Source organism: Micromonospora sp. NPDC051300 (genome assembly GCF_044455315.1).
Taxonomy (GTDB): Bacteria; Actinomycetota; Actinomycetes; order Mycobacteriales; family Micromonosporaceae; genus Micromonospora; species Micromonospora robiginosa.
In genome coordinates this window covers 57,672-151,745 of the sequence record NZ_JBITEP010000016.1, presented here as the reverse complement: position 1 = coordinate 151,745, position 94,074 = coordinate 57,672, and the positions used below count along the sequence as shown (strand labels likewise).

General features: G+C 72.0%; 68 protein-coding genes and 2 pseudogenes (1 of these 70 cut by a window edge). 41 read left to right on the top strand and 29 right to left on the bottom strand.

What is annotated here, in order from left to right; all coding sequences use genetic code 11:
• Window positions 1-458 precede the first annotated feature (458 nt).
• Window positions 459-1,178 (bottom strand): glycoside hydrolase family 11 protein, encoded by a 720-nt coding sequence (locus ACIA5A_RS19280; RefSeq protein ID WP_396763818.1) that lies wholly within the window; start codon window positions 1,176-1,178, stop codon window positions 459-461.
• Window positions 1,179-1,736: 558 nt separating this feature from the next.
• Window positions 1,737-2,723, bottom strand: a complete 987-nt coding sequence (locus ACIA5A_RS19275; protein ID WP_396763815.1) for a helix-turn-helix domain-containing protein — start codon at window positions 2,721-2,723, stop codon at window positions 1,737-1,739.
• Between the two features lie 26 nt (window positions 2,724-2,749).
• Between ACIA5A_RS19275 and ACIA5A_RS19270 the strand changes: the two genes are divergently transcribed.
• A complete protein-coding gene (locus tag ACIA5A_RS19270; protein WP_396763812.1) occupies window positions 2,750-3,643 on the top strand; it encodes a phytanoyl-CoA dioxygenase family protein in 894 nt (297 codons plus the stop codon).
• A gap of 47 nt (window positions 3,644-3,690) precedes the next feature.
• Here the strand turns inward: ACIA5A_RS19270 and ACIA5A_RS19265 are convergent, their stop codons facing one another.
• A complete protein-coding gene (locus ACIA5A_RS19265) occupies window positions 3,691-4,854 on the bottom strand; it encodes a glycoside hydrolase family 27 protein (protein ID WP_396763809.1) in 1,164 nt (387 codons plus the stop codon).
• Between the two features lie 251 nt (window positions 4,855-5,105).
• Between ACIA5A_RS19265 and ACIA5A_RS19260 the strand changes: the two genes are divergently transcribed.
• Window positions 5,106-6,113 carry an SDR family oxidoreductase gene (locus ACIA5A_RS19260; protein ID WP_396763806.1) on the top strand — a complete coding sequence of 336 codons (1,008 nt, stop codon included), beginning with the start codon at window positions 5,106-5,108 and terminating at the stop codon, window positions 6,111-6,113.
• A gap of 64 nt (window positions 6,114-6,177) precedes the next feature.
• Here the strand turns inward: ACIA5A_RS19260 and ACIA5A_RS19255 are convergent, their stop codons facing one another.
• The 4 genes from ACIA5A_RS19255 to ACIA5A_RS19240 all read right to left on the bottom strand — a co-directional run bounded on the left by ACIA5A_RS19255 (window position 6,178) and on the right by ACIA5A_RS19240 (window position 14,038).
• Window positions 6,178-8,688: a glycosyl hydrolase 2 galactose-binding domain-containing protein gene (locus ACIA5A_RS19255; RefSeq protein WP_396763804.1), complete on the bottom strand. Its 2,511-nt coding sequence runs from the start codon at window positions 8,686-8,688 to the stop codon at window positions 6,178-6,180.
• A 71-nt stretch (window positions 8,689-8,759) separates the two neighbouring features.
• On the bottom strand, window positions 8,760-9,923 hold the full coding sequence (locus ACIA5A_RS19250; protein ID WP_396763802.1) for a polysaccharide deacetylase family protein: 1,164 nt from the start codon (window positions 9,921-9,923) through the stop codon (window positions 8,760-8,762).
• Window positions 9,920-12,916 (bottom strand): endo-1,4-beta-xylanase, encoded by a 2,997-nt coding sequence (locus ACIA5A_RS19245; RefSeq protein WP_396763799.1) that lies wholly within the window; start codon window positions 12,914-12,916, stop codon window positions 9,920-9,922. The genes ACIA5A_RS19250 and ACIA5A_RS19245 overlap by 4 nt, the downstream gene beginning before the upstream one ends.
• A 99-nt stretch (window positions 12,917-13,015) precedes the next feature.
• On the bottom strand, window positions 13,016-14,038 hold the full coding sequence (locus ACIA5A_RS19240; RefSeq protein ID WP_396763796.1) for a zinc-binding dehydrogenase: 1,023 nt from the start codon (window positions 14,036-14,038) through the stop codon (window positions 13,016-13,018).
• 225 nt (window positions 14,039-14,263) lie between these two features.
• Here ACIA5A_RS19240 and ACIA5A_RS19235 point away from each other — a divergent pair, with 225 nt between their 5' ends.
• The 10 genes from ACIA5A_RS19235 to ACIA5A_RS19190 are packed head-to-tail and all read left to right on the top strand — an operon-like array spanning window position 14,264 to window position 26,361.
• Window positions 14,264-15,313: a LacI family DNA-binding transcriptional regulator gene (locus ACIA5A_RS19235; RefSeq protein ID WP_396763794.1), complete on the top strand. Its 1,050-nt coding sequence runs from the start codon at window positions 14,264-14,266 to the stop codon at window positions 15,311-15,313.
• Window positions 15,314-15,339: 26 nt separating this feature from the next.
• Window positions 15,340-17,052, top strand: a complete 1,713-nt coding sequence (locus ACIA5A_RS19230) for an ABC transporter substrate-binding protein (RefSeq protein WP_396763791.1) — start codon at window positions 15,340-15,342, stop codon at window positions 17,050-17,052.
• Window positions 17,053-17,077: 25 nt separating this feature from the next.
• On the top strand, window positions 17,078-18,076 hold the full coding sequence (locus ACIA5A_RS19225) for a carbohydrate ABC transporter permease (RefSeq protein WP_396763788.1): 999 nt from the start codon (window positions 17,078-17,080) through the stop codon (window positions 18,074-18,076).
• Window positions 18,077-18,079: 3 nt separating this feature from the next.
• The gene (locus ACIA5A_RS19220; protein ID WP_396763785.1) at window positions 18,080-19,105 is read left to right on the top strand and encodes a carbohydrate ABC transporter permease; all 1,026 of its coding nucleotides are present in this window, start codon (window positions 18,080-18,082) and stop codon (window positions 19,103-19,105) included.
• A gap of 13 nt (window positions 19,106-19,118) precedes the next feature.
• Entirely contained in the window at window positions 19,119-20,225 is a 1,107-nt protein-coding gene (locus ACIA5A_RS19215) for an ABC transporter ATP-binding protein (RefSeq protein WP_396763782.1), read from the top strand.
• A 13-nt stretch (window positions 20,226-20,238) separates the two neighbouring features.
• Window positions 20,239-21,360 carry an ABC transporter ATP-binding protein gene (locus ACIA5A_RS19210; protein ID WP_396763779.1) on the top strand — a complete coding sequence of 374 codons (1,122 nt, stop codon included), beginning with the start codon at window positions 20,239-20,241 and terminating at the stop codon, window positions 21,358-21,360.
• A gap of 11 nt (window positions 21,361-21,371) precedes the next feature.
• Complete coding sequence (locus ACIA5A_RS19205; RefSeq protein WP_396763776.1) at window positions 21,372-22,070, top strand: hypothetical protein; 699 nt, start codon at window positions 21,372-21,374, stop codon at window positions 22,068-22,070.
• Window positions 22,063-23,160, top strand: a complete 1,098-nt coding sequence (locus ACIA5A_RS19200; RefSeq protein ID WP_396763774.1) for an ABC transporter ATP-binding protein — start codon at window positions 22,063-22,065, stop codon at window positions 23,158-23,160. The genes ACIA5A_RS19205 and ACIA5A_RS19200 overlap by 8 nt, the downstream gene beginning before the upstream one ends.
• Complete coding sequence (locus tag ACIA5A_RS19195) at window positions 23,157-24,716, top strand: TCP-1/cpn60 chaperonin family protein (RefSeq protein WP_396763771.1); 1,560 nt, start codon at window positions 23,157-23,159, stop codon at window positions 24,714-24,716. Before ACIA5A_RS19200 ends, ACIA5A_RS19195 begins: the two co-directional genes overlap by 4 nt.
• Window positions 24,709-26,361, top strand: coding sequence for a WD40/YVTN/BNR-like repeat-containing protein (locus tag ACIA5A_RS19190; protein ID WP_396763768.1), 1,653 nt, complete (start codon window positions 24,709-24,711; stop codon window positions 26,359-26,361). Before ACIA5A_RS19195 ends, ACIA5A_RS19190 begins: the two co-directional genes overlap by 8 nt.
• A 6-nt stretch (window positions 26,362-26,367) precedes the next feature.
• On the opposite strand, the gene ACIA5A_RS19185 is transcribed toward ACIA5A_RS19190, so the two are convergent.
• Window positions 26,368-27,621, bottom strand: a complete 1,254-nt coding sequence (locus ACIA5A_RS19185; protein WP_396763765.1) for a DUF4038 domain-containing protein — start codon at window positions 27,619-27,621, stop codon at window positions 26,368-26,370.
• A gap of 116 nt (window positions 27,622-27,737) precedes the next feature.
• Here ACIA5A_RS19185 and ACIA5A_RS19180 point away from each other — a divergent pair, with 116 nt between their 5' ends.
• Both ACIA5A_RS19180 and ACIA5A_RS19175 read left to right on the top strand, forming a co-directional pair.
• Window positions 27,738-28,814 carry an ABC transporter ATP-binding protein gene (locus ACIA5A_RS19180; protein ID WP_396763762.1) on the top strand — a complete coding sequence of 359 codons (1,077 nt, stop codon included), beginning with the start codon at window positions 27,738-27,740 and terminating at the stop codon, window positions 28,812-28,814.
• A gap of 75 nt (window positions 28,815-28,889) precedes the next feature.
• Entirely contained in the window at window positions 28,890-30,029 is a 1,140-nt protein-coding gene (locus tag ACIA5A_RS19175) for a Gfo/Idh/MocA family protein (protein ID WP_396763760.1), read from the top strand.
• 187 nt (window positions 30,030-30,216) lie between these two features.
• Here ACIA5A_RS19175 and ACIA5A_RS19170 read toward each other — a convergent pair whose 3' ends face one another.
• The gene (locus tag ACIA5A_RS19170) at window positions 30,217-32,301 is read right to left on the bottom strand and encodes an alpha-galactosidase (RefSeq protein ID WP_396763757.1); all 2,085 of its coding nucleotides are present in this window, start codon (window positions 32,299-32,301) and stop codon (window positions 30,217-30,219) included.
• Window positions 32,302-32,437: 136 nt separating this feature from the next.
• On the opposite strand from ACIA5A_RS19170, the gene ACIA5A_RS19165 reads away from it, so the two are divergent.
• Window positions 32,438-33,481, top strand: a complete 1,044-nt coding sequence (locus ACIA5A_RS19165; RefSeq protein WP_396763754.1) for a LacI family DNA-binding transcriptional regulator — start codon at window positions 32,438-32,440, stop codon at window positions 33,479-33,481.
• Window positions 33,482-33,498: 17 nt separating this feature from the next.
• On the opposite strand, the gene ACIA5A_RS19160 is transcribed toward ACIA5A_RS19165, so the two are convergent.
• Window positions 33,499-34,503: a LacI family DNA-binding transcriptional regulator gene (locus ACIA5A_RS19160; RefSeq protein WP_396763752.1), complete on the bottom strand. Its 1,005-nt coding sequence runs from the start codon at window positions 34,501-34,503 to the stop codon at window positions 33,499-33,501.
• A gap of 81 nt (window positions 34,504-34,584) precedes the next feature.
• Between ACIA5A_RS19160 and ACIA5A_RS19155 the strand changes: the two genes are divergently transcribed.
• Genes ACIA5A_RS19155 through ACIA5A_RS19145 form a run of 3 tightly spaced genes read left to right on the top strand, consistent with a single transcriptional unit; the run spans window position 34,585 to window position 38,949 of the window.
• Window positions 34,585-35,943, top strand: coding sequence for a GH1 family beta-glucosidase (locus tag ACIA5A_RS19155; RefSeq protein ID WP_396763749.1), 1,359 nt, complete (start codon window positions 34,585-34,587; stop codon window positions 35,941-35,943).
• Between the two features lie 52 nt (window positions 35,944-35,995).
• Window positions 35,996-36,967: an acetylxylan esterase gene (locus tag ACIA5A_RS19150; RefSeq protein ID WP_396763746.1), complete on the top strand. Its 972-nt coding sequence runs from the start codon at window positions 35,996-35,998 to the stop codon at window positions 36,965-36,967.
• A gap of 11 nt (window positions 36,968-36,978) precedes the next feature.
• Window positions 36,979-38,949, top strand: coding sequence for a beta-galactosidase (locus ACIA5A_RS19145; protein ID WP_396763743.1), 1,971 nt, complete (start codon window positions 36,979-36,981; stop codon window positions 38,947-38,949).
• A gap of 76 nt (window positions 38,950-39,025) precedes the next feature.
• Here ACIA5A_RS19145 and ACIA5A_RS19140 read toward each other — a convergent pair whose 3' ends face one another.
• Both ACIA5A_RS19140 and ACIA5A_RS19135 read right to left on the bottom strand, forming a co-directional pair.
• A complete protein-coding gene (locus ACIA5A_RS19140; RefSeq protein WP_396763740.1) occupies window positions 39,026-40,756 on the bottom strand; it encodes a carbohydrate binding domain-containing protein in 1,731 nt (576 codons plus the stop codon).
• 259 nt (window positions 40,757-41,015) lie between these two features.
• Window positions 41,016-43,229 carry a beta-galactosidase gene (locus ACIA5A_RS19135; RefSeq protein ID WP_396763738.1) on the bottom strand — a complete coding sequence of 738 codons (2,214 nt, stop codon included), beginning with the start codon at window positions 43,227-43,229 and terminating at the stop codon, window positions 41,016-41,018.
• Between the two features lie 145 nt (window positions 43,230-43,374).
• Between ACIA5A_RS19135 and ACIA5A_RS19130 the strand changes: the two genes are divergently transcribed.
• Together ACIA5A_RS19130 and ACIA5A_RS19125 are read left to right on the top strand one after the other, a co-directional pair.
• Complete coding sequence (locus ACIA5A_RS19130; protein ID WP_396763735.1) at window positions 43,375-44,382, top strand: LacI family DNA-binding transcriptional regulator; 1,008 nt, start codon at window positions 43,375-43,377, stop codon at window positions 44,380-44,382.
• On the top strand, window positions 44,379-45,113 hold the full coding sequence (locus ACIA5A_RS19125; protein WP_396763732.1) for a carbohydrate deacetylase: 735 nt from the start codon (window positions 44,379-44,381) through the stop codon (window positions 45,111-45,113). The genes ACIA5A_RS19130 and ACIA5A_RS19125 overlap by 4 nt, the downstream gene beginning before the upstream one ends.
• A gap of 42 nt (window positions 45,114-45,155) precedes the next feature.
• Here ACIA5A_RS19125 and ACIA5A_RS19120 read toward each other — a convergent pair whose 3' ends face one another.
• Window positions 45,156-46,187, bottom strand: a complete 1,032-nt coding sequence (locus ACIA5A_RS19120) for a LacI family DNA-binding transcriptional regulator (protein WP_396763729.1) — start codon at window positions 46,185-46,187, stop codon at window positions 45,156-45,158.
• 131 nt (window positions 46,188-46,318) lie between these two features.
• Here ACIA5A_RS19120 and ACIA5A_RS19115 point away from each other — a divergent pair, with 131 nt between their 5' ends.
• The 5 genes from ACIA5A_RS19115 to ACIA5A_RS19095 are packed head-to-tail and all read left to right on the top strand — an operon-like array spanning window position 46,319 to window position 53,713.
• Complete coding sequence (locus ACIA5A_RS19115) at window positions 46,319-47,230, top strand: carbohydrate ABC transporter permease (protein ID WP_396763726.1); 912 nt, start codon at window positions 46,319-46,321, stop codon at window positions 47,228-47,230.
• Window positions 47,227-48,126 carry a carbohydrate ABC transporter permease gene (locus ACIA5A_RS19110; RefSeq protein WP_396763723.1) on the top strand — a complete coding sequence of 300 codons (900 nt, stop codon included), beginning with the start codon at window positions 47,227-47,229 and terminating at the stop codon, window positions 48,124-48,126. Before ACIA5A_RS19115 ends, ACIA5A_RS19110 begins: the two co-directional genes overlap by 4 nt.
• A gap of 37 nt (window positions 48,127-48,163) precedes the next feature.
• Window positions 48,164-49,456, top strand: coding sequence for an ABC transporter substrate-binding protein (locus tag ACIA5A_RS19105; protein ID WP_396763720.1), 1,293 nt, complete (start codon window positions 48,164-48,166; stop codon window positions 49,454-49,456).
• A 22-nt stretch (window positions 49,457-49,478) separates the two neighbouring features.
• Window positions 49,479-51,095 (top strand): hypothetical protein, encoded by a 1,617-nt coding sequence (locus ACIA5A_RS19100; protein ID WP_396763717.1) that lies wholly within the window; start codon window positions 49,479-49,481, stop codon window positions 51,093-51,095.
• A 26-nt stretch (window positions 51,096-51,121) separates the two neighbouring features.
• Complete coding sequence (locus ACIA5A_RS19095) at window positions 51,122-53,713, top strand: ADP-ribosylglycohydrolase family protein (protein WP_396763714.1); 2,592 nt, start codon at window positions 51,122-51,124, stop codon at window positions 53,711-53,713.
• 375 nt (window positions 53,714-54,088) lie between these two features.
• Here the strand turns inward: ACIA5A_RS19095 and ACIA5A_RS19090 are convergent, their stop codons facing one another.
• Both ACIA5A_RS19090 and ACIA5A_RS19085 read right to left on the bottom strand, forming a co-directional pair.
• Window positions 54,089-54,223: a hypothetical protein gene (locus ACIA5A_RS19090; protein ID WP_396763711.1), complete on the bottom strand. Its 135-nt coding sequence runs from the start codon at window positions 54,221-54,223 to the stop codon at window positions 54,089-54,091.
• The gene (locus tag ACIA5A_RS19085) at window positions 54,223-54,396 is read right to left on the bottom strand and encodes a peptide deformylase (RefSeq protein ID WP_396763708.1); all 174 of its coding nucleotides are present in this window, start codon (window positions 54,394-54,396) and stop codon (window positions 54,223-54,225) included. Before ACIA5A_RS19085 ends, ACIA5A_RS19090 begins: the two co-directional genes overlap by 1 nt.
• A 252-nt stretch (window positions 54,397-54,648) precedes the next feature.
• On the opposite strand from ACIA5A_RS19085, the gene ACIA5A_RS19080 reads away from it, so the two are divergent.
• Genes ACIA5A_RS19080 through ACIA5A_RS19070 form a run of 3 tightly spaced genes read left to right on the top strand, consistent with a single transcriptional unit; the run spans window position 54,649 to window position 55,836 of the window.
• Entirely contained in the window at window positions 54,649-54,948 is a 300-nt protein-coding gene (locus ACIA5A_RS19080) for a hypothetical protein (RefSeq protein WP_396763705.1), read from the top strand.
• The gene (locus tag ACIA5A_RS19075; RefSeq protein WP_396763702.1) at window positions 54,948-55,562 is read left to right on the top strand and encodes a superoxide dismutase; all 615 of its coding nucleotides are present in this window, start codon (window positions 54,948-54,950) and stop codon (window positions 55,560-55,562) included. The genes ACIA5A_RS19080 and ACIA5A_RS19075 overlap by 1 nt, the downstream gene beginning before the upstream one ends.
• Before the next feature lie 4 nt (window positions 55,563-55,566).
• On the top strand, window positions 55,567-55,836 hold the full coding sequence (locus tag ACIA5A_RS19070) for a superoxide dismutase (RefSeq protein WP_282289034.1): 270 nt from the start codon (window positions 55,567-55,569) through the stop codon (window positions 55,834-55,836).
• Between the two features lie 392 nt (window positions 55,837-56,228).
• On the opposite strand, the gene ACIA5A_RS19065 is transcribed toward ACIA5A_RS19070, so the two are convergent.
• The 3 genes from ACIA5A_RS19065 to ACIA5A_RS19055 are packed head-to-tail and all read right to left on the bottom strand — an operon-like array spanning window position 56,229 to window position 58,510.
• On the bottom strand, window positions 56,229-57,023 hold the full coding sequence (locus tag ACIA5A_RS19065) for a GNAT family N-acetyltransferase (protein WP_396763699.1): 795 nt from the start codon (window positions 57,021-57,023) through the stop codon (window positions 56,229-56,231).
• A gap of 48 nt (window positions 57,024-57,071) precedes the next feature.
• The gene (locus tag ACIA5A_RS19060; protein ID WP_396763697.1) at window positions 57,072-58,364 is read right to left on the bottom strand and encodes an MFS transporter; all 1,293 of its coding nucleotides are present in this window, start codon (window positions 58,362-58,364) and stop codon (window positions 57,072-57,074) included.
• Window positions 58,361-58,510 carry a hypothetical protein gene (locus ACIA5A_RS19055; protein WP_396763694.1) on the bottom strand — a complete coding sequence of 50 codons (150 nt, stop codon included), beginning with the start codon at window positions 58,508-58,510 and terminating at the stop codon, window positions 58,361-58,363. Before ACIA5A_RS19055 ends, ACIA5A_RS19060 begins: the two co-directional genes overlap by 4 nt.
• 204 nt (window positions 58,511-58,714) lie before the next feature.
• On the opposite strand from ACIA5A_RS19055, the gene ACIA5A_RS19050 reads away from it, so the two are divergent.
• The 6 genes and pseudogenes from ACIA5A_RS19050 to ACIA5A_RS19025 form a co-directional block, all read left to right on the top strand.
• On the top strand, window positions 58,715-59,617 hold the full coding sequence (locus ACIA5A_RS19050) for a LysR substrate-binding domain-containing protein (RefSeq protein WP_396763691.1): 903 nt from the start codon (window positions 58,715-58,717) through the stop codon (window positions 59,615-59,617).
• A 128-nt stretch (window positions 59,618-59,745) separates the two neighbouring features.
• A complete protein-coding gene (locus tag ACIA5A_RS19045; RefSeq protein ID WP_396763827.1) occupies window positions 59,746-60,120 on the top strand; it encodes an RNA polymerase sigma factor in 375 nt (124 codons plus the stop codon).
• A complete protein-coding gene (locus tag ACIA5A_RS19040; protein ID WP_396763688.1) occupies window positions 60,117-60,485 on the top strand; it encodes a zf-HC2 domain-containing protein in 369 nt (122 codons plus the stop codon). The genes ACIA5A_RS19045 and ACIA5A_RS19040 overlap by 4 nt, the downstream gene beginning before the upstream one ends.
• Before the next feature lie 628 nt (window positions 60,486-61,113).
• Window positions 61,114-61,635: a hypothetical protein gene (locus ACIA5A_RS19035; protein WP_396763685.1), complete on the top strand. Its 522-nt coding sequence runs from the start codon at window positions 61,114-61,116 to the stop codon at window positions 61,633-61,635.
• A gap of 327 nt (window positions 61,636-61,962) precedes the next feature.
• Window positions 61,963-62,103: pseudogene (locus ACIA5A_RS19030) on the top strand (iron ABC transporter permease); the annotation flags it as partial.
• A pseudogene (locus ACIA5A_RS19025) lies at window positions 62,048-62,506 on the top strand (iron chelate uptake ABC transporter family permease subunit); the annotation flags it as partial. The pseudogenes ACIA5A_RS19030 and ACIA5A_RS19025, both read left to right, overlap by 56 nt.
• 159 nt (window positions 62,507-62,665) lie before the next feature.
• On the opposite strand, the gene ACIA5A_RS19020 reads toward ACIA5A_RS19025, so the two are convergent.
• Window positions 62,666-63,397 (bottom strand): DUF2470 domain-containing protein, encoded by a 732-nt coding sequence (locus ACIA5A_RS19020; RefSeq protein ID WP_396763683.1) that lies wholly within the window; start codon window positions 63,395-63,397, stop codon window positions 62,666-62,668.
• A gap of 71 nt (window positions 63,398-63,468) precedes the next feature.
• On the opposite strand from ACIA5A_RS19020, the gene rpsD reads away from it, so the two are divergent.
• Window positions 63,469-64,077 carry a 30S ribosomal protein S4 gene (rpsD, locus tag ACIA5A_RS19015; RefSeq protein WP_396763680.1) on the top strand — a complete coding sequence of 203 codons (609 nt, stop codon included), beginning with the start codon at window positions 63,469-63,471 and terminating at the stop codon, window positions 64,075-64,077.
• Window positions 64,078-64,115: 38 nt separating this feature from the next.
• Here rpsD and ACIA5A_RS19010 read toward each other — a convergent pair whose 3' ends face one another.
• The 10 genes from ACIA5A_RS19010 to ACIA5A_RS18965 form a co-directional block, all read right to left on the bottom strand.
• The gene (locus ACIA5A_RS19010; protein ID WP_396763677.1) at window positions 64,116-65,261 is read right to left on the bottom strand and encodes an alanine racemase; all 1,146 of its coding nucleotides are present in this window, start codon (window positions 65,259-65,261) and stop codon (window positions 64,116-64,118) included.
• Window positions 65,258-66,853: an IucA/IucC family protein gene (locus ACIA5A_RS19005; protein ID WP_396763674.1), complete on the bottom strand. Its 1,596-nt coding sequence runs from the start codon at window positions 66,851-66,853 to the stop codon at window positions 65,258-65,260. The genes ACIA5A_RS19010 and ACIA5A_RS19005 overlap by 4 nt, the downstream gene beginning before the upstream one ends.
• Entirely contained in the window at window positions 66,850-68,469 is a 1,620-nt protein-coding gene (locus ACIA5A_RS19000) for an IucA/IucC family protein (RefSeq protein WP_396763672.1), read from the bottom strand. Before ACIA5A_RS19000 ends, ACIA5A_RS19005 begins: the two co-directional genes overlap by 4 nt.
• On the bottom strand, window positions 68,469-69,641 hold the full coding sequence (locus ACIA5A_RS18995; protein WP_396763824.1) for an acetyl-CoA carboxylase biotin carboxylase subunit family protein: 1,173 nt from the start codon (window positions 69,639-69,641) through the stop codon (window positions 68,469-68,471). Before ACIA5A_RS18995 ends, ACIA5A_RS19000 begins: the two co-directional genes overlap by 1 nt.
• A 358-nt stretch (window positions 69,642-69,999) precedes the next feature.
• Complete coding sequence (locus tag ACIA5A_RS18990; protein ID WP_396763669.1) at window positions 70,000-70,857, bottom strand: DUF2470 domain-containing protein; 858 nt, start codon at window positions 70,855-70,857, stop codon at window positions 70,000-70,002.
• Window positions 70,858-70,961: 104 nt separating this feature from the next.
• Complete coding sequence (locus tag ACIA5A_RS18985; RefSeq protein WP_396763666.1) at window positions 70,962-71,258, bottom strand: DUF1540 domain-containing protein; 297 nt, start codon at window positions 71,256-71,258, stop codon at window positions 70,962-70,964.
• Window positions 71,259-71,588: 330 nt separating this feature from the next.
• Window positions 71,589-72,215 (bottom strand): isochorismatase family protein, encoded by a 627-nt coding sequence (locus ACIA5A_RS18980; RefSeq protein ID WP_396763664.1) that lies wholly within the window; start codon window positions 72,213-72,215, stop codon window positions 71,589-71,591.
• A 3-nt stretch (window positions 72,216-72,218) separates the two neighbouring features.
• On the bottom strand, window positions 72,219-73,811 hold the full coding sequence (locus ACIA5A_RS18975; RefSeq protein ID WP_396763661.1) for a (2,3-dihydroxybenzoyl)adenylate synthase: 1,593 nt from the start codon (window positions 73,809-73,811) through the stop codon (window positions 72,219-72,221).
• Window positions 73,808-74,962 (bottom strand): isochorismate synthase, encoded by a 1,155-nt coding sequence (locus tag ACIA5A_RS18970; protein WP_396763658.1) that lies wholly within the window; start codon window positions 74,960-74,962, stop codon window positions 73,808-73,810. The genes ACIA5A_RS18975 and ACIA5A_RS18970 overlap by 4 nt, the downstream gene beginning before the upstream one ends.
• Before the next feature lie 19 nt (window positions 74,963-74,981).
• On the bottom strand, window positions 74,982-75,755 hold the full coding sequence (locus ACIA5A_RS18965) for a 2,3-dihydro-2,3-dihydroxybenzoate dehydrogenase (protein WP_396763655.1): 774 nt from the start codon (window positions 75,753-75,755) through the stop codon (window positions 74,982-74,984).
• A 144-nt stretch (window positions 75,756-75,899) separates the two neighbouring features.
• Between ACIA5A_RS18965 and ACIA5A_RS18960 the strand changes: the two genes are divergently transcribed.
• The 6 genes in view from ACIA5A_RS18960 to ACIA5A_RS18935 are tightly spaced (at most 56 nt apart) and all read left to right on the top strand, a layout consistent with a single transcriptional unit that may run on beyond the window.
• The gene (locus ACIA5A_RS18960) at window positions 75,900-76,901 is read left to right on the top strand and encodes an ABC transporter substrate-binding protein (RefSeq protein WP_396763652.1); all 1,002 of its coding nucleotides are present in this window, start codon (window positions 75,900-75,902) and stop codon (window positions 76,899-76,901) included.
• A complete protein-coding gene (locus ACIA5A_RS18955) occupies window positions 76,901-77,545 on the top strand; it encodes a GNAT family N-acetyltransferase (protein WP_396763649.1) in 645 nt (214 codons plus the stop codon). The genes ACIA5A_RS18960 and ACIA5A_RS18955 overlap by 1 nt, the downstream gene beginning before the upstream one ends.
• A gap of 56 nt (window positions 77,546-77,601) precedes the next feature.
• The gene (locus ACIA5A_RS18950; RefSeq protein ID WP_396763646.1) at window positions 77,602-78,954 is read left to right on the top strand and encodes a lysine N(6)-hydroxylase/L-ornithine N(5)-oxygenase family protein; all 1,353 of its coding nucleotides are present in this window, start codon (window positions 77,602-77,604) and stop codon (window positions 78,952-78,954) included.
• Entirely contained in the window at window positions 78,951-79,205 is a 255-nt protein-coding gene (locus tag ACIA5A_RS18945; RefSeq protein WP_396763643.1) for a phosphopantetheine-binding protein, read from the top strand. The genes ACIA5A_RS18950 and ACIA5A_RS18945 overlap by 4 nt, the downstream gene beginning before the upstream one ends.
• Window positions 79,202-79,423, top strand: a complete 222-nt coding sequence (locus ACIA5A_RS18940; RefSeq protein WP_396763640.1) for an MbtH family protein — start codon at window positions 79,202-79,204, stop codon at window positions 79,421-79,423. The genes ACIA5A_RS18945 and ACIA5A_RS18940 overlap by 4 nt, the downstream gene beginning before the upstream one ends.
• A 49-nt stretch (window positions 79,424-79,472) precedes the next feature.
• Window positions 79,473-94,074, top strand: the 5' portion of a protein-coding gene (locus ACIA5A_RS18935; RefSeq protein ID WP_396763637.1) for an amino acid adenylation domain-containing protein. 35 nt of this gene lie beyond the right edge of the window; the window shows 14,602 of its 14,637 coding nt (coding positions 1-14,602); it begins with the start codon at window positions 79,473-79,475; its stop codon lies off the right edge, out of view.

Sequence of the window (94,074 nt, the reverse complement as noted above, 5' to 3'; positions counted from 1 at the left end):
ACACCCCCCGGATCATCCGAACGACAGGGGCAGGAAGTCATACCGGGCCGGGCGACCGAGGGTCCCCGGCTGGGGACGATCAAAAAGGTAACGGGGGGGCGATCGGACCGGGAGACCAGTGCCCGCCCCACACCGAACCTGTCGCGGACCAGCACGGCGATGGTGACGCGGCCCGTGCTCACGACCACCGAGAGGGCGGGTCGGGGGCCGCCGCCGTCATGGTCTTCCTCGCCTCCGACGACGCCCGCTCGTCGCTGGCGGTGTGCCCGGTCGATGGTGGGTGTGACCGGCGTCCGATCGCGGGAGCGACGGTGTCGTAGTGTCGATCGAGCGCACCGCTGAGCGGGCCGTGCGGCCATGCTTGAGGCCGGCCTCACCCGGCTTCATGGTGTGTGCGAGCCGGCCCCGGCCAGTGGACGCTGGGCGGGGCCGGGCTGTTGGTGTCGTGGCGGTGGGGGTCAGCTGACGTGGATGTCGGCGTTGCCGCTGCCGTTGATGCCCTCGGCGGCGACGATCATGTAGTAGTCCAACGAGCCGAGGTTCATGCCCAGGTTGGCCCACGCGGTGAAGTGGTCGTTCGTGGTGATCGAGCCTCCCGTACGCGGTGACTGCCGGACGCTGAAGAACTGGTCGAAGGTCTTGGTGCCCTCGACCGAGGGGGCGTCGTACCGAGTGTCCTGGTAGATGTCGTAGGTGCCGCCGTTGGCATCGACGGTGCCCCTCCAGACACCTGGCGCCGGCCTCCAGCCGGCCCAGTCGCCACCCCAGTTGTCGATGACGTAGTACTCGATCAGGGGGTTGGCCGACCATCCGTAGAGAGTCAGGAAGCTGCCGCCGGTGCTCGGGGCGTAGTAGCCCTCGTAGTTGACGGTGCGCCAACTGCCCCGGTCCCATCCCTTGCCGACGACAGAGTTGCCGGTGCTGTTCCAGCTGACGGCGTATTCGCCGCCGTCTTTCAGGTACATCGTGGTCGACCCGGGGATGTCGGTGTAGAACGAGTAGAAGTACCCGTTGTGGTAGCCGGTCTGGAAGGCCACTCCGCCGACTGTCTCGTCGGCGAAGGCGGCGCCCGGCTTGGCGACGGACAGCGCCGCGGTGGCCGCGGTGGCGAGACCGCCGAGAAGGAGACCGCGGCGGCCGATGCCGCGAGCCCGCTCGGACGAGGGGGATGCGTTCACGGTTGGTCCTCTCTGATCGCTGGAGATGTTTCTTTCAGTTGAACCGTTCAGTAATAAAATATGTCATCCGTGTTGCCCTGCGCTACCGGAACGCAACGATGACTTTAGATTTCAGTCCTTCAGCGCGGTTGGGTAGGCGGGTGGTCAACCGGGCGTAGGGGCCACCAGATCGGGTTGACAGGTCCGCCGGCGTGCGTGCTGGAGGCCGTCGAGCACGGACAACGTGAGTAGTGCGGAGGGGGCGGCACGGGGGCATGGCGCGCCGAACGGTTAGGGATCGCGCGAGAGGCGTGCTCGTCGCACGTCAACCTGAAGACTGAACAAGCTGTCGTGGTGCGGAAGTGGCCCGTCCTGCAACGTGAGAAGCCTTTCCGCCCGTGGTCCGGCGGCTTGAGATCGTGGCGTGACGGAGCCGAGGGAACCCTCGAGGTAACGCCGGAGAAGCACGGTGATGAGCGGTGTGCGGGATCCGTCCGGTGGCGCTGCTGAGTCCGCCCTCCGCATCCTGACGGTAGGCCGAATCGCGCGCCCGTGTTGCTCCTCGGCACGCCGCAGGGGCTATGTCGGGTCCCCGCCGCGCAGGCCGCGCGGCTCGTCGGCGCACAGGTGCGACGGCGCAGCCCGGCCGGCTCGTGCCCTGGCCGGAATTGGCCACGACAGATCCGCGGCGCGTCTCTGCCGGCGATACTCCGCCGGACTCTGCCCTGTCTGGTGGCGGAACGCCCGGAGGAAGCTCGACCGGGCCCCGTAACCGCACTCGTGACCGATCCGGTCGACGGGCCGATCGCTGGTGACGAGCAGGCGCTGCGCGTGGCCGACGCGTAGCCGCTCGACGTACGCCCACAGCGGCAGGCCGAATGTCTCCCGGAAGATCCGGGCGGCGTAGGTGGGATGCACACCGGCGCGCCGCGCGATGTCGGCAACCCGTAGCGGCTCGGTGTAGTTGCGGGCGACCACCGCCAGCAACCGTTCCGCGGACCGGGATCGCGCCGGGGCTGTCGCACGGCCCCGGGCGCCTGCGCCCAGACGGGCCAGCCGCGCCTGGATCTCCAACAGGCACACCTCGATCGCCCGGGACGAGCGGGAGGCGAGATCGTCCCCCCAGCGGCGCAGATGGAACTCGTCGGCCGGCGCCTCGTCGGGCGCGCCGATGAGCACCTGACCGGCCAGCAGGGCGTCGACCGTCTCGGCCAGGACGGGATGGCCGGCTGCGCTGACCGGCAGTGTCGCGCCGAGCATTCGCAGGGGACCGCTGCCGCAGAGCCGGTGCGGGTATCCGCCCCAGAAAGCCGTCAGCCGCCCCGGCGGCAGCGTCCACTGCCCGGCCGGCGTCTCGTAGTGCGCCGCGCCGTGCAACAGCAGATTGAACTCCAGCTCCGGGTGGAGATGCGCGCCGATCGCGGGATCACCCGACAGTTCGAACGCCAGCAGCCCGATGTCGTGAACGGCGGGCCGCGCGGACAGCATGACCTTGAGGATACGCACCGGGTCGGCGATATTGCGGCCCTGCTTCAGCGGATCGGGGAGACGACGCTGGGGGGACATGTGACCCACCGACCGAGGAGCCACACGTGGCCACGCCATCCGCGCCCGACGTCCACCCGTCCTCGTCTGTCTGGGGCGATGCCGCCGACCAGCAGCCCACCGCCCTTGACGACTTCCTCTTCGACGTCAACGGCTATCAGATCCTGCGGCAGGCCGTGCCTGCCGACCTGGCCGACCGCCTCGACGCCGAGTTCGACGCCTTCCCGGCCCGCCTGCCCCGGGGCGGCTGGCACCGAGGTGGGCAGCGCCGCGACTACACCCCGGAGACCGGCTTCGAACTGCACCAGGCGGTGGCCGCCGGGACGCCGTTCGAGGAACTCATCGACCACCCGAGCTGGATCGCGCGGGTGCGCCGTTACGCCGGTGAGGTGGACAGCCACGTGGAGGGCGTCTACATCGACGAGTCGATCGCCTCGATCCGTACGGCGGGTGGCCATCACCCGGTGCACTCCGGCGGGTACCACAGCCCGCTGCGCTGCGCGTACGGGTACGCGAACGGGGTGTTCCGGTGCGGCCAGGTCAACATCATCGTCGCGCTCACCGACGTCGGCCCCGGCGATGGCGCGACCATGGTGGTCCCCGGCTCGCACAAGGCCAACCTGCCCCACCCGCTGGCCGGCGACTATGACCGCGGCGACCGGATGGACGCCCTGCCCGGCGCGGTGGAGATCCACCTGGAGCGCGGTGACGCGTTGCTGTTCACCGACAGCCTGATGCACGGCGGATCCAGCCGCACCAATCCCGGGGAGCGGCGAGTGCTGATCTACCGCTACGGGCCCGCCTGGGGCGGCAGTCGGTTCGGCTACGTGTACGACCCCGCCTGGCTGGCCACCCTGTCCGAGCGCCGGCGCCGGATCCTGGAGCCCCGCCCGCCGGTCCACGTGGGCGACCCGACCGTCCCCACCGAGATCGACGGCTGACGCGCACCTGCCGGTAGCCGGGGCGTCAGCTTCCATAAGCAGGGAAGTCATCCGGGCCGGTGCACGGCCGCCTCGGCGTCACCCTGCGGAGTCAGCCGGAAGACCGCGCAGCCGTGCGGCGGCAGGTCGGCGTCGACGGAGGCGGAGGAGCCCCCGCGTACGCCGAGATCCTTGTGCGTCGAGAGGTCGCGCACCACGTACTGTCCCGTGATGTCGAGATCAGCCCAGGAGGCCGTCGCGCTCGCCTCGGCGTCGCGGCGATTGAACAGACCGACCGCCACGTCACCGAAGAGCAGCGGCTTGAGCCAGATCTCCAACCCGTCCCGGGTGGCGACCCGGCGGCCCTGCCGGCCGAGACCGTCCTGGTCGACGGCGATCAACTCGTCGTTGGACAGGATCTCGAGCGAGACGTCGTCGAGGCTCCGGACATCGGCACCGATGATCAGTGGAGCGGCTAGCATGCACCAGAGCGCGAAGTGCGTCCGGTACTCGTCGTCGGTGCAGCCCGCAAAGCCCATGCTGCCGGCGACGTTCCCTCGCCCGCGCATGCCGACGACCAGCATGTCGGGGTCGTTCCACCGGCCGGGGCCCGCGTGGCGCTCCAGGCCGCGTTGCAGTTCGAAGCCGATCTCCTCGATGCCGTGCTCGTACACACCACTTCCGCCCTGCCAGGAGTCACAGATGTCTCCGGTGGTGCGCCACATGTGAGCTCCGGCCTGTGCCGCCCACTCCCACGGCTGGCGTCCGCCCCACTCGCAGACGTTGAAGACGATGTCGCGCCCGGTGGCGCGCAGTGCCCGGCCCATCGCCGTGTAGCGCCGGACCGCTGCGCCCCGGTCCTCGGGGGCGTGGCAGTAGTCGTACTTCAGGTAGTCGATCTGCCAGTCGGCGAACGTCTGGGCGTCCAGATCCTCATTGCCGTAGCTGGCCACCTCGCCTCCGCAGGTGCGCTCCGCCGCGTCCGAGTAGAGCCCGAACTTGAGGCCCCGCTCGTGCACGTAGTCCGCGAGAGCGCGGATTCCGCCCGGAAAGCGTTCGGGGTGGTGGGTGATGCGCCCGTCGGCGTCGCGGCCACCCTGGTAGTGGTCGTCGATGTTGAGGTAGCGGTATCCCAGGTCGCGTAGTCCGGTCGCGACGAGGGCATCCGCCGTCTCGCGGATCACCGCCTCGTCGATGTGATGGGCGAAGGTGTTCCAGCTGCTCCAACCCATGGGGGGCGTCTCAGCGACCATGAGGGGTCTCCTGACCGGGCGATCGGATGATGAACTCCGGCATGTTAACGCTAAAATTTTATTGAAAACACTCTTCGTCCCGAAGGTGGCTCGGCGCGAGACGGCCGAGGGTTGATTGACCGGGTGGACGGCGTACCACTACCGTCCCGACGATCGAAAGAATTTCGATTGTCGGCTGGTCCTGGTCGGGAGACCTGTCCAGTCTGGTCTGCGCACGAAGGGAACCGTGGATGGCGATGCGAGTGCTCTTCATCGGTGGCAGTGGGGTGATCAGCTCGGCGTGTGCCGACGAGGCGGTCCGCGTCGGACATGAGCTGACCGTGCTCAACCGGGGGGTGACCAGCCGGCCCCTTCCCGCCGGAGTCGAGGCGCTCCGCGCGGACCATCGCGACGCGCCCGCGGTCCGCGCGGCGTTGCGCGGACGGGAGTTCGACGTGGTGGTCGACTGGATCGCCTTCACCCCGCACCACGTCCAAACTGATCTGGACCTCTTCGCCGGCCGGACCGGGCAGTACGTCTTCATCAGCACGACCTCGGTCTACCAACTCCCGGCGACGCGCCTGCCGCTGGCCGAGTCGAGTCCGCTGGGCGAGCCCACCTGGCGGTACGCACGCGACAAGATCGCCTGCGAGAGGTTGCTCGCCACCGATCACGGTCTGCCGGTGACCGTCGTCCGACCCGGCCACACGTACGACCGGACGCTGGTTCCCCTGGTCGGCGGCTGGACCGCGCTCGCCCGGCTGCGGCGCGGCCGCCCGGTCGTGGTGCACGGCGACGGGCTCTCGCTGTGGACCCTGACGCACCACACCGACTTCGCGGCGGGCTTCGTGCCGCTGCTCGGGCATCCGGGAGCCGTCGGACGGGCGATCCAGATCCTCTCGGACGATCTGCTCACCTGGGACCAGATCGTCGGGCACCTCGCCGACGCCGCCGGCGTGCCGGCCCGGATCGTGCACGTCCCGTCCGACGTCATCGCCGCCGCCGACCCAGGCTGGGGGGAGTTGCTTCTCGACAATCAGGCGCACTCCGCCACGTACGACCTGAGCACGTTGAGGTCGCTGGTGCCCTCGTTCCGGCCGCGTGTCCCGTTCCGGCAGGGGGCGGGGGAGATCGTGGCCTGGTTCGACGCCGATCCCCGCCGGCAGCGGATCGACGCGAACGTCGATCGGGTGACCGAAGCTCTCGTCGCCGCCCGGGGTGCCAGTTCGGCCGCCGCGCCCATACACCCGGCCCGGTGACCCCCACGACCGGCGTGCCGGGACGGGTCAACGCCCGATCGGCACGCCGGGACGGCGCCCGCCCTCAGCGGTCGGCCATCGTCCGGGGATCCGGCTCGTCGGCCGGGGCACCCTCGGCCAACCGGACGAGCACCCCGTCGTTGACACAGCGCAACACCGGCGCGGCCGCGAGCAGGCGAGGCTCGGGGAGGGGACCGCACCGTACGGTGAAGGTCCGGGACTCGCCGGACAGCAGGGTCACCACGTTGTCGTCGAGCGTCGCCACCGGGTCAAGCCGATCCGGGAAGAACGTCACGTCCCGCAGCAGAGTGTGGGCGTGCAGGACGACCCGGTACCCGTCCCCCGTCGGCGTGACGGAGGCGGAGAAGCTCGCCCGCGGATAGTGCAATTCCCGGTCCGGCGCGAAGAACCAGAGGGTCCGGCCGTGGTCCGCCGTCTCGGCGACGACGAACTCCGCCAGTGGCTCGTCGGTGTCGGTGAGGTCGGGCGGGAGGGGCGCCTCGGCGCTCTGTCCCGGTCCGGCGGTCAAGGTGAGGCGGCCGCCGGCCAGAACAGCTCCGTCGCGGAGGCGTCGCCGGGTCACCCGGACGGACTCGGTCCAGGTTTGCCGACCCGCGTTGCCGAGTACGACCGCCAGGCCCCCGGCGCGTGGTTGCACCGTGAGCATCCGGATCGCGTGCGCGCGGCGCAGCGCGTACCAGGCCGGTTTCTGCCGGCCGTCCCCGTCGACGACCGACCACGACGTTACGGGCCAGCAGTCGTTCAACTGCCACAGGATGGTTCCCGTGCACCGCGGGGCGTGCGAGCGGAAGTGGGCGATGCCCAGGTCGATCGCACGGGCCTGGTTGAGCGAGGCGAGGAAGTGCCAGTCGTCGAAGTCCCGGGGGACGCCGAAGTGCGCGGCGAGGCTGCGGTCGAGCTTGTCGTAGCCGTCCTCGGCCTTCTGGTGCGACAGCATCCCGGGGGAGCGGGGGGTCAGCGGCTGGTCGCTGATGGCCCGTCGCAGCGTGGCGTACGCGGCCGGGCCCTGGAAGCCGAACTCGCCCACGAATCGGGGCACCGAGTCCCGGTAGTGCACGTAGTCGACGTCGTTCCACACCGACCACAGGTGGCTGGTGCCGAAGGCGGGGTCGTTGGGGTGGTCGTCGGCGCCGGAGAACGGGCTGCCCGGCCAGTACGGGCGGGTCGGATCGAGGCGTCGTAGCAGGTCCGGCAGCAGTTCGAGGTAGTAGCCGAGGCCCCAGGTGCGTCCCTCGGTGCCGGGACCCCAACCCCAGTCCCGCTGGGCCCAGATGTTCTCGTTGCAGCCGTTCCACAGCACCAGACTCGGATGCGGGGCCAGCCGGTGCACCGCGTCGGTGACCTCGGCCTCGACCTCGTCCCGGATCGGGGGCTCCTCGGGGTAGGCGGCACAGGCGAAGAGCATGTCCTGCCAGACGAGGAGTCCCATCTCGTCGCACAGGCGGTAGAAGTCGTCGCTCTCGAAGACGCCGCCGCCCCAGACCCGTACCAGGTTGACGCCGGCGGCGCGGGCCTGCTGGAGCCGTTCGGAGAGGTCCCGCACGGTGATCCGGCTCGGGAAGCAGTCGTCGGGGATCCAGTTGACGCCGCGGACGATGAGCGGCTCGTCGTTGACGTGCAGCGAGAACCGCCGTCCGGTCGGGTCGGCGCTCGTGTCCAGGTGGACCGACCGGAAGCCGATCGGGGCCGACCAGGTGTCGAGCACGTCCCGCTCGTCGCTCACCGTCAGGTCGATGTCGTACAGCGCCTGCTCTCCGGCACCGTGCGGGTGCCACCGCCGCACCCTCGGCACGATGAGGACGACCTCGCCGCTGGTCTGGGTGGCGTCCAGCGTGGTGACGGCCCGGTGACCGGCGACGGAAGCTTCGAGTGTCAGCGGAGTCGGTCGGGTGCGTTCGACGTCGACCACCAGGCGCGCCGTCCCCACGTCCCCGTCGACGGTCACGAGGGGGCGGACCCGCGCCAGCCGGGCGTCGTGCCACCGCTGCAACCCGATCGTGCGCCAGATCCCGGCCGTCGTCAGGTCCGGGCCCCAGTCCCAGCCGAAGTTGCAGGCCATCTTGCGGACGAAGTTGTACGAGTGGGTGTAGCTGCGGGGGAGGTCGCCGAGCGTGTCCCGGAGCCGGGCCGCCTCCTCGTCGACAGGGTGGAAGACGACGCTGAGCGTGTTCGCACCCGCCCGCAGGAGGTGGTGGACCGGCCAGCGGTAGGCGCGGTGCATGTTGCGGGTTCGGGCCACCGTCCTACCGTTGAGTCGCACCTCGGCGACCGTGTCGAGCCCGTCGCAGACCAGGTCGACCCGGTCGGCGCCGGGGTCGGCGGGCAGGTGGAAGTCGTGGTCGTAGCGCCAGGTCGAGGTGCCGACCCAGTGCAGCCGGTCCTCGTGGTCGTCGAGGTAGGGGTCGGGAATCAGGCCGGCCGCGAGCAGGTCGAGGTGGACACAGCCGGGGACCTGACCCGAGATCGGGGCATCGGTCAGTAGGGCTGGTGCGCCCTCACCGGCGGTGATCATCCTGAGGCTCCAGGTGCCGCCGAGATCGTGCGTGGTGACCATCGGTGTGGTTCGCCAATCCTGGAGCGGGAAGGGCTCGGCCGCCGCACCGTGCGGTGCGGCGGCCGAGCCGCTCAGTTGAGGACCAGTTCCGGCTTGTCCGCGCCGTTGTCGGCGGAGTGGAAGCTGGTCCAGGTGACGGAACTGCTGGTGACCGCGATGGTCAGCGTCTGGTCGCCCGACGCGCCGCGGACGTAGTCGCTGACGTCGAGTTCGATCCAGCCCCGAGCGGCCGGGGCCGTCGTGCGGCCCACCACGGGGCCGACCGCCGGCAGCGGCCCGCTGTCGGACCAGTTGTCGTCGTCGACCCGACGGGCGTCGACGGTGACCTGGCCGGACTCGGTGTTCGCCCGGTAGAGGCGCAGCTTCGCCGAGGTCACCGGCCCGGCCCCCGTCAGGTCGAACTTGAAGTAGGCGGTCTGGTAGACGCTCGAGTTGATCCAGGCGTCCGTCGACCGGGTGGCGTAGTAGTTGTCCCGGTCCAGGACGGGGTTGCGGACCGTCCTGAAGGGCGTCGGCGACGACGGCGACGGGCTGTCCCAGGGAACCACTCGGGCGAAACTGGACGAGAGCGGCCCCTGGGTCGCGCTCGGCACCAACCGGCCCGGCTCCAGCCCTCTGGCGCGCAGGCCGTCGACGATGCAGGGGACCGCGTCGACAGTGCCGCCGACGAAGTCGTGTTGCAGGACGATCGACTGGTCCTGCGCGTGCGCGACGACGAAGTCGCAGATGTACTGGGCTTCGGCCTTCGGGCCGCCCTCGTAGTCGGCGGGCACGTTGTCGAAGACGACCTGGCTCATGCCGAAGCTGTCCCCGATGGCCTTCAGCCGGTCGTCCACCTCACCGAACGGGGGACGCCACAGCGAGGGCCGCGGAATGCCCGCGGCGGCCAGCGCGTCGTTGGTCCGCTGCAGCTCGGACCGCACCGCGTCGTCGGACAGCGTGCTCAGCGCGGGATGGGTGTACGAGTGGTTGCCGATGTCGTGCCCGGCCCGATAGGTGGCCAGCGCCAGCGCGGGATCCGCGGCCACCTGGTCACCCCGAAGGAAGAACGTGGCCCGGGTGTTCTTCTGCTGCAACAGCGACAGCAGGCGACGCGTGTTGTCGCCGGACGGGCCGTCGTCGAAGGTGAGCGCCACATAACCGGCGACGGCCGCCTGGGCCGGCGGGGTGACGGCGACCAGGGCGCCGGCGGCCAGCACCGAAGCGGTGAGCGCCGCTGTCGATCGGAGTTTCATCGGTTCTCCTCGGGTGCCTTGACGTTGAGTACGCGGATGTCGTCGAGGTGGACGGGCGGCTGCGTGCCCGGCAGGTTTCCCACGTCCTGCAGGTAGAAGGACTGGAGTTGGTCGGCGTTGCCGAGGTCGGCGTGGCTGAACGTCTTCTTCACCCAGCCGCCCGGCGGGACGGTGAAGTAGACGGGGGTGGAACTCGGCGCACCCTCGACACCGCTGGAGCTGACGAAGCCGAAGGTCCGGGGGCCGGAGGTCGGATCTACGTTGATCCACATCTCCAGGGCGCTGTCCTCGGTCAGCTGCAGCGGCGCGGCCTTGTTCTCCAGCCCGGCGAGTCCGTACGCGCCGGTGACGGTCACGCTCATCGCCCTCGTCCCGTCGTGCACGGTGCCGGTCGCGGCGGGATCGATCGTGCTGTTGTAGGCGAACGACGTCCAGCCCGTCGACAGGGCGTCGCGGTACAGCGGCACGGCGGGGATCGTCGCGCACCTCGGTGTGCCGGCGTCCACCACGGCGGTGCGCGTCCGGCCGTCCGGGCCGCGCAGCCGCCAGGTCAACGAGTCGCCGGTGAAGTCGGCGTAGAAGCGCTCCTGGTCGCCGCGCGCGAAGATGCCGGGCTGGTCGCGGTCGACCGGCGCCGGGTCGAACGCGTTGTGCCGGCCGACCGGGACGGCGACCCGCCCGTTGTTCTCGTTCGCGTAGCCGAACCGGGACGTGCGGGTGCCGTCGCCGTTGTCGATCACGCAGTCCACCAGGGGTACGAGCGGCAGGTGGCTGGTGGCGTAGCGGATCGTCAGCTTCGCCCTGCCGATCGCGGACAGGTCGAGGTAGTTGCTCTCGAAGCCGAACGCGGTCTTCTGGCCGTCCCGGATGCCTCCGGTGTCGTCGTCGTCGAGGGCGAAGTCGACGCCGATCCTCGCGCCGGCCTCACCCGGCACGATGCCGAGGCTCTGCCAGGTCACCGACAGTTCGACGGCGTATCCGTCCGGGGTGGTCGACCACCGGTAGGTGGCGCCCGCCGTCCGGCCGTTCTGCTCGTGCAGCGTGTCGTCGTTCCACCGCAGGAAGTAGTGCCGGTCCGAGGCGGTGTCGTAGGACGCCGGCAGGTCGCCCCGGCCGTTGAGGAAGATCTCGAAGGTGTCGTCCTGCCACGGGTCGATGGAGTCGTTCACCCGGGTCTCGTCCACGACCCGGCCGGCGAAGTAGATGCGCTGGGTGTCCCACGTGACCCCGGCCCGGCCACGGTCCCGGGTGCTGCGGTACGTGGCCTTCTCGAGGCTGACCGGCAGGCGTCTCCACTCGGTCTCGGTCAGCCTGCCGTCCACCGCGATCGTGCCGGTCGTCTCGGGCGCGGTCACGACGGGCGTGGCCCGGGTGCGTGGGGTGGCGGTCCGGGTGGCGGAGGGGGATCCGTCACCGTCGGCGTGGTAGGCGTGCACCGACACGTCGTACCTGGTGCCGTTGGTCAGGTCGCCGAGTCGGTAGTTCGTCACGTCGCCGACGTCGGTACGCTGCGTCGGCCCGTCCGGTGAGGTGTGGTGCTCGACCACGTAGCCGGTGGCTCCGGGCACCCGCCGCCACGACAGTTCGAGGGTCTTGTGGTCCGGTCGCGGGGCGGCGAAGGCCGGCCGGGCGAGACGCGCCACGGGCCTGGCGGCCACCGGCGCCGACGGAGCGCTCGCGCCGAGGGCGTTGCGGGCCACGACCGCGAAGACGTAGTCGCGGCCGTTACGCAGGCCGGTGATCCGGGTGGTCGTCGTGTCCGCGACCGACACCGTCCTGGTCAGCGCGTTCCTCGACGGCCCGTACCGGATCTCGTAGGTGCTGCCGGGTGCGACCGTGCCCGCCCAGCTCACCCGCACGGCCCCGTCCCCGGTCTCGACGACGACGTCCGTGGGTGCGACGGGTGGCGACGGTCGGGCCAGCAGCGCGTCACGCAGCGCGTGGTAGGCGGGTTTGGGCTGGTAGGTGGCGTCCAGCGGCAGCGCTTGGCCGTAGCCGGGGTCGGCGGTCTCGATCCACGAGTACTTGTCGGTGAGCCCCCAGGTCGTGATGCCCACGCAGCGGGGTTGACGCAGGCAGTACTCGGCCGTCTCCCGGTAGATCCGCGCCTGGTTCTGCAGCTTTTCCGGGGTGGCCGGCAGGGCGATGCCGCTGTCCAACTCGGTGATCTGGATCTCGAGCCCCAGCGCGGCCAGGCGGTTGAGGTTGCGGGTGTACTCGCCGTCGGTACGGCGGTCGGGTCGCGAGTGCGCCTGGATGCCGACACCGTCGACCGGCACGCCCTTGGCCTTCAGCCTTCGGAGCAGGTCGTAGACGCCGTTGGACTTGCCGCCCAGGTCGCCGTTCTCGTAGTCGTTGTAGTAGAGCTTCGCGGCCGGGTCGGCCTCGTGCGCCCAGCGGAAGGCCTTCTCGATGTAGTCGGGGCCGATAGTCCGCAGCCAGACCGAGTCCCGCAGCCGGCCGGTCTCGCCGTCGGCGATCGCCTCGTTGACGACGTCCCAGTAGGCGATCCGACCCTTGTAGCGGCCCACGACGGTCTTGATGTGCTGCTCGAGCACCCGCTCCGCCGTCGCCCGGTCGGTGAGCTGGTCCACCCAGACGGGGTTCTGGGAGTGCCACGCGAGGGTGTGGCCGTGGACCTTCTGCCCGTTGGCCTCGGCGAGTTCGACCAGCCGGTCGGCGGCGGTGAAGTCGAAGGCGCCCGGCTCCGGTTGCAGGTAGCTCCACTTCATGTCGTTCTCGGGCGTGACCGCGCTGAACTCGCGCTTGAGCGCGTCCAGGTATGGCTGTTCGATCTCGCCCCGTAGGGCCGAGCCGGTGACGGCGGCCCCGATCAGCAGCCCGCGGGCGGCGCCGGCGTCACGCAGCGAGGGGCCGCCCGGCGCCGTCTGCGTGGCGGCCTGGGCGACCACGGCACCGAGGCCCAGGGTGAGCAGGCCGACACCGGCCGCCGCGACTCTCCGTCGCCAGGGTGGTGGTGCGATCCGGTCCATACTTCGCCTCTCTGGAACAGGGGGATGTGGGGGTGGCTGTGCATTATTTCAGTAAAATTTCAATGATGAAAATCACTTTACGGATGCGTGTCGGGCTCGTCAACGGCCGCTCGAGTCCGGCGTCCAGTCGAGGATGATCCCCATCGCCGACGGATCCCGACCGGTCACGAGGTCGTACGCGCGCGCCGCCTCGGCGGCTGGCACGCGGTGGGTCACCAGATCCCCAACGGTCATGTCGCCGCGCTCGACATAGCGGAGGAACAGCTCGCCCATCCGCAGGTTGTTCCACGGCGCCTGGTCGGTCGCGGTGAACTCGCCGTGCATGTCGTGCGCGCCGACGACCGTCAGCCCCTCGACGATCACCTCCTTCGACAGGCGTTGCTCGGCGGGACGTCCGGTGTCACCGAGCAGCACCAGGCGGCCGAAACGGGTCAGCGCCCCGAGGGCGCAGGAAAAGACCGCGGCGGCGCCGGTCACGTCGTAGACCACGTCGACGCCGCGCCCCCCGGTGCTGTCCCGGATCGCCGCCACGGCCTCCGCGACCGGTGCGACGAAGCCCGCGGTGGCGCCGCCGGCCAGGGCGGCGTCGACCCGCGAGCCGACCGGGTCGACCGCGAAGACGTCGTCGGCGCCGCCCAGTCGGGCGTACCGGACCGCGAGCTGGCCGACCGGACCCAGGCCGACGACCGCCACCCGGTCGCCCAGTCGGTGCGCGGCGCGGCGCACCCCCACCTGCGCGATGGTGGCGAGGTGAAACCAGGCGGCGTCCTCGTCGGACACCGCCGGCGGCACCGGGTAGACGTCGTCCTTCTCGGTCACGAGCACCTGGGACGCGTGCGGCTTGCGCACGGCGACCCGGTCGCCCGGGCGCACCCGGGTCACACCCGCGCCGGTCTCGGTGACGGTGCCGACCAGGCTGTAACCGGGTGCGAAGGGGTACCTCACCCACGCGTCCCAGTGCGTGCCCGGATCGAAGAGGCGGCCGAGGCAGATGCCCTCGGTGCCGGGGCTGATCAGTGAGATGTGCGCCGACACGACGAACTCGCCCGGCCCGGGGGTCGGGTCGGGCTGGTCGACGATCTCGACGGCGTTGACGCCGGTGAAGATGACGGCAGTGGTCATGATGCTCCGATCGGGAAGTGGTCGGCACCTGTGTCCGGGAGGGGCCGGCGTTAGTGAAATTTCAGTCCGAGCCGCCGCGACGTGCCGAAGGGTAGGGGTCTCGGACGAACCGCACCAGGCCGACTCGGACGGTCAGACAACGTGCGCAGGGGCCATTGACGGCGTTACGCGCCGGGCGTATGTTCTTGAAACCTCAGTGAAACATTCACTGAAAGGGAGGTGTTCATGCGTACCCCGGGCCGTCCCACGCTGCAGGACGTGGCCGATCTGGCAGGCGTCTCGATGGGGACCGCGTCGAGCGTCTTCTCGCGCCGGCAGCCCGTCGCCGACCGCACCAGGGAGGCCGTGCTGCGGGCGGCGGCGGAGATCGGCTACCGGCCCCGCCGCCGGTTGGGGACGCTTGACGTCCGCGGCCTGTCGACGATCGGTCTGCTGGCCCGCCCGGCGAACTATCCGGGGCCTAAGAACCAGTACTCCGCCCAGGTGCTCCAGGGCGCGCAACGTGCCGCCGCCGACCTCGGCCTGACCATGACCTACGAGGTTCTGTCGGCGGACGCCGGCGGCCCCCGGCTGCCCCTGATGGTGGAACGGCGTGAGGTGCAGGGCCTGCTCGTGCTGGGCGGCATCGAACTACGCCTGCTGGAGCGGGTGCTGCGCGCCGGGGTGCCGTGCGTGCTCATCGACCACACCGTCGACGACCTGCTGGTCGACAGCGTCCGCGCCGACGACCGGCGCGGTGGCGCCCTCGCGACCGCCTATCTTCTGCGGCTCGGGCACCGCAACCCCGCGCCGGCCTTCATCGGCGGCGGTGGGTCGATCAGCTCCCGGGACCGGGCGGCGGGATACCGCGCCGCTCTCGCCGCCTTCGGGTTCCTGCCCGATCCCGCCTATGTCCACGAGGCGTCGGACGTCGACACCGAAGCGGCCCGCCAGGCCATGAACGCTCTCCTCGACCTTCCCCGGCCTCCGACCGCGGTGTTCTGCGGAAGCGACACCGCAGCGTTCGGAGCCATGCAGATCCTCCGGGACCGGCGCGTCTCCGTGCCCCGGAAGTGCTCCGTCGTGGGGTTCGACGACATCGACCTCGCGACGACCACCGTGCCCGCCCTCACCACGGTTCGGGTGGACAAACACCTGCTCGGCGCCCAGGGCGTCTGGCATCTCGTCCAGCGCATCCGGCAACCCCAGATGCCCCGGCGAGTCACCTACGCCGATGTGAACCTCACCGTACGGGGCTCCGCCGCACCAGCGACGGCGTCCACCTCCTACCGGTAGTTCCCTCTCGCGAAAGGAGACGTGACATGTCGAATCAGGGCCCGAGGGCTCTCGACAGCGCGTCCACACCCGGTCTGTCCCGCCGTTCCCTGCTGCGGATGGCCGCCGTCGCCGGCGTCGCCGTCAGTGGCGGCGCCGTGCTGTCCGCCTGTTCCGACAGCGACAGCAACAAGTCGGTGGACGTGACGCTCAAGCTCGGCGGCACGCCCGACGCCTTCCCCTACACGGAGATGCCCAGCGCGGATGAACGAGCCAAGAGCCCGGTCCGCGAAGGGTACGCGGTCGCGCTGCAGGCCTGGCTCGACAAGAACCCGGGCGTGAAGTTCAGCCGCATCAACCAGGACATCTGGAATGCCGACGCGATGAAGGCGGCGATCGCCGGTGACACCGCACCGGCCATGTACATCGGCAACGCGGTGGCCCAGTGGACCGTCAGCCAGATGACGATCGCGTTCGGTCAGGGTCTGGTGGCCGACGTCGCCGGCCCGGCCAAGAAGCACGGCTACACCGACAACCTCACCCCCGCCGCCAAGCCGACGTCCGACTTCTGGACCGCTGCCCTCGACGGCAAGCTTCCCGGCCTGCTCTACGAGACCCTCGGCGTCGGCCAGGGCTTCTACCTGCGCAAGGACCTGCTGGAGAAGGCCGGCGTCCAGGTCCCCGAAGTAGGGCCCGACTGGAACATCGACAAGTGGCGCGAGATCGCCAAGGCGGTGACCTCGGGGCCGGTCCGGGGCGTCGCGATGCCTACCTGGGGGATCTGGCCGATCCTCAATCAGGCCGGCGTCACGGTCGTCACCGACGTACCCGACCCGAAGTCCAACTGGAACGTCAGGTCCGACTGGACGTACGCCAAGCCCAGCCTGCTCAAGGCGCTCGACACCTTCCGGGCGATGAAGTTCGAGGACAAGTCGGTGCTGTCCGACGCGTCCTTCGCCGGCAAGGACGACGCCCTGCGGGACGCCTTCGTCAGCGGCAAGGTCGCGATGTGGCTGGCGAACCCGGCGCAGCTCTTCGCCAACCCGGCCGACCCCAGCTCGATGACGGCCGTGGCCAAGAAGCTCGGCAAGCCGTTGGAGCAGGTGATCACCTGGGTGCCCTTCCCCATCGTCGAGGGCCTCTACAGCGTCGACAGCAAGGTCGGCGGGGCGATGGTCTCGTTCGCGCCGAGCCTGTCCAAGGCCGAGCTCGACAAGGCCGTCAGCCTGCACGCGTTCATGCTCCGCGAGGGTGTGCAGCTCTCCGCCGACACGATCTACGCCAAGACCAAGGACCTGAAGGACGTCTACGGCGCCAGCCCCAGCGGCGGCAAGCTTCCGGTCGCCACCGTGGTTCCCATCCTCAACGGTCCGAAGCTGCCCGGCAGCCTCGAGGAGGCGTACCCCGGCGACCTGCTCAAGGGCTTCAAGGCCGACCTGGCGCGCCCGGCCGGTCCGCTGCGCGAGCAGTACGCGGTCGAGACCAACCCCGGCCCGCCCAACAAGGCATGGGACGACCTGGTGTCGACCCTGCACTTCAACGCGGGCGCCGACGTCCGAGGTGAGGTCGACAAGGCCGTCTCGACCTGGAACAGCCAGTCCAAGGGGTTCAAGTCGGCCATCGACGACGGCACGTTCAAGAAGAACATGACCAACTACTACGCGGCCCTGGACGCCTATTGGAAGACCAACGGGCCGGACTTCCACGCGAACACGTTCGCGCCCTTCTACGCGAACGCGGTCAAGCCGGCCCTGGCCTGACGCTCCGACGGAAAGGAGGATGGTGGTGAACGTCGTACCGCAGGCCGTCCTGACGGAAGACGAGATCAAAGACGTGGCCAAGCCTGCCGCACCGGTCGGCCAGCACGTCGCCAAGCCCCGCCGACGGTGGAGCAAGTGGTGGTTCCTCGCCCCAGCGGTCGCCTTCCAGCTCGTCTGGGGCTGGTATCCGCTCGCGACGGCGGTGGGTCTGAGCTTCACCAGCGCGCGGCTTCGCGGGCCGGTCGAGTTCACGGGTCTGGATGCGTACCAGCGCATCTGGGACGACCCGCTGGCCTGGCGGTCGTTGCGTGTGACCCTCGTCTACGCCGCGCTCACCATCATCCTCACCGTCGTGCTTCCGATCCTGTTCGCGATCTTCCTCATGGAGATGAAGCCGCGGACGATGCGGATCATGATGCTGCTGTGGTTCCTGCCCCTGTCGCCCATCGCCGGGGCGGTGCTCTTCCGCTACCTCTACAACCCGGAATATGGGCTGCTGCAGTACTTCCTCACCAGCATCGGGCTACCGGAACAGCAGTTCCTCAACAGTTCGTCCCAGGTCCTCATCTGGCTCGCGCTGCCCAATCTGGTGATCTACGGACCGGGCCTGATCTACATGGCCGCGCTCCAGGGCATCCCCGCGTCCTACTACGAGGCCGCCGAGGTCGAGGGCGCCGGATTCTGGCGCAAGATCTGGACCATCTCGCTGCCCCGGCTGCGGCCGGTCGTGGTGCTGATGCTGACCTTCGGCATCATCACCTCGATGCAGGAGTTCGCCTGGCCGGTCCTGATGACCGGTGCCAACGGCGAGCCGGGCGGGGCCAGCCGGACCGTGGTCATGTACATCTTCGACACCATCCGACAGTTGCGTTTCGCCGACGCGACCGCCCTGTCACTGCTGCTGTTCGCGGTGACGATGGCGCTGGTCATCCTGCTGCGGTTGGTCTACCGGGAGGATCCGGACGCCCCACGCTCCGGTCTCGTCGCCCGGCTCCGTTCCCTCGGCCCGCGGAAGGCGGTCTGACCAATGGCTCTGTTCCCTCAGGTCGGTCAGAAGGCGCCCGGTGCCCGGATCGGCCGCGGTGGGGTGCACCTGCTGCTCTGGTCTGGTGTCGTGCTGCATCTGATCCCGTTCTACTTCCTGCTCGTGACGTCGGTGAAGCCGGCCGAGGAGGCCCAGGCCGAACCGCCGACCCTGTGGCCACGGGACTGGGACTTCTCCGCCTGGCGCATCGTCTGGGATCTCGCCACGAGCCTCGACGGGGTGCCCGCCGAACTACGGTTCATCCAGGAGCCGTTCTGGGTCTACTTCAAGAACTCGATCTTCATCGCGGTGGTCACGCTCGCGCTCTCCCTGCCGGTGACCTCCCTGGCCGCGTACGCCAACAGCAAGATGCAGCGTGGTCGGGGCGCGCGGGCGTCGTTCCTGTTCTTCATCAGCACCCTGATGATCCCGTTCATCGTCGTGATGGTGCCCACGTTCCTGCTCACGAAGAACTTCCCCTTCGCGCTGCCGCAGGCGCCGGAGATGCCCAACGGCGAGCCGGTGCCGACACTGACGCTGTGGGACACCCCGTGGGCCGTCATCCTCCCGGCCGTGTTCGTCCCGTTCAGCTTCCTTCTGTTCAAGGGCTTCTTCGACACGATCCCCGACTCGGTGATCCAGGCGGCCCGGGTGGACGGCGGCAGTGAGTTCAACATCTTCCGGCGCATCGTGCTGCCGATGAGCGTGCCCGTCTACGCGGTGGCCGCGTACACCAGCTTCGCCTCGGTCTGGGACAACTTCATCTGGCAGCTCCTCGTCCTGCAGACACCCGACAAGGCGACCACCTCGGTGACGATCTACTCGCTCGTCAACGCCCTGCAACAACAGGGCGCCGGGGCCCAGGCCGGCGCCGCGCAGTCGGCGCGGCTCTCGCAGCTCGCCGCGGCGGGCGTGTCCTGGAACGGCCTGATGGTGCTGAGCCTGCTCCAGACTCTGCCGATCTTCGTCACTTTCGTCGTCTGCCGTCGATACCTGCTGCGCGGCATCCGCATCCGCGGTCTGAAGTGAGGGGGCTGCCGACATGGCGGAAGTGACCGTGGACAACGTTAGCCGCGTGCACGTCAGCGACGAGAGTCTGCTGGGCGGCGGCCGGCGTGCCGCGTTGGACGCCGTCAGTCTGACCATCGCCGACGGCGAAACGGTCAGCCTGGTCGGGCCGTCCGGCTCGGGCAAGAGCACCCTGCTGCGCGTCATCGCCGGCCTCGACCGACCCGACGCGGGTCGGGTGCGCTACGACGGGACGGACGTCACGGAGCTGGCGCCCGGCGACCGGGACCTCGGCATGGTGTTCCAGGACTACGCCCTCTACCCCTCGATGAAGGGCAAGGGCAACCTCCAGTACTACTTCGACACCCACGGACAGGGCGAGGACGAGGCGGAGCAGCGGGTCCGGGAGACCGCCCGGGTGATGGGCATCGACTTCGAGTTGCTGCTCGGCCGGCTGCCCGACCAACTTTCCGGCGGGCAGAAGCAGCGGGTCGCCATCGCCCGGTGCATCGTGCGGCATCCACGGCTCTTCCTCATGGACGAGCCGATCTGCAACCTGGACGCGAAGCTGCGCGAGCAGACTCGCCTCGAACTCAAGAAGCTGCTGAACCGGTTCTCGATCACGACGGTCTACGTCACTCACGACCAGCAGGAGGCCATCTTCATGGCCGACCGGATCGTGGTGCTGCGGGACGGACGCATCGAGCAGGTCGGGGCGTTCGACGAGTTGTACTACCGGCCCGCCAACGCGTTCGTGGCGTCGTTCATCGGCTCGCCGCCGATGGCGCTGCTGCCCGCCCACATCGGCACCGGCCAGGTCTTCGTCGGCCACCACGGCTGGCCGCTGCCGGACGACTGTTCCGTCCCGGACGGCGAGGTCCGCCTCGGCGTGCGCCCGGAGAGCTGGCGGATCGGCACACCCGGTGGCGTGCGGTTCGACGTCCGACGGGTGGAACGACTGCCCGCCGAGCGGCTCACCCTGCTGCGCGGCACCGTCGGCTCGACCGACGTCACGGTCGCCGCCGACCCGTCGTTCCGCGAGGGCTCGACGACGACCATCGAGCCGGATCCGGACGGCATGTACCTGTTCGACGTCCACGGGGCCGCGCGACACACGCCCGGCGTCCCCGACCTCTTCTAGCCGGAGGATTCCGATGAGCATCTCCGCACGCGAACTCGTGCGCACCTTCGGCGAGACACGCGCGGTCGACCACGTCAGCTTCGAGGTTGAGGAGGGCGAGTTCCTCGTCCTCGTGGGCCCGTCCGGCTGTGGCAAGACCACGACCCTGCGGTTGCTGGCCGGACTCGAGAAGGCCGACGGCGGTGAGCTGCACTTCGCCGGCCGTGAGGTGACCGACGTGCGGCCCAGGGACCGGGACATCGCGATGGTGTTCCAGGACTACGCCATCTTCCCCCACCTCACCGTGTTCGAGAACATCGCCTACGGGCTGCGCTCGCGCGGCGCCGACCGGAACACCGTGCGGACCAGGGTTCCGCGGGCGGCCAAGATGTTCCGCATCGACCATCTGCTCGCCCGCAAGCCCAGACAGCTCTCCGGCGGCGAGCGCCAGCGCGTGGCGTTGGCGCGGGCCATGGTGCGCGACGCCACGGTCTACCTGTACGACGAGCCGCTCAGCAATCTCGACGCGCAGCTGCGGCACCAGGCCCGGGACGACATCACCACCCTGCACCGGGAGCAGGGCCGACCAAGTGTCTACGTCACCCACGACCAGCAGGAGGCCATGACCATGGGGGACCGGGTGGCCGTCATGCGCAGCGGGCGCATCGAGCAGATCGGCACCCCGGACGATCTCTACCACCACCCGGCGAACTCATTCGTCGCACACTTCATCGGGACGCCGAGCATCAACTTCTTCGACGCCCGGGTGCGCACCGCCGACGACGGCCGGACGGTGCTCAAGCACGATGCCTTCGCGCTCGTCGTCGACGACCGGCAGGCGGCGGCGCTCGCCCCGCACGCCGACCGACTGGTCCGGGTCGGCGTGCGGCCGGAGCACCTGCACGTGCCCAAGCGGGCGCCGTTCCCGGTCAGCGACGACAACACCGTCAAGGGCGTCGTCACGGTCGTGGAGCCGACGGCGACGGGCAGCTCGGTCTACCTGACCACCAGCACCGGTGACCCGGTCGACTTCGTCGCCAGCTTCGGCGTCCGCCTCCCCGGCAGCTACCTCGACAAGGAGATCCCGCTGGCGGTCGACACCCGCCGGCTGCACCTGTTCGACGTCGACTCCGGCCGTACCCTGATCGCGCGCTGAGGAGGTAGGCGATGCCCTTCCTGGATGACACCGGCCCCCGCGACGACTCGTCGCGGGGCCCGGTCGCGCAGGCGTTCGCGGTCTTCGCCGGTCAGGTGGAGCGTCTGGTCGTGGTCAACCTGCTCTGGGCGCTCCAACTCGTGCCCGGCTTCGCGGCGGTGGCGTTCGGTGACGTCCTGCCGACTGCCGTCCGGCTGGTGCTCGCCGGATGGACCGCTATCGCCCTCGCCGCCGGCACCGCGGTGCTCTACGCGGTCGCCGCGCTGGCCGCCGACGGCGGACATGTCGGTATATCCGAGGTACGCGAGGCGGTACGGGAGTTCGCGGGGCCGGGAGTGCGGGTGCTCGGCCCGCTCTACGCCGGCTTCGGCTTCCTGCTCTGGCTGCTGGCGCTGCCGACGCCGGTGCCGGCCACGGTCCTGGCCGGTTGGCTCGCGCTTCTGACACTCCTGATCGGCGGCTTCTGGGGCCCCGAACTCGCGGCGCACCCGGAGCAGGGCGCCGCACGGGTGCTCGCGAACTCGGTGCGGGCCTGGTGGCGGCGTCCGGGAGGGGCGTTGACGAGCGCGGTGGTGTGGGTTCTGCTCGCCGCCTTCGGGGTGCTCTCCGTCGGGGGCATGTTCCTCGCGGTGCCGGTTCTCATCGCGTTGGTGCAGACCGAGACGCTCCGCCGGGCGTCACTTCCGACACGGCAGGTGGCCCATGTCTGAGCTGCAGCTGCGCGGCCTCGTCAAGCGGCGGGGCGGACGCCGGGTGGTGGACGAGGTCAGCCTCGACGTCGCGGCCGGCGAGTTGGTGGCGATCCTGGGGCCGTCCGGTTCTGGCAAGACGACAGCTCTGCGCCTGATCTGTGGCCTGGAGCTGCTGGACGCCGGGTCGATCGAGCTCGGCGGCCGGGACATCACCCGGCTGCCGTCGCGCCGGCGCAACCTCGGTCTGGTCTTCCAGGAGTACGGGCTGTATCCGGGAATGTCGGTGTGGGGCAATCTCGCGTATGGCCTGCAGGCCCGGGGTGTGCCCGCAGGCGAGGTGAGGCGTCGGGTGAGCGGCGCGGCGGATCGGCTCGGCCTCGGCGACAAGCTCGGGCTGCCCCCGGGTGAGCTGTCCGGCGGTGAGCAGCAGCGCGTGGCGCTGGGCCGGGTCCTGGTCAAGGACGCCGACGCCTATCTCTTCGACGAGCCGTTGTCCAACCTCGATCCGCACCTGCGGCTGTCTGCGCGGCGGCACATCCGCGCCATGCACCGGGAGAAGGGGCGACCGACCGTCTACGTCACGCACGACCAGGCGGAGGCCTTCGCGCTCGCGGACCGGGTGGCGGTGGTGAACGACGGTCGGGTCCAACAGGTCGGCACGCCGGATCAGCTTCTGCGCAGCCCCGCCAACGCGTTCGTGGCCGCGTTCGTCGGCGCGCCCCCGTGGAATCTCGTCGCCGGGACACTGGCCGGCGACACCGTGCGGATCGGCGACACGTGGCTGGCGCTGCCACCGGACTGCTACCGCCGACCGGTGGCCGTCCCGGACGGGCCCGTCACCGTGGGCATCCTGCCGTCGGCGATGCGGCTCGCCGGTTCCGACGGTCGCCTGGCCGGCTCGGTCGAACGCGTGGACGCCCTGCTGGACGAGACGGTCCTGACCGTCGCGGTCGGCGGGGTCGGGCGGGTCGCCGTCGTGGCGCCCGGCGACGCGGCGGACGGACTCGTGCCCCGGGAGCCGGTGCGCCTTGGTGTCGATCCGGCCGGGGTGCGTCTGTTCGACAGACACACCGGGTGGGCCGTCGACGACATGGGGGCGTGCCGGTGACCGGGCCGCCGACCGCGCTGACAGCCGGCTTCCTCGCACTCGCACGGGTCGTGGCCGGCACCCTCGGGCCACGTCCGGCGGTCGTGCTCAACCAGATCGGTCGCGGGTTCGAGGCGTTGGACGACGCCGCGACCGTCGTTCGACGTGTGGTGCACCTGGCCGATCCCCGCCTGCGGGCCGGAGCGTCCGTCCTGCGCGACCTGGTGACGGCGGTCGGCCACCGGGCGGGTGACGGCGGCGCCACCGCGACCGTCCTGGCGCGGGACATCGCGCTGGCGGCGCATCGGATGGTCGCGGCGGGTGCTGCCGCGGTGCGCGTCGGCGACGGCATCCTGGCCGCGACGGACATCGCGGTCCGGGAGATCGTCGCCAGGGCCCGCCCGCTGACCGACGAGACCTCCCTGGCCCGCCTGGCCCGGGCAGCCGTTACGGACGACGCGCTGGCCGACGTGCTCGGCGAGATGTTCGACGTGCTCGGTCCCGACGGCGCGGTGGCCGTGGAGGACGTCGACGTGGACTGCGTCGACCACGAGTACCTGACCGGGGCGCGCTTCCGCGGGCGGCCGACCGACCGTGCCGTGCTGCGGCACGGCACCGCCGAGCTCATCCTCACCGATGCCGCGGTGGCGATCGTGCTCGCTCCGCTCACCGAGTTCCGGGACGTCGCGCCGATCATGGAGGCCGGGCGCGGGCGGCCTCTGCTCGTCGTGGCGCCCGACATCACCGGTGAGGCCGCGACGGCCCTGACCATGAACCTGGCGCGCGGCCTTCCCGTCTACGGTGCCGCGCTCACTGCCGCCAGCAACGAGGAGGACCTGGCCGACCTCGCCGCCCTCTGCTCCGCCGCCGTGCTGTCCGAGCCGGGTGGGCGGCCTGCGGCGGCGGCGACGGCCGAGGACCTCGGGCGGGTGGACCGGCTCACGCTCGGACGCGCCTTCCTCACCGTGACCGTCGACGAGCCCGACGAGTCGCGGATCAAGGAGCGACTCACGCGCCTGGCCGCGCTGGGTGCCGCGCCCAACATCGGCGCGGACGACGAACGTCGCCTGTGGGTCGCCCGGGGTCGGCTGGCCGGGCGGGTCGGCGTGCTCCGGGTGGGCGGGCACACGGAGGTGGAGTCGGCGCTGCGACGGACGCATGCCGCCAAGGCGGTACGGCTGTTGCGGGGCGTGGCGACCGACGGGGTGGTCTGCGGCGGTGGAGTGGCGTTGTTGGACGCCGTCACCGCCGTGCGCCGTGCCGGCGAGTTCGTGGCGGACCGGGACGAGCAAGCCGGATTCGAGGCGGTCGCCAGGGGTTTGCAGGGCCCGTTCCTGCAACTGGTGCGCAACGGGGGACGGCGTGAACCACGGGTCGCCCTGGCCGCGGTACAGGTGGGCCCGCCCGGCCTCGGGTACGACGTCGTCGGAGACCGCTACGCGGACCTCGCGGCTATCGGCGTCCAGGACTCCGCGGCCGTGCTGCGGGACGCGACCCGCGCGGCCGGGGCCACCGCGCGGCTCCTGGTCACCGCGCACCAGGTGGTTCCGGTGCAGAGGAGGGGCGGGCATGGTTGAGACGCTGGTGGTCGACTGGCGGACCGTACGGGGGCCGTCGCACGCCGAAACGCCGGTGTGGAGCCTGGCCGCCTCCGCGACGGGGGTGCTCGCCGGGGGCCTGACCGGGGTCGTGGTCGTCGCGGAGGGCCGTAGGCTGGACCCGGGGGTGGGGCCCGTCACCGCCCTGGCGGCGGCCGGTGACTGGATCTTCGCAGGCGGCGCGGGCGGTGTCGCCCGCTCCGGTGACGGCGGAACCACCTGGACGGCGGCCACCGCGCCGCTCGGCGGGGCACCGGTGAGTTGCCTGCTGCCGATGCCGGGCTTCGATAGTCACGGCATCGTCCTGGCCGGCACCGTCGGTGCCGGCGTGCTGCGCAGCGACGACCGCGGCCGTAGCTTCACCCCGGCCGGCTTCGGGCTGCCCTCGCGTGAGGTGACGGCCATGTGTGAGCTGCCCGACGGCGCGGTGCTCGCCGCCACCGCCGCGGGCGTCTGCCGCAGCCGTGGGGCCGGCCGGGCGTGGCAGGTGTGTCCCGGCCCGGCCGGCGCCGTGGTGGCGGCCGTCGCCGCGGCGACCGACGGCATCGCGTACGCGGCCACCGACGACGGCACGATCTGGCGTGCTCCCGCCGGGGACCTCACGTTCGAGCCGTGGCGGAGGGTGCCCGGTGAACCCGGCGCGATGATCGTCACGGGCGGTTCGGTGCTCGTCGCCGGGAGCGAGGGCGTGGTGGCGCTCGACGCGGCGGGGGTCCGCCGGGTCACCACGACGCCGGCGCTGGCGTTGCTGAGCCTGTCGGGCGAGGTGGTGCTCGGCGCACCGTGTGGGTACGGCCGGGCGGATCGACCGCCCGCGGTGGTGCCCGGGCTGGCCGACGTGGATCGGCTGGTGGCGTCCGCCGCGCTGTGGTGGGTGAGCCGGTACTCCGGGGCCTGGCGGCTGGGGCCCGACGGCTGGGCGCACGTGCGGCTGCCGGCGGTGCCGACCCTCGACGCGGTCGTGGACGAGGCGGGCGCCCTCGTCACGGCCGGCCCCCACGGCGTGGTGCGCAGCCGTGACGACGGGCCGGAGGTGTTGCTCGCCGCCTCGGTGGCGCGGGTCGCGCGGCGGGGGGAGACTATCGTCGCGGCTGGCCCGGGTGGCGGCCTCTGGCGCAGCGACGACGCCGGTGCCGAGTGGTCGCGCCGCGCCGCGCCGTTCGGTGTCCGGGCCCCGTCGGCGCTGCACTGCGCGTCCCGTACCGAGGTGTGGGCGGTCGCCCACGACGACGTGCGCGCACAGAGCACGCTGTGGCAGTCGGGCGACGGCGGCATGTCCTGGGCGCGGTCCGGGGTGCACGCGTACGCCGGCGACGCCTTCGCGTTCCTGGGCGACCCGGGCGTGGCCCTGCTCGGTCGACGGGTGCACCGGCGCTCGCCGTCAGGGGGGTGGGAGTGTGCCGCGGAGTTGGCCGACGTCCCCCGGCGCGCGACCGTCGCGCCCGACGGGCGCGTCGTCGCGGTGACCCCTGTCGGCGTCGAGGTGGTCGTCGGCGCGGATTCGCGGCCTCTGCCGTTGCCGACGCACGTCGCCGATCCCGCGGCGGTGGTCGACGTGGCGGTCGGGGGTGCGTCGCTGTTCCTTCTCGACCGGGCGGGTCAGGTCAGTCGGGCACCCTTCTGATCGGCGTCATCGGCGACGCGCGACCACCAGCCGGTCGACGCTCCGGGCGGCGATGGTGAGTGCCGGCGCACCGGCGGCCACGGTCGGCTCGGTCGTACGTGGATGACGTTCGTTTAGGTCGGTGATCTGCACCCGGTGTTCCTTAACCGGGACCGGGATGTGGGTGCCGACGCCCGCGGGCACGAACGCGGCGACGGTCGCCAGGTCCGCGGTCGCGGCAACCGGTACGGAGGTCCCGACGCTCGGCCGCGGCGCCAGGTCGAAGAGGTCGTGGTCCTCGACGAGCCGACGGAGGAGCGCCATGTCGCGGGCGCCCGCGAGATGGAGGGACCGGTCGACCGCCGCCGGCTCGCCGGCGTACGCCGGGTCGGTGAAGGTGTCGCCGTCGCGGTGCCAGGACCAGACCCCGTGCGCGCCGTAGCCGACTCCGGCGGTGGCCCCGGCCAGCACCGAGGTCCAGGCGGCCTGTCGGACGTCCGCCGCGGTGTGGCGATGCCCGGCGCCCGCGCTGAGGTGGTCCTCATAGCACGGCTCGAGGTTGAGCACCGGCGCGGCGCGGTGCCTGTCCCGCAGCCGGCCGGCGAGGCCGGCGCAGCGGGGGAGGTGGTCCTTGTCGTGGCCGGACTGGTAACAGTGGAAGTCGAGGCGGTGCGCGAGTGTCGACGGCGGCAACGACGCCACGGCGGGATGGGCACCGACGAGTGAGCCGGGCCTCAGCGTCCTGATCCGGCGCACCGCCATCTCGTAGCATCCGGGCGCTGCGACGCCGGCGAAGTCGTCGTCGCCGCTGACCAGCCATACCACCTCCACGTCGCGCAGCGCGTCGAGCACGTCGTCGAGGTGGTCGCGGATCTGCCCAGTCGTCATCACGGTGTCGGGGCTGCGCGCGGCTCCCCACGTGCCCGGGACGTAGTTGTTCCAGAACGGGACGCAGAACGGGGTGAGGCCGGCCTCGGCCGCGGCTGCCACCCGCTGACGGGCGACCGTCCGGTACTCCGGGTCGGGTCGGTCCAGGTCCCAGGTGCCGTCCGGGCGTACCGCGAACGGCGCCTGGTCGTCCGGGCCGATCGACCGGCCGTGCGGGATGGGCAGCAGACTGATCAGCACGGCGGTGAAGCCCTGCCGGCGCCGGTGCCGGAGGTAGGCCGCCCACTCCGCGGCGCCGGAGCGCGGCACGGCGGCCCACGCCGTGTCGGCGAGCAGGAACTCCTTCGCGCCGTGCCGGCGGAAATGGTTGCCGTGCACCGTCAGTGCCGTCATGAATGCTCTCCTGTCCGGGCGTTGACGGGGATTCGGGCCCGATCTAGTCTGACACGAACATCATTAAAAGTTCAATGAAACTGATGATGGCTCATCATGACGCTGCGGGAGGAACCATGTCGGAACTGCGCCTCACCAACCTGGTCAAGTCGTTCGACGGCCGGCGCGCGGTGGACGACGTGAGCGTCGTCGTCCCGGATAGTGAACTCCTGGTGCTGCTCGGCTCGTCCGGATGTGGCAAGACCACCACGCTGCGGATGATCTGTGGACTGGAGACGCCGGACAGCGGCAGCATCTCGCTCGGCGGCCGGGACATCACCGCTCTGCCACCGCAGAGCCGCAACCTGGGCATGGTGTTCCAGGACTACGGCCTCTACCCAGCGATGGACGTGCGCGGCAACATCGCCTACGGCCTGCAGGCGCGGAACCTCAACCGGGCCGAGATCGACCGCCGGGTCGACGACGCCGCGGCTCAGCTGGGTCTGACCGACAAGCTGCAGCGTGGCATCGGCGAACTGTCCGGCGGTGAGCAACAGCGGGTCGCGCTGGCCCGGGCCCTGGCCAAGGACGCGGACGCGTTCCTGTTCGACGAGCCGTTGTCCAACCTGGACCCCAAGCTGCGTTACCAGGCACGCCGCGACATCCAGGCGATGCACCGGGCCAAGGGGCGTCCGAGTGTCTACATCACGCACGACCAGAACGAGGCCTTCGCCCTGGCCGATCGGGTGGCGGTGATGTCCGCCGGCCGGATCCACCAGGTCGGCCCGCCCTCGGCCCTTCTCGACGAGCCCGCCGACACCTTCGTCGCCAGGTTCATCGGCGAGCAGCCGATGAACCTGCTACCGGTCGCGATCGAGGAGAACCTCGGCCGGCCGACGCCGGTGGTCGCGGGCGTCGGCGTCGAGCTGCCCGGCGACCTGGCGGTCGCCGCGTCCGGCCGGATGTCGGCGATCCTCGGCGTCCGCACCGACGCCGTGCGCCTCGGCCGGCGCGGTGACGCGACCGCCACGGTCACCGACGTCGAACCACTCGTCGGCGAGACCGTCGTCGTGCTGCGACTCGCCGACGGGACCCCGCTGCGGGCGCTCGTCGACGACGACGTGAACCCGGAGGTGGGGGAGAGCGTCTCCGTCCGCCTCGACCCGGCCGGCCTGCGCCTGTTCGACGCGGACAGCGGACTCGCCCTGGCCTGAGTCGAAGGGCCCGCCCGGCGGGGCGGGCCGGCCCCCAGGCCCGAGACTCACGACGGCGGCCGACCGGAGCACCAGGTGGCCGCCGTCGCCCTCATCCCACCGTTACGCCGGAGCGAGCCGCGCGCTCGTCCGCCACCACTAGGAGGACCTGTCATCGACACTCTCGGGGTTGCCGTCGTCGGCTGTGGCACCATCGCGCGCAGCTACGCACGCCTACTACCCGGTCCCGAACTGGAGATCCGCGGGTTCACCGACATCGACCCGGAACGGGCCGCGGCGATGGCCGCCACGTTCGGCGGGCGCGCGTATCGCGACCTCGACGCGGTCCTGGGCGACGACAGCGTCGACGTGGTCGTCAACCTGACGTCGCCCTCGGCGCACTACGAGGTGATCCGCCGATGCATCGAGGCGGGCGTACACGTGCACACCGAGAAGCCACTGGCGTTGGACGGCGGCTCCGCCCACGAGCTGGTCCGGCTCGCCGAGGAGAGCGGTGTCCGGCTGAGCTGCGCGCCGGCCAACACCCTCGGTGAGGCAGCGCAGACGATGATGCGGATCGTGCGCGGTGGCGGTCTCGGCACCGTCCGACTGGTCTACGCGGAGGCGAACTGGGGGCGGCTGGAGACCTGGCACCCCGCTCCCGCGGAGTTCTACGCCGTCGGCCCGCTGGCCGACGTCGGCGTCTATCCCCTCACGCTGGCGACCGCCATGTTCGGCCCCGCCCGTCGGGTCTACGGGTACGGCACGGTGCTGCACGAGCACCGATCCGGCAGCACGGGCGAGCCCTTCACCGTTCGGTCCCCGGATTTCCTGGTCTGCCTGATCGAGTTGGCCGACGGTCCGCTGCTGCGCCTCACCTGCAACTTCTACGTGCCGAATCACAGCCGGCAGCGGGGCGTGGAGGTCCACGGGGACGACGGCTCGCTCTACCTCGACGACTTCCAGGCGTTCGACGCGACCGTCACCACGGCTCCCTTCGCGGGAACGCCGGCAGAGGAGCCACTGGTCCGCGAGCCGTTCCAGGGCATCGACTGGTCCCGCGGGGTGCGCCAACTGGCGCGGTCGATCGCGGCGGGCCGCCCGCATCCGACCGCCGCGGCTCAGGCGGCGCACGTCGTCGACATCATCGACGCTGCCCGCACCTCGATCCATACCGGTCAGCCGGTCGAGGTGACGTCGACGTTCCCCCCGCCCGAGTCGATGCCCTGGGCGTGAACGGGCGGTGGCCCCGGGGGCCCCCCCCGGGGGGGCCCCGGGGCCCCCCCCCCCCCCCCCCCCCGGGGCCCCCGGCCGGCGGGGGGGGGGGGTGGGCGGGGGCCGCCCCCCCCCCCGTCGGCTGGGCCGGGGGGGTCCGGGGGGGGCCCCCGGGCCCCCGCGCGGGGGGGGCCCCGGGGCGACCACGTCACGACCCGACGCGGGTCAGCCGGACGAGCGTGCTGGCGTACGGGCCCCCGGGCAGGCGCAGCGGCAGCCCCGAGCCCAGCAGCACGGCGCCGTGGTGGTGCGTCCCGTCGGCGTCGTCACGGTAGGTCGAGGTCGGATCCAACCCGCGCAGCGGGAGCCGGTCGACGGACGGAGCGAACTGCGCGGCGACCCGGTAGGCCAGCACCACCACCCGGTCGTTGCGCACGTACTGCACCGCGTGCGTCGGGTCGGCCGGCGGCCGCAGCCGGTACAGGGCGCCGTGCTGGACGACGCCCCGGATCTCCTGGTAGGTGTCGACGAACGCCCGCGCCTGCGCCAGCTCCTCGCCGCTCCACCGGGTCAGGTCCCCGCCCAGGCCGAGCACCCCGGCCATGGCGACGTGGAACCGGAACCGCAGCGGTACCCGGCGGCCGGTGAGCGGGTTGGGGCTGTCGGTCACCCAGGCGACCATGGTTCCCGGGGGGTACATCTGGGTGTAGCCGTGCTGGATGCGCAGCCGGTCGACCGCGTCGGTGTTGTCGCTGGTCCAGACCTGGTCGGTGCGGCGCAGGATCGCCATGTCGACCCGGCCACCACCGCTGGCGCAGGATTCGATCCGCAGCTCGGGGTGCGCGGCCCGGAGCCGGTCCAGCACCTCGTGCACCCCGCGCGCGTGTCCGGTCCAGGCGTCCGGCGCGGCTTCGGTGAGCGGCCGGTTGAAGTCCCACTTCAGGAAGGTCGCTCCGGTGTCCCGGACGACGGCGTCCAGGGTGGCGGACGCCCACTCCCGGACGTCGGCGCGCCCGTAGTCGAGGACGAGCTGGTGTCGGATCACCGTCGCCTCCCGGTCGGGAGTGTGGTGCACCCAGTCGGGGTGCGCGCGGAACAGGTCGCTGTCCGGATTGGTCATCTCCGGTTCGACCCACAGGCCGAAGGACATGCCGAGGCGCCGGACCTCGTCCGCGAGCGGCCGCAGCCCGTCCGGGAACTTCACCGGGTCGGGCGCCCAGTCACCCAGGCCCGCACGGTCGCTGTCCCGGCCGCGGAACCAGCCGTCGTCCACCACGAACAGTTCGGTGCCGACGGCCGCGGCGGCGTGGGCCAGCGCTAGCTGGCCGGCTTCGGTGACGGCGAAGGTGGTCGCCTCCCAGGAGTTGTACAGCACCGGGCGGGACTCGCCGGCGTGGGTCAGCACGTGACGGCGCTGGTAGCGATGCCAGGTGCGGCTGGCGGCTCCGAACCCGCCGTCGGTGCGTGCCGCGGCGAAGACGGGGCTGGTCAGGGATGCGCCTGGTGCGAGCGTCGCGACGACGCCCTCGTGTCCCGCGCCGCCGTGTACGGCACAGCGACCGGCGGCCGAGCGTGCCACGGTGATGCGCCACGATCCGCTGGTGGCCAGCGCCGCCGACCACACCTCGCCGTGATTCTCGTCGGCGGCGCCGTTGTCGATCATCACCCACGGGTTGTCCCGGTGCCCGGTCACTCCGCGACGGCTCTGCAGAACCGTCTCCGCGACGGGCAGCGTGACCCGCTCCAGGGTGCCCTCCGCCGACCAGGCTCCGACGACGTGGCTCATCCGGTACTGGTCGCGGACCGGTAGGGACCAGACGGCGGCGTCGTGCCGGAGCACCTCGATCGTGCCGTGCGAGCCGGTGTGCCGCACCGTCGACCACCGTTCGATCACGTCGGTGTCGGGCTGGACCCGGAAGTGCAGGTCGAGTGCGAGTGGTCGCGCCGCGTCCTGGAACCGCAGAACCAGCTCCGAATCCGTGGCCCGGGCGTCGACTGGCACGAGCCGTGCTCCGGTGTCGCCGTCGGGGAAGCGGACGGCCAGGGCCGGCACCCCGTACCGTCGGCCGCCCTCGACCGGATACTCCTCTGCGCACTCCAGCGGCGCCTCGAAAGTGTCGCCCTGTGGAGACGACCAGGCCGGTATGGTGGTGGCATCGACGAGGCTGATTCTGGGGCCCCAATAGAGTGGTCGTATCACCGCCTCGGTCTCGTCCCAACCGAGGGCGTAGGTCGTGGTTGGCGTGTGCAGGGCGGCGACAGGTGCGGTGGGGGATAGTTCGACGCGATTCACAGGGGATCGCCTTCCGGCCTTGAATTTCAATGAACTAGTCTGTGTGTGGTCAGATGGTAGCGGCTGGTCGCCTGGTCCGATCCGGGCGCCGGCCACACCGCCCGCGAGGGCGAGGGCGGACGAGGGGGAGACGCGCATGCCGAAGGTGGATGGCAGGACCACGCTGAGGGAGGTGGCCGAGCGGGCGGGGGTCTCCATCGGCACCGCCTCCGCCGTCTTCGCCAACAAGACCTGGGTTTCCGACACCGCGCGATCCGCGGTGCGGGGCGCGGCCGAGGAGCTGGGCTACCGCCCGCGTGAGCGCCGTGGCGGGACGTCCACGAGCGACGTCCCGGTGACCACTATCGGTTTCGTATCGCAGGTCAGCGAGATGTTCTCTCCGGCAAGCCCGTACTTCGCCTCAGTGCTGTACGGCGCCCAACAGGCCTGCGCGGCGTTGAACATTTCGATGAACTATGAGGTCAGTGACCCGGCGGCCGGCCAGTTGCCGCTGTCGGTCGAACGCCGTCAGGTCAGCGGTCTGCTGGTACTGAGCCACGCCAGCGATCGCGACTACCTACGACGGATCATCGACACGGGCATGCCGTGCGTGCTGCTGGAGCACGTCGAGACCGAGCTCCCGGTCGACTACGTCCGCCACGACGACGAGACCGGCGCGTACCGCGCCACCCGCCACCTGCTCGACCTCGGTCACGTGGACCCGCCCCCGGCGATCATCACCGGCCGCCCCGAGGTGCTGCCGGCCGAGGTTCGACTCGCCGGATATCGCCGGGCGTTGGCCGAGCGCGGCTTGACCGTCGATCCGGATTATGTCCGCCGCAGCAATTTCGACGCCACCAGCGGGGCCGAGCGGATGGCCGAGCTGCTCGACCTGCCGATGCCTCCGACCGCGGTGTTCTGCGCCAACGACGAGTCGGCGGTCGGGGCTCTGGAGACCCTGCGCAAGCGGGGCCGGAAGGTGCCCCGTGATATCAGTGTCATCGGGTACGACGATATCGCCATCGCCGCGCACACGGTTCCGCCGCTGACCACGGTCGCGGCGGACAAGGAACTGCTCGGCGCCCAGGCGGTGTGGCACCTGATCGAGCGGATTCGGCGGCCCACCATGAACGGACGGGACACTCGGCTGGCGGTGCGCCTGGTCGAACGTTCGTCGACCGCCCGCCCCCGCGGGCGCTGACCGTCCGGGCGCTGCCGTCAGCGCCTCGGCGGGGCGGTGCTCTCCCGTACCACCAGTTCCGTCGACAGTTCGGTGCGACGGGTTCCGACCGCCCCGCCACCGACCAGCCTCGCCAGCAGGTGCACCGCCTCGGCAGCCATGGACTCGAGCGGCTGCCGCACGGTGGTGAGAGCCGGGCTGAGCCAGCTCGCCACCGGCACGTCGTCGAACCCGACGAGGCTGATGTCGGCGGGCACTCGCAGGCCACGCTCACGGGCCGCCTTCAGCGCACCCATCGCCTGTTCGTCGTTGCCGCAGAAGATGGCGGTCGGAGGCTGCGGGAGTTCCAGCAGGGCATGGGCGTGTTCGTGCCCGGAGCTCTCGCTGAAGTTGCCGTACCGGACGAGCGCGTCGTCCGGGGTGATGCCGGCGGCGGACAGCGCCGCGCGATAGCCCTCTACCCGGGCGCGGGTGGACCAGAACGGCTCCGGCCCGCCAATCACGGCCACCCTGCGGTGTCCCAGCCCGACCAGATGTTCGGTGGCGATCAGGCCGCCCTGCCAGTTGGTGACGCCGACCGACGGCAGCCCGTCGTCCGGCTCGCCGAGCGGGTCGAGCAGCACGACCGGCACCCCGCATCCGGCCAGACGGACCCGATCCACGGCCCGCAGCGGATCGACCACCGCGACCACGCCGTCGGTCCCCCGGCGGAGCACCACGTCGAGCCAGTTCTCGCTGGCCGACCGGGCTCGTGAGGTCGACACCACGACACCCAGCCCCAGCTCGGCCGCGGCGTCGACGGTGCCCCGCACGATGGTGTCGGCCCACGAGCTGCGGATGTCCTGCACCAGCAGGTCGATCAGCCCGCTCGGCTCGGTCTGCCGTGGGGTGTAGCCGTGGCGCACGAGCGCGTCGTGCACCCGGAGGCGGGTTCCCTCGGCGACGTCGAAGCGACCGTTGAGCACCTTGGAGACCGTCGGCGCCGAGACGCCGGCCTCGGCGGCGATCGCTGCCAGCGTGGGACGTGCGGCGGAGTTGGGCATCCGTGCCTCCATTGACCGTTCTTCCAGCAGAACCGTACCCTGGCCTCCGATCGAAAGATTTTCGATCGGAATGGAGTCATCATGTTGCGCTTCCCGCCGGACTTCGTCTGGGGCACCGCCACGGCGGCCTACCAGATCGAGGGCGCCGCCCAGGACGACGGTCGTGCCGCGTCGATCTGGGACACCTTCTGCGCCACCCCCGGGAAGGTGCGCAACGGCGACAGTGGCCTCGTCGCGTGCGACCACTACTACCGTCTCGACGAGGATCTGGACGTCATCGCGCGGCTCGGTGTCGGCGCCTACCGGTTCTCCGTGTCCTGGCCCCGGGTCGTCGGGGACGACGGTCGGGTCAACCAGAAGGGTCTCGACTTCTACCGACGCATCGTGGACGGCCTGCACCGTCGCGGCGTGCGTCCACTGGTCACGCTCTACCACTGGGATCTCCCGCAGCGCCTCGAGGACCGCGGCGGCTGGACGGCGCGCGACACCGCCGCCGAGTTCGCCGACTACGCCCGTGTCGTGCACGAGGCGCTGGCAGGGGAGGTTGAGGAGTTCACCACCCTCAACGAGCCGTGGGTCTCCGCCTTCATGGGCTACGGCAACGGAATGCACGCCCCCGGTCGCACCGACCAGCGTGCGGCGGTCACCGCGGCACACCACCTGCTCCTCGGGCACGGGCTCGCCGCCGCCGCGATGCGCGCTGCGGACCCGCGGACCAAGGTGGGCGTCACGCTCAACCTGTCGCCGGTGGTGCCGTTCAGTGACACCGACGCCGACCGGGACGCGGCCCGCCGTTACGACGGTCAGCAGAACCGGCTCTTCCTCGACGCGCTGCTGCGGGGGAAGTACCCGGCGGACGTCGTCGAGCTGTTCCGCGACGTCACCGACTTCGCGTTCGTGCGGGACGGTGACATGGCTCTGATCGGCGCCCCGCTCGACCACCTGGGCATCAACTACTACCGACCGAACCTGGTGATGGACGAGCCGGGCAGCGACGACCCGGTGCGGGCCGGCGTCCGAATGCCACCGGGTGTCGAGGTGACGTCGATGGGCTGGCCGGTGCAGCCGGAAGGGCTGACGGACCTGCTCGTGCGTCTGCGCGACGACTACCAACCGGTCCCGCTGTACGTGACCGAGAACGGCGCGGCCTTCGACGACGTGATCGGCGCCGACGGCGAGGTCGACGACCAGCGGCGGATCGCCTATCTGCGCGGTCACCTCCAGGCGGCGCACGCCGCGCTGCGGGCGGGCGTCGACCTGCGCGGATACTTCGTCTGGTCGTTGCTGGACAACTTCGAGTGGGCCGAGGGCTACGCCAAGCGCTTCGGCCTGGTGTACGTCGACTACGCCACCCAGCGCCGGATCCCGAAGAGCAGCGCCAGATGGTACGCCGGGGTCATCCGCGATGGCGGCGTCGAGAATGCTGATGAAACTCGCTAAAATTCACTGAAAATCTGGTGACTATTTGATCACCGCGAACTAGGGTGCTGCCATGGCCATCATCGATCTCACCGAGGACCAGCTCGCCGGATACGCGCCCGTCCGCGAGGAGCCGCCGGACTTCGACGCCTTCTGGCAGGAGACGCTGGAGGCCGTCCGCCCTGTGCCGCTCGATCCGGTGCTGGCTCCGGTGCAGACCGCGCTGGCGTTCGTGGACGTCTTCGACGTCACGTTCTCGGGCTGGGCCGGCGACCGGATCAAGGGTTGGTTCCTGGTACCGAAGCACGTGGCGGCTCCGATGCCGTGCGTGGTCGAGTACATCGGCTACAACTGTGGCCGGGCCACGCCCTACCAGTGGCTCAACGCGCCCGCCGCGGGCTTCGCCACTCTCGTCGTGGACAACCGGGGTCAGGGCAGTTACCTGCCCGGTGACACGCCTGACGTGATGCCGGAGCCCACCGGCCCGAGTGGCAACGGCTACCTGACGCGCGGCGTGGCCGGGCCGCACGGGCACTACTACCGTCGCCTGATGACGGACGCGGTACGGGCCGTCGAGGTGGCACGTGCGCAGTCCGTCGTCGACCCGACCCGGATCGCGGTGTGCGGCGGCAGCCAGGGCGGCGGGCTCGCGCTGGCGGTCGGCGGGCTGGTGGGGGACCTGGCGGCGGTGGCGGCGCAGGCCCCCTTCCTGTGCTACTACCGACGGGCCTCACAGGCGACCGACTCGGACCCGTACTTCGAGATCACCCGCTACCTGCGGACGAACCCCGACCGGGTGGAGCAGACCTTCCGCACCCTGTCCTACTTCGACGCGGTCAACCACGCCGCCCGGATCACCGCGCCGACCCTCGTCACCGTGCCGCTGATGGACGACATGTGCCCGCCGTCGACGACGATGGCGGCGTACGTGCACTGCGCGAGCGACAAGGAGTTGCGGGTGTGGCCGTACGGGGACCACGCGGGCGGCGAGACCCACTCCGTGGGTGTCCTGCTCGACTTCCTCACCAAGCGCCTCGGCGCCTGAACGGATCACGTATGCACTTCGGCACCTCGTACTATCCGGAGCACTGGCCGGCCGAGCGATGGCCCGACGACCTGCGGCTGATGCGCGCGGCGGGCATGACGGTGGTGCGGCTCGGCGACTTCGCCTGGAGCCGACTCGAGCCGTCCGAGGGAGACTACGATCTGGACTGGTTGGCGTCGGCCGTCGACCTCGCCGCCGCGCACGGCCTGCGGTGCGTGCTCGCCACGCCGACGGCGGGCCCACCGATCTGGCTCACCGATGGTCATCCCGACGTGCTCGCCATCGATGCCGACGGTCGTCGCCGCACCCATGGCAACCGGACCCACGCGTCGCTGACCAACGGCCGGTACCGGGCGGCCTGTGTCGGGGTGGCGGAGGCCCTGGCCCGGCGGTTCGGCCGACACCCCGCCGTGCTCGGCTGGCAGATCGACAACGAAGTCAACACCGTGTCGTACGACGAGACCACGCGCGGCGCCTTCCAGCGCTGGCTCGCCGACCGGTACGGGACGATCGAGACGCTCAACGATCGCTGGGGCACCGTGTTCTGGAGTCAGGAGTATCGCGACTTCGCCCAGATCCCTCTTCCCGTCGGCGTGCACCATCCCTCGCTGATGATGGCCTGGCGGCGGTTCCTGACCGACATGTTCCGTGCCCACCTCGCCGCGCAGAGCGACGTGGTGCGTCGCCACGCCGACCCGGCGCAGTGGATCTCGCACAACGTCATGACGTGGTACGACCACTTCGACCACCACGCGCTCGCCCAGGACCTCGACCTCGTCGGGCTGGACCTCTACGTCGGCCATGTCGACCACCCCGACCTGGGGGCGGCGCACGACGCGACCCGCGGACTCAGGCGACGCAACCACTGGGTGATGGAGACCCAGCCGGGCCACAACTGCTGGTCGAGCGTCAACAACGAGCTGGACGCCGGCGAGGCACGCCGGCTCGCCTGGCAGGCGGTGGGCCACGGCGCGGACGGCCTGCTCTACTGGCAGTGGCGCCCGGCCCCGGGCGGACAGGAGCAGTACCACGGCACGCTCCTGCGGCCGGACGGCGAACCGCGCCCCTTCTTCGCCGAGGCGGCCAGGATCGGTGCGGAGTTCGGTCGGGCGTCGACGGCCCTGGCCGGCACCCAGCCGCAACCGCGGGTCGCCGTACTGCAGGGCTACGAGGACCGCTGGGCCATCGAGAACCAGCGCCACCACCAGGACTTCGACCCGGTCGCCTACCTTCAGGCGTTCTACCGGCCGATCCGGCTGCTCGGTCACGACGTCGACATCGTCGCCCCCGACGCGCCCCTGGATCCCTACCGACTGGTCGTCGCGCCGAGTCTGCACACCGTCGGCGACGCCGTCAGCGGCGCCGTGACCGCCTGGGTGGAAGCGGGCGGACACCTCGTGGTGGGAGTCCGGACGGGCATGAAGGACGCGGAGAACGTGCTCCGACCGTCGCGGCAGCCGGGGCCGCTGTCCATCGGCGTCGCGGTGGACGACTACTACGCGCTGGAGCGGCCGGTGCCGGTGGTCGGCGCACTGTTCGACGACGGCCGGGCCCACTGTTCGGTGTGGGCGGAGACGCTGTCCCCGCTCGACCCGCGGGCCGAGGTGCTGGCCCGCTACGGGACGGGCAACGGCTGGCTCGACGGCGCGCCGGCGGTGGTTACCGTTCCCCTCGGCGCGGGGCGTGTCACCTACGTCGGCGCCTGGCTCGAACCGCATCCGATGGCCCGGCTGATGGCGTGGGTCGTGGAGCAGGCCGGCCTCGCCGCCGTGCCGCATCCGCCGGGGGCCGTCGAGGTCTGTCGCCGTGTCGGGGGTGCGGGACAGGTGGTCGTCGTCCTCAACCACGGCGCCGTCGACTACCGGCTGAACGTCCCGGGAGCGACGCGTGACCTGCTCGCTGACACTTCGGTCGACGGGGGCGTCGAGGTGCCGGCGGGGGACGTGCGGGTGCTGTGGATTCCCGCTGGGGGCACGTCCTGAGGCGGCGTCAGGGCGGGTCGAGGGTGACCCGGGCGACGGCCGGCGCGAGTGGATCCGCGCCGGCCGTCACACCGGCTCAGCCGGTGAGGGCCACCGAGTCGACGTACAGGTCGGTGCTACTGCCGCCGGCGAGGAACTTGAGGTAGGTCTCGCCGCCTGCCGACGGGCTGAACGTGTAGGTGAGGCTCTGGCTCGAACTCGTCAGGTTGATCGTGCGGCTGAGGTGTTCGGTGTAGGGACTCGCCGCCTGCTGCACCAGCACGGTCATCGGCCGGTTGCTGTCCGCGCGGGCCTTGAAGGTCAGCGTGTACGTCCGGCCGGCGGTGAGGTTGACCGTCTGGCCGACCTGAGCCTGCCAGTCGGATCCACCGCCGTTGGACAGGTCGAACTTGAGCGCGGTGCCGTCGAGACCGGTACCGCCCTGCGCCGTGATCGACCCCGACACACCCGCGCCCGAGTCGAACCAGGTCCACCAGCCGTTGGTCCCGCTGTCGAAGGCCCCGTTGGTGATGACGTTCGTGCCGCCGCCCCCGGTGCCGCCGCCGTTGTTGCTGCCGGTGCTCTCGTACGCGCCCTGGTCGTGGGCGTTGCCCTGCGGCCGGGATGCCGAGCTGAACAGGTTGGCCACGCCGCCGCGGCTGGTGATGTAGGCGAAGTCCGGGGCGTACCGGTACCACCCGATGGGCTGGTTCGCCGTGGTCCGGAGCAGTGCGCGGCCGTCGAAGACCAGCGAGTTGCCGGGCGCGTCGGTGGAGGTGCCGGCGTCGATGCTCGGCGAGCCGGAGTTCAACGCGAAGTTGACGTTGCCCGGATCCGCGAACTGCGGGTTCTGCGCGCCGCTCTGCCCGGTGATGTTGTTGTTGCTGACCCGGCTGTTGGTGAAGCCGCCGAAGGTGCGCAGGCCCTCGCCGAAGGACTGGTAGGCGATGTTGTTGCGCAGCACGGTGTTGGCGAGCGACTCGGCGCCGTAGTAGCCGATGCCGGTGCCGCCGTAGAGGTAGGTGCCCTCCTTGCCGTTGTCGTAGGTGGTGTTGTTGACGATCACCGTGTTGCTCGAGTGGGTGGTCTGGATGCCCGAGCCGCCGTTCTCGAACGCGATGTTGTTCTCGAACCGGCAGCCGCCGTTGTAGTACGTCAGGTCACAGATGAAGCCGTTGCCGTCGGTGTGGTACGACGACACGTCCACGCCGTGGTACGCGACGTTGCGGCGGGCGACGTTGTTGGTGCCGTACATCGCGTAGAAGTTGATGTTGCTGGACCAGGATCCGGTGCCGGCGTCCCAGCCGGTGCGCCCGACGAGGTTGTTCTCGACGGTGATGTCGCGGGCGTGCATGAAGGTGATGCCGTTTTGGCCCATCCGGTCGATGACGTTGTTGCGCACGATCACGTTGGAGACGGCTTCCGCGTCCGGACCACAGCAGCCGATGTTGATCCCGCTGCGCCAGTAGTTGCGGATGACGAAGCCCTCGATGATCGTCCAGCTCCCGCTGCCGTGCCCGTAGTAGAAGGCGACGCCGTCGCGGCCGCTGCCGTCGAGGACGGGCGTCTCACCGCCGTAGTTCTTGATGGTGATGTAGTTGCCCGGCGTGCCGGACCTGGTCAGGTACGTCTCGCCGAGCGCGTAGTAGGTGCCACCCCGGACGTAGCAGGTGTCGCCGGGCTGGACGAACTCGTAACACTTGTTGATGGTGGCGAACGGCTGGCTGAACGATCCGGGGTTGTCGTTGCTGCCGTTGGTGGCCACGTAGTAGGCGGTGGCCGCGAGCGCGGGCCCGGTGCTGGCGACGACACCCGCGGCAGCCAGCACGAGTGTGGCCAGTACCGATCCGACTCTTCTCCGTATCACTGCACCCTCCCTTGTCCTCATCGACTCGCGTCGCTTGATTTCACGGATGTTAAGTAGCGGAATCCCGCTATGGCAGCCGTCACCGTGGACCTTCTCGGGGCAGCTCCGGAGACCCGGGGCGACCACCGACTCGGTCAACGTGTCGTGAACAGCGCAAACGCGGATCCGTTCGGGGGAGCGGGAGCGGAGACGATACTGAAACTCGTTGCGCAGGGGCCTGCTATTTCACTGAGGTTTCATTTTCGTTTCCCTCCGTCGGGGTTAGCCGCGCCGGACCCGCTGCGCCGGGAGCCACCTCCCAGACCAGGCACCGCACGTCGAGGCCGGGTACGGTCAGCCGCACGCTCTCCCCGGTCTGCTCCGACGGCAGGTCCAGGAGGTCGGCGCAGCGCATCGCGCCTGGCACCCGCACCCGCACGTCCACCGGATCGGGGCGCAGGTTGACCAGGAAGGTCGCCCGCTCGCTGCCGAACGACCGTTCCCGCACCTGCACTCCGGGGACGGTGGTGACCGGCACACCCGCCTCGCGCAGGATCCGTTCCACGAACCGATCGGTGGGCGGGTGCCGGTAGGCGGTGCCGGTCAGGCCGACAAGCGTGCCCAGCAGGATCGCCACGCCCCGCCCGAACGCGTTACGAGAGGCGACCACCGTCTCGCCGACCGTCAGCACCGCCGATGCGCTCAGCGGGCGGAGTTCCTGCACCAGTCCGCACAGCGCCACGGACTCGCCGTCGTACGCGCCGGTGCCCACCGCCACGGCCGGCGGATGGAACTCGCCCCATCCGCGCGGCGCGGGCGTCCACCGCCGGTCGCCCGGCTCGTCCACCACCCGGACGGTAGCGGTACGGACACCGAAGAGCCGCTCGCCGTCCTCGACCGTCGCCCCGGCCGGGGTGAACCCGTGGTCGTCCACCCATCCGGACGGCGCCTCCACCAGGAGTGTGCCTCCGCCCTCCACGTACGTCCGCATCGCCGCGGCCGTCGCCGCGGTCACCAGCAGCGGTGCGGCGGCGATGACGACGCGGTATCCGGACAGGTCCGGACCGCTGTCGGCGTCGACGAAGTCGACAGGCACGCCGAGGCGGGCCAGGCGGAGGTAGTGCCCCCGCAGCGAGCCCTCCAGATAGGTCCGCGCCTGCGTCCCGGTGCCCTGCGCGAAGTGGTGCGCGCGCTCGCTGAGCAGCATGGCCACCGGCGCCGATTCACCCGTGCCGCGGGCGAACAGCGCCGGGTGTCTCGACAGGGCCCGGGCGAGCCGGCCGGCCTCGGCGAACCGGGGCGTGCCGCTGCCCGCGCGGTCGAGCAGGCCGAAGCCCCCGGCCTCCTGCCAGAAGCCCTCGCTGCGCAGGTTCCAGAACGTGATGCCCTGCGCGCCGGCGGCGAGGGCGCCGAGCACCCAGCGCCGGATGTCGGCGGCGTCGGGGACGCGACCCAGGTGGAGGAAGTCGTTGATCGGTCCGCCCTGGAACTCGGCGCCCCAAGCGGGGCGGTCCGGCGCGGTCGCGCCCCGCAGCAGGTCGAACTGCATCAGGACCCGGTCCCACAGCTCGTAGAGCAGGGTGTCGTCGGCGTCGGGAGTGCGCGCTGCGGCGACGTCGTCCCACGACCGGAACGGGTGCCACGCCGGATAGACGCTGACGCCGAACAGGTCGCCTGTGGCGGCGTAGCGCCAGGCCTTCGTGGAGCCGAGGTCGATGTCGCCGAGGTGGCCGAAGACCGGTCGGCGGGCGGGGTCGGCGGTCCGCACGACCTGTCGGCGGCGGGCCAGCGTCTCGCTCACCGCGACGTCGTCCATGAACTCACGCCAGTCCAGAAAGGCGGGGGAGGCGGTGTAGCGCCGCGGCGGTTGCACCTCGTCCCAGCGGCCGAAGCGGGCGCGCCACACCGTGTTCAGCCGCCCGACGGAGCCGTAGCGTCCACGCAGCCAGCGCCGGAACGCGGTGAGGGTGTGATGGCAGTAGCAGAAGCCCAGCTCGCCGGCGTCGTGGTGCCAGAAGCCGATCTCCTGCCAGGTGTTCCACACCCAGATGTTGTCGTGCGGCGCCATCCTGGCCACGTACCGGTGGATGAAACTCTCCGCCGCCGCGCGGGCCTGCGGGTGGTGCCGGCAGGGCCCCGGCTTGCCGTCCGCCGGCAACGTGTACGGGGTCGGGTCGTTGTGCGCGCGTCCCTGCGCGTCGACATGGTGGGCGTCCGGATGCCGCCGCCACAGCCATGACGGCGCCTGCTCCATGGTGAGCCCCAGGTACACGCCCAGATCGGCGCTCGCCGCCGCGCTGATCAGTCGCTCCGTCTCCTCGACGGCCAGCACGCCGGGCTCCGGCTCGTCGTGCGCCCAGTGCCCCTGGATCTTGATGAGGGAGAAGCCGGCCGCCCGGACCTCCGGCAGGTCGGCGATGACCTCGTCGAGGTCCGGGCCAGGTTCGCGGCGCACATGCACGCCGAAGGGAAAGGCGGACGGGGGGACGACGGGTGGCACGGGCGTGGGGGACGGCACCTGTATCTCTCTCCATGGTCGAAATGATCAAACTGCTGAACTATAGCTGTTCCTTCATTGAAATAGTCGATACGCTCTCGGCATGCAGACAGCAGGCGAGCGGGTGACGCTCAGGGAGATCGCCCTCGCGGCCGGAGTCTCCGTCTCGACGGTCTCCCGGGCACTGCGCGAGGACACCGACATCGCCGTGGACACGAGCGAGCGGATCCGCCGGCTGGCCCGGGAGCACGGCTACCGCCGTCCGCACCGTCGGGAGCGGTCCGCAACGCTCGTCGATCTCGTCCTGAGCGATCTGTCGCTGCCGTGGAGCATGGCGGTGATCCGCGGGGCGGAGCGGGCCTCCCACCAACTCGGGATGAGTGTGGTCGTCTCCCGCGGACGTCACCGGTTGGACCGCGGGGTGGCGTCGCGGCAACGGTACGCGGGCGCGTCCGCTGGAGTGATCGTCGACGCCGCACTGCTGACGGCCGCGTCCACCCGGACGGCACGCGACGCCCGGCGACCGATGGTCGTCCTCGACCCGCAGGGTGACGCCGAGACCGACCTGCCGATCGTGGCCACCACGGCGTGGACGGGTGGCTTCGACGCCGCGAACCTTCTTCTCGGCCAGCGGCATCGACGTATCGGCATCGTCGCCGGGCCGCGACACGTCAAGGCCAGCCTCGCCCCGGTGTCGGGATACCGGATCGCCCTGCAGAACGCGGGCGTCCGGCTCGATGACGACCTCGTCGGCTGGGGTGACCTGTCCCCGGAGTCGGGTCTGCGTGAGACTGCGCGCCTGCTCGACCTGCCCGATCCGCCGACGGCGATCCTCGTCCGCGGTGACCGTGCGGCGACCGGGGCGTTCGAGGCGGTCCGTGACCGCGGCCTGGTCATCCCGCACGACGTGAGCCTGATCGGCCTCGTCGATGTCACGACGACCGGGTCGTGCTGTCTCCCGCTGGCGAGAGTCCGCCCTCCGTTCGCGGAGATGGGCGCGCTGGCGGTGCGCATGGTCACCGATCTCGCCCGCGGCGCGGAGCTGACCGCCCGCCGTGTGGAACTGAGCGGTGACCTCGCCCCCAATGACACCACGGCCCCCCGCCGATGACGACTCGGATCATCGTCCGCGGTGACGACGCGGGGCTGTGCGAGAGCGTCGATCGGGCGATCGAGGAGTCGATCCGGCACGGCCCGGTGCGCAACGTGTCGGTGATGGTGCCCGCTCCCGCCTTCGATGACGCGGTGACGCGGTTCGGCCGCATGTCCGTGGTGGATGTCGGCGTGCATCTCACCCTGACCAGTGAGTGGGTGACGCCGCGCTGGAGGCCCGTCCTGCCTCCGCACGAGGTGCCGTCCCTCGTCGACGACGAGGGCTACCTGCTGCCCGACCCCCATGACCTCTTCGCCCGGGGCATCTCGGTGGACGAGGCGGTGGCGGAGGCGCGGGCGCAGGTCGCCGTCGCCCGTCAGGCCGGACTCGAGCCGTCCTACCTGGACGAACACATGGGGGTGGGATGGTTGCCGACGCTGCGCGACGCCCTGGAGGAGTTGTGTTGGGCGTCCGATCTCATCCCGGCAGAGAGGTACCCGTACCTGCCGGGCGCCGGCGAGCCGTTCGCGACGCGGATCAGCGGTGCGCCGTCCGGCGTCCACGTTCTGGTCACCCACCCCGGTCACGACGAACCGGAGTTGCGACGGGTCCATCTGCGCGACGGCCGGCCCGGGGAGGTGGCCCGCCGGCGTGACGACGAGCGTCGGGAACTGGTCGCCGCGCCGCTGGCGCGGGAACTGGCGCGTCCCGGCGTCGAGGTGGTCCGCTTCAGCACCCTGCTGGCGTAGCGGCGCCTGTGCGGCACGCCGGAGCGCACCTACCCGTGGGCGTCAGGCGCGACCTACCGTCGAGGCGCGGACCCGCAGGGCGCAGGGGACGCGGATGAGCTCGTGTCGTTGGGGTGCGCCCTGGACCGCGGCGAGCAGCAGGCGCCCGGCGACGCGGCCCATCTCCAGCAACGGCAGCGCGACGGTGGACAGGGGCGGTCGCTGGTGGACGGCGAGCGAGCGGTCGTCGAAGCCGATGACCGCGACGTCCCTGGGAATGGTCAGCCCGCGCTCCTGCACGGCGGCCAGCGCGCCGGTGGCGAGGTCGTCACTGGCGCAGAAGATCGCGTCGGGCGGATCGATGCTGGCGAGCAGGGCGTCGGCGATCTGGAAGCCGTCCTCCGGGGCCCACGACGACGCGTGCTGGACGAGCGCGGGGTGCAGCGGCACGCCGGCGTCGTGCAGGGTGGTGCGGAAGCCGTCGAGACGCTCCCCGGTGGCTTCCCAAGACGCCGGTCCGTTGATGAAGGCGATCCGGCGACGGCCGATATTGATCAGGTGCTGCGCGGCCATGGCCGCGCCGTCGCGGTCGTGGGGCAGCACGCTGGGTACGGGCTCGGAGACGCCGTACTCGTAGAGGAAGACGTAGGGCGTCCCGGTCAGGGGCAGGGCGGGTCCGGATCGGGGGCGTACCCGGTTGCCGGACATGATGATCAGCCCGTCGACCTGACGGTCGACGAGTCGGCGTAGGTGCCGGCGTTCCTTCTCGGCGTCGCCGTAGCTGTTGGCCAGCAGCACCGAGACGTCGTACTCGGAGGCGGCCTCCTCGACACCACGCATCAGCGCGTTGGTGAAGATGCCTTCGAGGTCGTCGGTGAGGATCGCGATGGTGTCGGTGTGTCGGGCGCGTAGGCCGCGGGCGACCGCGTTGGGCCGGTATCCCAGCCGGGCGATGGTGCCCAGGACCCGCTGCCGGACCTCCGCCCCGACGTCCGGACGGTCATTGATGACCTTGGAAACGGTGGCGGTGGACACCCCGGCGACGGATGCCACGTCGCGCATCGTCACTCGGGTGGAGCCTGTCTCGATCACCATGCTCCTAAACGATTACGCATCCAGGTGTCGCGGTAGCGTAGCAGAAAAGCGCTGTTGAGGGTCTTGACACATGGCCGTATTCGCGTTGTAACGTGACGCCCACGAAATCGATTACGTAAGAGGAGTGCCTGATGACAGCGCGCGCGACCACGGCCCGCGCCCGGACCGGTCCCCGGGCTCGACGGCAACGGGCCGGCCTGTGGTACGTGGCCCCCGCCGTGCTTCTGGTGCTCGGGATGTTCGTGCTGCCGGTCGTCGTCACCGGGGTGATGTCGTTCTACGACTGGTCGCTGCTCGGTGACCGGACGTTCGTGGGTTGGGCGAACTACCGACGCCTCGTCGAAGACACGTCCTGGTGGCACAGCCTGGGCTTCACCACGCTCTACACCGTGATCACCACCGTGGTGCTGTTCGTGGTCGGCTTCGCGTTGGCCTCGGCGGTGCGCCACAAGCGCCGTGGGGTCGGGCTGCTGCGCACGGCGTTCGTGATGCCGGTGGTGATCGGATTCGCCACCGCGAGCTACCTGACGTTGTGGCTGATGGACGACCGCATCGGCGTCGTGCCCGACCTGCTGCGCCGCCTCGGGCTGGTCGACGGTCCGGTCTCGGTCTTCAGTCGCTTCTCCACCGCGCTCGCCGTCGTCGTGGCGTTGGTGGTCTGGAAAACGGTCGGGCTGACCATGCTGCTGCTGATGTCCGGGATGCAGGCCATCTCCAAGGACTTCTACGAGGCCGCGCAGGTCGACGGCGCGAGCCGCCGGCGGACGTTCTTCTCGATCACCATCCCGCTGCTGCGACCGACCATCGCGATGGTCCTGGTGCTCACGGTCATCGGCAGCTACCTGGCCTTCGACCAGTTCTTCATCCTCACCCAGGGCGGGCCGGACAACAGCACGATCCCGGTCGTCTACCTGATCTACCGGGCTGGGTTCATCGACTTCAACCTCGGCTACTCGGCCGCGATGTCGATCGGACTGATGGTCATCCTGCTCATGCTCACCACGGTTCAACTGGTGATTCTGCGATCCGGGGAGGATCAGTGACCCTGCTCGCCCGAACGCCTGTCGCGCCCCGCACCGCCTCGACCGCGCCGCGCCGGCCGCGGCGTCCCCTTCCCTGGTTGCCGGCCACCGCCTTCTACGCCGTGTGCGGCCTGCTGGCGCTGCTGTTCGTCGCACCGGTCGCCTGGCTCGTCCTGGCCTCGTTCAAGAGCGGCGCCGAGTTCGCGCAGAGCCCGCCGACCTATCTGCCGGAGACCTGGAGCCTGGAGAACTATCGACGACTGGTCGACGCGGGACTGTTCCGTAACGTGGCGAACAGCGCGTTGGCCGCGGCCGGCACGGTGGTCGTGGCGACGGTCCTGTCGGTGCTGGCCGGCTATGGCTTCGCCCGGTTCCGGTTCCGCTTCCGGGGCGTGTTGTTCCTGGTCGTCCTCTCCACCCTGATGATCCCGTTCCAGTCGATCGTGCCCTCGCTCTACCTCATCCTGGACACCCTGCGCCTGACGAACTCGATCCTCGGCCTGATCCTCGTCTACACCGTCTTCGCGTTGCCGTTCGGCATCTTCACGATGCGTGCTGCCTTCGCCGCCGTGCCGGCGGCGATCGAGGAGGCGGCGATCATGGACGGCGCCGGCACGCTCACCGCCCTGTGCCGCGTCCTGCTCCCGGTGGTGACACCGGGCGTGGCGACTGTCGCTCTCTACGCCTTCTTCACCGCGTGGAACGAGTTCCTCGCGGCGCTCATCTTCACCACCCGGCAGGAGCAGTACACCCTGCCGGTCGTCCTCGCCAACCTGCAGACCGGCGCCGGAGGTCTGCTCAACTGGGGCGTCCTGGAGACCGGAGCGGTGTTCGCCGCCGTGCCCTGCGTCCTCATCTTCCTCATCCTCCAGCGGTACTACGTCGCCGGCCTCGCCGGCGGTGCCGTCAAGGGCTGAAACACCTCCCCCCACCCCCCTCTCCCAGGAGATCACCATGTCCGGAATCTCGCGACGGCGCGTACTCGCGCCGGCGCTGGCAGCCGTCCTGGTCGCCGGCCTCGCCGCCTGCGGCAACACCGACTCCACCGACAGCCGGTCCGGGACGGCCGAGCTGACCGGGTCCGGCCCGGCGACCCTCTGGGTCCGGGCGGCCGACGAGCCACTCGACAAGGCGCTGGTCGCCGAGTGGAACGCCAAGAATCCCGACCGCAAGATCACCATGCTGACCGTGCCGGACGCCCAGTACGTCCAGAAGTACGTGCAGGCCGTCCGCAGCGGCGACGCCCCCGATCTCGCCGCCGTCGACATCGCCAACGTCAAGGCGCTGACCAGCCAGAAACTGCTGACCGACATCACCGCCCAGGTCGACGCGCTGCCCTACAAGAACAAGCTCGCTCCGGCCGGCATCAATGTCAGCACGATCGACAAGAAGATCTACGCCCTGCCGCACCAACTCGACGTCTCGGTCCTCTACTACAACAAGAGCCTGTTCACCCGCGCCGGACTCGACCCGGAGAAGCCACCCGCGTCGCTCGACGAGATGGTCGCGGCGGCCCGGAAGATCACCGCCCTCGGCGGGGGCAACTACGGGTTCGCCTTCGCCGGCAACTGCGCGGGCTGCAACGCCTACACCATGCTGCCCTACATCTGGGCCAGCGGCGGCGACATCATGAACGCCGACGGCACCGAGGCCACCCTCGAGGACCCCGCGGTCGCCGCCGTCCTCAACGCCCACAAGACCATGTGGGACGAGAAGCTCATGCCGGCAGCGGAGAAGGACGACAACGGCGCCACCTGGCTCAGCAGCTTCCAGGGCGGCAAGGTCGGCATGCTCGCGCTCGGCAGCTTCGGGATCAACGTCTTCAAGGCGCAGAAGGGCCTCGAGTTCGGCGTCACCCCGATCCCCGGCACATCCGGCACCTCGGCGTTCCTCGGCGGTGACGTCATCGGCATCTCGAAGGGCGCGAAGAACGCCAGGACCGCCTGGGACTTCATCGCGTGGAGCATGGACGAGAACGTCCAGAAGACCACGGTGGCCAAGACCGGGCAGCTCACCGTGCGCTCGGATGCCGCGGACAACCCCTCGACCCAGGCCGAGCCCAGGCTTCTCGCCGCCAACAAGCTCATCGCCGACGCGAGAGTGCCGGTGACCGCCAAGTACAACTCCCTCTTCATCGACCCCACCGGCCCGTACCTGCAGTTCATCCGCGACTGGGTGTTCACCGGCAACCCGCAGCAGGCGATCGAGAAGGGCAAGAACGGCTTCACCAGCCGGCTCGCGTCCTGACGCACCCTTAGAGAGGAACACCATGCAAGACCTGAGCTTCCGGTGGCCGCACCCGCGTATCGCCACCTCGCTCGGCCCGGTCACCGTTCGCATCCACACCGGCGAGAACGTCTACGGCCTCGACCCGGCGTCGCTGCGCACCGACGAGGACGGCGTCGTCGTGGCCGACCGGCTCACCTGGGCCGGCGGCGAGCAGACCAGTCCGGGCCACGCGCGAGTTCGTGTAATCGACGGCGAGCAGGGCGTACGGATCGAGGTGTGTGCCGAGCACCGCGACGGCGTCCGGAGCGTCGCGTTGGTCCTGCACGACCAGCCCACCGGCGACGTGACGGCGGTGCGCGAGGGCGACCTGCCGGTGCCCCCCACGGGACGGGTGGTCGGCTATCCCAACGGCTGGTTCGACCTCGCCACCCCGCTGCTGGCGGTACGCCGCCCGGACGGCGACCTGACCGTGGCTCGCAGCCTCGACGACCAGGTCCGCAGCAAGCGCTTCGTCGTCATCCCGCACTTCGACGACCCCACGACCTGCGACCTCGAACTGATCGCCGACACCGACGCCGCACAGCCCAGCGCCCGCTTCGAGGTGCCGGTCTGGGAACTGCGCCGCACCGCCGACCTCGCACCGGTCGTCGCCGAGCACACCGCCCATCTCCGCCAGGCATACGACCTGCCCGACTGGGCGGAGCGGACGGACGTCCCGGCGTGGCTGCGCCGAACCGCGCTGGTGCTCTCCCTCAACGGCATGCACTTCACCGGCAAGGTGTTCCTCACCTACGACGGCATGCTCGACGTCATCCGACGCCTGTCCGACCAGATCGAACCGGAGCACATCCTGGCCTACCTGCCCGGCTGGGAGGGCCGCTACTACCGCTGGTACGGACGCTTCGACGTCGACGAACGGCTCGGCGGCCCGGACGGCTTCCGGCGGCTCGTCGACGGCGCACACCAGCTCGGCGCCCGGATCATGCCGATGTTCGGCGCCAACGTGGCCGCCCGCGACCTACCCGGCTTCGAGACCTGGGCGGCGCCGGGTCAACTGCTCAACCCCAGCGGCCACATGCCGATCGGATCGGTCGACTGGGACGCGTCGCGCCACTTCGACCACAGCTGGGGCGCGTTGGTCAACCCCGCCTACGAGCCCTGGCGGCGGCACATCGCCGAGCAGATCGTCCGGCTGCACCACGAGTACGGCTTCGACGCGGCCTTCCTCGACATCTCCGCGATGTACAACAACGACCCCCGCGGCAGCACCACTCGCGGGCTCCGCGACCTCGTCGAACTGCTGCGCGCCGGCGCACCGGACCTGGCCATCGCCGGTGAGGCCTGGTTCGACGCGCTCGGTGGCATTATCCCGCTGGTGCAGGCGGGCCACCGCGACACGGTGCCGGTCTTCCACGACCTGCCGGACCCGGCGTTGTTCACCGGCAGCAACCGGTCCTTCGGCCACGTCTGCCTCGGTGACCCGGCGCACGGATCCTCCGGCGTGCACGAGGCGGGCTACAACGCGCACTGGCGGCTGCCGGTCCGCGAAGGGGTGATTCCCACCCTCACCGTCGTCGACGACACCCTCGACAAGGCCCCGGAGCGCGTTGCCCTGGTGGTGCAGGACGCCCGCGAGTACGCGGCGAAGTATCTCTAGCTGACCCCCTTCCCGGAAGGTCCGTCATGCCCCGAGAAACACGTACGCTGCTACCCCTGCTGCTGGTCGCCGCGACGGCGATCGTCGTGCCGGTCACGGCGCCGCCACCCGCCGAGGCGGCGGCGACAGTGACCCTGTCCCGCAGCGACTACCGCGACAAGACGCTCGCCGCCGTCCTCGGCCAGGTCGGCGGCGTGCTGACCGGCTACGAGTACAAGAGCCCCCAACCGGAACCTACGGACGACTGCTTCCGACCCACCTACGGCCCCTACTCCGGAGACGCCCCGGCGAGCTGCTGGACCCCGAACGACTACCCCGGATACGACCGGCTCGGCGCACCCCACTTCGTCTCCCACGAGACCGGCAGCGACGACGACTACCACGTCGACTTCTTCAACCAGTTGATCCTCTCCGAGCACGGCCCGGACGCCACCTTCCAGGACATCAAGGACGAGTGGGTGGCCCACGACATCGGCGACTGGGGCCCTGGCGACATCGCCAACGCCGCCATGCGCGACGACGGAATGGTGCCGCCCCTCACCGGGCGGGCCGAGTTCAACCGGCACTACTGGCTGACCGAGCCCTACATCGAGAACGACACCCTCGGCCTCGTCGCGCCCGGCATGCCGGCCACCGCCCGGGACCTCGCCAACCGCTTCGGCGCGGTCACCGGCGAGTTCGACTCGGTCGTCTGGGCCAGATTCCAGGCCGCCATGTACGCCGAGGCATACTTCCTCGACGACGGGCGGGAGGCGCTGAGCCGCGCCGCCGCCACCCTGCCCCGCGACTCCTGGCCGTACGAGGTCTACCAGCGGGTGGTGGCGCTGCATGACCAGAACCCCACCGACTGGCGCTGGGCGCAGGCTCAGCTCATGTCCTTCGTGCGCAACGTCTACGGCCAGGACAACGAGATGGCCATCCCGGATCGCAACAACGGCTCGGTGCTGATCGCGATCCTCTACGGCGGCAACGACTACCGCACCACCCTGCGGATCGCTTCCCTGATCGGCAACGACGCGGACTGCACCGCCTCGTTCGCCGCCGGCCTGATGGGGATCATCCACGGCATGGCCGGCACCCCACAGGAATTCAAGGACCGCATCTACCAGGGCGGCGCCGGCCGCTACGTCAACGACACCACGACCGGCTTCCCGCCGCACGTCAACAACGACTACCCGGAGCGACAGTCCTGGGATGACCTCGTCGCGCTCTACGAGTCCAACACCGCGGCCCAGGTCGTCGCCCGGGGAGGCAGTGTCGACGCGAGCGCGTTCACCGTCGTGCCGCAGACGGTCCTGCCCGAGCGGGTAACCCCGATCGGCAACGCCGACTTCGAGCAGGGCACGCTGGCCGGCTGGACGACCTGGACGCCGGGCGCCGATCCAGGTGCGCCGAACGCCTTCGCCGAGAACAACGGGACCGCCCAGTCGGGCGCCTACAAGGCGACGGTCTTCACCGACGTGGACGTGCCGGAGGTCAAGCTGACCACGACGGTGCGTGGGCTCGAACCCGGCGCGATCTACCGCGCGAGCGCGTTCGTGCAGACCAACGGGACCGCGAGGTTCTTCGTCGACGGCATGCACACGACCGCGGTCGACACCTATGCCGTCGCCCACCGCCAGTGGGCGCGTCGGAGCATCGAGTTCGTCGCCGGTGCGGACACCGCACAGATCGGCCTGCACCTGCCGCCCGGACCGACCGCCTTCGCGGCGGTCGACAACGTCACCGTCGCGCAGATCACCGCGCCGGCGACGACCCGCTACGAGGCGGAGTCCACCACCGTCGCCGGCGGCGAGGTGCGAACGTCCGGCTCCGCGTCGGGCGGCTCGTACGTCGGAGGGCTCGACGACACGAACGCCTCCGTGCAGTTCACCGTCAGCGTGCCGGCCGCGGGTCAGTACCGAATGGGGGTCGGTTTCGCCAACGGCGGCACGTCCGCGGGCGCACTGGACGTGCTGGTCGCCGGGGTCAAGCAGTACACCGCGCCCTTCCCGCGCACCGGCGCCTGGGGCACCTTCTCCCGTAACATGCAGGATCTGCCGGTGACCCTGCTGGCCGGCGTCAACACGATCCGCCTGCAGCGCGCCGGGGTCGGACACGTGGAGCTCGACCATGTCGACGTGGGTCGCTATCCCGAGCCGGTGTACGCGGCCGAGCAGACCGTGCCGCTCAGCAACGGCGGCTTCGACAGCGGGGGCGCGACGCAGACTCCGGCGGGCTGGGAGACCTGGGCCGGGGCGGACGGCACCTCGGCCGACGCCGACTTCGTCGAGACGGGCGGCCTGACCGGTGGGTTCCGCCTCACCCAGCACAAGGCCGGTCCCTACCAGATCTACACGAGCCGCACCGTGTCCGGGCTGGCGGACGGCGTCTACACCCTCAGCGCGTACGCGACCGGGGGAGGAGGCCAGTCCGCGGCGTACCTGAGCGCCAAGGGTTACGGCGCGGGCGTACCGGAGTTGACCGCACCGATCCCGATGGCGGGCTGGCCGCACTGGCGCCGGGTCGTCATCCCGGGCATCCGGGTCACCGGTGGCGCTCTGACCCTCGGAGTCTACTCGGCCGGTAGCGGCGGCCAGTGGCTCTCCGTGGACGCCGTCACCCTTACTCGACAGTGATCTCGCTGATCTGCCATCCCGACGCCGTGCTAGTGACTAACGAGACTGGCTTTCTGGAGAAGAACCTGCGCTCGAACGGGCACGACACCGATACTGGGCCCTTCATATTCAATTCGCCGGCTCAGCTGCCATCTATCAACAACGCGTTGCCTTGAGTGCGCTACTGCAAGCAGCAGGGGTGGAGCGGCCAGAGGCTAATCATCGAGCTGGTCTCCCGACCAAAATCTGACGGATCGTCCCGCACCTGTGCTGGCTGCTCGTCGGTCTCGGGGTGGCCGTTAAGGCTGTTCGGCCTGCTCGCGGCGCCGGCCCTGAGCGGTGCACGGGCAGCCGTGCCCTTCTGGGCGTGGGCCATCCGGGTGGGGCTGTCGCGTTTCAGGCGGCCAGTTGCTGGCAGATCCAGGCCCGGCCGAGCGGAGGAGCGCCGGCGGCGGGTGGTAGGTCGAGGACGGTGGCGACGTTGGTGTCCCCGGTCGGTGGTGCGAGCGCCGCGGCGAGGTCGCTGAACACTAAGTTGCACACCCGAGGAAGCGCCGCACGGGCTGCCCGTGCAGGTCGACGCCGATGACGGTGGCGGTGGCCGGGCGGGTCACATCGGCGTACTGGCCGGGCACGGACAGGCATCCTTCGCTGTCGGTGGCGAGGTCACGCTGCTCGGGTATGTATAGGACCGGGTTGATCACGTGGGCGGTCGTGCGTGCCCCGCGTGAAGACCTGCCCGAGCGCGTCGGCGCGCTGATCGGCCGCGCCAAGGCCGCGGACGCCGCGCCGACCAGCTCACCGGGGAGCTCACCGGGCCACGCGCCCGACGCCTCGCCGCCGACGCGGTACGCGTCAACGGCACCCGCCACGTCGGCGTCGTCGCCGCCGACGGCGAGGACCCGCGGCAGCTCGCCGAGCTGATCCGCGCGGCGCTACCCCAGGACCAGCCCGACGTGGTGGCGGTCGCCGCGTCCGCGTCGCGCAACACCCGACTGGTCGTCGCCACCACCGCGGCGACGCCGGACCCGCTCGGCGCCGTACACCTGGTCAAGGCCACCCTCGACGGGCGCGGCGGCGGCACCGCCCGCCTGGCGCAGGGCGGAGCCTCGGGTCGCACCGCCGAGGAGATCCTCACCGCGCTCACCCGGTCGACAGGCGATGTGATCAATCACCGCTCTTCACGACAGCCGCACCTTGTTGCAAGATACTGGCAACAACAAAATTATGGCAGCATCACCGGAAGGATTCCCTGATGGCGCTCTACACCCTGCCCGACATGCCCTACGACTACGGCGCGCTGGCACCGGCCATGTCTGGCGAGATCCTCCAGCTACACCACAGCAAGCACCACGCGGCGTATGTCAAGGGCGCCAACGACGGCCTGGAGAAGCTCGCCGAGGCCCGCGAGAAGGGCGACTTCGCCACGCTCGTCGGGCTGGAGAAGACGTTCGCGTTCAACCTGTCCGGCCACGTGCTCCACTCGATCTTCTGGGGCAACCTGTCTCCGGACGGCGGCGACCGCCCCGACGGCGACCTCGCCGCAGCGATCGACGAGCACTTCGGCTCCTTCGACGCGTTCGCCGGCCAACTCTCCGCCGCCACCAAGGGGGTGCAGGGCTCCGGCTGGGGCGTGCTCGGCTGGGAGCCGCTGGGGCGGCGGCTGATCGTCGAGCAGGTCTACGACCACCACGGCAACGTCGGCCAGGGCACCACCCCGCTGCTGGTCTTCGACGCCTGGGAACACGCCTACTACCTGCAGTACCGCAACGTGCGCCCCGACTACGTCGACCGACTGTGGAACCTGGTCAACTGGTCCGACGTGATCGCCCGATTCGACGCCGCCCGCGCCACGAGCCCGAAGATCTGACCTGGTGGACGACACCACCCCCGCCGCGGCGGAACTCCTCCAACGCGCCGCCGGAGTCATCGCCGCGAAGCACCGCGGTGACCTCGCCGGCGCCGAGGAACTGCTCGCCGCGTTCCCCGGCGAGCAGGCCCGCACCCTCGGCTTCTACCTGCTCGCCGACCTGGCCCTCGGCCTGGTCCGGGCCAGCAGCGGCCAGTCCATGGACGACCTGGTCCGAGAGCTGTCCCTACTCGTCGCCGCCACCGCGGGCCAGCCACCGGCAGAGGGAAGCTGAGCGCAGGGTCCTCGACGCCCGCACCACCGGCGTCGAGGACCCTGCCAGCGGCAGGCGCCGCCGAACGGCGGCCCTCACGGGCGGTCGACGGTGCGGCCGGTGCGTCTGACGAGGCAGCTGGCGACGTCGAGCCCGGGCGAGACGCTCCTACAGGTTTCGACTTCCTCAGCGCGAGATCGGCCGGGAGCCCGTGCCAGGGCTGCTGCCGGGCGTAGCCTGCCGTGGTGAGCCCACCAAGCGTCGACTACACGGCGACGCTTCCACGCAAACAGCCGTACCAATGACCGCCGAGGACCGGCGGCGGTCGAGGCGCTCCTGCCGTTGTTCCGCCTGCGGTTCGGCGACGTCCCGCCCGCCTCGGCTTTCGCGATCCACCTCGCCAGGCGCGGTGGCTAGCAGGACACCATCAGACGGTCCCCGGTGCGCGGCGACGTCAGGTGCTTGCCCATGCTGATGTCGTCGACGTAGCTGCCGTCGATCAGGAACTCGTCGACGTGTCGGCCTTCGACGGCGTAACCGTGCCGTTCGTAGAGCCGTAGGGCGCCGGTGTTGGTCGCCAGGACGCGCAGTCCGATCTTCTTGGCGCCTTGTGCGCCGACACGACGCTCGGCGGCCGTAAGCAGGGCTGAGGCGATGCTCATGCGGCGGGCCGGCTCGGCTACCACCAGGTTCCACAGGCCGAAGACGTGAGCCCCTTCCGGGAACGGGGTCGTTTGATGGGCGCTGACTGCGCCGACGATCTGGCCGCCGAGGGCGGCGACCAGGTGGGACTCGGGCTTTCGTCGTTCGTTGAAGTACGCCGTCCGCTCCTCGATCCGGGTCGAGGAAAGCCCAGACCCGGCGGTCCACGCCGCACGGTGGAGGGCGCGGAGGGCGCCGTCATCCTCGGTGGTCGCGGGTCGCACCAAGGGCAGCCAGTCGACGACGAGAGGGTCCTTGGTCGCGAAGCGCAGCAGGTGGCTGGTGATGGTGTCCTCCACCGCCGCCGCGGCGTCCGCCGCGCCGGCTTTGACGATCATGTCGAAGTGGGCTGTCGAGGCCACCAGCAGGCACCTGCCGAGGCTGAAGATGACGGACCCGCGTTCCTCGTCGAGTTCGGTGGGCACCTTGTGCCCCATGTGCGAGACCAGTTGCTTGAGGTAGCGGTGGGGGCGGTCGGTGACGACGCGTGCGGTCGAGTAGAGCATCTGATGCCTTTCCTGCGGTCGTGACGTCAAAGGTGGCGGGTGCATGGATCAGGCAGATACGACTGCATCAGCCACCTGGGCGGGCCTGCTGTGGGTTGCCGGCCTGTCAGGGTCGGAGGAACCACGCAGTGCTGCCTCGACTCGTCGGTTGCTGGTCATGGTCGCCGTGACGGCGGTCATGGCGAGGAGGAGGCCCGCGGCGGCGTAGAGCGGGGTGCGTACGTCGTAGGCGGTGGCGAGCCACCCGCCGAGGAAGGCGCCGAGTGGGGCGGCGCACATGGCGAGCATGCGGGACGTGGAGGCGACCCGGCCCATCAGGTGGGCGGGGACGATCGTCTGCCGCAGGGAGGGGCCAAGCACCATCGTGGCACCCATTCCCGCTCCGCAAACGGCGAGCGCGAGACCGGCGACGTACGGGTTCGGGGCAGCGGCCAGGCCCAGGATGGCAACCCCCTCGAGGGCGGCTGTGCAGGTCAGTGCGGTGCCGGTGCCGAGTCGTCGGCCAAGGCGGGAGGCGATTCCCGCGCCGAGCAGACCACCGGTGGCCTCCGCGGTGAGGAGTAGGCCGAAGCCGTAGGTGTCGATGCCGAGGCGGTCGTGTGCGAAGAGGGCGAGGACGGTCTCCACGGCGAGGAAGGCGACGTTTCCGACCGCCGGACGCAGCGCGAGCCCGAGCAGTAACCGATCCCGCAGGACGTACGAGGCGCCGGCTCGCGCCTGTCGCAGCAGCGATTCACTGACCTGCGGCACGGGCCGGGGCACGGCGGGCAGCGATCGCACGAGCAGTGCGGAGAGCGCGAACGACACCGCGTCGGCGAGCAGCGGAACCGCCCGCCCGAGCGTGAGCAGAGCGCTGCCCGCGGGCGGCCCCGCGAAGCCGGACATGGCGGTCTGGGCGCCGCGCAGGCGGGCGTTGGCGCGCTGCAGGAGCGCGGGCTGCCGGCCGAGCAGGTCCGGCAGATAGGCCGCGGCGGCCGTGTCGAAGAACAGCCCTCCGAGGCCGAGCAGGAAGGCGACGATGGCGAGCAGTGCAATGGTCAGCACGTCGAGCACGGCAGCCGCCGCGGGTATCCCGAGCAGCACCGCACGCGCCGCGTCCGTGACCCACATCGTGCGCCGGCGGTCCCAGCGGTCCACCAGCGCGCCGCCGAGCACTCCGAAGAGCAGCCAGGGCAGCGTCCCCGCGGCCGCGACGACGGCGAGCGCCAGTGGATCCCGCGTCAACGTCAGCGCGAGCAGCGGCAGCGCGGCACGCGACACCCCGTCGCCCAGCGAGGACACCGTCTGGGCGGTCCACAGCCGTCCGAACCCGGTCGGCAACGTCCGAGCGTCCGAGGTCACCTGCCGTCTCCTTCGACCTGCTGGTCGTCCAGCTGGCGCGGAGCCGGCTGGATCAGCGCGAGGACCTGCGGCGCCTCCAGTGCCTGCGGCCACGCCCCCGGCCGAAAGAGCTGCGCCGCGGCCTGGTAGTCGTCGGCGTTGCTCATCGGTGATGTCCTTGTCCCAAGTCGATCGAGGTTTTGCTCATGGACGCACGATCGCCCTCCGCCACCGGGAGGAACAACGCGAAAGATCGAACCGCCGCTTAAGCCACCGGTTATCGTTCGGCGCCGAAGCCGTAAACTTTCCCTGATCCACGCAGTTCAGGGGCAGGATCCGGACAACGCAACGACCGGAGGGGAGGGGGCTTGGTGGAGCTGCGCGACATCGAAATCTTCCTGACACTGGCCGACGAACTCCACTTCGGGCGTACAGCCGAACGCCTTCACGTGTCCCAGGCGAGGGTCAGCCAGTCGATCAAACACCAGGAGCGCCGGATCGGCGCTGCCCTGTTCGAACGGACCAGCCGCACCGTGCGCCTCACTCCGCTCGGCGAGCGACTGCGCGACCGGCTCGACGCGGGCTACCGCGAGATCACGGCAGGCATCGACGAAGCCACCGCCGCGGCCCGCGGACAGGTCGGCACCTTGACCATCGGCACCTTCGACACCCACCACCGGGAGATCGCGGCCGTCCTCGACCTGTTCCGGCAGCGGCATCCGCGATGCGAGCTGCGCATGCGCGAGATCCTCCCTTCCGACCCGTTCGGCGGGCTGCGCGTCGGCCGGGTCGACATCGGCCTGCTCTGGATGCCCATCCGCGAGCCCGACCTCACCGTCGGGCCAGAGCTGTACACCGAGCGGCTGGTACTGGCCGTCTCCTCCGCTCATCCGCTGGCCGGACGGGACCGGGTCGAGATGGAGGACCTCGGCGATCACCCGGTGGTGGACCTGGAGGGGCCCGTTCCGGCCTACGTGTGGCAGGCACACACCCCGGCCATGACACCGTCCGGACGGCCCGTCCGGCGCGGCACCACCGCGGCCACCCTCGAAGAGGCCCTCACGGCGATCGGCGCCGGCAGCGTCGTGTCCCCCGTCGGGTCATACGCGGCCGCTTCCCGGCAACGTCGTGACCTCGCTTTCGTGCCCATCACCGACGGCCCGGTCCTGCAGTACGCCCCGGTCTGGCGCAGCGCCGCAGAGACCACACTGATCCGCGCCTTCATCCACGCCGCCGGAGCGGTACACGCTGGCCCGGCCGCGCCGACGATGTGATCGTGCGGGCTGCGTCCGTCTCGCACACCGGCAGAGCCGGCCACACCGGAGTTGCTGCACGTATGGATCGACATGGACCCAGCTCCGCCCGGGGGCGCTGCCGCTACTCGCGTCACCAGGTGCGCCTGATGACGGTGTGGCGGGCCGCGGCCGGCTACCGCAGGGACGGTGCGGCGGTGGGCTGGCTGTGGTCGGTGGCGACCGGTCGGCTGATCGACGCGCGGCGGCGCGCGTTGGCTCGTCCGCAGAGTGTGGGGGCACCGGGCGACGACGTGTTGGCATGGTCTCCGTCGGCGGAGGACGAGGCCTTGGCCGATGCCTACGACGCCGAGTTGGAGCGTGCGCTGCACCGGTTGGCTCCGGAGTTGCGGGCGGTGTTTCAGGCTACGGTGTTGAACGGCCTGACGGTGCGGGAAGCCGCGGTCTTGCTGGGTGTGCCGGAGGGCACGGTGAAGAACCGGGCGATGCGGGCGCGCCGCGAGTTGCAGGAGGCCCTGTCGTGACCGGGTTCCACGTCGCCGCCGGGGTGCTGGCAGCGTACGCCGAAGGCGGACTCGCGGACATGGACGCGTGGTCGGTGGAGGCGCACCTCGACGGCTGTGTGGCCTGCCGGACGAGCATCGCGCCGGACGCGTCGACGGCTTCGGTGGTGGAGGCGGTCGCGGTGTCGCGACGGGACATGTCACGGACGGGATGCGAGCGCCAGCCCGCGCGGGCAGCCGGTGGCCGTATTCGTCGACCGTGCCGGGTGGGGAGGCCACTGCCAAGTTGGACATCGGCTGGTGGTGCGGGCGGGCGGTACACCCAGGTGTCGCCTTCGATCCGTGCCGCTGCCGGATCAGGGACGTTGCGGTGGCGCTCCAGTTGACGATCCTCGTTACCGTGCCCGACGTGCGCAAGATTGTCAGGACAATTTTCGGTCCCCTGCAGCGTGCTCCTGGGGTTCTCCGTCGCGTTGCCGCCTGTCGCCTCGACTGGCCGGGCCACCGCTGCGCAGACCCGGCCACGTAACCGATCTCATCGCACGCCGCCCACACAAATCACGCTGGGTGGAAGTAGATCACCAGGTTGACGGCTCGCTTCGGCGACGAGGTGCCACCCCACGTCCAACACCACCAAGGCAAGAATTCTGAGGAATCGTGCGCCAGGTAAGCAACTTATCCTATCCCGCACATCGCGGTCTTCCTCGACCGGAACCAAGAGGCCTCTCCGTCGCGGCGTCAGCACGCCGGTATCGGCCGCTGACCCTCGCCGCGGTAGCGGCACTGGCCCTGCTGCTTGGTGCGTGCTCCACCCCGGCCGGCGAGAAGAGCCCGCAGGCCGGGACCAGCCTCGAACCTTCCTTCGCTCAGAGCGGCGCCACGCCGTCGGGCAGGGCCGAGCCGTCGGCTCAACCGGACTCGGATGCCTGGGGTCAACCGGTGTCGCGGGCCTCGGTTCGGCCAGGCGTTAAGGCCCCGCCATCGCCGAGCGGACCCACCATCACCAAGCTGGCCGTGACCAACATCCGCTGCAACGAGTTCACCGACGCCGGCGGCTGGATCGGCTATGTGGACGTCACGTGGGCCATCACCCGTGGCGACAACGTGCAGCTCTACGGCCCGAGGACCAGTAACCTCCTCGGTGGCTACGACGCCGCGACCACCGCCAACACCTTCCAGCTCAGCTGCGAACCCAACGCGCCGTTCCTGATCCGGGCCGTTCCGCAGAACGGGTCCGCCCCCGGCACCCGCCGGGACTTCAAGGGCACCTGGCCGAACTCACCCCGCACCACATCAGTCACCGTGAGGCGGGGCGGCTGCGTCACCGGCCTCGGTGACATGACGGTGACCTGGACCTCACAGGGCGCCGACGGCGTTCGCATCCTGGTCAACGGCACCTCGTTCCCCGACAACGCCGCCGGCAGCCGGACGCTGACGAACCAGACCTGCGGGGTGGGCAGGAGCTACCCGGTCCGGGTAACCGCGTTCAGGGGCACCGTCGAGGGTGGATACCGCGAAGCGGTCCTAGTCTGGTAGGCATCGCCGGAGTTCCGAACCAGGGCCCACTCCAGCGCTGGTCACGGCACCGAGGGCAGCCAACCCGGCCGGTGCCCACGCCTGAAGCCCGGCCCCTACCGGCCGGCGGCGGATGGTGATCACCGGGAATCGCCAGCCGGGGGGCAAGGCACCCTTGCCCCCCGGTGAGGCGGGCGCGGATGTCGGCGAGCCGGTCGATCAGGGTGGGGACCTGGTCGCGGTGGTCGAAGGCAGCAGCGGGCCGGCGCAGTGGTCGCAGGTGTTGGATGCCCGGTTGATGGTGCTCGCGGCTATGTCGGCGCGGCGCTGGCCCTGTCCAGCGCGGTGATGCAGGGCGTCACCCGAAACGCGCTCGCCGACCCGGGCATCCTCCGAGGTGAGCATGGGCGCGATGCTGGCGATCGCGGTCGCCATGGTCACCTCGGCCTGCACGCCGGCACCATGTACATCCGGGTCGCCATCGCCGGAGCGGCGGTGTCCGCTCTGTTCGTCCACGCGGTCGGATCGCTCGGCCGCGGTGGCGCCACCCCGCCCAAGATCAACTGTGCCCGCGGCGGCCACCTCCGCCGCCCTTGCGTCGCTGGTGGTCGCGGTCGTGCTGCCGCGCGGCGACATCGCCCAGAACTTCCAGTCCTGGCAGGTCGGCGGTGTCGGCGGTGCGACCTGGAACAGCATCGGCCAGGTCCTGCCGTTCCTCGGCGCGGGGCTGGTCATCTGTCTGCTGTGCGCCCGAGCGCTCAACTCTCTCGCGCTCGTCGACGAACTCGCCGCCGGCCTCGGTGAGCGCGTCGCCCTGGTACGCGGCCTCGGCGCGGTGGTGCTCTGCGGGACGGCCACCGCGGGTCGCGGGACCGATCGCTTCGTCGGCCTGATCGTCCCGCACCTGTGCTGGCTGCTCGTCGGTCTCGGCCACCGCCGTGGGTGGCCGGTAAGGCTGTTCGGCCTGCTCGCGGCGCCGGGCCCGATGCGTTGCGCGGGCAGCCATGCCCTTGTGGGGGCGTGTGAATCATCCGGGTGGGGCTGCCGCGTTTCAGGCGGCCAGTCGCTGGCAGAGCATCGGGTGCAGAAGCCGGGACAGCTCGGCGACGTCGGCGACGGGCCGTTCGAAGGCGAGTCGGGTCCGTCGGGTCGCGCCGGGTCGGCCGTGGGCGACCAGTAGTCCGTAGCGGTCGATGCGGACCACCCGTGGCGTGTCGGCGCCGGGGAGCGTCAGGTGTCGGCGTAGGAAGCCGGCGACCTGCTCGGCGTGGTGGTCGGCGAGGTCGGCCAGCAGTTGCGCCTCGACCGGGTGCAGTGGGTCGGGCTCGGCCTCCGCGTACGCCTCGGGGTGGATGCGGCGTACTTTGTCGGCGCGTTCCCAGCGGGCTTCGGCGACCTCGAAGCGGTGAAGGTGGTAGCGGGTGCCGACGTCGAGCAGGTCGCCGGTCGGGTGGGTGGCGGCGAAGTCGATGGCGGCGTGGCGGGCCTCGTCGCCATCGAGCCGCTCGGCCCAGCCGGAGATCCAGGCCCGGCCGAGTGGGGGAGCGCCGGCGGCGGGTGGGAGGTCGAGTACGTCGAGGACGGTGGCGACGTCGGTGTCCCCGGTCGGTGGTGCGAGCGCCGCGGCGAGGTCGCTGAACACCGGCACCAGCAACAGCACCCGGCCGTCCGGGTCGGTGGCGTGTCGGACCTGGTGCGGGCCGGCCTGGCGGGCCAGGTGGACGAGGGCGGGCAACCGGCCCGCGACGAGGGTACGCACGATCTCTGCCGGGCTGGGCCGCATGGTCCCGACCTCCTCATTGTAGGTTAGCCTTACCTAAGAAAAGGTTAGACCATCCGATCGGAGACGTCGACGTGAACCACCCCCGGCCCAAGGCCCGGCTCTCCCGCGCCCTCGGCATCCCGCTGACCCGCAAGTGCGTGCGCTACTTCGAGCGACGCCCCTACCCGCCGGGCGTGCACGGCCGCAATCGCCGCAAGACCTCCGACTACCAGGTGCGGCTGCTGGAGAAGCAGCGGTTGCGCCACCAGTACAACGTCAGCGAGGCCCAGTTGCGCCGCACGTTCGACGAGGCCGCCCGCGGTGCCGGCAAGACCGGCGAATCGCTGGTCACGCTCCTGGAACGGCGTCTCGACGCGGTGGTGCTCCGGGCCGGGCTGGCCCGCAGCATCTACCAGGCGCGCCAACTCGTCGGGCACGGTCACTTCACCGTCGACGGGCACAAGGTCGACCGGCCGTCCTACCGGCTGCGGCCGGGGCAGGTGGTCGCGGTCCGCGAGCGCAGCCGGACCCTGCCGCCGTTCCAGCTCGCCGCCGCCGGCGCGCACGCCGACGAACAGCCCCGACCGTACCTGTCGGTGGAGCTCGCCGAACTACGCGCCACGCTCGTCCGCGAACCGGCACGCCGCGAGGTGCCGGTCATCTGCGACGAGCAGTTGGTGGTCGAGTTCTACTCCCGCTGACCCCGGACGACGACAAGGACACGCTTGCGCCCGCACGGTCATCGACCGGGCGGGCGGGCCGCCCACCCCGCCGCGATCCGGTACGGGTCGCCGGTGCGGAACTCCGGGGGCTCGTGCAGCAGGAAGTCGCGGTGGCTGATGTTCCAGGCGTACGCGCCGGCCATGGCGAAGACCAGCACGTCGCCGACGCCCACCGGGCCGGCGTCGGTCGAACGGGACAGCACGTCCTTCGGGGTGCACAGTTGCCCGACGACGGTCACCGGCCCGCCGTCGGTGCGCGGGCCGTCGCCGCCCTGCCGCGGGCACACGGTGAACGGCTGTGGGTGACCCTTGGCCGCGGGCGTGCGCAGGTGGTGGGTACCGCCCGCGACCACGGCGAACCATTCGCCGTAGGAGCGTTTCACGTCGATCACCTCGGTGAGGTACGCCCCGCAGTAGACGGTGACCGACCGGCCGGGCTCGACGCGTAGCCGCACTCCCGGGTACACGTCGAGCAGGCCGTCCAGTGCCTGGCCGTAGCCGGCCCAGTCGAACCGGGCCGCCGGGTCGCCGTAATCGACAGCCATGCCACCGCCGACGTTCACCTCCTGCGCGCCGACCTCGGCGACCGACCAGCGGACCACGGCCTGTGCCACAGTGGCGGCGAGCGGCGCGTCCACCCCGCTGGCCAGGTGGACGTGCACACCGCGCACCTCGACCCCGGCCGGAGGGTGGCGGGCGCAGGACACCGCGTCGGCCGGGTCCATCCCGAACGGGCCAGGTCGTCCGCCCATCACCAGGCTCGCGCCCGGCGCGTCCAGCGGGATATTCACCCGTAGCAGTACCCGCGCCGGCGTGCCGGCAGCGACCGCCAGCGTGCCCAGTCGACGCAGCTCGGCCGGGGACTCCACGTGGATCCGCGCCACCCCGGCCGCGAGCGCGGCGGCCAGGTCCGCGTCGGTCTTGCCCGGCCCGGCGTACGCCGCCGCCGGGCGGCCGGGCAGCACCTCGGCGAGGCGCCGCAGCTCACCCCGGCTGGCGGTCTCGAAGCCGTCGACCACCGGGGCGAGCGTGCGCAGCACGTCCGGCTCAGGGTTCGCCTTGACCGCGTACAGCAACTCGACCTGCGGCGGCAGCGCCGCGCGGATCGCGCGAGCATGCCCGGTCAGCGCGTCGAGGTCGTGAACGTAGACCGGCCGGGTCACCCGCGACCGCCGAACGGGTTCGGCACCGGCACGAACGGCGCCGCCCGGTCCGCGTCGCGCCGCCAGCGCACCAGCAGGTTCGCCTTGGCGGCCAGCGGCTCGCCGGCCAGCAGCGCGCGCAGTTCCGGCGGGTCGTCCAGTTCAGCGGCGACCGTCGCGACCACCTCGCGCACCTCCCGCCACAGGGCCGGCTCGATGCCGGGCCGGGCGTCGGCGAGCGCGCCGCAGATCCCGGCGAGGTGGTTGACGAACAGGCAGTAGACGACACGTCGGCGGGCGTCCTCCGGGCCGTATCCCACCTGTCGGGGCAGGCCCCAGGGCCAATCGGTCCAGCGGCTGGTGTCGAGCTTCACCCCCTCCAGGTCGCGCAGCAGCATCCGCGCCGGGTGGCCGTCGGGGTCGCGCACGACTACCACGTTCTGCAGGTGCGGCTCGTGCACCACCCCGTGCCGCAGCCAGGAATCCAGCACGGCCGGCACCAGCAACCTGACGTAACGCCGCCACCAGTCGACCGGGTCGGGCACCGCCAGCGGCGCGGCGGCCAGCGCCGCCGCCAGCACCGGCGTCTGACCTGGCCGCAGGTGGGCGCGCAGCCCGGTGCGCAGGATCGTCCCGTACGCCTCGTCCGCGCCGGGCAGGTCGACGGTCCGGTACGCGGGCTCGGCCAGCAGAGCCACGCCGTCGGGCAGCGGCACGTCGGCGAGCAGCCCGGTCAACGCGACCGCGCCGGTCAGCTCGTACCGGGCGTTCTTACGCAGGCAGTTGGTGATGCGCACGTGCAGGCTGGTCTTGACGAACAGGTCGGCGTCCGGGGAGTAGAGGGTGCGGACGCTCGCGGTGGGGCGCACCGGTCTTCCGGCCGCACCGAGCCTCCGCACCCGGGCGTGTGCCGGTGGCACCAGCGTCAGCTGCCACGGGTGCACCGGCAGCACCCGGTGCCCGGTCGGCGGGCGTGGCGGGTCCAGTGCGGCCAGCAGCTCCTCGACCGGCCCGGCCTCGGCCACCAGGTCGTCCGGCACGGCGAGCCAGTGCAGCCGGAACGCGGTGCGCAGCTCCGGCGCGTACGCCCGCCAGCCGTCCGGGTCGCCGCTGCGCCACTTCGGTGTGGGGTGGTGCGGATGGCCGAGGACGAGTGACTGCTCGGAGGCGACGTACGCGTCGATCGCCGGGTCCCCGGTCGGCGCGGGTTCGGTGTCCGGCCGCCCGGCCAGCAGCTGGGCGGTCACCTCCCGGCTCGCCCGCACCTGCCCGACGAACTCGGAGTTGTCCCGGCCGGTGCGCACGGCCAGCTCCGCCGCCACCAGAGCGGCCAGTCGATCCGCGTCCACCTCTGCCCACCGGCCGCCGTCCGGCCGGGCGTGCACCGGCCCGTGGTAGCGGTGCGCGCCGACCGGGGACAGCCGGGTCACCGTGCAGCGCAACGCCATCCCGGTGGCCGGCAGCCGGACCCGCACCTGGTCACCGGCCACGGTGGTCTCGCCGGCGGGAGCGGCGACCTCACGGACCAGGCAGCCGAACACGGCGTGCGCGGCGGCCAGGTCCGCCGGCCGGGTGTGCCGCGCTGCCCGGGGGCGCAGACCGGTGCTCGTCATCGCTTCTCCCGGAGGTAGTTCGGGCCGGTGCGCCGGTAGTACTTGTTGACGTCGGCGCAGCCGAGGCGTTGCTTCGGCAGCAGGGTGCCGGCGGTGACCATCGCCTTGACCGGCAGTCGGTCGGCGCGCAGCACCCGGTCGGTGAACGCCCGCGCGGCCGGCCCGTCGCCCCACCGGTCCCGGGCGGCGACGAGTCGCGGGGTCAGCGCGGCGGCCGGCGTCGGCACCGGCACGCCCCGGGCGGCCAGCGCCAGCAGCGGCGCGGCGGCGGCGAGGTGCAGGGTGATGGTCACGAACACGTCGGCCAGTTCGCCGGGGTCGGCCACCCACATCCGCGCGTCCCGCAGCGCCACCGCGTCGTGGTGGCGCGGGTCGAGGCGGGCGCCGTCGTCGTCCTTGTAGAGCAGGCCGATCGTCCCGTCCGGCGCGAGGAGCAGGTGGATGTTCTGCGGGTGGGCCTCCAGCGCCACGCCGTACCGGAGCCACAGGCAGACGTGCCAGTCGAGCAGCAGGTCCAGATAGGCGTCAAGCACCGCCTGTGGACGGCCACCGCTGACCCGCTCCAGCACCGTGCCGGACTCCGGGTCGGGCGCGGCGAGGGCCGCGACCGGCACCACCCGCGACCCGGTCAGGTCCCGGGGGAAACGGCGGACCAGGAACGCCGGACCGTCGTCGCCGGCGTGCCCGAAGGTGCGCTCGTCGGCGTGCCGGATCCGGCCGGCGAAGGCCGGTTCGGCGGCGGCGATCCGGTCGAGCAGCCCGGCCATCGCCGCTCCGTCGGCCAACGATTCCGGCCGCAGGCCGCGCCGGTTGCGGGCGCCCAACGTAGCGGTGGGCAGCGGCAGCTTCAGGTGGGTGTACGGGTCGCCGGCGAGCGCCACCGTGCGCATGGACAGCGTCGGTCGCACGATCACCGCCGGCCGTCCGGTCAGCGGCGGCGCGTGCCGGGCCGCGGTGAGCGGATGCACCGGTAGCAGCAGGTCGTCGGCCCGGTCCGCGGCCGGCCACCAGGCGGGCAACGCGCCGGTGAGCCGCAGCTCCGCCCGGGGCGCGGCCTGCCAGCGCAGCGCGAAACGGGGCGCGTGCTCCGGGGCGTACCGGAGCAGGTCATCGTCGTCGAGGCCGTGCCGGCACCGGTCGGTCGGGTAGACCGGATGGCCGACGTGCGCGGCGAGCACGTCGTCGAGCAGCGCCGCAGGCATTCCGACCGGCGCGGTCGCCCGTTCGGCGACCACCGCGGCGAACACCGCCGGCCGGGCTCGGGCGGCGAGCCGGCGGGCCCGCAGGTCGGCGTGGCATTCGGCGGTGAACGTCCGCCAGCCGGCCTCCGCCTCCGGGTCGTCGGCGGGGGCGAGCAGCGCGAGCAGGCCGTCGAGTGTGTCCACCACGCGTTCCGGGCCGTCCGGGTCGCGGACCCGGACGGCCGGTCGCGCGCAGCGCAGGGCGGCCTGAAACCCGTCGGCACGGACCGGGATGCGCAACAGCCCATCGCCGTGCGGCACCTCCCACCGGTCGCCACCGACGCACCGGCCGCGCCGGAGCAGGCCGAGGTGGTCCTCGCGCAGGAGGGCGTCGAGCACCCGGCGGAAGACCTGCCGTTCGCTGTCGTCGGTCATCAGGTGATCGTCCAACGCAGCTCGTTCCGGAACGCGGTCAGCGCGGCCCGCACGGTGTTGGGGTCGGGTCCGATGCCGTGCGACACGGCCAGGTAGTCGCGGTTGGTTCCGGTGTGCTCCGCGAGCCGGCCCACCTCACGCAGCGGCCGGCAGGACAGCCGGACACCGTCGCGGACCGTGTCCACCGACCCGGGCGCGGCCGCGAGCCGGCCGGACCGGTCGGCGCAGACGTACTCGACCCGGGCGTGCCGGTCGAGCGCGACCGGATCGGGCACGTCCAACGCGGCCAGCGGCTCGCCGAGGTGCAACCGGATCACGTGGGCGAACAGCGGAACCCCGAGCAGGTCGGCGAGGATCAGGTCCATCCGATCGCCGATCAGCCGGTCGTTCACCTCGATCAGCCGAACCCGGTCGCCGCTCACCACGTACTCGGCGTGGCAGGCGCCGAAGCCGACGACGAGCGCGCCGAGCAGCGCGCGGAGCCGTGTGTCGTGGGCGGGCGGCGGAGGCGACCAGTCGAGGCTCGTCTCGGTGAAGGTGGGCGGCGGACCGAGGCCGGTCCGCCACCCGCCGAGCACCGCCAGCGACACGCCGTCGCCCAGGGTGTCGTAGGTGCGCAGCTCGCCGGCCAGGTACTCCTCGACCACCAGGGCCACATCCGCCCGCCGCCGCCGGATCGCGGCGACCCGGGCCGCCAGCTCGCGCCGGTCGGCCACCAGGTAGACGTCCTCGCTGGCAACGCCGTCGCGCGGCTTGACCACGGCGGGGAAGAGGTCGTCCGGCACAGTGGGTGCGGCATCCGGATCGACGGTGACCACGCGGACCGGATCGAGTTCGACGGCGGCGAGCGCGCGGCGCATCGCCGCCTTGTCCTTGCAGCGGCGGGCGGCCTCCGGATCCTTACCCGGCAGACCGAGCTTGCCGGCCGCGACGGCGGTCGCCTCCTGGAGATGGTCGCTGTTGGACAGCAGCGCGGCAGGCGGCTCGGCCGCAGTGGCCGCGACGACCGCCGCCGCGTCGCGAACCGCGCAGTGCCGCACCGGAACGCCGGACGGCCACTCGCCGGGGCGGTCGGTCAGCACCGTGATCGGCAGGCCGAGCGCGTCCGCCGCTGGGAGGAAACCCTCCAGGACGGCGTCGGTAGGATTGAGCGCGGTCAGGTAGAGCCGCATCCCGCCTCCTCGACTCGGCATTTAGGGCAGCCTATCCTAAATGCCGGGCTCGTCCGGTTCATCGGCAGCGTGTCGCGTCGTCAGGCGCGACGGCCCCGAGCGCAGTGCGGCGACCTCCCGGACGCGCGCCGCCGCGGGGCGCAGTTCCCGCGTCGATGTCCTCCATTGTCCCGCGTCGGCGGCCGTGGCGCGTACCGGAGGAGACGTCCTTTCGCACCTGGAGAACCGAGCCGGCACAGTGCCGCGCGGACCGCGGCGGTCACCCGCGCCGGCCGCCACCACCACCGCGCGTACCGGCGAGGCTCACACTTCGGCCGTCCGCCGGGTGGCTGGCTCTCGACGCCGGCCGGCTACCCGATCACCCGCAGAGCAGGTCGCACACGCAGGTGGAGGCCGCAGGCCGCGACGTTCGATCGGGGGAGCGGGCGGCTCGGGACGCCTCCGCCAGCAGCGCGCGCAGTCCTTCGGCGAGGCCGGCGCCGTCGACGACGCGGCGGGGGAACGCCAGCCGCACGTCGGTGTGCCACTGCGACGCTTCGGCGCGGAGGATGACGCCGTCGGCGTCGAGGGCGACCGGTAGGACGCGCGCCGACCTGGCCCGCAACGCCGGGTCGAGCAGCATCGCGAGCCGATCGACGAGGTCACGGTGCCGTCCGGTGAGGTGGTGCAGGTGTGCGGCTTCCTCGTCGGCGATGGGGTCGGCCCGCGCGGCGCGGTAGGCGCCGGCGTCCACATTCCGCTCGTCGTGGTCGCGCATGAGGTGGACGCGGTTCGGTTCGACGGTCCACAGCGCTACCGGAGGCAGGGCGAGCAGTGACATGACGGTGTCGCCGTCGCACAGGTCCAGGCTCGCCGGGTCGAAGGGTCGTGCCGTGCCCAGGATCCGCAGTCTGACCCGTACCCGCGACCGTGTCGCCACGGGGATGAGGTGTGTCACGTCGACCTGCACCGCTTCTGCTCGACCGCGGGCGGCGACCAGGAGGCCCCCGGTCCTGCTCATCGCGTCCACGGCGAGGACCACCGTGCCGTCGGGAAGGACGGCGTGCGACGCGGTCAGGTCGACAGCGGCATCATCGACCGCGAGGCACAGCGAAGTGGCGGCGGACAGGGCAGAGCGCGCCACGACGGCGGCGTCGGTCCCGTCCGCCGCCGACGCGTCGGTGTCGTGCGGCGGGTGTGCCAGGTCAGTCGGCCGCCCGGCGGGGTGGAGCGCCATGTCAGTCCCCTCGGCCATGGAGGTGCGGGTGAGTTCGACCCAGGGATCTGACACTAGTAGGTAAGGCTTACCTTGCCAAGTAGTCGACGGTTCGGCCGGCCCGGTCAGGCGGGCTGGTAGGTGAGGCAGTCGCTGGCGGTGGCGCTCGGGCCGACGGTGATGGACTCGGCGGTGCAGGCCAGGTTGGTGTTGTGGACGCACTCGGATCGCGCACAGGCGCCCACGGCCCCGGTCACCTCGGCGATGCCGCCCTGCACCGACGACTCGACGAAGGTCGCGCAGGAGGCGGCCGAGCCCGCCGCCGCGACCGTGATCGCCGGGGCGTGGCAGCCGTTGTCGTTGAAACTGCATGCGGTCGCGGCGCACTGGCGGACGGGCGGTGACTGCAACAGGGTCTTCACGACGCCTCCATGCTCTCGCGGCGGGCAGTCCCGCCGTGTCGATCGGTCGCTATTTGTTGTCGCCTGGGCGAGGGGAGACAAATCCCTGCGCCCCACGGCGGCAAACAACACATTACCAATGACGCGACGATAGCAATGGGCGGTAAAAGAGGATCGGCGCGACGCGCGCGGGTAACTCTTTCGAGAAATCCGGATAAGTAAGCCTTGCCTTTGTAAGCCTTACCTTTGCAATACGCGTCCGGGTGGTGACGTGACATCGCGAGATTTGGCGGGATTCGAGTGCTCGCAGCACGGTTTCCGCAGGTGGCGTCCGGCGGCGGGACTACCGGCTCAACCGAGCGCGGCCCGGACCTGCTCAACGCTGAGCACCATCCCGCACCGCAGCGCCACGTAGCGCAGCGCGGCGACGTGGTCGGCGCGCGTGAAGTCGGCCACCGCGTCGCCGACCACGAATGCCTGGATGCCCCGCATGAAGGCGTCGCACGCCGTCGCCGTGACCCCGATGTGCGCGTAGATGCCGGTGATCAGCAGTTGGTCGCGGTCGCCGAGCAGGTCGCCGAACGGGCTGTCGACGAAGGCGCTGTAGCGGCGTTTCTCCACCACCTGGTCGCCCTCGGCGGGTCGCAACTCGTCGTGGAACGCGACGGCCGCCGGGTCGGCCGGCGGGCCCCACCCCCACATGTCGAGCAGCAGCCCGCGGTCGTGCCGGCTCTGCCCGCCGGGTTGCCGGGTGAAAATGACGGGAATGCCGAGGTCGGCGCAGGACTTGCGCAGGCCGGCGATGTTCGCCGCCGCGCGGGCGAGTGGTTCGGCACCCTGGAAGGGCGCGGTGAAGTAGCGCTGCATGTCGTGGACGAGCAGGACGGCGCGGCTCGGATCCGGCCGCCAGTGAACCCGGTTGGCCGGTAGCTCCCGCTCGGTCGGTAGCGGATAGCCGGGGATCTCGGGCAGCGACAAGGCTCACGCCTCCTGGGTCAGTTGGACGCGCAGCGCGGCGCGTAGGTCGGTACGACTGATCTTGCCCACCCCGGTGACCGGGAACTCGTCGACGATTCTCACCTTGTCCGGCACCTTGTACGCGGCCAGCCCCCGAGAGCGGACGAAGGAGCGTAGCTGGGCGGCGGTCGGCCGGGCGTCGTCGGGCCGCAGGGTCACGAAGGCGCAGGTGCGTTCACCCAGGTAGGGGTCGGGCACGGCGACCACGGCGGCGTCGTGCACGGCCGGGTGGGCGAGCAGGTGATTCTCGATCTCCTCGGCGGCGACCTTCTCGCCGCCCCGGTTGATCTGGTCCTTGGCGCGGCCGGTGACCACCAGGTAGCCCTCGGGCGTGAGCCGGACCAGGTCGCCGGTGCGGTAGAAGCCGTCCGGGGTGAAGGCCACGGCGTTGTGCTCGTCGGCCCGGAAGTAGCCGCGGATCGTGTACGGGCCACGGGTGAGCAGGTGACCGGTCTCCCCGGCGGCGACCGGCGCGTCGTGGTCGTCGACGACGAGCAGTTCGTCGTCGACGGAGATGGGCCGGCCCTGGGTGTTCTCGACGAGGTCGGCCGGATCACCCGGCCGGGTGTAGTTCACGAGCCCCTCGGCCATGCCGAAGACCTGCTGCACGGCGCAGCCGAGCACCGGCGGGATCCGTCGCGCCGTGTCGGCGGAAAGTTTGGCGCCGCCGACCTGGAGCAGCTCCAGGCTGGTGAGGTCGTGTCCGGTGTGCTCGGCAGCGGCCAGCCAGACCAGGGCCAGCGGCGGTACCAGCGCGGTGAGGGTCACCCGTTCCCGCTCGATCAGCGGGAACGCCGTCTCCGGAGCGGGCCGGGGACACATCACGACCACGCCGCCGGCGTGCAGCACGCCGAGGACGCCGGGGGAGCTGAGCGTGAAGTTGTGCGCCACCGGTAGCACGCACAGGTAGACCGACGCGGTGGAGAGGCCGCAGATGTCCGCGCTCTCCCGCACGCTGTAGAGGTAGTCGTCGGCGGTCCGGGGGATGAGCTTGGGCAGGCCGGTGCTCCCGCCGGAGAGCTGCAGGAAGGCGAGCGTGTCGGCGCGCGGGTCGGGCAGGTGGACCGGGTCGGCCCCGAGGTCCGCGCCGGCCTCCAGGACGAGACGCAAACCCGGCGCGGCGGCGCGGACCGCGGGGATCAGCGTGCGGTGGTCGAAGCCGTCGTGGACGCCGGGCAGCACGAGGGCGACCGCCTCGGCGTGTCGGCAGAAGTAGCCGAGTTCGCTCTCCCGGTGCGCGGGCAGCGCGAACACCGGCACCGCGCCGAGCCGGAACAGGCCGAAGACGATGTCGAAGAAGTCGGCGGTGTTGGGCAGTTGCACCACCACCCGGTCACCAGTGCGGATGCCCCGGGCGGCGAACCCGGCCGCGAACCGGTCGGCCCGTTCGTCGAGTTCCCGGTAGGTACGCCGGGTCTCGCCGTCGACCACCGCGAGGCGGTGGTCGTGGCGCACGGCCCACTCCCGCAACGCGGCGCTGAACGACTGGCCCCGCCAGTGGCCGGCGGCCCGGTAGCGGTCCGCGAAGGCCGGCGGCCACGGGGTGAGGTCGGTCACAGGCCGAGCCCGGCGAGCATGGTGCGGAACTTGGCGGTGGTCTCGGCGAGCTCGGCGTCGGGGTCGCTGTCCGCGACGATGCCGGCGCCGGCGTACAGGCGAGCGGTGTGTCCCCGGGTCACGGCGCACCGCAGGGCGATCACCCACTCGCCGTCACCGGCGGCGTTCTCCCAGCCGACCATGCCGGTGTAGAAGCCGCGGTCGAAGTCCTCGTAGTCGGCGATGGCGGCGCGGGCGTCGCCGGTCGGGGTGCCGCATACCGCCGGCGTCGGGTGCAGTGCCATGCCGAGCGTCAGCGAGCTGATCGCCGGGTCGGCGACCCGGCCCCGCACCACGCTGGAGAGGTGCCACATCGCGGCGGTGCGCAGCAGGGACGGTTCCGCCGGCACCTCGATGTCGGTGCAGTACGGGCGGAGCGACTCGCCCACCGCCTCGGCGACCAGTGCGTGCTCGTGCCGGTCCTTGCGAGAGGCGAGCAGCGCCTGGGCCTGCCCGAAGTCCTCGATCGGGTCGGTGCTGCGGGGCAGCGAGCCGGCGAGCGGGTTCGCGGTCACGATGCCGCCCCGCCGGGAGACGAGCAGCTCCGGGCTGTTGCCGACGAGGGTGCCGGGCGCGAGGTCGACGGCGAAGGTGTAGCCGCTGGGGTCCCGGGCGGCCAGGTGGCGCAGCAGCAGGCCGATGTCGATGGCCGAGTCGCTGGTGATGTCGAGGGCGCGGGCCAGCACGACCTTGTCCAGTTCCCGGGCGCGCAGCCTGGCCACGGCGCGGCGTACCCCGTCGACGTACGCCGCGCCGGCTGGCACCTCGACGGTCCGGGCGCCGGCGCTCACCGGGACACCGGGCGCGCTGATGCTGGCCGGCAGCGGTCCGGCGCGGTGGACGCGCCGCGGCACGCTGAGCCTCGGCTCGGCGTGCGTGTCGAACGGCACGGCGCCGACCACGACCGGGTCTTCGTGCCCGTCGTCGACGGCCAGGTCGAGCACGCCGCGCACGGCCACGGGCAGGTCCCGGTCGTCGGGCACGATGAAGTACTGGCCCTCGGTGGCGATCGTGCCGCGCGGCGAGGCGAAGAAGAACGGGGTCTCCGGGCGGTACTCGGTGAGCAGGGCGAGAGCGTCGGTGGACGTGGCGCCGAACTGTGTGGTGGTCATCGGTGGGGTCTCCCGGTGGTCAGGCGCGCAAGGTCGCGCCGCCGTCGACGTACAGGTCGTGCATGGTGATGTGCCGGGCCTGGTCGGAGGCGAGGAAGAGGACGGCGTCGGCGATGTCGGCGGGGTCGGCGAGCCGGCCCAGCGGGATACCGGTGCGGTGGTCGGCCAGGGAGCCCGCGATCACCGCGGCGGCGTCGTCGGGACCGGTCCACAGTGCCCGCTGCATCGCGGTGTCGGTGGAGCCCGGGGCGACCACGTTGCAGCGCACGCCGTGCTCGGCGAGTTCCAGGCCGAGGCACTTGGTCAGCATGGTGGTGGCGGCCTTCGCCGCGGCGTAGGCCGCCATCCCGACGCGGGGAATCCCGGCCGCGTTCGAGCTGACCGTGACGATGCTGCCCCGGCCGCGGGCCGCCATCCGCCGCCCGGCGCACCGCAGCACGTGGAAGACTCCGGTGGTGTTGACGTCGAACGTGGCGCGCCAGTCCGCGTCGGTCGTCGCCAGGAGGCGTGCGGGGCGCAGGATTCCCGCGACCGACACGCAGATCTCCACCGGGCCGAGGTCCGTCTCGGCGGCGGTGAACACCCGCTCCACGGCGGTGCCGTCGGCGACGTCGAGCGGGTAGGCGCGGGCGCCGTCCAGTGTCGCGGCGTGCCGGCCGGCCGCTGCGCCGTCCACGTCGGTCAGTGCGACGAGCGCGCCGCGCGCGGCCAGCGCCGACGCCACCGCGGCGCCGATGCCCCGCGCCGCTCCGGTGACCAGCGCGGTCCGCCCGCTGATGCCGTCGGGTGTCATCCGTGCGGCGCTCCTTCATTCGCTTAGGTTAGGCTGCCCTAAGATCGGGACTGTACCGCATGGGCCGGCGGCACCGCAGGGGCCCGGTCTTGTGGTCGGAGCAGATCATATTTTAGGTTAGGCGAACCTAACAAGCGAAGGTGAATGACTGTGTCCATCAATATTCGTGCCCTGGCCCCGGTGCTCGTGCTCGCGCTCGCCGGCGGCACGGTCGCGGCCTGCGGCAACGACGACTCGCCCGAGCCGGCCACCGAAGCGTCCTCCGGCGCGGCGGCGTACCCCGTGACGATCAACCACAAGCTCGGCACCACCACCCTGGAGAAGGCGCCCGAGCGCATCGTGGCGCTCTCCGACGCCGACCTCGACGCCCTGCTGTTGCTCGGCATCCAACCGGTCGGCGTCGGCGCCTCGGTGCACGAGGGCGGCATCACGCCGTGGGCCAAGCCGAAGCTCACCGGAAAGCCGACGGTCCTCGAACCGGGCGACAACGGCGTGGATCCCGAGCAGGTCGCGAAGCTCAACCCGGACCTGGTGCTGGCCGGCGGTGACTACTACGTCGACTCCGAGTACAAGGCGCTCTCGCCGCTGGCGCCGACCACGGCGTACGAGACCGGGCCGTTCGAGGACCCGTGGCAGACCACGCTGCGCCAGGTGGCCAAGCTGGTCGGCAAGGTCGAGCAGGGCGAGCAGGTCATCAAGGACGTCGAGGCGAAGATCGCCGGCGTCCGCACCACCTACCCGGCCCTCGTCGGCAAGACCTTCAGCCTCTCCCAGGCGTTCGAGGCCGGCACGATCGGCGTGCTGCGCTCGCCCGAGGACACCGGGGTCAAGTCGTTCAACGCCTTCGGCATGGAACTCGCCCCCGCGGTCAAGGAGCTGAAGAGCGAGGACTTCGCGGTCACGCTCAGCCTGGAGAAGATCGCCACGATCGACGCCGACGTGGTGATGGTGTACGCCACCGAGCCGCAGTTCAAGTCGGCGCTGGAGGCCAACACGCTGTTCAAGAACCTGAAGGCGGTCAAGGGCGGCCATTACGTTCCGCTGGACCTCGTCCAGTTCACCTCGCTGCGCAACCCCAGCCCGCTGTCGACCCCGTACTTCATCGACAACGTGCTGCCCAAGGTCGCCGCGGCGGTGGCCTCCTGATGGGGGCGGCGGCCTGGTCGCCGGTGTCCTTCCGCGAGGTCACCGACGACCTCGATCCGAGGGTGCTGGCGGCCGGGCCGCCGCCGCTGCCCGGCCCGGCCGGCTCCGACAGCGGCGGGACCTGGCGGTTCCGGCTCGCCGATCCGGGGCGCGGCGACGCCGATCTCGTCGCGGGCTGGATGGCCCGGCCGCACGTGGACCTGTTCTGGGAGCAGGCGTGGCCGGCCGAGCGCTGGGCGGCGGTGCTGCGGCGGCAACTCGACGGCGAGTGCACCCGGCCGCTGATCGCCGCCCGTGACGGGCTGGACCTCGCCTACCTGGAGGTCTATCGCACGCCGCGCGACGTGGTCGGCCGGCACTACCCGGCCCGGCCGCACGACCTGGGCGTCCACATCGCCATCGGGCCGATCGAGGCGACCGGTCGCGGGGTCGGCCGGAATCTGGTGCGGACGCTGGCGCAGGCCCTGTTCGACGCCGATCCCGCCTGCCTCCGGATCGTCGCCGATCCGGACGTCCGGCACGAGGTCGCCCGCCGCATGTTCGCCCGCGCCGGTTTCCGGCAGATGTCCGAGGTGGACCTCGGGCACAAGCGGGCCGCCCTGATGTCATGCCGTCGCCCCGACTTTACGATCCCGGCTAGTTAGGTTAGCCTAACCTCGCGCACGACCTGTGCCGCGTCGCCCACGGAAAGGGCACTGTCTTGGTTCCCTCGGACGTTCAGGTCCACGATCTCATCGGCATCGGCTTCGGACCGTCCAACCTGGCCACCGCCATCGCCGTCGACGAGCACAACGCCCGGTGTCAACGGGTCGAGGACCGCGTCGAGGCGCTCTTCCTCGAGAAGCAGGCGGAGTTCGGCTGGCATCGCGGGATGTTGTTCGACAACGCCACGATGCAGGTGTCCTTCCTCAAGGACCTGGTCACCATGCGGAATCCCGCAAGCGACTTCAGCTTCGTGTCCTACCTGCACGCCCACGACCGGCTGGCGGACTTCATCAACTACAAGTCGATGTACCCGCTGCGGGTGGAGTTCCACGACTATCTGAGCTGGGCCGCCGGGCGGATGCGCGAGCGGGTGGCGTACGACCACACCGTTACCGACGTCGTACCGGTCACCGGTCCCGACGGCGAGGCCTGGGCGCTCGACGTGATCGCCCGGCACGCCGGCCACACCCGGGTCTTCCGCGCCCGCAACGTGGTCGTCGCCGTCGGCCTGGAGTCCAGCCTGCCGCCCGAGGTGACCCCCGCCGAGCGGGTCTGGCACAACCTCGACATCCTGCACCGCGCCGCCGCCTTCGAGGTGGCCGAGCCGCGGCGGTTCGTGGTGGTCGGCGCCGGCCAGAGCGCCGCCGAGTCGGTCGCGTTCCTGCACGAGCGGTACCCGAGCGCCGAGGTCTGCTCGGTATTCTTCCGCTACGGCTACAGCCCGGCCGACGACAGCAACTTCGCCAACCGGATCTTCGACCCGGCCGCCGTCGACGTCTACTACGACGCACCGGTGGACGTGAAGCGGATGCTGTTCGACTACCACCGCAACACCAACTACTCGGTGGTCGACGGTGACCTGATCAGCGATCTCTACCGCCGCGCCTACCAGGAGCGGGTGCTCGGCCGGGACCGGCTCCGGATGATGAACGCCTCCCGCGTCACCGACCTGCGCCCACGCCCCGACGGCGTCGACCTGGTGGTCGAACACCTGCCGTCCGGTGAGCTGACCCCACTCGCCGCCGACGCGGTGGTGTTCGCCACCGGCTACCGGCCGGTCGACGCGGCCCGCCTGCTCGGCGCGACCGAGCCGCGCTGCCACCGCGACGACGAAGGTCTGCTGCGGGTCGGCCGCGACTACCGGGTGGTCACCGACGCCGCGCTGCGCGCCGGTGTCTACCTGCAGGGCGGAACCGAGCACGCGCACGGGATAACCTCCACGCTGCTGTCGGCCGTGGCCGTCCGGTCGGGGGAGATCGTCGCCTCGGTCGCCGCCGGGCTCGCCGAGCGTCACCCGGCGCCGGCAGCCGCGACGCGTGCCCTTCTCGCGACCGGGCCCCGCTCGTGACCGCCGGAGCGCCCTCGTCCGCCGCCGAACTTCAGGCGCAGATCGCCGAGCTGCTCGACGAGCCGGTCGACAGCTTCGGTCCCGACGACGACCTGATCGACGTCGGACTCGACTCGATCCGGCTGATGACACTTGTGGAGCGGTGGCGGTCCGGCGGGGTGCGGCTCGGCTTCGTGGAGCTGGCCGACCACCCCACCGTCAACGGCTGGTGGTCGTTGATGACCGCACAGAAGGAGGACGCGACCCGATGACGACCAACCCGTTCGAGGACGACGACGCCACGTACCTCGTCCTCGCCAACGACGAGAACCAGCACTCACTGTGGCCGGCCTTCGCCGACGTGCCGCCGGGCTGGACCGTGGTGCACCCCGAGGACAGCCGCGCGAACTGCCTCGAGTACGTGGAGAAGAACTGGACCGACATGCGGCCGGCCAGTCTCATCCGCGCGATGGACGCGCAGACCGCCTGAACCACCGGTGCGCGACCCGCCGTCGATGCCGACGGCGGGTCCTTCACCCATGCCCAGACAACGGGAGATCGACACCGTGACCACTTCGCTGCCCCTCACCGCCGCACAGGCCGGCGTCTGGTTCGCCCAGCAGATCGATGGCACGAATCCGATCTTCAACACCGGCGCCGGGGTCGTCATCGACGGGGTGCTCGACCTCGACGCGCTCGCCGAGGCCAGCCGGCGGCTGGTGACCGAGGCCGACGTCCTGCGGATCCGCGTCGAGCCGGCCCCGGGACCGGACGGCGGTGAACCCCGACAGGTGATCGACGACGCGATCCGGGGTGAACTCACCGTCGTCGACCTGCGGAACGAGGCGGATCCGGACGCCGCCGCCGACGCGTGGATCAACGCCGACCTCGCCACCCTGACCGACCTGCGGACCGGCCCGATCTTCCGGCACGCCCTGCTGAGGCTGAGCGACGACCGGCAGATCTGGTTCCAGACCTGCCACCACCTGGCGCTCGACGCGTACACGTTCGCGCTGCTCACCGGTCGCCTCGCCGAGCTCTACACGGCGCTGGTGGCCGGCCGGGAACCGGCCGCGAACCCGCTTCGGCCACTGCGCGACATGATCGAGGCCGACGCCACGTACCGGGCCTCGGCGGCGTTCGCGACCGACCGGGCGTTCTGGACCGAACGGTTCGCCGACCGCCCGGTGGTGACCGGGCTCGCGCCCGGCACGCCCACCACCGCCCACCGGTTCCACCGCGTCGAGCACCCGCTCGCCGAATCCGTAGCGTCCGGGCTGACCGGCACCGGCCAGCAGGTCCGGGCCACCTGGGTCGAGGCGCTGCTCGCCGCGGTCGCGGTCTACCTGCACCGGCTCACCGGAGCCCACGACGTGGTGCTCGGCCTGCCGGTGATGGGCCGGCTCGGCACGGCCACCGCCCGGGTTCCGGGCACCGCTGTCAACGTGCTGCCGCTGCGCGTCGCGGTGGACCCGCGGCAGAGCGTCGGTGAACTGCTCCGCACGGTAGCCGCCGAGCTGAGGGCGATCCGCCGGCACCAGCGCTACCGCGGCGAGGACATCCGCCGCGACCTCAAGCTGCTCGGCGGCGACCGGCGGCTGGTCGGCCCGTGGGTGAACATCAAGCCGTTCGGCGCCGAGCTGTCGTTCGGCGGCAACCCCGGCCGGCCGCTGTACCGGGCCGCCGGCCCGGTCGACGACCTCTCGATCACCATCGACGACCGGGGTGACGGCCGGCTCGCGCTGACCGTGGACGCCAACCCGGATCTCTACCCGGTGCCGGCGGTCCGCGAGCACGCCCGGCGGCTCGCCGAGTTCCTGCGGCACTTCGCCACCGCCGATCCGGCCGGCGCGGTGGGCGCGCTCGACGTGGTCGGCGCGGACGAGTGGGCACGGCTGCGCGCCGACGGGACCGGTCCGGCCGCCGCGCTGCCCGCTGCGACGCTGTCCTCGCTGGTCCGCGAGCAGGTGGCCCGTACCCCGGACCGGCCGGCGGTGACCGACGGCCGCTCGTCGCTGACGTACGCCGAGCTGGACGCCGCGACCGCGGAGCTGTCCCGGCTGCTGGCCGCGCGCGGCGCCCGACCCGGCACGGTCGTCGCGGTCTGCCTGCCCCGCTCCGTCACGTTGCTCGCCGCGCTGCTCGCGGTGGCCCGCACCGGCGCGGCCTACCTGCCGCTCGACCCGGACTTCCCGCCGGACCGGTTGGCGGTCATGATCGAGGACGCGGCACCGGTGCTGGTGCTCACCGACGGCGCGGCGGCGCTGCCCACGACGCTGCCGCTGGTCCACCCCGACGAGCGCGCCGACGCCCCGGTGCCGGACGTGCCCGGAAACCCCGACGCGCCGGCCTACGTGTTGTTCACCTCCGGGTCGACCGGACGCCCCAAGGGCGTGGTGGTGACCCAGCGCAACCTGGTGAACTTTCTGCTCGCCATGCGGGACGTCGTACCGCTCACCGCCGGTGACCGGCTGCTCTCGGTGACCACCGTCAGCTTCGACATCTCCGGGCTGGAGCTCTACCTGCCGCTGCTGCACGGCGCCCAGGTGGTGCTCGCGCCGAAGGAGACCGTGCAGGACGCGACGGTGCTCGGGGAACTCGTCGCCACCTCGGAAGCCACTGTGTTGCAGGCCACTCCGACGCTCTGGCGCGAGATCGCGGGTGTGCCGCTGCCCGGCGTCCGGGCCCTGGTCGGCGGCGAGGCGCTGCCCGCCGAGCTGGCGGCCCGGCTGCGGGCGAACACCGCCGGGGTGACCAACCTGTACGGCCCGACCGAGACCACCGTCTGGTCCACCGCCGCCGAGATCACCACCGACGGCACCCCGACGATCGGCCGGCCGATCCTCAACACCTCGGTCTACCTGCTCGACACCGCGCTGCGCCCGGTGCCCCGCGGCGTGGCCGGCGAGCTGTACATCGCCGGCGCCGGGGTGGCGCTGGGCTACCTCGGCCGTCCGGCACTGACCGCCGGTCGTTTCGTCGCCGACCCGTACGGGCCGCCCGGTACGCGCATGTACCGCACCGGCGACCTCGCCACTTGGCGGCCCGACGGCACCCTCGACGTGCTCGGCCGGGTGGACCACCAGGTCAAGTTGCGTGGTTTCCGGATCGAGCCGGGCGAGATCGAGGCCGCGCTGCTGGCCCACCCGGCGGTGTCCCGGGCCGCGGTCGTGCTGCGGGACGGGCGTCTCGTCGGCTACGTGGTCGGCGACGCCGACCCGCAGGAGCTGCGGGCCCTGGTCGGTGGCACGCTGCCCGACTACATGGTCCCGGCGGCGGTGCTGGCGCTCGACGAGCTGCCCACCACGCCCAACGGCAAGCTCGACCGCGACGCGCTGCCCGACCCGGTCTTCGAGGCCGCCGACGCCGGTGGGGCGCGCACCGCCGAGGAGGAGATCCTCGGCGGCATCGTCGCCGACGTGCTCGGGCTGGCCTCGGTCGGCCCCCGCGACGATTTCTTCGCCCTGGGCGGTCACTCGCTGCTCGCGGCCCGCGTGGTGGCCCGGTGCCGAACCCTGCTCGGCGCGGAGCTGACCATCCGGGACGTCTTCGACGCGCCGACCGTCGCCGCCCTGGCGACCCGGCTGCGCCGTGCCGCCGACCGGCCGCCGCTGGTCGCGCTCCCGCCGGTCGACCGTCCGCCGCTGTCCGCCGCGCAGCGCCGGATGTGGTTCCTGCACCGGCTCGACGGCAACGACCCCACCTACCACCTGCCGCTGGCGCTGACCCTGCGCGGCCCGCTGGACACCGCCGCACTGTCGCGCGCGGTGACCGCGGTCGTCGCCCGCCACGAGCCACTGCGCACGGTGTACGCGACCGACCCGGACGGCCGGCCCTACCCGGTCGTGCTTCCCCCGCCGCCGGTCGAGGTGTCCCGGGTGGACGACCTGGCCGCCGCGGTGCGCCGGCCCTTCGACCTGGCCACCGAGCTGCCGATCCGGGCACACCTGCACCGGGCGGGCGGCGACGAGCACGTCCTGCTGCTGGTGGTGCACCACATCGCCGCCGACGAGTGGTCGCTGACCCCGCTGCTGGCCGACCTGATGGCGGCGTACGCCGGGCAGGAGCTGCCGGCCCCGGCCGTGCGGTACGCCGACTACGCCCGCTGGCAGGCCGAGCTTTCTGTCACCGACCAGCTCGACTGGTGGCGGCGGACCCTGCGGGACCTGCCGGGACCGCTGCCGTTGCCGGTCGACCGGCCGCGACCGGCGAGTCCGTCCGCAGCCGGGGCCACAGTGAGCGTCACGCTGCCGGCCGGGCTGCCCGCGCGACTACGCACGCTCGCCCGCGCGACCGGCACGACGATGTTCATGCTGACCCACGCCGCGACCGCCGCGCTGCTGCACCGGCACGGCGCCGGCGACGACATCCCGCTCGGCACCCCGGTCGCCGGCCGGCCCGACGAGGCCCTGGACGACCTGGTAGGTCTGTTCGTCAACACCCTGGTGCTGCGCACCGACCTGTCCGGCGATCCGACCTTCGCCGAGCTGCTGGCCCGGGTGCGGCGCACCGACCTGGCCGCGCTGGCGCACGCCGACGTACCGTTCGACCAGGTGCTGGACGCCCTGGCCCCGGACCGCCGGCTGCTGTTCGACGTGCTGGTGTCCTACCAGCACGCGCTGCCCGCCGTCGGTGACTGGCCGGTGCGGTTCGTCGACACCGGCACGGCGAAGTTCGACCTCTCCGTCGACCTCGCCGAGCGGGGCGACGACCTCGTCGCCACCATCGAGTACCGGACCGAGCTGTTCGATCCGGACACCGTGCGGGCGGTGGGTGAACGGCTGGTGCGCCTGCTGGAGACCGTCGCCGCCGATCCGGATGTACCGGTCGCCGACCTGGACCTGCTCACCGCGGACGACCGCGCCGCGCTGCTCGTCGCCGGGCCCCCGGCGCTGCCGCCGGCCACCCTCGCCGCGCTGTTCGAGCGGCAGGTCGCCGCCACCCCGGACGCCCCCGCGATCGAGGCGCCGGACCGGCGGGTGCTGACCTACGCCGAGGTCAACGCGCGGGCCAACCGGCTCGCCCGGCGGCTGGTCGGCCACGGCGCCGGCCCGGAACGGCTGGTCGGTGTGCTGCTGCCGCGTGGCGTGGCGGCGACCGTCGCGTTGCTCGCCGTGCACAAGGCCGGCGCCGGTCACCTGCCGCTCGACCCGGCGTACCCGGACGCCCGGATCGAGCTGGTGATCGACGACGCCGCGCCGCTGCTGGTGCTGACGGATGCGACGCTCGCCGGACGGGTCACCGCGCCGACCCTGCTGATCGAGGACGCCGACGACACCTGGCCGGCGCACGACCTGACCCACGCCGAGCGTAGCGCGCCGCTGCGCCCGGACCACCCGGCGTACGTCATCTACACGTCCGGCTCCACCGGCCGGCCCAAGGGCGTCGTGGTGACCCACGCCGGCCTCGCCGACCTGGCCGCCTCGGTGGCCGAGACGTTCGGCGCCGGCCCCGGCAGCCGCGGTTCCCAGTTCGTGTCGCCCGGCTTCGACGTGGTCTACAGCGAGCTGGCCATGTCGCTGCTGTGCGGCGGCACCCTGGTGATCGTCCCGGACGAGCAGCGGGACCTCGGCGACTTCGTCACCTCGCGGGGGCTGACCCACGTCGACCTGCCCCCGGCCCTGCTCGCCGCGCTGCCCACCGACGCGCTGCCGGCCGACACCACAGTCGTCATCGGCGGTGAGGCGGCCTCGCCGCGGCTGGTCGAGCGCTGGTCGGCCGGGCGGGCGATGTTCAACGCCTACGGCCCGACCGAGACCACCGTCACCGCGACGACCTGGCGTGCCACCCCCGGCCCGGTGTCGATCGGGCGACCGGACCGCGGCCGCACGGCGTACGTGCTGGACCGGCGGCTGCGTCCGGTCCCGCCCGGGGTGCCGGGCGAGCTGTATCTGGGCGGCTCCGGCCTGGCCCGCGGCTATCTGGGCCGGGCGGCCCTGACCGCCGACCGGTTCGTCGCCGACCCGTTCGGCTCCCCCGGCGCCCGGATGTACCGCACCGGCGACGTGGTGCGCTGGGTGGGCGGGCGGCTGGAGTTCGCCGGGCGGGCCGACGACCAGGTGAAGATCCGAGGTTTCCGGATCGAGCTGGGCGAGGTGGAGGCCGCGCTCGCCGCGGTGCCGGGCGTTGCGCAGAGCGCGGCCCTGGTCCGCGAGGACACCCCCGGGGTACGCCGGCTCGTCGGCTACGTCACCGGCACCGACGTGACACCGGACCGGGTGCGGGCCACGCTGGCCGCGGCGCTGCCGGACCACCTGGTGCCGGCCGTGGTCGTGGTGCTCGACGACGGGCTGCCCCTGACGCCCAGCGGCAAGGTCGACCGGCGGTCCCTGCCCGCTCCGGCAGCGGCGGCCACCACGCCCGCCGGCCGGCCGGTGAACCCGGTCGAGGCGATCCTCTGCGGTCTCGTCGCCGACCTGCTCGGGCTCCCCGAGGTGGGGCCCGACGACGGCTTCTTCGCGCTGGGCGGGGACTCGATCGTCTCCATCCAGCTCGTCGCCAGGGCCCGCGCCGCCGGCTTGCGGATCACGCCGCGCCAGGTCTTCGACCACAAGACCCCGGCGGCCCTCGCCGCGGTCGCCGAGGTCGCGGTCGACGCGGTGGCGGACGCGGGTGCCGTCGGCGCGGTGCCGCTCACCCCGATCCTGGCCTGGGCCCGTGACCTCGGTGTCGGCCTGGCACGCTACAGCCAGGCGATGCTCGTGCACGCCCCGGCCGATCTGACCCGGCTGGAGGGCGCGGTCCAGGCGCTGCTGGACACCCACGACCTGCTGCGCGCCAGCTGGACCGGCACCGGGCTGGAGGTGCCCGCGCGGGGCGCGGTCGCCGCCGCCGCGCTGATCACCGAGTCCGACCTCGACCCGGCCGCCGCGCTGGCTGACGCGGTGCACCGGCTGGCCCCCCGCGACGGCGTGATGGCGCAGGTCGTCCGCCTGCCCGGCCGCCTGCTGCTGGTCGTTCATCACCTCGTGGTGGACGGCGTCTCCTGGCGCATTCTGCTCGACGACCTGGCCCGGGCCTGCGCGGGTGAGTCCCTGGCCCCGGCGACCACGTCGTTCCGCACCTGGGCCCGTGGCCTGCCGGCGGCAGCCGCCGCGCGGGCCGGGGAACTGGTGCACTGGCTGGCCGTCACCGACGGGCACCCGCAGCCGTCCTCGCCGCTGGATGTCGCCGGCAACCTGCGGGAGCTGACCGTCGAGATCGGGCCGGACGTCACCCGCGGGCTGCTCACCACGGTGCCCGAGGCCTACCGGGCGGGCGTGCCCGACGTGCTGCTCACCGGGCTCGCCCTGGCCGCCGGCCGGCCGCTGCTCGTCGGTCTGGAGGGGCACGGTCGGGAGGAACACGTCGTGCCGGGCGCCGACCTGAGCCGGACGGTGGGCTGGTTCACCACCGAGTACCCGGTCGCGGTCGACGCCGCCCGGCTGGACGGCGGGGCCGCCCTGAAGCGGGTCAAGGAGCAACTGCGTGCCGCGCCGGACCACGGGATCGGCTACGGCCTGCTGCGCCACCTCGACGGGGAGCTGGCCGGGCGGCGCGAGCCGGAGATCGTGGTCAACTACCTGGGCCGGTTCGACGGGTCGTCGGGGCAGCCGTTCTCCCCGGCGCCGGAGCTGCCCGCGCCCGCGGTCACCGTCGACGCGGACATCCCGGTCCGCCACCCGGTCACCGTCAACGCCGGCACCGCCGACACCCCGGACGGCCCGGTGCTGCGCCTGCGGGTGTCGTACCTGCCGCACCGGGCGCCGTCGGTCGCCGGCCTGGTCGAGCGGTGGGTCGCCGCGCTGGCCCGGCTGGTCCGTGACCCCGGTCCGGGCGGGCGTACCTCGTCCGACCTGCCGCTGCTGGACCTACGCCAGGACGAGGTGGCGGAGCTGGAGCGCCGGGTGCCGGACCTCGCCGACGCGTGGCCGCTGTCCCCGTTGCAGGCCGGCATCCACTTCCTGTCCTCGTACGCCCCCGACGGGGCCGACGTCTACCTGGTGCAGCAGCGGTTCGAGCTGGCCGGCCCGCTGGACGCCGGTCGGTTGCGGGCCGCCGTGGCGGCGCTGCTCGACCGGCACCCGAACCTGCGGATCGCCGTGCACGACCTCGGCCGAGGGCCGATCCAGGTGGTCCCGGCCACGGTCACCGTGCCGTGGACGGAGGTGGACCTGTCCGCCGGCGGGTCGCTGGACGACCTGCTCGCCGCCGACCGTACGCGGCGCTTCGACCTGACCGCCCCACCGCTGCTGCGGCTCACCCTGGTCCGCCTCGGCGCGGACCGACACGTGCTCGTCTTCACCCAGCACCACCTGCTGATGGACGGCTGGTCCGGGCCGCTGGCCGTCCGCGACCTGTTCACCTTCTACGCGGGCGGCAACCCGCCCGCGCCGCGCCCGTACAGCGACCATCTCGCCTGGCTGGCCCGGCGGGAACCGGCGGCGGCCGAGGCGGCCTGGCGCGCGGCGCTCGCCGGGGTGGACGAGCCCACGCTCGTCGCGCCGGACGCCACCGGCGCGGTGGTGCCGCAGGTCGCCGAGGCGTTCCTGCCGGTCGACGCGAACGCCCGGCTCACCGCTGTCACGCGGGCCCTCGGCGTCACCGTCAACACCGTCGTGCAGGCGGTGTGGGCGGTGCTGCTCGGGCAGCTCACCGGCCGCGACGACGTAGTCGCCGGCGCGACCGTCGCCGGCCGGCCGGCCGACCTGCCCGGCGCGGAGTCGATGGTGGGCCTGTTCATCAACACCATCCCGGTCCGGGTCCGACCCGCCCCGGCGGACACCTGGGCGTCGCTGCTCACCCGGCTCCAGGCGGAGCAGGCCGCGCTGCTGGAGCACCAGCACGTCGGCCTCACCGACCTGCACCGCCTCGCCGGACTGCCCCGGCTGTTCGACACCCTGACCGTCTTCGAGAGCTACCCGCTGGACCCCACCGAGCTGGCCGCCGGCAGTGGCCTCGCCGTCACGCCCGGCATCCCGCTGGACGCCACGCACTATCCGCTGAGCCTGGTCGCCATCCCCGAGCGGCTGCTGCGGTTGCGGCTGGAGTACCGGCCGGACCTCTACTCGGCGCGCGCCGCGGGTGAACTGCTCGACCGGGTGGTCCGGCTGCTGGAGGCGGTCGCGACGGATCCCGACCGGCGCCTGGCCACGGTCGGGGTGCTCTCCGCCGCCGAGGAGGCGGCGCTGGCCCGGTGGAACACCACCGCCCGGCCGGTGCCGGACGGTTCGGTGGTGGACGTGTTCCGCCGTCAGGTCGCGGCCACCCCGGACGCGCCCGCCCTCGTCTTCGACCGCACGACGCTTACCTTCGCGGAGCTGGCCGGCCGGGTCGACGCGCTCGCCGCCCGGCTCGTCGCATCCGGCGCCGGACCGGAACGTACGGTGGCAGTGCTCCTGCCCCGCTCGGCGGAGTCGGTGGTCGCCTGGCTCGCGGTGCTGGCCGCCGGCGCGGCGTATCTGCCCATCGACGTCGACCTGCCGGCCGGGCGGATCGACTTCATGCTGGCCGACGCCCGCCCGGCGGTGGTGCTGCGGGACACCGTGGCGCCGGACGCGCCGGCGCCGGCGGTCGTCGTCGATCCGCGTTCGGCGGCCTACGTGCTCTACACCTCCGGCTCCACCGGCCGGCCCAAGGGCGTCGTCGTGCCGCACGCCGCGGTGGCGAACTTCTACCACCACCACGCCCAGGTGATCTTCCCGGAGCTGTCCGGGGGTCGGCGGGTCCGGGCCGCCCTGACCGCCGCGCTGTCCTTCGACACCTCCTGGGAGGGTGTGCTCTGGCTGCTCGCCGGCCACGAGCTGCACGTCGTCGACGACGAGACCCGCCGCGACCCGCGACTGCTCAACGACTACGTGGCCAGCCACGGCATCGACTTCCTGGACGTCACCCCGTCGCTGGCGGACCGGCTCGTGGCCGAGGGCCTGCTGACCGATCCCCGGCACGTGCCGGCCTCGCTCGCACTGGGCGGCGAGGCGGCCGGCGCCGCGCTCTGGGCGGCGCTGCGCGCGTCACCCGTCCGGGCGATCAACCTGTACGGGCCGACCGAGTGCACGGTGGACACGCTGCTGGCCCGGCTGGCCGACAGTGGAACGCCGTCGGTGGGCCGCCCGATCGGCAACACTCGGGCGTACGTGCTCGACCACGCGCTGCGCCCGGTGCCGCCCGGCGTGGCCGGCGAGCTGTACCTGGCCGGCGCCCAGCTCGGCCGCGGTTACCTGAACCGTCCCGGACTGACCGCCGGGCGGTTCGTGGCCGATCCGTTCGGTGTGTCCGGTGCGGTCATGTACCGCACCGGTGACGTGGTGCGGTGGACCGCCGACGGCAGCCTCGACTACCTGGGGCGCGCCGACGACCAGGTGAAGATCCGTGGCTTCCGGATCGAGCTGGGGGAGATCGAAACCGTCCTGCGGGCCCACCCGGGCGTCGAGCAGGTCGTGGTGGTCGCGCGGGACGAGCCGAAGCGGCTGGTCGGGTACGTGGTGGGTCAGACGGCAGGGCTGCGTGAGCACGCCGCGGCGAGGCTGCCCGACTACATGGTGCCGGCCGCGTTCGTCGCGCTCGACGCGCTGCCCGTCACCACCGCGGGCAAGGTGGACCGGCGGGCGCTGCCCGAGCCCGACCGCACCGCCTTCCCGGTCACCGCCGCGCCGCGTACGCCGGTGGAGGAGGTGCTGTGCGGCCTCTACGCGGACCTGCTCGGGCTGCCCGCGGTCGGCGTACACGACGACTTCTTCCTCCTGGGCGGGCACTCGCTGCTGGCGACCAGCCTGGCCGCGCGGATCCGCGGGGCCCTCGGCGTAAGCGTGCGGATCCGGACCGTCTTCGAGGCGCCGACGGTGGCCGACCTGGCCCGGCGGCTCGCCGACGACGCGGGCGACGAGCGTCCGGCGCTGGCCGCCCGCGCGCACACCGACCGGCTACCGGTGTCGTTCGCCCAGCGTCGGCTCTGGTTCCACGACCGGATGCACGGGTCGAGCGCCACCTACAACGTGGCGTTCGCGTCCCGGCTGACCGGGCCGCTCGACGTGCCCGCGCTGGCCGCGGCGCTCGCCGACGTGGTGGCCCGGCACGAGAGCCTGCGTACCGTGTTCGCCGACGCCGACGGCCAGCCGTACGCCCGCCTGCTGGCGCCCGCCCCACCGCCGCTCCCGGTGGTGGACTGTGCCCCGGAGGCGGTCGGCAAGTTGCTGCGCGAGGCCGCCCGAGAGCCGTTCGACCTGGCCACCGGGCCGCTGCTGCGGGCCACCCTCTATCGCACCGGACCGGCCCAGGCGACGCTGCTGCTCCTGCTGCACCACATCGTCACCGACGAGTGGTCCGAAGGGCGGCTGATGATCGACCTCGGCACCGCCTACGCGGCTCGCCGGGCCGGCGGCGTACCGGCCTGGACCCCCCTGGAGGTCCAGTACGCCGACTACGCCGCCTGGCAGCGTGAACTGCTCGGCGACCCGGCCGACCCGGCCAGCCGCGCCGCCCGGCAGGCCGCCTACTGGCGCGACGCGCTGGCCGGCGCCCCGGAGGAGCTGGCGCTACCCACCGACCGGCCCCGCCCGCCGGTCCCGTCGCACACCGGCGGGATCGTGACCTTCGACGTGCCGGCCACGGTCCACCAGCGGCTGCGGCGGCTGGCCGGCGAGACCGGCGCGACCGCGTTCATGGTGGTCCAGGCGGCCACCGCGGTGCTGCTGAGCCGGCTCGGCGCCGGCGACGACATCCCGCTGGGCAGCCCGCTCGCCGGCCGGGACGCCGAGGCGCTCGACGACCTGGTCGGGTTCTTCGTCAACACGCTGGTGCTGCGGACCGACGTGTCCGGCGACCCGACCTTCCGAGAGCTGGTGGGCCGGGTACGGGCCGGCGACCTGGCCGCCTACGGCCACGCCGACCTGCCGTTCGAGCGTCTGGTGGAGGCGGTCAACCCGGAGCGCTCGGCCGCCCGCAACCCGCTCTTCCAGGTCATGCTCGCCTACCAGCACGTGCCGGCAGAGGTGCCGGGGCTGCCCGGCCTACGGGTCGACCCGGAGCCGGTCGACACCGGGGTGGCCCAGTTCGACCTGGGCATCGTGGTCACCGAGCGGCACGGCGCGGACGGCCTCACCGGCGTCGTCGAGTACGCCGCCGACCTCTACGACCGCTCCAGCGCCGAGGCGCTGGCCGCGCGTCTGGTCCGGGTGCTCGACGCGGTGACCGCCGCTCCGGACCGGCCGGTGGGCGCCGCCGAGCTGCTCACGCCGGCGGAGCGGCGGGAGGTGCTGGCGGCCGGGCGCGGTCGCGCCGCGCAGCACCCGCCGGGCACCCTGCCCGAGCTGTTCCAGGCGCAGGTGCGGCGCACCCCGGACGCGGTCGCGCTGATCGACGGCGCCACCCGCTACACGTACGCCGAGCTGGACGCCCGCGCCAACCGGGTCGCCCGGGCGTTGCGCGAGCGGGGGGCCGGCCCGGAGCGGATCGTGCTGGTGCGCCTGCCGCGCGGAGCGGACCTGGTGGTGGCCGAACTCGCCGTCGGCAAGGCCGGCGCGGCGTACCTTCCGGTAGAGCCGGGCCACCCGGCGGACCGGCTCGCCGCCATCGTCGCCGAGGCCCGACCGGTGCTCTCGGTGGACGGGCCGCTGCCGGAACACCCGGACGCCGCGCCGCTGGCCGACGGGCCGGGCCCGCTGCACCCGGCGTACGTCATCTACACGTCGGGCAGCACCGGGCGGCCCAAGGGCGTCGTGGTCCCGCACGCCGGCCTGGCCGCCCTGGCCGGCACGTTCCACCGCACCCTGCGGCTGGGCGTCGGCAGCCGGATGACGCAGTTCGCGTCGCCGGGCTTCGACGTCACAGTGGCCGAGCTGGTGGCCACCCTGACCGCCGGGGCCACCCTGGTCGTCGTACCGGAGGAGCAGCGACTCGGCGAGGCGTTCGCGGCCTTCGTCCGCGACCAGGGGATCACCCACTTCGCGCTGCCGCCGTCCGCGCTGGGCGCGGTGCCGGCCGGCGGCGTCCCGGCGCACGTCACTGTCGTCACCGGCGCCGACCGGTGCCCGCCCGAGCTGGTCGAGCGGTGGGCCGCGACCAACCCCATGATCAACGCGTACGGTCCGACCGAGACCACTGTCAACGCGACGTTCTGGCGGTGCGCGCCGGGACCGGTGCTGATCGGCCGGCCGGACCACGACCGGGTCGCCTACGTGCTGGATCATCGGCTGCGTCCGGTGCCGCCGGGCGTGCCCGGCGAGTTGTACCTCGGCGGCGCCGGCCTGGCCCGCGGCTACCTCGCGCAGCCGGCGCTGACCGCCCAGCGCTTCGTCGCGGACCCCTTCGGCCCGCCCGGCGCCCGGATGTACCGCACCGGCGACGTCGTGCGCTGGTTGGACGGGCAGCTCGAATTCCTCGGCCGGGCCGACGACCAGGTGAAGATCCGCGGCTTCCGGATCGAGTTGGGCGAGGTGGAGAGCGCCGTCCGGGCGCTGCCGGGGGTGCGGCGGGCGGCGGTCGTCGCGCGGGACGGCCGCCTGGTGGCCTACGTGGTCGGTGCCGCCACCGAGGCGGACCTGCGCCGCGGCACGGCCGACGCGGTGCCGGACTACATGGTCCCCGCCGCGTTCGTGCCGCTCGACGAGATGCCGCTGAACGCCGCCGGGAAGGTGGACGTGCGGCGGCTGCCCGCACCGACGTTCACGGCCGGCGACTCCGGTGCCGCCACGAGCCCGGCCGAACGGCGGATGCGTGAGCTGTTCGCCGAGGTTCTCGGGCTGAGCGAGGTGGGTGGCGCGGACAGCTTCTTCGCGCTCGGCGGCGACTCCATCGTCTCCATCCAACTCGTCGCCAGGGCCCGCGCCGCCGGTCTGCGGATCAGCCCCCGGCAGGTGTTCGAGGCGAAGACCCCGGCCGCGCTCGCGGCGTTGGCGGACGCGGACGGGACGGTCACCGAGGCGCCCGACGCGGCGCTCGGCGACGTGCCGGTCACCCCGATCGTCGGCTGGCTCCGCGACCAGGGCGCGCCGATCGACCGGTTCCACCAGTCCATGCTGCTGCGGGTGCCGGCCGAGGTGACCACCGCGGACCTGACGGTGGCGTTGCAGGCCGTGCTGGACCGGCACGACATGCTGCGGGCCCGGTGGACCGGCAGCGGTCTGCACGTGCCGCCGGTGGGCGCGGTCGACGCCGCCGCGCTGATCCACCCCGCCGGAGGGGATCTGCGCGCCGCGTACGCGGCGGCGGTGCGCCGACTCGACCCGGCGGGTGGGGTGATGGTGCAGGCCGTGCCGGCTCCCGGCCGGCTGCTGCTGGTGGCGCACCACCTCGTCGTGGACGGGGTGTCCTGGCGGATCATCGGACCGGACCTGCGCGACGCGTGGGAGGCCGTGGTCGCCGGCAAGCGGCCCGACCTGGCGCCCACCGGCACCTCGTTCCGGCGGTGGAGCACCGGCCTGCGGGCCGCCGCGTTCACGCGTGGCCCGGAGATGGCGTTCTGGCGGCGGACGGTCGCCGGGCTCACCCCGCGCACCTGGCATGGCGAGCCGCGCGAGATCGTTCGCGTGCTGCCCCCGGAGCGCGCCGCCCCGCTGCTGACCACGGTGCCCGCGGCGGTGCACGGCACCGCGCAGGACGTGCTGCTCACCGCGCTGGCCCGAGTGCTGGGCGGGCCGGACGGCGCGCTCGCCGTCGAGCTTGAGGGGCACGGCCGCGAGGAACAGGTGGTTCCCGGCGCCGACCTGTCCCGCACCGTCGGCTGGTTCACCACCACCTTCCCGGTCCGGCTCGGCGGCGATCTCAAGCAGGTCAAGGAGCAACTGCGCGCGGTGCCCGACAACGGCATCGGGTTCGGTCTGCTGCGCGACCGGCTGGGTGACGCCAGACCGCAGGTGCTCTTCAACTACCTCGGCCGGTTCACCACTGACGAGGGCCCGTGGTCGCCGGACCCGACGGACCTGGGGTCCGTGCCCGACGGGCTGCCCCGTGCCCACGGCCTCGAGGTCACCGTCACCACGCTCGACGGCGTGGCCGGTCCGTCGTTGGAGGTGCGCTGGTCCTGGCCGTCGGACGCGCACACCGAGCACACCGTCGCGGGCTGGGCGGACGACTACCTCACCGCGCTGGCCGCGTTGGCCGCGGGTGACACGACGGGCGGGCTCACCCCGTCCGACCTGCTGGTGCAGTTGAGCCAGGACGAGA

Excerpts from the sequence above, each read along its gene's own strand:
- ACIA5A_RS19005 (WP_396763674.1), bottom strand. The coding sequence starts at position 66,853 with ATGACGAGCACCGGTCTGCGCCCCCGGGCAGCGCGGCACACCCGGCCG.
- ACIA5A_RS19115 (WP_396763726.1), top strand. The coding sequence starts at position 46,319 with ATGACAGCGCGCGCGACCACGGCCCGCGCCCGGACCGGTCCCCGGGCT.
- ACIA5A_RS19245 (WP_396763799.1), bottom strand. The coding sequence starts at position 12,916 with ATGGACCGGATCGCACCACCACCCTGGCGACGGAGAGTCGCGGCGGCC.
- ACIA5A_RS18955 (WP_396763649.1), top strand. The coding sequence starts at position 76,901 with ATGGGGGCGGCGGCCTGGTCGCCGGTGTCCTTCCGCGAGGTCACCGAC.
- ACIA5A_RS19165 (WP_396763754.1), top strand. The coding sequence starts at position 32,438 with ATGCCGAAGGTGGATGGCAGGACCACGCTGAGGGAGGTGGCCGAGCGG.
- ACIA5A_RS18990 (WP_396763669.1), bottom strand. The coding sequence starts at position 70,857 with ATGGCGCTCCACCCCGCCGGGCGGCCGACTGACCTGGCACACCCGCCG.
- ACIA5A_RS19250 (WP_396763802.1), bottom strand. The coding sequence starts at position 9,923 with ATGAAACTCCGATCGACAGCGGCGCTCACCGCTTCGGTGCTGGCCGCC.
- ACIA5A_RS19095 (WP_396763714.1), top strand. The coding sequence starts at position 51,122 with ATGCCCCGAGAAACACGTACGCTGCTACCCCTGCTGCTGGTCGCCGCG.
- ACIA5A_RS19200 (WP_396763774.1), top strand. The coding sequence starts at position 22,063 with ATGTCTGAGCTGCAGCTGCGCGGCCTCGTCAAGCGGCGGGGCGGACGC.
- ACIA5A_RS19145 (WP_396763743.1), top strand. The coding sequence starts at position 36,979 with ATGCACTTCGGCACCTCGTACTATCCGGAGCACTGGCCGGCCGAGCGA.
- ACIA5A_RS19155 (WP_396763749.1), top strand. The coding sequence starts at position 34,585 with ATGTTGCGCTTCCCGCCGGACTTCGTCTGGGGCACCGCCACGGCGGCC.
- ACIA5A_RS19240 (WP_396763796.1), bottom strand. The coding sequence starts at position 14,038 with ATGACCACTGCCGTCATCTTCACCGGCGTCAACGCCGTCGAGATCGTC.
- ACIA5A_RS19230 (WP_396763791.1), top strand. The coding sequence starts at position 15,340 with ATGTCGAATCAGGGCCCGAGGGCTCTCGACAGCGCGTCCACACCCGGT.
- ACIA5A_RS19220 (WP_396763785.1), top strand. The coding sequence starts at position 18,080 with ATGGCTCTGTTCCCTCAGGTCGGTCAGAAGGCGCCCGGTGCCCGGATC.
- ACIA5A_RS19130 (WP_396763735.1), top strand. The coding sequence starts at position 43,375 with ATGCAGACAGCAGGCGAGCGGGTGACGCTCAGGGAGATCGCCCTCGCG.
- ACIA5A_RS19075 (WP_396763702.1), top strand. The coding sequence starts at position 54,948 with ATGGCGCTCTACACCCTGCCCGACATGCCCTACGACTACGGCGCGCTG.
- ACIA5A_RS19255 (WP_396763804.1), bottom strand. The coding sequence starts at position 8,688 with ATGGTCACCACGCACGATCTCGGCGGCACCTGGAGCCTCAGGATGATC.
- ACIA5A_RS19190 (WP_396763768.1), top strand. The coding sequence starts at position 24,709 with ATGGTTGAGACGCTGGTGGTCGACTGGCGGACCGTACGGGGGCCGTCG.
- ACIA5A_RS19210 (WP_396763779.1), top strand. The coding sequence starts at position 20,239 with ATGAGCATCTCCGCACGCGAACTCGTGCGCACCTTCGGCGAGACACGC.
- ACIA5A_RS19045 (WP_396763827.1), top strand. The coding sequence starts at position 59,746 with ATGACGGTGTGGCGGGCCGCGGCCGGCTACCGCAGGGACGGTGCGGCG.
- ACIA5A_RS19160 (WP_396763752.1), bottom strand. The coding sequence starts at position 34,503 with ATGCCCAACTCCGCCGCACGTCCCACGCTGGCAGCGATCGCCGCCGAG.
- ACIA5A_RS19260 (WP_396763806.1), top strand. The coding sequence starts at position 5,106 with ATGGCGATGCGAGTGCTCTTCATCGGTGGCAGTGGGGTGATCAGCTCG.
- ACIA5A_RS19125 (WP_396763732.1), top strand. The coding sequence starts at position 44,379 with ATGACGACTCGGATCATCGTCCGCGGTGACGACGCGGGGCTGTGCGAG.
- ACIA5A_RS19185 (WP_396763765.1), bottom strand. The coding sequence starts at position 27,621 with ATGACGGCACTGACGGTGCACGGCAACCATTTCCGCCGGCACGGCGCG.
- ACIA5A_RS19265 (WP_396763809.1), bottom strand. The coding sequence starts at position 4,854 with ATGGGTTGGAGCAGCTGGAACACCTTCGCCCATCACATCGACGAGGCG.
- ACIA5A_RS19100 (WP_396763717.1), top strand. The coding sequence starts at position 49,479 with ATGCAAGACCTGAGCTTCCGGTGGCCGCACCCGCGTATCGCCACCTCG.
- ACIA5A_RS19055 (WP_396763694.1), bottom strand. The coding sequence starts at position 58,510 with ATGAGCAACGCCGACGACTACCAGGCCGCGGCGCAGCTCTTTCGGCCG.
- ACIA5A_RS19275 (WP_396763815.1), bottom strand. The coding sequence starts at position 2,723 with ATGTCCCCCCAGCGTCGTCTCCCCGATCCGCTGAAGCAGGGCCGCAAT.
- ACIA5A_RS18960 (WP_396763652.1), top strand. The coding sequence starts at position 75,900 with ATGACTGTGTCCATCAATATTCGTGCCCTGGCCCCGGTGCTCGTGCTC.
- ACIA5A_RS18970 (WP_396763658.1), bottom strand. The coding sequence starts at position 74,962 with ATGACCACCACACAGTTCGGCGCCACGTCCACCGACGCTCTCGCCCTG.
- ACIA5A_RS19120 (WP_396763729.1), bottom strand. The coding sequence starts at position 46,187 with ATGGTGATCGAGACAGGCTCCACCCGAGTGACGATGCGCGACGTGGCA.
- ACIA5A_RS19150 (WP_396763746.1), top strand. The coding sequence starts at position 35,996 with ATGGCCATCATCGATCTCACCGAGGACCAGCTCGCCGGATACGCGCCC.
- ACIA5A_RS18940 (WP_396763640.1), top strand. The coding sequence starts at position 79,202 with ATGACGACCAACCCGTTCGAGGACGACGACGCCACGTACCTCGTCCTC.
- ACIA5A_RS18965 (WP_396763655.1), bottom strand. The coding sequence starts at position 75,755 with ATGACACCCGACGGCATCAGCGGGCGGACCGCGCTGGTCACCGGAGCG.
- ACIA5A_RS19000 (WP_396763672.1), bottom strand. The coding sequence starts at position 68,469 with ATGACCGACGACAGCGAACGGCAGGTCTTCCGCCGGGTGCTCGACGCC.
- ACIA5A_RS19065 (WP_396763699.1), bottom strand. The coding sequence starts at position 57,023 with ATGCTCTACTCGACCGCACGCGTCGTCACCGACCGCCCCCACCGCTAC.
- ACIA5A_RS19180 (WP_396763762.1), top strand. The coding sequence starts at position 27,738 with ATGTCGGAACTGCGCCTCACCAACCTGGTCAAGTCGTTCGACGGCCGG.
- ACIA5A_RS19105 (WP_396763720.1), top strand. The coding sequence starts at position 48,164 with ATGTCCGGAATCTCGCGACGGCGCGTACTCGCGCCGGCGCTGGCAGCC.
- ACIA5A_RS19235 (WP_396763794.1), top strand. The coding sequence starts at position 14,264 with ATGCGTACCCCGGGCCGTCCCACGCTGCAGGACGTGGCCGATCTGGCA.
- ACIA5A_RS18995 (WP_396763824.1), bottom strand. The coding sequence starts at position 69,641 with ATGCGGCTCTACCTGACCGCGCTCAATCCTACCGACGCCGTCCTGGAG.
- ACIA5A_RS19205 (WP_396763776.1), top strand. The coding sequence starts at position 21,372 with ATGCCCTTCCTGGATGACACCGGCCCCCGCGACGACTCGTCGCGGGGC.
- ACIA5A_RS19020 (WP_396763683.1), bottom strand. The coding sequence starts at position 63,397 with ATGCGGCCCAGCCCGGCAGAGATCGTGCGTACCCTCGTCGCGGGCCGG.
- ACIA5A_RS19215 (WP_396763782.1), top strand. The coding sequence starts at position 19,119 with ATGGCGGAAGTGACCGTGGACAACGTTAGCCGCGTGCACGTCAGCGAC.